The organism is Rhizobium favelukesii, from assembly GCF_000577275.2.
Taxonomy (GTDB): domain Bacteria; phylum Pseudomonadota; class Alphaproteobacteria; order Rhizobiales; family Rhizobiaceae; genus Rhizobium; species Rhizobium favelukesii.
Map to the genome: position 1 here is coordinate 3,315,001 of NZ_HG916852.1, position 113,531 is coordinate 3,428,531.

Annotated in this window: 103 protein-coding genes, 1 tRNA gene, 1 other RNA gene and 5 pseudogenes (2 of these 110 only partly in view); 56 read left to right on the forward strand and 54 right to left on the reverse strand. The window is 60.8% G+C overall.

Annotated features, from left to right (window positions below):
• From LPU83_RS55015 to LPU83_RS55085, 15 genes are all read left to right on the forward strand, one after another.
• On the forward strand, nucleotides 1-796 hold the 3' portion of the coding sequence (locus LPU83_RS55015) for a pseudouridine synthase (RefSeq protein ID WP_024318821.1). It extends 11 nt beyond the left edge of the window; only the last 796 of its 807 coding nucleotides appear in the window; the start codon falls outside the window, past its left edge; its stop codon occupies nucleotides 794-796.
• A 4-nt stretch (nucleotides 797-800) separates the two neighbouring features.
• Nucleotides 801-1,496, forward strand: coding sequence for a phosphoribosyltransferase (locus tag LPU83_RS55020; protein WP_024318822.1), 696 nt, complete (start codon nucleotides 801-803; stop codon nucleotides 1,494-1,496).
• Nucleotides 1,497-1,595: 99 nt separating this feature from the next.
• Complete coding sequence (locus tag LPU83_RS55025) at nucleotides 1,596-3,347, forward strand: SLC13 family permease (RefSeq protein ID WP_024318823.1); 1,752 nt, start codon at nucleotides 1,596-1,598, stop codon at nucleotides 3,345-3,347.
• Between the two features lie 81 nt (nucleotides 3,348-3,428).
• The gene (locus tag LPU83_RS55030) at nucleotides 3,429-4,373 is read left to right on the forward strand and encodes a phosphoribosylaminoimidazolesuccinocarboxamide synthase (RefSeq protein WP_024318824.1); all 945 of its coding nucleotides are present in this window, start codon (nucleotides 3,429-3,431) and stop codon (nucleotides 4,371-4,373) included.
• Nucleotides 4,374-4,475: 102 nt separating this feature from the next.
• Nucleotides 4,476-5,078 carry a TetR family transcriptional regulator gene (locus tag LPU83_RS55035; RefSeq protein WP_024318825.1) on the forward strand — a complete coding sequence of 201 codons (603 nt, stop codon included), beginning with the start codon at nucleotides 4,476-4,478 and terminating at the stop codon, nucleotides 5,076-5,078.
• 137 nt (nucleotides 5,079-5,215) lie between these two features.
• Nucleotides 5,216-6,433, forward strand: coding sequence for an efflux RND transporter periplasmic adaptor subunit (locus tag LPU83_RS55040; protein WP_024318826.1), 1,218 nt, complete (start codon nucleotides 5,216-5,218; stop codon nucleotides 6,431-6,433).
• Nucleotides 6,434-6,476: 43 nt separating this feature from the next.
• Nucleotides 6,477-9,581 carry an efflux RND transporter permease subunit gene (locus tag LPU83_RS55045; protein ID WP_024318827.1) on the forward strand — a complete coding sequence of 1,035 codons (3,105 nt, stop codon included), beginning with the start codon at nucleotides 6,477-6,479 and terminating at the stop codon, nucleotides 9,579-9,581.
• Nucleotides 9,582-9,738: 157 nt separating this feature from the next.
• On the forward strand, nucleotides 9,739-11,163 hold the full coding sequence (locus LPU83_RS55050) for an efflux transporter outer membrane subunit (protein ID WP_024318828.1): 1,425 nt from the start codon (nucleotides 9,739-9,741) through the stop codon (nucleotides 11,161-11,163).
• A 159-nt stretch (nucleotides 11,164-11,322) separates the two neighbouring features.
• Nucleotides 11,323-12,348, forward strand: coding sequence for a LacI family DNA-binding transcriptional regulator (locus tag LPU83_RS55055; RefSeq protein ID WP_024315468.1), 1,026 nt, complete (start codon nucleotides 11,323-11,325; stop codon nucleotides 12,346-12,348).
• Between the two features lie 19 nt (nucleotides 12,349-12,367).
• Nucleotides 12,368-13,390, forward strand: a complete 1,023-nt coding sequence (locus LPU83_RS55060; protein ID WP_024315467.1) for an ABC transporter substrate-binding protein — start codon at nucleotides 12,368-12,370, stop codon at nucleotides 13,388-13,390.
• 60 nt (nucleotides 13,391-13,450) lie between these two features.
• Nucleotides 13,451-14,278 (forward strand): ABC transporter permease, encoded by an 828-nt coding sequence (locus LPU83_RS55065; RefSeq protein WP_024315466.1) that lies wholly within the window; start codon nucleotides 13,451-13,453, stop codon nucleotides 14,276-14,278.
• Nucleotides 14,275-15,054, forward strand: a complete 780-nt coding sequence (locus tag LPU83_RS55070) for an ABC transporter permease (protein WP_024315465.1) — start codon at nucleotides 14,275-14,277, stop codon at nucleotides 15,052-15,054. The genes LPU83_RS55065 and LPU83_RS55070 overlap by 4 nt, the downstream gene beginning before the upstream one ends.
• Nucleotides 15,047-16,072, forward strand: a complete 1,026-nt coding sequence (locus LPU83_RS55075) for an ABC transporter ATP-binding protein (protein ID WP_024315464.1) — start codon at nucleotides 15,047-15,049, stop codon at nucleotides 16,070-16,072. The genes LPU83_RS55070 and LPU83_RS55075 overlap by 8 nt, the downstream gene beginning before the upstream one ends.
• Nucleotides 16,073-16,076: 4 nt before the next feature.
• Entirely contained in the window at nucleotides 16,077-16,997 is a 921-nt protein-coding gene (locus LPU83_RS55080; protein ID WP_024315463.1) for a nucleoside hydrolase, read from the forward strand.
• Nucleotides 16,994-18,772, forward strand: a complete 1,779-nt coding sequence (locus tag LPU83_RS55085; RefSeq protein ID WP_024315462.1) for an adenine deaminase — start codon at nucleotides 16,994-16,996, stop codon at nucleotides 18,770-18,772. The genes LPU83_RS55080 and LPU83_RS55085 overlap by 4 nt, the downstream gene beginning before the upstream one ends.
• Before the next feature lie 87 nt (nucleotides 18,773-18,859).
• Here LPU83_RS55085 and LPU83_RS55090 read toward each other — a convergent pair whose 3' ends face one another.
• Nucleotides 18,860-20,035 (reverse strand): M20 aminoacylase family protein, encoded by a 1,176-nt coding sequence (locus tag LPU83_RS55090; protein WP_024315461.1) that lies wholly within the window; start codon nucleotides 20,033-20,035, stop codon nucleotides 18,860-18,862.
• A gap of 268 nt (nucleotides 20,036-20,303) precedes the next feature.
• Here LPU83_RS55090 and LPU83_RS55095 point away from each other — a divergent pair, with 268 nt between their 5' ends.
• Nucleotides 20,304-20,966, forward strand: coding sequence for a sulfite oxidase-like oxidoreductase (locus tag LPU83_RS55095; RefSeq protein ID WP_024315460.1), 663 nt, complete (start codon nucleotides 20,304-20,306; stop codon nucleotides 20,964-20,966).
• Nucleotides 20,967-21,299: 333 nt separating this feature from the next.
• Complete coding sequence (locus LPU83_RS55100; protein ID WP_231052268.1) at nucleotides 21,300-21,935, forward strand: helix-turn-helix transcriptional regulator; 636 nt, start codon at nucleotides 21,300-21,302, stop codon at nucleotides 21,933-21,935.
• On the opposite strand, the gene LPU83_RS55105 is transcribed toward LPU83_RS55100, so the two are convergent.
• From LPU83_RS55105 to LPU83_RS55115, 3 genes are read right to left on the reverse strand one after another with little or no spacing between them, the layout of a single operon-like run.
• Nucleotides 21,932-22,543 (reverse strand): hypothetical protein, encoded by a 612-nt coding sequence (locus tag LPU83_RS55105; RefSeq protein ID WP_024315458.1) that lies wholly within the window; start codon nucleotides 22,541-22,543, stop codon nucleotides 21,932-21,934. The genes LPU83_RS55100 and LPU83_RS55105 overlap by 4 nt on opposite strands.
• A 41-nt stretch (nucleotides 22,544-22,584) precedes the next feature.
• Complete coding sequence (locus LPU83_RS55110; protein ID WP_024315457.1) at nucleotides 22,585-23,328, reverse strand: CbtA family protein; 744 nt, start codon at nucleotides 23,326-23,328, stop codon at nucleotides 22,585-22,587.
• A gap of 12 nt (nucleotides 23,329-23,340) precedes the next feature.
• Nucleotides 23,341-23,550, reverse strand: a complete 210-nt coding sequence (locus LPU83_RS55115; RefSeq protein ID WP_024315456.1) for a CbtB domain-containing protein — start codon at nucleotides 23,548-23,550, stop codon at nucleotides 23,341-23,343.
• Between the two features lie 224 nt (nucleotides 23,551-23,774).
• Here LPU83_RS55115 and LPU83_RS55120 point away from each other — a divergent pair, with 224 nt between their 5' ends.
• From LPU83_RS55120 to LPU83_RS55140, 5 genes are all read left to right on the forward strand, one after another.
• Nucleotides 23,775-24,338: a histidine phosphatase family protein gene (locus tag LPU83_RS55120; protein ID WP_037070032.1), complete on the forward strand. Its 564-nt coding sequence runs from the start codon at nucleotides 23,775-23,777 to the stop codon at nucleotides 24,336-24,338.
• A gap of 368 nt (nucleotides 24,339-24,706) precedes the next feature.
• A complete protein-coding gene (locus LPU83_RS55125) occupies nucleotides 24,707-26,269 on the forward strand; it encodes a putative bifunctional diguanylate cyclase/phosphodiesterase (RefSeq protein ID WP_024315454.1) in 1,563 nt (520 codons plus the stop codon).
• 211 nt (nucleotides 26,270-26,480) lie between these two features.
• Complete coding sequence (locus LPU83_RS55130; RefSeq protein WP_024315453.1) at nucleotides 26,481-27,104, forward strand: outer membrane protein; 624 nt, start codon at nucleotides 26,481-26,483, stop codon at nucleotides 27,102-27,104.
• A gap of 122 nt (nucleotides 27,105-27,226) precedes the next feature.
• Nucleotides 27,227-28,195, forward strand: coding sequence for a hypothetical protein (locus LPU83_RS72810; protein WP_162392082.1), 969 nt, complete (start codon nucleotides 27,227-27,229; stop codon nucleotides 28,193-28,195).
• A 212-nt stretch (nucleotides 28,196-28,407) separates the two neighbouring features.
• Complete coding sequence (locus LPU83_RS55140) at nucleotides 28,408-28,995, forward strand: transglutaminase-like cysteine peptidase (RefSeq protein ID WP_024315451.1); 588 nt, start codon at nucleotides 28,408-28,410, stop codon at nucleotides 28,993-28,995.
• A gap of 63 nt (nucleotides 28,996-29,058) precedes the next feature.
• On the opposite strand, the gene LPU83_RS55145 is transcribed toward LPU83_RS55140, so the two are convergent.
• Together LPU83_RS55145 and LPU83_RS55150 are read right to left on the reverse strand one after the other, a co-directional pair.
• Nucleotides 29,059-29,319, reverse strand: coding sequence for a hypothetical protein (locus LPU83_RS55145; RefSeq protein WP_024315450.1), 261 nt, complete (start codon nucleotides 29,317-29,319; stop codon nucleotides 29,059-29,061).
• Nucleotides 29,320-30,050: 731 nt separating this feature from the next.
• On the reverse strand, nucleotides 30,051-30,314 hold the full coding sequence (locus LPU83_RS55150; RefSeq protein ID WP_157997365.1) for a hypothetical protein: 264 nt from the start codon (nucleotides 30,312-30,314) through the stop codon (nucleotides 30,051-30,053).
• A 1,155-nt stretch (nucleotides 30,315-31,469) separates the two neighbouring features.
• On the opposite strand from LPU83_RS55150, the gene LPU83_RS74230 reads away from it, so the two are divergent.
• Complete coding sequence (locus LPU83_RS74230; RefSeq protein WP_082321234.1) at nucleotides 31,470-31,688, forward strand: hypothetical protein; 219 nt, start codon at nucleotides 31,470-31,472, stop codon at nucleotides 31,686-31,688.
• A 908-nt stretch (nucleotides 31,689-32,596) separates the two neighbouring features.
• A pseudogene (locus LPU83_RS74235) lies at nucleotides 32,597-32,862 on the forward strand (hypothetical protein); the annotation flags it as partial.
• Between the two features lie 133 nt (nucleotides 32,863-32,995).
• Here LPU83_RS74235 and LPU83_RS55160 read toward each other — a convergent pair.
• A complete protein-coding gene (locus tag LPU83_RS55160) occupies nucleotides 32,996-33,637 on the reverse strand; it encodes a peroxiredoxin-like family protein (protein ID WP_024315447.1) in 642 nt (213 codons plus the stop codon).
• A 537-nt stretch (nucleotides 33,638-34,174) separates the two neighbouring features.
• Here LPU83_RS55160 and LPU83_RS55170 point away from each other — a divergent pair.
• Complete coding sequence (locus LPU83_RS55170) at nucleotides 34,175-34,627, forward strand: type II toxin-antitoxin system HicB family antitoxin (protein WP_024315446.1); 453 nt, start codon at nucleotides 34,175-34,177, stop codon at nucleotides 34,625-34,627.
• 36 nt (nucleotides 34,628-34,663) lie between these two features.
• On the opposite strand, the pseudogene ligD reads toward LPU83_RS55170, so the two are convergent.
• Nucleotides 34,664-35,691 (reverse strand): annotated as a pseudogene (gene ligD / locus LPU83_RS55175) (non-homologous end-joining DNA ligase).
• Between the two features lie 299 nt (nucleotides 35,692-35,990).
• On the opposite strand from ligD, the gene LPU83_RS55180 reads away from it, so the two are divergent.
• The gene (locus LPU83_RS55180) at nucleotides 35,991-36,128 is read left to right on the forward strand and encodes a hypothetical protein (RefSeq protein WP_157997366.1); all 138 of its coding nucleotides are present in this window, start codon (nucleotides 35,991-35,993) and stop codon (nucleotides 36,126-36,128) included.
• Nucleotides 36,129-36,437: 309 nt separating this feature from the next.
• Here LPU83_RS55180 and LPU83_RS75865 read toward each other — a convergent pair whose 3' ends face one another.
• Complete coding sequence (locus LPU83_RS75865) at nucleotides 36,438-36,785, reverse strand: hypothetical protein (RefSeq protein WP_024315444.1); 348 nt, start codon at nucleotides 36,783-36,785, stop codon at nucleotides 36,438-36,440.
• On the opposite strand from LPU83_RS75865, the gene LPU83_RS55195 reads away from it, so the two are divergent.
• Nucleotides 36,759-37,142, forward strand: coding sequence for a hypothetical protein (locus LPU83_RS55195; protein ID WP_024315443.1), 384 nt, complete (start codon nucleotides 36,759-36,761; stop codon nucleotides 37,140-37,142). The genes LPU83_RS75865 and LPU83_RS55195 overlap by 27 nt on opposite strands.
• A 653-nt stretch (nucleotides 37,143-37,795) precedes the next feature.
• On the opposite strand, the gene LPU83_RS55200 is transcribed toward LPU83_RS55195, so the two are convergent.
• The 4 genes from LPU83_RS55200 to LPU83_RS55215 all read right to left on the reverse strand — a co-directional run bounded on the left by LPU83_RS55200 (nucleotide 37,796) and on the right by LPU83_RS55215 (nucleotide 41,590).
• A tRNA-Met gene (locus tag LPU83_RS55200) sits at nucleotides 37,796-37,872 on the reverse strand.
• Between the two features lie 109 nt (nucleotides 37,873-37,981).
• On the reverse strand, nucleotides 37,982-39,181 hold the full coding sequence (gene mnmA, locus LPU83_RS55205; protein ID WP_024315441.1) for a tRNA 2-thiouridine(34) synthase MnmA: 1,200 nt from the start codon (nucleotides 39,179-39,181) through the stop codon (nucleotides 37,982-37,984).
• A gap of 182 nt (nucleotides 39,182-39,363) precedes the next feature.
• Nucleotides 39,364-40,773 carry a chromate efflux transporter gene (gene chrA / locus LPU83_RS55210; RefSeq protein ID WP_024315440.1) on the reverse strand — a complete coding sequence of 470 codons (1,410 nt, stop codon included), beginning with the start codon at nucleotides 40,771-40,773 and terminating at the stop codon, nucleotides 39,364-39,366.
• A 1-nt stretch (nucleotide 40,774) separates the two neighbouring features.
• Entirely contained in the window at nucleotides 40,775-41,590 is an 816-nt protein-coding gene (locus tag LPU83_RS55215; protein ID WP_024315439.1) for a chromate resistance protein ChrB domain-containing protein, read from the reverse strand.
• 263 nt (nucleotides 41,591-41,853) lie between these two features.
• Here LPU83_RS55215 and LPU83_RS55220 point away from each other — a divergent pair, with 263 nt between their 5' ends.
• Complete coding sequence (locus LPU83_RS55220) at nucleotides 41,854-43,062, forward strand: MFS transporter (protein WP_024315438.1); 1,209 nt, start codon at nucleotides 41,854-41,856, stop codon at nucleotides 43,060-43,062.
• A gap of 86 nt (nucleotides 43,063-43,148) precedes the next feature.
• Here the strand turns inward: LPU83_RS55220 and LPU83_RS55225 are convergent, their stop codons facing one another.
• Entirely contained in the window at nucleotides 43,149-43,304 is a 156-nt protein-coding gene (locus LPU83_RS55225) for a hypothetical protein (RefSeq protein WP_037070035.1), read from the reverse strand.
• A gap of 254 nt (nucleotides 43,305-43,558) precedes the next feature.
• A complete protein-coding gene (locus LPU83_RS55230; RefSeq protein ID WP_024315437.1) occupies nucleotides 43,559-44,329 on the reverse strand; it encodes a siderophore-interacting protein in 771 nt (256 codons plus the stop codon).
• Between the two features lie 300 nt (nucleotides 44,330-44,629).
• Here LPU83_RS55230 and LPU83_RS55235 point away from each other — a divergent pair, with 300 nt between their 5' ends.
• On the forward strand, nucleotides 44,630-45,244 hold the full coding sequence (locus tag LPU83_RS55235) for an O-methyltransferase (protein WP_024315436.1): 615 nt from the start codon (nucleotides 44,630-44,632) through the stop codon (nucleotides 45,242-45,244).
• A 25-nt stretch (nucleotides 45,245-45,269) separates the two neighbouring features.
• Here LPU83_RS55235 and LPU83_RS55240 read toward each other — a convergent pair whose 3' ends face one another.
• Nucleotides 45,270-46,403 (reverse strand): TDT family transporter, encoded by a 1,134-nt coding sequence (locus LPU83_RS55240; RefSeq protein ID WP_024315435.1) that lies wholly within the window; start codon nucleotides 46,401-46,403, stop codon nucleotides 45,270-45,272.
• A gap of 117 nt (nucleotides 46,404-46,520) precedes the next feature.
• Between LPU83_RS55240 and LPU83_RS55245 the strand changes: the two genes are divergently transcribed.
• A complete protein-coding gene (locus LPU83_RS55245) occupies nucleotides 46,521-47,420 on the forward strand; it encodes a LysR family transcriptional regulator (RefSeq protein WP_024315434.1) in 900 nt (299 codons plus the stop codon).
• Here the strand turns inward: LPU83_RS55245 and LPU83_RS75380 are convergent.
• Both LPU83_RS75380 and LPU83_RS55255 read right to left on the reverse strand, forming a co-directional pair.
• A pseudogene (locus LPU83_RS75380) lies at nucleotides 47,391-49,482 on the reverse strand (putative bifunctional diguanylate cyclase/phosphodiesterase). The gene LPU83_RS55245 and the pseudogene LPU83_RS75380 overlap by 30 nt on opposite strands.
• A gap of 169 nt (nucleotides 49,483-49,651) precedes the next feature.
• A complete protein-coding gene (locus LPU83_RS55255) occupies nucleotides 49,652-50,074 on the reverse strand; it encodes a MerR family transcriptional regulator (protein WP_024315433.1) in 423 nt (140 codons plus the stop codon).
• Between the two features lie 72 nt (nucleotides 50,075-50,146).
• Here LPU83_RS55255 and LPU83_RS55260 point away from each other — a divergent pair, with 72 nt between their 5' ends.
• Nucleotides 50,147-52,399 carry a heavy metal translocating P-type ATPase gene (locus LPU83_RS55260; protein WP_024315432.1) on the forward strand — a complete coding sequence of 751 codons (2,253 nt, stop codon included), beginning with the start codon at nucleotides 50,147-50,149 and terminating at the stop codon, nucleotides 52,397-52,399.
• Here LPU83_RS55260 and LPU83_RS55265 read toward each other — a convergent pair.
• Both LPU83_RS55265 and LPU83_RS75385 read right to left on the reverse strand, forming a co-directional pair.
• Complete coding sequence (locus tag LPU83_RS55265) at nucleotides 52,365-52,937, reverse strand: hypothetical protein (RefSeq protein ID WP_331000948.1); 573 nt, start codon at nucleotides 52,935-52,937, stop codon at nucleotides 52,365-52,367. The genes LPU83_RS55260 and LPU83_RS55265 overlap by 35 nt on opposite strands.
• 87 nt (nucleotides 52,938-53,024) lie before the next feature.
• Nucleotides 53,025-53,204: pseudogene (locus tag LPU83_RS75385) on the reverse strand (transporter substrate-binding domain-containing protein); the annotation flags it as partial.
• Nucleotides 53,205-53,736: 532 nt separating this feature from the next.
• Here LPU83_RS75385 and LPU83_RS55270 point away from each other — a divergent pair.
• Complete coding sequence (locus tag LPU83_RS55270) at nucleotides 53,737-53,907, forward strand: hypothetical protein (RefSeq protein ID WP_157997367.1); 171 nt, start codon at nucleotides 53,737-53,739, stop codon at nucleotides 53,905-53,907.
• A 160-nt stretch (nucleotides 53,908-54,067) separates the two neighbouring features.
• On the opposite strand, the gene LPU83_RS55275 is transcribed toward LPU83_RS55270, so the two are convergent.
• The 15 genes from LPU83_RS55275 to ybgC all read right to left on the reverse strand — a co-directional run bounded on the left by LPU83_RS55275 (nucleotide 54,068) and on the right by ybgC (nucleotide 70,709).
• Entirely contained in the window at nucleotides 54,068-54,226 is a 159-nt protein-coding gene (locus LPU83_RS55275; protein WP_024315430.1) for a hypothetical protein, read from the reverse strand.
• Nucleotides 54,227-54,362: 136 nt separating this feature from the next.
• A complete protein-coding gene (gene serA / locus LPU83_RS55280; protein ID WP_024315429.1) occupies nucleotides 54,363-55,958 on the reverse strand; it encodes a phosphoglycerate dehydrogenase in 1,596 nt (531 codons plus the stop codon).
• Nucleotides 55,959-56,044: 86 nt separating this feature from the next.
• A complete protein-coding gene (locus LPU83_RS55285; protein WP_024315428.1) occupies nucleotides 56,045-57,223 on the reverse strand; it encodes a phosphoserine transaminase in 1,179 nt (392 codons plus the stop codon).
• A 150-nt stretch (nucleotides 57,224-57,373) separates the two neighbouring features.
• Nucleotides 57,374-58,174 carry an outer membrane protein gene (locus tag LPU83_RS55290; RefSeq protein WP_024315427.1) on the reverse strand — a complete coding sequence of 267 codons (801 nt, stop codon included), beginning with the start codon at nucleotides 58,172-58,174 and terminating at the stop codon, nucleotides 57,374-57,376.
• 182 nt (nucleotides 58,175-58,356) lie between these two features.
• Nucleotides 58,357-59,124, reverse strand: a complete 768-nt coding sequence (locus tag LPU83_RS55295; protein WP_024315426.1) for an outer membrane protein — start codon at nucleotides 59,122-59,124, stop codon at nucleotides 58,357-58,359.
• A gap of 179 nt (nucleotides 59,125-59,303) precedes the next feature.
• Nucleotides 59,304-60,656, reverse strand: coding sequence for a phosphoglucosamine mutase (glmM, locus tag LPU83_RS55300; RefSeq protein ID WP_024315425.1), 1,353 nt, complete (start codon nucleotides 60,654-60,656; stop codon nucleotides 59,304-59,306).
• Between the two features lie 238 nt (nucleotides 60,657-60,894).
• Complete coding sequence (gene ftsH, locus LPU83_RS55305) at nucleotides 60,895-62,826, reverse strand: ATP-dependent zinc metalloprotease FtsH (protein ID WP_024315424.1); 1,932 nt, start codon at nucleotides 62,824-62,826, stop codon at nucleotides 60,895-60,897.
• 98 nt (nucleotides 62,827-62,924) lie between these two features.
• Nucleotides 62,925-64,250, reverse strand: a complete 1,326-nt coding sequence (gene tilS, locus LPU83_RS55310) for a tRNA lysidine(34) synthetase TilS (RefSeq protein WP_024315423.1) — start codon at nucleotides 64,248-64,250, stop codon at nucleotides 62,925-62,927.
• Nucleotides 64,251-64,262: 12 nt separating this feature from the next.
• The gene (ybgF, locus tag LPU83_RS55315; RefSeq protein ID WP_024315422.1) at nucleotides 64,263-65,267 is read right to left on the reverse strand and encodes a tol-pal system protein YbgF; all 1,005 of its coding nucleotides are present in this window, start codon (nucleotides 65,265-65,267) and stop codon (nucleotides 64,263-64,265) included.
• Between the two features lie 160 nt (nucleotides 65,268-65,427).
• Nucleotides 65,428-65,958 carry a peptidoglycan-associated lipoprotein Pal gene (gene pal / locus LPU83_RS55320; RefSeq protein ID WP_024315421.1) on the reverse strand — a complete coding sequence of 177 codons (531 nt, stop codon included), beginning with the start codon at nucleotides 65,956-65,958 and terminating at the stop codon, nucleotides 65,428-65,430.
• Between the two features lie 156 nt (nucleotides 65,959-66,114).
• Complete coding sequence (tolB, locus tag LPU83_RS55325) at nucleotides 66,115-67,425, reverse strand: Tol-Pal system beta propeller repeat protein TolB (protein ID WP_024315420.1); 1,311 nt, start codon at nucleotides 67,423-67,425, stop codon at nucleotides 66,115-66,117.
• A 22-nt stretch (nucleotides 67,426-67,447) separates the two neighbouring features.
• The gene (locus tag LPU83_RS55330; protein WP_024315419.1) at nucleotides 67,448-68,584 is read right to left on the reverse strand and encodes a hypothetical protein; all 1,137 of its coding nucleotides are present in this window, start codon (nucleotides 68,582-68,584) and stop codon (nucleotides 67,448-67,450) included.
• An 8-nt stretch (nucleotides 68,585-68,592) separates the two neighbouring features.
• Nucleotides 68,593-69,048 carry a protein TolR gene (tolR, locus tag LPU83_RS55335; protein WP_024315418.1) on the reverse strand — a complete coding sequence of 152 codons (456 nt, stop codon included), beginning with the start codon at nucleotides 69,046-69,048 and terminating at the stop codon, nucleotides 68,593-68,595.
• 23 nt (nucleotides 69,049-69,071) lie between these two features.
• Nucleotides 69,072-69,791, reverse strand: coding sequence for a protein TolQ (gene tolQ / locus LPU83_RS55340; RefSeq protein ID WP_024315417.1), 720 nt, complete (start codon nucleotides 69,789-69,791; stop codon nucleotides 69,072-69,074).
• Between the two features lie 462 nt (nucleotides 69,792-70,253).
• Nucleotides 70,254-70,709, reverse strand: coding sequence for a tol-pal system-associated acyl-CoA thioesterase (ybgC, locus tag LPU83_RS55345; RefSeq protein WP_024315416.1), 456 nt, complete (start codon nucleotides 70,707-70,709; stop codon nucleotides 70,254-70,256).
• Nucleotides 70,710-70,828: 119 nt separating this feature from the next.
• On the opposite strand from ybgC, the gene LPU83_RS55350 reads away from it, so the two are divergent.
• The 7 genes from LPU83_RS55350 to LPU83_RS55380 all read left to right on the forward strand — a co-directional run bounded on the left by LPU83_RS55350 (nucleotide 70,829) and on the right by LPU83_RS55380 (nucleotide 77,026).
• On the forward strand, nucleotides 70,829-72,049 hold the full coding sequence (locus LPU83_RS55350) for an NAD-dependent epimerase/dehydratase family protein (RefSeq protein WP_024315415.1): 1,221 nt from the start codon (nucleotides 70,829-70,831) through the stop codon (nucleotides 72,047-72,049).
• On the forward strand, nucleotides 72,046-72,876 hold the full coding sequence (locus tag LPU83_RS55355; RefSeq protein WP_024315414.1) for a glycosyltransferase: 831 nt from the start codon (nucleotides 72,046-72,048) through the stop codon (nucleotides 72,874-72,876). The genes LPU83_RS55350 and LPU83_RS55355 overlap by 4 nt, the downstream gene beginning before the upstream one ends.
• Nucleotides 72,873-73,757 (forward strand): NAD-dependent epimerase/dehydratase family protein, encoded by an 885-nt coding sequence (locus LPU83_RS55360; RefSeq protein WP_024315413.1) that lies wholly within the window; start codon nucleotides 72,873-72,875, stop codon nucleotides 73,755-73,757. The genes LPU83_RS55355 and LPU83_RS55360 overlap by 4 nt, the downstream gene beginning before the upstream one ends.
• A 77-nt stretch (nucleotides 73,758-73,834) precedes the next feature.
• Nucleotides 73,835-74,557, forward strand: coding sequence for a hypothetical protein (locus LPU83_RS55365; protein WP_024315412.1), 723 nt, complete (start codon nucleotides 73,835-73,837; stop codon nucleotides 74,555-74,557).
• Between the two features lie 96 nt (nucleotides 74,558-74,653).
• Nucleotides 74,654-75,241: a 5-formyltetrahydrofolate cyclo-ligase gene (locus LPU83_RS55370; protein ID WP_024315411.1), complete on the forward strand. Its 588-nt coding sequence runs from the start codon at nucleotides 74,654-74,656 to the stop codon at nucleotides 75,239-75,241.
• A gap of 2 nt (nucleotides 75,242-75,243) precedes the next feature.
• Nucleotides 75,244-76,068, forward strand: coding sequence for a TIGR00282 family metallophosphoesterase (locus LPU83_RS55375; protein ID WP_024315410.1), 825 nt, complete (start codon nucleotides 75,244-75,246; stop codon nucleotides 76,066-76,068).
• Nucleotides 76,069-76,189: 121 nt separating this feature from the next.
• Entirely contained in the window at nucleotides 76,190-77,026 is an 837-nt protein-coding gene (locus tag LPU83_RS55380; protein ID WP_024315409.1) for an MBL fold metallo-hydrolase, read from the forward strand.
• Nucleotides 77,027-77,058: 32 nt separating this feature from the next.
• Here the strand turns inward: LPU83_RS55380 and LPU83_RS55385 are convergent, their stop codons facing one another.
• Complete coding sequence (locus LPU83_RS55385) at nucleotides 77,059-77,562, reverse strand: pyridoxamine 5'-phosphate oxidase family protein (protein WP_024315408.1); 504 nt, start codon at nucleotides 77,560-77,562, stop codon at nucleotides 77,059-77,061.
• 173 nt (nucleotides 77,563-77,735) lie between these two features.
• Between LPU83_RS55385 and LPU83_RS55390 the strand changes: the two genes are divergently transcribed.
• The gene (locus LPU83_RS55390) at nucleotides 77,736-78,482 is read left to right on the forward strand and encodes a YebC/PmpR family DNA-binding transcriptional regulator (protein ID WP_024315407.1); all 747 of its coding nucleotides are present in this window, start codon (nucleotides 77,736-77,738) and stop codon (nucleotides 78,480-78,482) included.
• 66 nt (nucleotides 78,483-78,548) lie between these two features.
• Here LPU83_RS55390 and LPU83_RS55395 read toward each other — a convergent pair.
• Nucleotides 78,549-79,336, reverse strand: a pseudogene (locus LPU83_RS55395) (anti-sigma factor family protein).
• On the reverse strand, nucleotides 79,333-80,097 hold the full coding sequence (locus tag LPU83_RS55400) for a sigma-70 family RNA polymerase sigma factor (RefSeq protein ID WP_024315405.1): 765 nt from the start codon (nucleotides 80,095-80,097) through the stop codon (nucleotides 79,333-79,335). Before LPU83_RS55400 ends, LPU83_RS55395 begins: the two are co-directional and overlap by 4 nt.
• Nucleotides 80,098-80,404: 307 nt before the next feature.
• On the opposite strand from LPU83_RS55400, the gene LPU83_RS55405 reads away from it, so the two are divergent.
• Together LPU83_RS55405 and LPU83_RS55410 are read left to right on the forward strand one after the other, a co-directional pair.
• Entirely contained in the window at nucleotides 80,405-81,379 is a 975-nt protein-coding gene (locus LPU83_RS55405) for an MBL fold metallo-hydrolase (protein WP_024315404.1), read from the forward strand.
• A gap of 23 nt (nucleotides 81,380-81,402) precedes the next feature.
• Nucleotides 81,403-81,849, forward strand: a complete 447-nt coding sequence (locus LPU83_RS55410; protein ID WP_024315403.1) for a tetratricopeptide repeat protein — start codon at nucleotides 81,403-81,405, stop codon at nucleotides 81,847-81,849.
• A 136-nt stretch (nucleotides 81,850-81,985) separates the two neighbouring features.
• On the opposite strand, the gene LPU83_RS55415 is transcribed toward LPU83_RS55410, so the two are convergent.
• The 8 genes from LPU83_RS55415 to LPU83_RS55450 all read right to left on the reverse strand — a co-directional run bounded on the left by LPU83_RS55415 (nucleotide 81,986) and on the right by LPU83_RS55450 (nucleotide 90,568).
• Nucleotides 81,986-82,321 carry a cytochrome C oxidase subunit IV family protein gene (locus tag LPU83_RS55415; protein ID WP_024315402.1) on the reverse strand — a complete coding sequence of 112 codons (336 nt, stop codon included), beginning with the start codon at nucleotides 82,319-82,321 and terminating at the stop codon, nucleotides 81,986-81,988.
• A 9-nt stretch (nucleotides 82,322-82,330) separates the two neighbouring features.
• Nucleotides 82,331-83,056: a heme-copper oxidase subunit III family protein gene (locus tag LPU83_RS55420; protein WP_024315401.1), complete on the reverse strand. Its 726-nt coding sequence runs from the start codon at nucleotides 83,054-83,056 to the stop codon at nucleotides 82,331-82,333.
• Nucleotides 83,057-83,066: 10 nt separating this feature from the next.
• Nucleotides 83,067-83,777: a cytochrome c oxidase subunit 3 gene (locus tag LPU83_RS55425; RefSeq protein WP_024315400.1), complete on the reverse strand. Its 711-nt coding sequence runs from the start codon at nucleotides 83,775-83,777 to the stop codon at nucleotides 83,067-83,069.
• Complete coding sequence (gene ctaD / locus LPU83_RS55430; protein ID WP_024315399.1) at nucleotides 83,774-85,549, reverse strand: cytochrome c oxidase subunit I; 1,776 nt, start codon at nucleotides 85,547-85,549, stop codon at nucleotides 83,774-83,776. The genes LPU83_RS55425 and ctaD overlap by 4 nt, the downstream gene beginning before the upstream one ends.
• A gap of 55 nt (nucleotides 85,550-85,604) precedes the next feature.
• Nucleotides 85,605-86,414: a cytochrome c oxidase subunit II gene (locus LPU83_RS55435; RefSeq protein WP_024315398.1), complete on the reverse strand. Its 810-nt coding sequence runs from the start codon at nucleotides 86,412-86,414 to the stop codon at nucleotides 85,605-85,607.
• Between the two features lie 141 nt (nucleotides 86,415-86,555).
• Nucleotides 86,556-86,942, reverse strand: a complete 387-nt coding sequence (locus LPU83_RS55440; RefSeq protein WP_024315397.1) for a c-type cytochrome — start codon at nucleotides 86,940-86,942, stop codon at nucleotides 86,556-86,558.
• A 190-nt stretch (nucleotides 86,943-87,132) separates the two neighbouring features.
• The gene (locus LPU83_RS55445; RefSeq protein ID WP_024315396.1) at nucleotides 87,133-88,134 is read right to left on the reverse strand and encodes an LLM class flavin-dependent oxidoreductase; all 1,002 of its coding nucleotides are present in this window, start codon (nucleotides 88,132-88,134) and stop codon (nucleotides 87,133-87,135) included.
• Between the two features lie 124 nt (nucleotides 88,135-88,258).
• Nucleotides 88,259-90,568 carry a methyl-accepting chemotaxis protein gene (locus LPU83_RS55450; RefSeq protein WP_024315395.1) on the reverse strand — a complete coding sequence of 770 codons (2,310 nt, stop codon included), beginning with the start codon at nucleotides 90,566-90,568 and terminating at the stop codon, nucleotides 88,259-88,261.
• Nucleotides 90,569-90,810: 242 nt separating this feature from the next.
• On the opposite strand from LPU83_RS55450, the gene ruvC reads away from it, so the two are divergent.
• The 6 genes from ruvC (at nucleotide 90,811) to LPU83_RS55480 (ending at nucleotide 94,402) form a co-directional block, all read left to right on the forward strand.
• The gene (ruvC, locus tag LPU83_RS55455; protein ID WP_024315394.1) at nucleotides 90,811-91,323 is read left to right on the forward strand and encodes a crossover junction endodeoxyribonuclease RuvC; all 513 of its coding nucleotides are present in this window, start codon (nucleotides 90,811-90,813) and stop codon (nucleotides 91,321-91,323) included.
• Nucleotides 91,324-91,378: 55 nt separating this feature from the next.
• Nucleotides 91,379-91,642: an AbrB/MazE/SpoVT family DNA-binding domain-containing protein gene (locus LPU83_RS55460; protein WP_024315393.1), complete on the forward strand. Its 264-nt coding sequence runs from the start codon at nucleotides 91,379-91,381 to the stop codon at nucleotides 91,640-91,642.
• Entirely contained in the window at nucleotides 91,623-92,039 is a 417-nt protein-coding gene (locus LPU83_RS55465; RefSeq protein ID WP_024315392.1) for a type II toxin-antitoxin system VapC family toxin, read from the forward strand. Before LPU83_RS55460 ends, LPU83_RS55465 begins: the two co-directional genes overlap by 20 nt.
• A 13-nt stretch (nucleotides 92,040-92,052) precedes the next feature.
• A complete protein-coding gene (ruvA, locus tag LPU83_RS55470; RefSeq protein WP_024315391.1) occupies nucleotides 92,053-92,670 on the forward strand; it encodes a Holliday junction branch migration protein RuvA in 618 nt (205 codons plus the stop codon).
• A gap of 79 nt (nucleotides 92,671-92,749) precedes the next feature.
• On the forward strand, nucleotides 92,750-93,790 hold the full coding sequence (gene ruvB / locus LPU83_RS55475) for a Holliday junction branch migration DNA helicase RuvB (protein ID WP_024315390.1): 1,041 nt from the start codon (nucleotides 92,750-92,752) through the stop codon (nucleotides 93,788-93,790).
• 48 nt (nucleotides 93,791-93,838) lie between these two features.
• A complete protein-coding gene (locus LPU83_RS55480) occupies nucleotides 93,839-94,402 on the forward strand; it encodes a DinB family protein (RefSeq protein ID WP_024315389.1) in 564 nt (187 codons plus the stop codon).
• A gap of 23 nt (nucleotides 94,403-94,425) precedes the next feature.
• Here the strand turns inward: LPU83_RS55480 and LPU83_RS55485 are convergent, their stop codons facing one another.
• The 7 genes from LPU83_RS55485 to LPU83_RS55515 form a co-directional block, all read right to left on the reverse strand.
• Entirely contained in the window at nucleotides 94,426-95,808 is a 1,383-nt protein-coding gene (locus LPU83_RS55485; RefSeq protein WP_024315388.1) for a virulence factor family protein, read from the reverse strand.
• On the reverse strand, nucleotides 95,805-98,408 hold the full coding sequence (gene mprF / locus LPU83_RS55490) for a bifunctional lysylphosphatidylglycerol flippase/synthetase MprF (protein WP_024315387.1): 2,604 nt from the start codon (nucleotides 98,406-98,408) through the stop codon (nucleotides 95,805-95,807). The genes LPU83_RS55485 and mprF overlap by 4 nt, the downstream gene beginning before the upstream one ends.
• Nucleotides 98,409-98,648: 240 nt before the next feature.
• Nucleotides 98,649-100,778, reverse strand: a complete 2,130-nt coding sequence (locus LPU83_RS55495; protein WP_024315386.1) for a mechanosensitive ion channel family protein — start codon at nucleotides 100,776-100,778, stop codon at nucleotides 98,649-98,651.
• Between the two features lie 107 nt (nucleotides 100,779-100,885).
• A complete protein-coding gene (gnd, locus tag LPU83_RS55500) occupies nucleotides 100,886-101,905 on the reverse strand; it encodes a phosphogluconate dehydrogenase (NAD(+)-dependent, decarboxylating) (protein ID WP_024315385.1) in 1,020 nt (339 codons plus the stop codon).
• A 261-nt stretch (nucleotides 101,906-102,166) separates the two neighbouring features.
• Nucleotides 102,167-102,325, reverse strand: a non-coding RNA gene (ssrS, locus tag LPU83_RS55505) — 6S RNA.
• A gap of 73 nt (nucleotides 102,326-102,398) precedes the next feature.
• Nucleotides 102,399-102,776: a cell division protein ZapA gene (locus LPU83_RS55510; RefSeq protein WP_007802567.1), complete on the reverse strand. Its 378-nt coding sequence runs from the start codon at nucleotides 102,774-102,776 to the stop codon at nucleotides 102,399-102,401.
• Between the two features lie 13 nt (nucleotides 102,777-102,789).
• A complete protein-coding gene (locus tag LPU83_RS55515) occupies nucleotides 102,790-103,065 on the reverse strand; it encodes a DUF4164 domain-containing protein (RefSeq protein ID WP_024315384.1) in 276 nt (91 codons plus the stop codon).
• Nucleotides 103,066-103,399: 334 nt separating this feature from the next.
• Between LPU83_RS55515 and tkt the strand changes: the two genes are divergently transcribed.
• The gene (gene tkt, locus LPU83_RS55520) at nucleotides 103,400-105,373 is read left to right on the forward strand and encodes a transketolase (RefSeq protein ID WP_024315383.1); all 1,974 of its coding nucleotides are present in this window, start codon (nucleotides 103,400-103,402) and stop codon (nucleotides 105,371-105,373) included.
• Between the two features lie 64 nt (nucleotides 105,374-105,437).
• A complete protein-coding gene (gap, locus tag LPU83_RS55525; protein ID WP_024315382.1) occupies nucleotides 105,438-106,448 on the forward strand; it encodes a type I glyceraldehyde-3-phosphate dehydrogenase in 1,011 nt (336 codons plus the stop codon).
• Between the two features lie 15 nt (nucleotides 106,449-106,463).
• On the opposite strand, the gene LPU83_RS55530 is transcribed toward gap, so the two are convergent.
• Nucleotides 106,464-107,846 (reverse strand): IS701 family transposase, encoded by a 1,383-nt coding sequence (locus LPU83_RS55530; protein ID WP_037068948.1) that lies wholly within the window; start codon nucleotides 107,844-107,846, stop codon nucleotides 106,464-106,466.
• Nucleotides 107,847-108,089: 243 nt separating this feature from the next.
• Between LPU83_RS55530 and LPU83_RS55535 the strand changes: the two genes are divergently transcribed.
• From LPU83_RS55535 to LPU83_RS55560, 6 genes are all read left to right on the forward strand, one after another.
• Complete coding sequence (locus LPU83_RS55535; RefSeq protein WP_007802558.1) at nucleotides 108,090-108,230, forward strand: hypothetical protein; 141 nt, start codon at nucleotides 108,090-108,092, stop codon at nucleotides 108,228-108,230.
• 92 nt (nucleotides 108,231-108,322) lie between these two features.
• Nucleotides 108,323-108,631, forward strand: coding sequence for a hypothetical protein (locus tag LPU83_RS55540; RefSeq protein WP_024317260.1), 309 nt, complete (start codon nucleotides 108,323-108,325; stop codon nucleotides 108,629-108,631).
• A 366-nt stretch (nucleotides 108,632-108,997) separates the two neighbouring features.
• The gene (locus tag LPU83_RS55545) at nucleotides 108,998-110,848 is read left to right on the forward strand and encodes a potassium/proton antiporter (protein WP_024317261.1); all 1,851 of its coding nucleotides are present in this window, start codon (nucleotides 108,998-109,000) and stop codon (nucleotides 110,846-110,848) included.
• Nucleotides 110,849-110,917: 69 nt separating this feature from the next.
• The gene (locus LPU83_RS55550) at nucleotides 110,918-112,120 is read left to right on the forward strand and encodes a phosphoglycerate kinase (RefSeq protein ID WP_024317262.1); all 1,203 of its coding nucleotides are present in this window, start codon (nucleotides 110,918-110,920) and stop codon (nucleotides 112,118-112,120) included.
• A gap of 220 nt (nucleotides 112,121-112,340) precedes the next feature.
• A complete protein-coding gene (locus LPU83_RS55555) occupies nucleotides 112,341-113,366 on the forward strand; it encodes a class I fructose-bisphosphate aldolase (RefSeq protein WP_024317263.1) in 1,026 nt (341 codons plus the stop codon).
• 140 nt (nucleotides 113,367-113,506) lie between these two features.
• Nucleotides 113,507-113,531 carry the beginning of a PhzF family phenazine biosynthesis protein gene (locus LPU83_RS55560; RefSeq protein WP_024317264.1) on the forward strand. The gene runs 893 nt beyond the window's last position, so 25 of the gene's 918 nt are visible here — the first part of the coding sequence; the start codon lies at nucleotides 113,507-113,509; its stop codon lies off the right edge, out of view.

Sequence of the window (113,531 nt, forward strand, 5' to 3'; positions counted from 1 at the left end):
GCGCTCACCTCAAAAGTCGCGCGAACGCGCAAGACCGAACGGCGAGGAGCCCGGCAAGCGGGTGACCTTGCCGCGCGCGCTTTCCAAGCTTGGCCACTGCTCGCGGACGCAGGCTGAACGGCTGATCCTGGATGGCCGCGTATCGGTCGATGGACGTAAAGTCACCGACATCTCCGCCTGGGTCGACCTGGCATCGGCGAAGATCCGGGTCGACGGAACCGATGTGGTCGCCGAAGCGAAGATCTATCTGATGTTGAACAAGCCGCGTGGACTGGTAACGACGCGCGACGATCCCGAGGGCCGGCCGACCGTCTATGACTGCCTCAAGGATTTCGAAGCTCCGCATCTCTCGCCCGTCGGCAGGTTGGACAAGGCGAGCGAAGGCTTGCTGCTCTTTACCAACGATACGGTCTTCGCCCAGACGCTGCTCGATCCCCTCACCCACATCACGAAGACCTACCATGTCCAGGTCAACCGGATCATGGACAGCGAAATGCTGGCTGCGATGACTTATGGCGTCCGCCACGACGGCGAAGTTTTGAAGGCAACGTCCGCGACGCTGTTGAGGAGCGGCGACAAGAACGCCTGGATCGAGGTCGAACTCGATGAGGGCCGCAACCGCCAGATCCGCCGCATGCTGGAAACCCTGGATGTCGAATGCCTTCGCCTCGTGCGGGTTGCGATTGGAGGTTTAGCGCTCGGCGAGTTGCCGAGGGGTGCAGTGCGCGTGTTGACGGATGCAGAACTGAAAGAGCTGCGCAAGCGCGCAGGCATGGAAATGGCAAGACGGAATTGAGTGCATGACGGAATTGGCGGCGCACGAGTTTTGGCAGAAGATCCACAGCCCGGGCACCTTCAGGAGCGACGGCGATTTCTCCACATCCTATATCGCCGAGCTTGAAGACGGGCGCCAGCTTCGATTGCCGGTACGCGTGCTGGCAGACGGCCAACATGCGCTGGCCTCCCTGATCATCAATCAGGCAAGCTTCGAAATTCTCGATGTACTGGCGCAATCGCTTGCCGAGAAGCTCAAGTCTTTTGAGGTCGACGTTGTTGCCGGCCTGCCGACACTTGGTCTGACGCTCGCAGCGGCCGTGGCTCAGAGGTTGGGGCATACGCGATATGCGCCGCTCGGGACCTCTCGGAAGTTCTGGTACCGCGATGACCTGTCGGTGGCGCTCTCGTCGATTACCACCCCCACCCAACAGAAGCGTCTTTATATAGATCCGCGTATGCTGCCGCTGCTGGAGGGGCGACGTGTGGCGCTGGTCGATGACGTCATCTCCAGCGGAACCTCGATCGTTTCGGGCCTGCGGCTTCTTGCCGGGTGCGGGGTCGAGCCTGTTGCGATCGGTGCGGCGATGCTACAGTCACGCCGCTGGTGCGAGACCCTCGATGCTGCCGGTTCGCAATGGCGGGAAAGAACAGTTGGTGTGCTCTCCACCCCGATGCTGGAGATCACCGAGACCGGCACCTGGCGCCGGCCTGCTGTCTGAGCGCATCATCAGCGTGGAGCGCGGAATGCGATATTTCGCTCTGTACAGCGCAGGCCGAACCGCTACATTCTCGCCGTGGATTGAGGTTCGGGGCAAACCATGACGTTCGATCAAGCATCCTTGCTGATCCTCCTGCTCGCGATGCTCGTTCTGTTTTCGTTGGAGCGCTTCCGCATCGAGGTGGTCGCGATTTCAGGCCTGCTCGCCGGTTATGCTCTCCATCTTTATTCCGCAGAGCAGGTTTTCTCCGGCTTTGCCAGTCCAGTGGTCGTCACCGTCGTCGAGATCCTGCTCATCGTGCAGGTCCTTGCGCGGGCGCAACTTTTCGGTCAGCTCGCGGATTTTTTCGTACGGGCCAGATTTTCAAATACTGCGGTCATCGCCACCTTGTCGGGAGCGGCCGGCTTCATCTCCATCTTCATGAATGACATCGGCGCCTTTTCGATCGCCCTACCGGCAACGCTGCGCGTGAGTGCCGCGCTCGCGATACCAAAACGGCAATTGATCATGCCCATCTCCTTTGCTGCCCTCTTGGGTGGGATCGTATCGCTGATCGGCACGCCCGCGAACATGCTTGTCAGCAATGCCTGGAAGGAGGCAAGCGGCACCGGCTTTCGCCTTTTCGATTTTGCCTATGTCGGCCTTCCGGTCGCCACCGTCGGCATCGTGCTGACGGCATGGTTCGCACCGCGCCTGTTTCCGAACGAAATCGACGAGGCGCTTTCGGCAGAACTTGCCTCGCCGCCGAGACGCAGGATCACGGAACGACGTATCCCTGCGGGCTCCTCGCTGATCGGTGCGCGCCTCTCGGATCTGCCCGATCGGTTCTCGCTGCAGCCGCATACGCTCGTTCGCAATGACAAGTTCGTGTTCGGTATGCCGGAGAAATTGGTCGTCGAGGCGGGCGACCTGCTGTTAGCCGAAGCGGACGATACGGTGTTTGATGGGCTTCAAACGTCCGGAACGCTGCTTCCGCAGCGACGTCCGAGGGCAGCCATGGCCGATCTCGACTCCGTCGAGGCGGTCGTGATGCCGGAGAGCACACTGGTCGGCTCGCGACTGCATTCTCTGGAGGTATTCAGCAGCCGCGACGTCACGGTTTCCGCCCTCTCGATGCGCTCACCGCGGATCGAGGGGCGCTTTGCCGATCTGCAGTTGTCGATCGGCGACATTCTGGTGTTGGAGGGCGAGCAAAAGGCGATCGCCGAAGCGCTCGAGGAGTGCGAGTGTCTCCCGCTGGCGTCGCAACCGCCGTCCCGAATGTCGGTATCGTCCTGGCAGCCCTTTGCCATTTTCGCCGCAGGCGTCGCGGCGACGGCCTTCGAACTCGTCACGCCTGATCTTGCGTTTGCGGGCGTCGTGCTTGCCCTGGCACTCCTTAATTACCTGAACATTCGCCAGGCGATGGCCGACCTCAACTGGCCAATTATCATCATGCTTGGCGCGATGATCCCGATAGGTTCCGCCGTCGCTACAACCGGCACCGCCCAAGTCATCGCGGCGGCGCTCGGTTCCATGGTGTCGCTGGCCGAACCGACCACGGGGGTGGCGCTCGTTCTCTTTCTGTCAATGCTCCTGACGCCCTTTGTCAACAACGCGACCGTCGCGATCGTCATGAGCCCCATCGCCGTCGCCTTCGCAGCAACCGGGCATCAGTCTCCATCCGCCTATCTGATTGCCGTCGCCGCAGGCGCCTCGCTGGATTTTCTGACGCCGTTCGGCCACCATAACAATACGCTGGCGATGGGCGTCGGGAGCTACCGCTTCAGCGACTTCCTGAAGGCCGGCGCACCGCTGACGGTGGTGAGCTATGGTCTTACACTACTTCTCATCTATCTCTTCTGGCTTTAGTAGCGGGTTTGCTTGACATCCCCGGCGATGGAACTAGAGCAGGGGAAAGTTCACGATCAATGCAGAAGGATGGTCGAGCCCGTGCGAATCCTCTCCGAAGCCCATTTCCCAGAGCTCCCCAATTACTATCGCGGTAAGGTTCGCGAGAATTACGACCTTCCGGACGGGCGGCGCATCATCATCAGCACCGACAGACTGAGCGCCTTCGACCGCATTCTTACCTGCATTCCCTACAAGGGTCAGGTGCTGACGCAGACGGCTCGCTACTGGTTCGAGGCGACGAAGGACATCTGCCCCAATCACATTCTCGACTATCCGGATCCGAACGTTGTCATCGGCAAGCGTCTCGATATCCTGCCGGTCGAAATCGTCGTCCGCAGCTATCTCGCCGGGACGACGGGGACATCGATCCTCACTCTTTATAAGAAGGGCGAGCGCGAGATGTACGGCATGCGACTGCCGGACGGCATGCGCGACAATCAGAAGCTTCCGACGCCGGTTATCACGCCGACGAGCAAGGAATTCGATGGTGGCCACGACGAACCGCTGACGCCGGCAGAGATCGTCGAGCGAAGACTCTTGACCAAGGAGCAATGGGATACGCTGTCGCGTTACGCGCTGGCTCTCTTCGAGCGCGGCCAGGAACTTGCGGCCAAGCGGGGACTCATCCTCGTCGACACCAAATACGAGTTCGGCACGGACGAGAGCGGCGACATCATTCTCGCGGATGAAATTCATACACCAGACAGCAGCCGCTACTGGCACGCCGACAGCTATCAGGCAAGCTTCGAGGCAGGAACGCGCCCGACAAGCTTCGACAAGGACTTTGTTCGCGCCTGGGTTGCGGAGCGCTGCGACCCCTACAAGGACGAGATCCCGGAGATCCCGGTCGAGCTGATCCAGCAGACCTCCGACGTCTACATCAAGGCCTACGAAAGCATCACGGCGCAACGCTTTGTTCCCGACAACAGCGGCGCAACCCCGGTCGAGCGCATCCGTAAAAATCTGTCAGCCTACTTCTCTTAATGTCGCCGGGCAGGAAGCCTGCAACATGGGCTTGCAGGCTTTCAGTCGTCGGCGCTAGCATCTGCAAAACTGGGTGCCGACCTCGAGCCGGCGGGGGAATGGATGGCACGCAGGCCAAGACGCAAGGCCGAAGAGACCCGTGAAGACATTCTGTCTATGGCAGAATTGTTGTTCCGCCAACGCGGTTTCGTCGCCGTTTCCATCGCCGACATTGCCGCCTCGCTCGGTATGTCGCCGGCCAACGTCTTCAAGCATTTCCGTTCCAAAACCGCGCTTGTCGACGCCATTGCGGAACGCCACCTCGGCGACGTCGCAGATCGCTTTGCCACCTTTGACGACGAACTGCCGCCAAACGAGCAGCTGCTGCGCTTTGTGTTGCGCCTGCTCGACAGCCATCTGCAGGACATCCAGCAGAACCCATATATCTTCGAAATGGTCCTGATGACGGTGCAAGCCAAACTCGAGGCCGGCAATCGATATAGGGAGCGCATCGTTCAGAAGCTCGACGAAATCATACGGGACGGTATCGCCAAGGGACGCTATCATTGCAGCAGCCCGGAAGATGCCGCCAACACCGTCGCCGATGTCCTGGCGAGCGTCCTGCACCCGGTTCTGATCGCCCGTGATGATAAGGACACACTTGTCCACCGCGCAAGGCAGATCGTCATTTTCGTAGATGCCGCACTGCAAAATTGCGCTTGCTAAGTGACGATTCATAACTTACGTCACTTCGTAAAGTCTTTCTTAAATTCGGATCAGTGGCATTCGATTCTGGATCGATGATCGGCCTTCATCGTTGATGAAGGTCATTGGTTCGGACGCCACCGCACAAGGAATTCATTATGATACGGCGCATTTTCCTCGTTTCGTCCGCACTTGCTATCGGCGGCTTGCTCGTCGCATGCAGCGATAGCGGTAACAAGCAGGGCGCAGCCGGCACCGCTGGCGCAGCCGCTCAACAGGCCGCCCCGGTTGGCGTCATATCCCTGGCGAAGGGCACCTTCCCCGTCACCACGATCCTGCCCGGCCGCGCCGAAGCTTCGCAGATCGCCGACATTCGCCCACAGGTTAGCGGCATCATTCGCGAGATCCCCTTCAAGGAAGGTGGCGAAGTCAAGAAGGGCGACGTTCTTTATCAGATCGAAGACGCGCCTTATCTGGCAACTGCTGCGCAGGCGCGCGCCGCCATTGCCAAGGCAGAAGCAAGCGTTCCAAGCGCGCAAAGCAATTTCGATCGTTATCAGCGCCTTGTCGGTTCCGGCGCAACGCAGATCGAGCTTGAGACGGCGCGCACCAATCTTCTGCAGGCGCAGGCCGAGGTCGAATCCGCAAAGGCGGCCCTGACCGCCGCCGAAATCGATGTCGACCACACGAAGATCACTGCGCCCTTCGACGGCGTGATCGACCAGACGGCATACAATGTCGGCAACGTCGTCGCGGCCAACCAGACGACGGCGCTCACCACCGTGCGCCAGCTCGATCCCGTCTATATCCTCCTGACGGAATCGAGCACCAACTTGCTGCGGCTTCGCGACGCGATCCGCCGTGGCGAAGTCAAGGGCAATGCCGGCAACGCCGCCTTCCGCCTGATCCTGGAAAACGGCAAGGAATATGATCAGAAGGGCACCCTCGACATGTCGAAGTCCGTCGTCAGCGAGACGACCGGCACCTTCATCATCCGCGTCCGCTTTCCGAATCCTGATCACGTCATCCTGCCCGGCATGTATGTCCGCGCCACGCTAGAACTCGGTGCAGAGGTCGGCTATGCGCTGCCGCAGCTTGCCACCAGCCGGAATGCAAATGGTGAGTTGACCGCGCAGTTCGTCTCGGCCGACGGCAAGGTCGAAACCCGCATCTTCGAGAATGCATCGCCCTCCAACAATGCTTGGCTCGTTGCCGAGGATATCAAGGACGGCGACCAGTTGATCGTCAGCGGCCTGCAGTCGATTGCGGCAGGCATGCCCGTCAAGCCAATGCCGATGAAAATCAATGAAAAGGGCATCGTTGTGCCCGCTGATCAGGCCGCATCCGGTGAAGCGCAAAAGCCCGCCGCGAAGTAATCGCGACGAACCGTGATCAGAGCCGCACAGGAACAGTAAGCCAATGGCCAAGTTTTTCATCCGACGCCCGATCTTTGCTTGGGTCATCGCGATCACGATCATGCTCGCGGGCTTGCTCGCAATCTTCACGTTGTCGATTTCGCAATATCCTGACATCGCACCGACCACGGTGCGCATCAATGCGACCTATCGCGGCGCGAGCGCCGAAACCGTCGAAAAATCGGTGACGACCATCATCGAAGATGGCATGACCGGCCTCGACGACCTGACCTATATGACGTCGACCTCGTCGACCGGGTCTGCCAGCATTTCGCTGACGTTCGGCACCAGCGTCGACCCCGACATCGCGCAGGTGCAGGTCCAGAACAAGCTCCAGCTGGTCCAGTCCAAGCTGCCCGGTGACGTCATCGACGCCGGCATCAGCGTCACCCGCTCGACCTCGAGCATTCTGCTCGTCGGTTCGCTGGTTTCGACCGACGGCAAGCGCAACTCGGTTGACCTCGGCAACATCATGTCGACGTCCATTGAAGATCAGATCCAGCGCCTGGAAGGCGTCGGCAGCATCAATATCTTCGGCTCCGGCTACGCCATGCGCGTCTGGCTCGATCCCTACAAGCTGTTGAAATACCAGCTGACGACCGGCGACGTTACATCCGCAATCGAGGCGCAGAACACTCAGGTTTCGGTCGGCTCGCTCGGCGCCCAGCCGGCCGTCGACGGCCAGCAGCTCAACGTCACTATCACCGCGCAGAGCCAGCTGACCACCGTTTCCGACTTCGAGCACATCATCCTGAAGGTCGAGAAGGACGGCTCCACCGTCCGCCTCAGCGACGTCGCGCGCATCGAGATCGGCCAGGAAAGCTACGGCGGCTCGTCGCGCTACAACAGCCAGCCGTCAAGCGGCTTTGCCGTCAACCTCGCCATCGGCGCCAACGCAATCGATACAGCCGCCCGCGTCCGCTCTGCCCTCGACACCATCAGTCGTGGCCTGCCTGAGGGCGTGGAGATCACCTATCCCTACGACACGACGCCGTTCGTCGAGCTGTCGATCGAAAAGGTCGTTCACACGCTGATCGAAGCCATTGTCCTCGTCTTCATTGTTCTGCTGGTCTTCCTGCAGAACCTCCGGGCAACGCTCATTCCGACGATTGCCGTGCCGGTGGTTCTGCTCGGCACTTTCGGCATCCTCGCGCTAGCCGGGTATTCGATCAACACACTGACGATGTTTGCCATGGTGCTCGCAATCGGTCTTCTCGTCGACGATGCGATCGTGGTCGTCGAAAACGTCGAGCGCATCATGACGGAAGAGAAGCTCTCACCGCTCGAAGCGACCGAGAAGTCGATGGGCGAAATCACCGGCGCAATCGTCGGCATTGCACTCGTGCTGACCGCCGTTTTCATCCCGATGGCGTTCTTCGGCGGCTCGACCGGCATCATCTACCGCCAGTTCTCCGTGACGATCGTGTCTGCGATGCTGCTCTCGGCCGTGGTTGCGATCGTGCTGACCCCCGCGCTCTGCGCGACCATGCTGAAGCCCGTTGCCGAACACCGGAAGCACCGGATCGGCGATTGGTTCAACCGCAACTTCACGCGTTCCACCAACGGCTATGTCAGAACCATCGGCTACCTGCTCAAACGGCCGATCCGCGTCATGCTCGTCTTTCTTCTCATCGGCGTCGGTTGCGCTTATCTGTTCAACCGCCTGCCGAGCTCCTTCCTGCCGCAGGAAGATCAGGGCGTTCTGCTGACCATCGTCACCACGCCTCCCGGGTCGACCACACAGCAGACCCAGGCCGTCGTCGAGAAGGTGGAGAAATACTACCGCGAGAACGAGAAGGATGCCGTCGATTCCGTCTTTGGTGCCCTTGGCTTCGGCTTCAACGGCTCCGGTCAGAACAGCGCGATCGTCTTCACGAAACTCAAGGACTTCTCGCTCCGCACGGCCCCCAACCTGCATGCGCAAGCCGTCGTAACGCGCGCCCTTAAAACCTTCTTCACCTTCCGTGAAGCGCAAGTTTTCGCGTTGTTGCCACCGGCCATCCAGGGTCTCGGCGTCTCGAGCGGCTTCTCCATGTATCTCGTCGATACTGGCGGTCATGGCACCGACGCTCTGGACGCTGCCTCGAAGCGCTTGATTCAGGCTGCAAACTCCAGCGGCAAGGTCGTGGCGCTGCGCAGCAACAACAAGGACGTCGAGCCGCAGATGAAGATTGTCATCGACCAGGAGAAGATCGGCGCGATGGGCGTCGATATCGCCGCGGTCAACTCGATGCTCTCGGTCATCTTTACAGGCCGCGACGTCAACGACTTCACGTTAAACGGCGAGATCAAGCCGGTCTATGTGCAGGGCGATGCCCCCTTCCGCATGCAGCCGAACGATCTGGACCATTGGTACGCGCGCAACGCGAGCGGCGAGATGGTTCCGTTCTCGGCCTTCACCCGCACTGAATGGGTCAAGGGCGCCCCGACCCTGGCGCGCTTCAACGCGGTGAGCGCCATCCCGCTCGAGGGTGCATCGGCGCCGGGCGTGAGCTCCGGCGACGCCATGAACGAAATGGAAGCTTTGACGGCACAGCTTGGTGGCGGCTACACCGTGGCCTGGCAGGGTATCTCTTATCAGGAGCGCTTGTCCGGTTCGCAGGCACCGATGCTCTATGCGATCTCCGTGCTTGTCGTCTTCCTCTGCCTGGCGGCGCTTTACGAAAGCTGGTCGATCCCGTTCTCGGTCATCATGGCCGTGCCGGTCGGCGTACTCGGCGCCCTTGCCGCAGCAACGCTCTTTGGTCAGGCAAACGACGTCTACTTCAAGGTCGGCTTGCTGACGACCATAGGTCTGGCGGCGAAGAACGCGATCCTGATCGTGGAGTTTGCAAAGGACCGGATGGAAACAGGAATGGGACTGCTCGAGGCGACCCTCGAGGCAGCGCGCTTGCGCCTGCGCCCGATTATTATGACCTCGCTTGCCTTCATTCTGGGTGTCGTGCCGCTGGCGATTGCAACCGGGGCGGGCTCCGCGGCGCAGAACGCAATTGGCATCGGCGTGCTCGGCGGCATGCTGGCAGCAACCGCGCTCGGCATCTTCTTCGTCCCCTCATTCTTCGTTGTCATCCGCCGGATCTTCTCGCGGACGCAAAAAAATGAAGCGTGAGTGTGATATAAATGCACTGTGAGAAGATGAGACTCGTTGATACATTGCCGCCAACTGCTTCGGGATGGTGTTTCTCGTATGAGCGAAGCGCGGCCGATAGCGAAGCATGAAGGCTTCTGACAAGAATAGATTTGGTCGAGTTACAGGAAGATTTTTAATGGCATCTTTTCGCTTCGCCTCTCCGGCGCTTCTGCTTTTGCTCGCGGGCTGTGTGAGCGGCCCGGACCATGTTCCCCCGGAGATGCCGCTTCCGGCGAAGTTCAGCGAGGGCGGCGCCAAGAACATCGGCGACGTGTCGACGGCGGCCTGGTGGACGGCCTATCGCGACACCCGGCTGAACGGTCTGGTGGTTGACGGGCTGAACGAGAACCTTACGGTTCAGCAGGCGCTGGAGCGCATCAATGCGGCTGCCGGCGGCGTCACCGTTGCCGGGGCCGGCTCGCTGCCGAGCCTGTTGGTCGGCGCCAGCCACACCACCAGCGGCAGCATGGGCGAGCGCCGCACGGCGAGCGGCGCCACCAACATCAGCGGCGGCGAAGCCAACGTCTCCTGGCTGCTCGACCTGTTCGGCCAGTACCGGCGCTCGAAGGAAAGCGCCCAGGCGAGCCTCGATGCCGCCTATTCCAGCGCCGACGTCGCCAAGCTCACCTATCTGCAGGACCTGGTGAACTCCTACATCGACCTGCGCTTCTTCCAGGAGCGCCTGGCGCTGTCGCGCGCCAACCTGAAGTCGCGCAAGGAAACCTACCAGCTGACCCAGTTCCAGCTCGAAGCCGGTGCCGCCTCGCGCCTCGACGTCGTCCAGGCCGAAGGTCTGGTGCAGTCGACGCAGGCCGAAATCCCCGGGCTGGAGACCAATATCCGCGTCGCCGCCCACCACATTGCCACGCTGCTCGGCCAGCCGGCCGGCTCGCTGCTCGGCGAGCTGTTGAAGGCCGCGCCGCAGCCGATCTTCCGCGGCGGCATCGCCTCCGGCATCCCGGCCGACCTGATCCGCAACCGGCCCGACATTCGCGTTGCCGAGCGCAATCTGGCGGCGGCTACCGCCAATATCGGCGTCGCCATCTCGCAGCTCTACCCGACGATCACCCTGTCGGGCTCGATCTCGCCGACCTATGTCAAGCCGGCCGGCTTCTCCGGCGGCAGCCTGACCACCTGGTCGTTCGGCCCGACCCTGACGCTGCCGATCTTCGACGGCGGTCAACTGCGCGCCAATGTCGACATCGCCAAGTCCGATGCCAAGACGCAGTATCTGGCCTGGAAGCAGACGGTGCTGACTGCTGTCGAAGAGGTCGAGAACGCCCTGTCGGCGGTGCGCCGCGACGCCCAGACGGTGGAAGCGCTGCGCGCCCAGGTCAAGACGACCCAGGAAACCCTGGAACTGTCGACCGCCAGCTACAAGGACGGCGCCTCCTCGCTGCTCGACGTGCTCGATGCGCAGCGCCAGGTATCGCTGGCCCAGGCGAGCCTGGCCGCCTCCATCCAGCAGATGGCCAAGGACTATGTCTCCCTCAACGTCGCCATCGGCGGCGGCTACAATCCGGGCGCACCCAGAACCACCGCGCCGCCAAAGGCAAGCTGAGCAACAGCAGACAAGAAGCCCGCTTCGGCGGGCTTTTTTATTGCCGCCATCCGCATCCCAATGCAGGATAAAGCAGGGCGGCGGCGATTTTGGATTCGACAATACCTATGGCCTGATGTACGCAATGATTAAACGATTAATCTACGCATGTCGGAAACCATGCCTCCAACGCGACCTGGACCGAACCTGAGCAGGATTGCAACGTCGCTTGGTGTCTCCGTCGCGACGGTTTCCAATGCGCTCTCCGGCAAGGGCCGTGTTTCCGAACAACTGGCAGAGAGGATCAAGGAACATGCGGCCGAACTCGGCTATGTTCCGAGCCAGGCTGGACGGGCGCTTCGCACCGGCCGCAGCGGCGTCATCGGCCTTGTTTTGCCTGACATCGCCAACCCGCTTTTCCCCAAGCTTGCGCAGGCCATCGAATTCGCCGCCAGCGCCGCCGGCTACGGCGTGCTTATCGCCGACTCCCGGGGAGACGTCGCTACCCAGACCGAGGCGATCAACCGGCTGATCGAGCGCGGCGTCGAGGGCCTGGTGATCGTGCCCCGCCGGGCGACCCGAATTTCTGCTGCAGCCTGTCCGGTCGCCGTCATCGATACGGGCTCCACGCCTGGCAACACCGTCGCCGCCGATCACATGCAAGGCGGCTGGGCGATCGCCAACCATTTGGCCGAGCTCGGACACCGGCGTGTCCTCATCATCGGCAACAATCCTGGTTCGAACGTCCAGAACGACCGTGCAGGCGGTGTCCGTTCCGGTCTGCGTCCGGGGATGAGTTCGGCAACTCTCTGGATCGAGACGCTCGAACGGCAAGGCGGCAGCGGATGCAGCCTCGGCCTCGCTGAAAAGGTGCGCGAGGGCTATACGGCATTTGCTGCGCTCTCGGACCTGCAGGCGCTGCGAGCTCTCACCGAGTTGCAGCGCGACGGCATCGACGTGCCCAGCATGGCAAGCGTTACCGGCTTCGACGACCTCATCTGGTCGCCAGTCATTACCCCATCCCTGACGACCGTGGCGATGGACATGCACACCATTGCGGAAATCGCCATCTCGTCCTTGCTGCAAACGATAAAGACGCGCGGCAGCCGCGAAGGCGTGCTTGTGACGTCCGAAACCGACCGCGTTCCGATGCAACTGATTGTTCGCCAATCCTCCGGGCCGGCGGACCCGACAAGAATATCCTGACAGACGGAGAACAGCTGACATGAAGACTGCCCTCATCGCTTCCGCCGCGCTACTGGCGCTGTCGCCCCTCGCCGCGAAAGCGCAGGAAAAGACGCTGACGATTTCCGTCTATGCCTTTGCTCAGGACGATTTCAAGACGATCGTCTACGATCCCTTCGAGCAGAAGTGCAGCTGCAAGATCGTGGTCGAGACCGGCAACAGTGTCGAGCGTCTCGCCAAGATGGAAGCCAATAAGGCGAACCCCGCTATCGACATGGCAGTCGTCTCCATGGCCGATGCCCTGTCGGCCACGCGCAAGGATCTGATCGACAAGGTCGATACCTCGAAGCTCTCCAATTTCGGCAAACTCTATGATCTCGCCAAGGATCCAAACGGCGACGGCATGAGCGTCGGCTACACCTTCTATGCCACTTCGATCGCCTACCGCTCCGACAAGATGAAGGTCGAGTCCTGGGCAGACTTGCTGAAGCCGGAATATGTCGGCCACGTCGCCTTCCCGAACGTCACCACCAACCAGGGGCCACCGGCGCTCTACATGCTCGGTCAGGCGCTCGGCAACGACAGCCCGGACCTGAAGGCGCCGATTGCGGCGCTGGGCGAGAAGAAGGACGAGATCGTCACCTTCTATGAAAAATCCTCGCAACTCGTGCAGCTTATGCAGCAGGAGGAAATCTGGGCGGCGCCGATCGGTCGCTTCTCCTGGGCAGGCTTTACCAAGCTCGATGTTCCCGTTGCATGGGCAACCCCCAAGGAAGGCCAGACCGGCGGCATGAACGTCATGGTCGTTACCAAGGGTTCCAAGAACCGCGATCTGGCGCTCCAGTTCATGGATTTCTGGCTCTCCACTGAGATCCAGACGAAGCTCGCCGAAAAGCTGGTCGACAGCCCGGCCAACAAAGACGTCAAGCTCTCCGAGGAAGCCGCCAACAACCTGACCTATGGCGAAGACACCACCAGGAGCCTGAAGCTAATCCCCTCTGCAGCTGCACTCGATAACCGTGCCGGCTGGCTGAAGGAATGGAACGAGAAGGTCGGTCAGTAACTCTCCAGGCCGGCTCTGGCCCTTGCCCGAGCCGGCTCTTCATCCGTCGAAAGTCACTTCATGTTTCAAAACCGCGCAGAAGCCCTGGCGCTTGCCCTGCCCGCAGCAGTTTTTGCCGCGCTGGTCTTCCTGCTGCCCGTCGTCGTGCTGCTCTCCGAGGGCTTCCGCATCGACGGCAGCTGGACGCTCGGCGCCTATACCGGCTTCTTTTCGGAGTCCCTGAACCGCACCGTCTTCCTGCGCACGTTTCGGCTCGGGCTTGAGGTGACCGCGCTCTCAGCCGTGATCGGCTATGCGGCGGCCTTTGCCATCGTCAACCTGCCGCCCAAGGGCAAGGGCAGGATGATCGGCCTCGTCACCTTACCGCTGATGATCTCGCCGGTCGCCCGCACCTATGCCTGGATCGTCATTCTCGGCCGCACCGGCATCGTCAACGAGACCATCACCGGCCTGGGTCTGAGCGACACGCCTCTGCGCCTGCTGTTCACAGAAACGGCCGTTTTCATCGGCCTGTTGCAGCTTTTCCTGCCGCTGATGATCCTGTCGCTGATCAGCGCGCTTGAAAACATGCCGAAGGATGCCATCCCCGCCGCCCGCGTGCTAGGCGCCAACTGGTTTCAGGTCTTCTGCAAGGTGATCCTGCCGCTTACCCGGGAGGGCCTCGTCGTCGGCGGTACGCTCGTCTTCACCGGGTCGCTGACAGCCTACATCACCCCCGCCGTCCTCGGCGGCTCGAAGGTGCTCATGCTGGAAACGCTGCTCTATCAGCAGGTGTCCGTTGCCAACAATTTCGTCGCAGCCAGTGTCATCGCCTTCATGCTGATCGTCATGAGCTTTGCCGCCAACATCCTACTCAAGCGCCTTGCCACGGCGAGGAACAAGCGATGACCGCCCGCGTTCTCTCTCCGGTCGTTCTCGGTCTGCTGCTGATCTTCCTGATCGGCCCGTTCCTGATCATCATTGCCGCATCGCTCTCGGCCGGCGACACCCTGGCCTTCCCGCCGCAGGGCCTTTCCCTGAAATGGGCCACCAAGGTCTTCACCATCGACAGCTTCCGCGAAAGCTTCGCCATGTCGATGTTCCTTGCCATCGTTGGCACGCTTTCGGCGCTCATTCTCGGCATCCCGGCTGCCTACGCGCTCTCGCGCTACAAGCTGCCCTTCGGAGAGACGGTGCGCACCATCGTCTCGCTGCCGATCATCGTTCCAGGCATCGTCGTTGGTCTGGCGTTGCTGCGCTATCTCGTCGTGCCCTTCGGCTTCAACATCACGCTCGCATTGTTCATGGCGCATACAGCGCTTGTTCTGCCCTATGCCGTGCGTGTTGTTTCCGCCAGCCTAAACAACCTGCGCTCGGATATGGAAGAGGCGGCCGTCCTGCTCGGCTCCTCGCGCGTTGGCGCCTTCTTCCGCGTCGTGATGCCCAATATCCGCGGCGGCATCCTGGCCGCCTTCATTCTCGGCTTCGTGACGAGTTTCAACCAGGTTCCCGTTTCGCTCTTCCTGTCCGGCCCGGGCGTGCGCACCTTGCCGATCGACATGCTGGGCTACATGGAAACCACCTACGATCCGTCGATTGCTGCGCTCTCCTCGCTGCTCGCCTTCCTCTCCATCGGCATCGTCTTCCTTGCCGAACGCTTCCTGGGGTTCTCTCGCTATGTCTGACCGTTATCTTCAACTCGACAAGCTGACGCTTGCCTACGGCGACACGGTCGCAGTGAAGGATCTCGATCTCGCGATCGCCAAGGGCGAACTCGTCGCCCTCCTCGGCCCGTCGGGCTGCGGTAAGACGACCACGATGCGATCGATCGCCGGCTTGCTCGGACCGGCCTCCGGCCGCATCACACTCGACGGCGACGACATCACACGCGTTTCGGCCAACAAGCGCAACGTCGGCCTCGTTTTCCAGTCCTACGCCCTCTTTCCGCATCTGACGGTCTACGAGAACGTCGCCTTCGGCCTGCGCCTGAAAGGCATCGGCGGCAAGGATCTCGACGCCAAGGTCAGCGCCGGCATCAGGTCCGTCGACCTTTCCAAGTTCGTCGATCGCAAGCCTGCGGAGCTGTCGGGCGGCCAACAGCAGCGCGTGGCGCTCGCCCGCTCCATGGTGATGGAGCCGAAGGTGCTGCTGCTCGACGAGCCGCTTTCCAACCTCGATGCGCGCCTGCGCCTGGAAATGCGCGCCGAACTCCAGCGCGTCCAGAAGGAAACAGGCGTCACCATGATCTTCGTCACCCACGATCAGATCGAGGCGCTGGCGCTTGCCGACCGGATCGTGGTGATGCTGAACGGCGGCATCGAGCAGATCGGCACGCCTGAGGAAATCTACAACAAGCCGGTCTCGGCCTTCGTCGCCGATTTCGTCGGCTTCGAAAACGTCTTTGCGTTGGAGAATGGGAAGCTTGCGACATCCAACAGCCTCGTCGACCTTTCAGGTCCAGCGCCGCAGGCCGCAAAGGGCCTGGCCTGGCGTCCGCGCATGGTGATCCTTGGTTCAGGTCCTTTCCAAGGCACCGTGCGCGGCACGTCGTTTGCTGGAGACACCCGCGAATACCTTCTCGACACACCGCTTGGCGCGATCAAAGCCGAGGTCGATGCCGAGCTGCCGGCCCATGCGATCGGCGCCACGCTCGCATTCGACCTGCCGCTTGCCGCAGCAGCGCCCCTCTCACGCTACAGGTAACATCATGGGCGTCTGGATCGACACCGACATGGGCTTTGACGATATCGCCGCGATCCTTGTGGTGACCCACGTGAAGCTCGACGTATCAGGCATCTCGCTCGTCTTCGGCAACACGCCGCTGCCCCAGGTCCGCGTCAACGCCGCCGGCGCTGCCAAGGCCTTCGGCTGGACCTTCCCCGTTCACACCGGCCGGGCCATGCCCGTTCTCGGTGCCCTGGAGACGGCACAGGCGATCCTCGGCAAGACCGGCATCCCGACCAAGGGCAAGGGCCTGCCTGCCGCCCCGCCCTTGGACGACAGCGATGCGTTTACCGCGCTTTGCCGCTGGCTGGAGGCGGACGGCCCGCACCGCATCCTCGCGCTCGGACCGCTGACCAATATCGCCACCGTGGCCTTGGCACGCCCCGCCCTTGCCGCCCGGATCACGGAACTCACCTGGATGGGCGGTGCCGTCACGTCCGGCAATCACACCGCATCGGCCGAGTTCAACGCCTTGGCCGACCCTGAAGCGCTCGCCATCGTTCTCGCCCACGGCCTGCCGCTGCGCATGGTCGATCTGGATCTCTGCCGCAAGGTCGTCGCAACACCCGACGACGTCGCGCCGGTGCGCGCCGCAGGCGGCCGCAATGCGACGCTGCTCGCTGACATGCTCGACGGTTACATCGGCATCGGCACGAGCCGTGGCAGGCATGGAATGGCGATCTATGACCCCTCCGCCGCTGTCGCCTTTGCCGCACCCGAGATCGCCAGCTTCCGTCCTGCCCGGATCGAGGCTGAACTGCAGGGCCAGCATAGCCGCGGCCGCACCGTTGTTGAGACGCGGGCGACGCACGCCACATTCAATGCGGAATACGCAATTGACATCGATGTCGAGAAGGCGCGCGCCCTCATCCTCGGCGCATTGATTGATGAGGCCAGCCGATGAGCGCCGCGGAACCGAGGGACCTCAACGATCCCACGCTTCGCGAGCGCGCCGTTGCCGCCGCACGCGGCGACGCGCCTTTCGACATCCTGATATCAGGCGGACGCCTGCTGGATGCCGTCACCGGCCTTACCCGCGAAGCCGACATCGGCATCGTGGGGCCGCTGATTGCAAGCGTCCATGCGCCTGCCAGGCGTACAGACGCAACAGAAACGATCGACGCCACAGGCAGCATCATTTCGCCCGGCCTGATCGATACGCACATGCATATCGAAAGCTCGATGGTGACACCGGCCGAGTATGCTGCAGCCGTCGTTCCGCGGGGTGTCACAACGATCGTCTGGGATCCGCACGAGTTTGGCAATGTGCATGGGCTGGACGGCGTGCGCTGGGCGATCGAAGCCTCCCTCGGCCTGCCGCTCCGCACGATCGTGCTCGCACCTTCATGCGTTCCCTCCGCCCCGGGGCTTGAAGTCGCCGGCGCCGATTTCGACGCCGCGGTCATTGCCGAAATGCTCCGCTGGCCTGACGTCGGCGGTGTTGCCGAGGTGATGAACATGCGCGGCGTCATCGACGGCGATACCCGCATGACCGCAATCGTCAATGCCGGTCTCGCCGCCGGAAAACTGGTCTGCGGACACGCGCGTGGGCTCGAAGGCGCCGATCTGAACGCCTTCATGGCGGCTGGCGTCACCTCCGATCATGAGCTGACCTCCAGCGCTGATCTGCTGCAGAAACTGGCGGCCGGCCTGACCATTGAGCTGCGCGGTTCGCACGACCACTTGCTGCAGGAATTCGTGAGTGCCCTCAACGCCATCGGCCATCTGCCGTCAACGATCACGCTCTGCACCGACGACGTCTTCCCGGACGAACTGAAGGACGGAGGCGGCCTCGATGACGTGATTCGCCGGCTCGTCCGGTATGGAATGAAGCCGGAATGGGCGCTGAGGGCAGCAACGCTTAACGCAGCGCAGCGATTGAAGCGTTCGGATCTTGGCCTGATCGCTGCCGGCCGGCGGGCCGACATCGTCCTGTTCGAAGATCTGGTTGACTTCGCCACGAAGATTGTCATCGCCAATGGCGAGATCGTATCGACGGCCGGCGAGATGAATGTCCGCATGCCCTCCTTCGAGATTGCAGCCCTGCAAAACTCGGTCAAGCTGTCACCGTTGACGGAGAACGACTTCAGGGTTCCAGCCGAAGGAAGGCGGGTTCGCGTCGCGACGATCGATCGCCCGCGGTTTACGCAATGGGGCGAAGCCGAGACCGTCGTCAAAGACGGTTTCGTCGTGCCTCCCGCCGGCAGCACGATGATTGCGGTCGCCCATCGGCACGGAAAAGCCGATGGGCGTCCGCGCGTCGGCTTCCTCACGGGTTGGGGAACATGGCGTGGGGCCTTCTGCACAACGGTTTCCCACGACAGCCACAACCTTACGGTTTTCGGCGGCAATGCACGTGACATGGCGGTCGCTGCCAACGCTGTGATTGCCGCGGGCGGCGGGATGGCCGTGGCCAGGGATGGTCAGGTTGAAACCCTTCTGCCTCTGCCAGTATCCGGCCTTGTCACCGAGGCGCCATTGGAGGAGACGGCCGCCTCCTTCAGGGCGGTGCGAAAGGCGATGGAAACGATCGTCGACTGGAAACCGCCTTACCTCGTTTTCAAGGCCTGCTTCGGCGCAACGCTTGCCTGCAACATTGGCCCGCATCAGACGGATCGCGGCATCGCTGACGTCCTGACCGGCAAGGTTCTCGAGAGCCCTGTGATCGAGGTTCTCTAGCGCGAGGAATAGCCGCATCCGGGCGTTTTGCCCCCGGGTGCGCCCGGCGGCCGGCCATGGCAACACGTGCCTCATCGGCCAAACGACCTAAAGCTCGGCCTTCAGCTCGCGCTCGACCAGCGTCGTCCAAAAGGCCACGCCGTAGCCGATTGCACTGTCATTGAAGTCATACGCGGTGTTGTGATGCAGGGCGCCATCAACAGCCGGCCCGTTGCCGAGCCAGACGTAGCATCCCGGCGCATTCTGACCGAAAAAAGCGAAATCGTCGCCGGCGGTCGAGGGCGGAAAATCCGTACGCACGTTTTCCCCGAACACCGCGACGGCTGCACCGAGCGCACGCTCGGTGGCGTTCCTGTCGTTGACGACAGGCGGGATGCGCCGTTCGAACTGATAATCGACCGCAATGCCGAACATCGCTGCCGTACCAGTCGCAAGCCGGCCGATTTCTTCGTCGAGCTGATCGCGAACGTCAGGCGAATAGGCCCGAGCCGTACCGCCGATTTCAACAGTATCGGGTATCACGTTAAGCGCCTTCGGGTCGCCGGCCTGCAACGAACATGCACTGATCACGGCCGGCTGCAGCGGATCGACGACACGCCCGACGATCGTCTGCAAAGACGCAAGGAACGTCCCGGCCGCCGTGATCGGATCCTTGCCGAGGTGTGGCTTGGCGCCGTGCGTACCTGTGCCGCGAAACGTTACGCGCCAGCTGTCGGACGATGCCAGTCGCGGCCCCTCGACGACGGCGATTTCGTCGACGGCAAGGCCCGGCATGTTGTGCAGGCCGTAGACGGCATCGCACGGGAACAGCTCGAACAGGCCGTCCTCGACCATCTTGCGTGCGCCGCCCCTGCCCTCCTCGGCCGGCTGGAAGATGAAATGCACGGTTCCGGAAAAGTCGCGTGTTGCCGCCAGATGTCGTGCCGCGCCGAGCAGCATCGCCGTATGTCCATCATGCCCGCAAGCATGCATTTTCCCCGCAAATTTGGATTTGTAGGGACGATCCGCCACCTCCGGCATCGCAAGCGCGTCCATATCCGCCCGCAATCCGATCGTCCGCGTACCGTTGCCGACCTGCAGCGTGCCGACCACGCCCGTGCCGCCAAGCCCCCGATGGACCTTGATGCCGGCCTCTTCCAGAAGCTTCGCCACGATGGCGCTCGTGCGCTCCTCCTCGAAGCCGAGCTCGGGATGTGCGTGCAGATCGCGACGCAATTCGGTGAGGAAGGGCAGATCGGTCTCGATCCGGGCGGGAATGGGCATGGGCCTGGATGTCCTGTAAATGCAAGCGGGCGCCAGAACAGCGCCCGTCGCAATCCATTCCTTATTCAGCAACCAGCCCGGAAATTCAACCTTTTCGAACGGCTTATACCACGGTCTCCCGCCGTCGAGCGTGCGGACGCGGCATCGCGGCAAGGGTTGGCCGGCACGGGAGATATCACCGTCCCGCAGATGCACCCATCCTATCGGCGCACGCTTGACACTGTCGAAAACCGGATGGCCTAATCGCCGCAACGCGAAAGGGCTACCGATGAGCGATGATCACACTTCGAGCGACAGCAAGCTCACCACATCGAAGCGCCGCTGGGCCGCGGAGGGAAAATTTCTCACCGGCCGCATCAGTCGGCCGGAAACCGAACGCTTGCCGCCCGGACAACACCTCGTCAAGACTTGGCCGGTCCTGGATCTCGGCCAGCAGCCGCTCATCTCGACCGAGACCTGGCGCCTGGAAGTCCGCGGACTTGTCGAAACTCCGCTTGATCTCACTTGGGCCGCCTTCCAGGCGCTCGAGCAGAGCACCAAGGTCACCGACATTCATTGCGTCACCACATGGTCGCGCTACGACAACAAATGGAAGGGTGTGTCGACCCGCGACCTGCTCGATCATGCGATGCCGAAACCCGAGGCCCTGTGTGTGATGCTGACGAGCTACGACGGCTACACCACGAACCTGCCGCTCTCCGACTTCGCCGCCGAGGATGCGATCCTCGCAACCTCCTGGGAGGGCCTGCCGCTGACGCGCGACCACGGCGGGCCCATGCGGCTCGTCGTCCCAAATCTCTATTTCTGGAAAAGCGCGAAATGGCTGCGGCGTATCGATCTGCTGCCGGCCGACGCAGCGGGCTTCTGGGAGAAGAACGGCTATCACATGCATGGCGATCCCTGGCGTGAACAGCGCTACTCCGGGGATTGATACCAGTAGCGATGACTGCCGGTGCCAGATGACCGAGCCGTTACCGCAATCTGCGCGCTATAGTTTGCCAGATACCCTGCCGCTGCCTCTCGTTACCCCGCGACCATAAACCCGTTTAACGGGTAGTTCGCGTGAGTGCGAATTCGCCTCAGAATAGATGCAGAAAGCAATATATTTTTTAAATTAATGCCTTACGACGATTTGAACGCTGTCCACTATTGACCTCTACCCATTTTGGGTTGTTGTTGTAGGCCGATTCCAGATATCGCGTATGGGTTGATGAACAAGGATACTTCATTTCACACTGTCACGCAGAAGCTGCTGGATGCGTGGTTGCATACCACCCCCCAGCTGCCTGCCGCGCCGGAAGATATCTACCGCGACGTCCTCGACCTTCTGACGATCAGGATGAGGATGACGCTCGTCGTTCTCGACGGCGAGGATCCGCTGCAATGGCATCTGAAGGTCGTGCGCCCCTCTGGCTTCAGTTCGCGTCTCCTGAACATCAACAAGCTCTTTGCCGATCAACGCATCGGCGAGTTCAAGGATCGTGCCTACATGGAAACGGCCGTTATCCCGCGCTATCGCGAGGTGATCGCCACGCGGAAACCTTCGATGGAACTGGTCAAGACGAGGGTGCTTGGCGTCAACCTCGGATACGAGCGGTTGATCCTTCCGCAAAAGACAGCGGCGCGGCGCCCATCCTGGTTGCTGACGGTCTCGAATGGCCGCTTCATGTTCAACCCGCCGCAGCAGCAAGCCCGCATGGATGCGACGGACGAAGCGGTGATCCAGCTTTTGACGGAAGGCGCGACGGCCAAGGAGATCGCAGCCGATCTCGGAATCTCGCATCGGACGGTCGAGCACCGCTTGGAGCGCATGAAGGAGCGTTACGGCGCGAAGAATACTGTGCACCTCGCAGCCATGCTGGTTGCAACGCACTTCGACCGCGATGTGGAAAAGAGCTAGGGCGTGATCCGCCGAAGCAGGCGCCGCCCGCAATAGAACACAGCCAGGATCGCCGCCGCGAGCGCCGTCAACGTCGCCATACTTGCAGGATGCAGCGGAACGTCCCTCCACGCCGGGCGAACGACATCGGCAGTATTGAACGCCTCACCGCTAAACTGGCAAGTGATCAGCGCCAAGCCGCGCAGCACCATGCCGGCATCGATCGCCGAGACGATGGCCTCGGCCTCGACAGCCTCACCGCCCATGCCCCGCATCGATAGCAGCACGGCCTTCGTTGCAGCAAGATATGCATGCGAGCACTCATTGAATGGACTGGCCTCGTCCGTCACGCCACCGGGCATTTTTCCCCAGAGGCAGTAGGCGTGCTGGATTTGCGCATAGTTGAGTACGCGTCGGAACGGCTCGTTCGTGTCCGTGGCACGCGCCGCGAGATCGATGATCCGATCGCGATACTCTGCGATCATGATCATTTCGCCATGTGAGATTTCAGCGATTGCGATGCCGGTGTGGGGACCACTGCTGCTCCGCTGGTGCGCGCTTGCCGCAACAGACCACAGCTGCAGCACTGCTATCATTGCCACGATGAAAATCGAACGCCGGTTGGTCATCGCCTGGTTCAGGCTCCGGATCGCTCCGGAGCCTTCTCCGATCAACGAAAAGCCGGCGCGCGTCCGCGCGAGCTGGCAGCGACACCAAGCTTGCGTTCGGCGAGTGCGCCGAAGGCCAGGCCAAGGACGCCCCAGAGGATCACGTGCATGCCGATCGAAGTCGTACGGAAACGCCAGAGGACCATCGCCGAATAATTCTCCGGCACCTCGTTGATCGGTGGCAGCAGATACTGCACGAGCCCGATGAAGACGACATAGGCGAGACCTGCTGCAATCGCCGCGTTCCAAACCCCAAACCGAGGCGCCAGGCGGCGTGCAAGCGCAATTGCCGCAACGAGCGCGGCGATCGAAACGACGATCATCAGGAAGAACAGCTCGGTCCTGACGCCGATTGTGTCAGGGTTGCCGACTGCCGGCGGGTTGGCCGGATATTTGATGTTGGGTACGATGACAACGGCGACAAAGGCCGCAATCGCAATGACCGCAGACGTTCCGCGCGCTCCAAGCGTGCTTAACCGGCCTTGGACGAAAGCAAAGACGAGCGCAAACAGGCCACCGACGGCGATACTGTAAGCCATCACGCCGGTGAACAGACCAAAGCCCGCCTGCGTGGCACGGCTGACGATTTCGGGTTCGCCAGCTTCGCCTGCCGCCTGGGCAGCGGCTTCCTCGAACGCAATCGCCTGGTCGACAAGCGGCTCACCAAAGGTATGGGCAAAGGCGAAAACGAGGACGCCAGCGATCAGGCCCGCGAGCATCCCGCGAAGCAAGAGATTTCCAACCATGTCCGGAACTCCCTAGTGGCAGGGGAAGCCGAGCAGATGCCGGCCGTCATGCACGAACTCGTGCACGTACATACCGTTGAAAAGCGCCATCGCGCCCTCTTCGGTGCCGACGAAATAGATGGCGATGAGCATCAGCAGACCGCCGAAGATCGCCCAGGGCAAAAGCTCGCCAACCGGAATCGGGGTCGGTACGGCGACGGGCGCAAAAGTAGAGTCAGACATGTATTCCTCCTGGAATGACGCGTTCAGTCGAGAATTGTTGCGTGGTAGGGTCTGACTTCCAGTCTGAGGTATCCTCATCCTGATCACAGTGGCGCGACCGCACCGGAATTTCACCGGTTTCCAAACCCACAACAACACCGTTATATCTGCGGCTTCGAACCTGTCAACGAAAGTTCATGCAGTGACAGGCCACCCCTCCTTGTTATCCGGAGACGACCAACGTGATGACGCGCCTCACCTGGATCTGCCATGGCTCGACCGCCGCCAACCGCGAGGCGCGCTTCCCCTTGGACGAGCCCTTGAATGAGAAGGCAGTCATTGCCACGCAGGCAATTGCGCCCCGCCTTCGGCACGCCGATAACGTCTTCGCTAGCCCGACTTTGCGCACGCGTCAGACGGCCGATGCGCTCGGCCTGCAGCCCGCATTCTCGGACGCGCTCGCCGATTGCGATTTTGGCCGCTGGGCGGGACGTTCGATCGCCGAAATCCAGCAACTGGAGCCGGAAAACCTTGCGGCCTGGATGGCGCGGCCGGAGGAGGCTCCGCATGGTGGTGAGGCAATCGCTGCCGTGTGCACGCGTGTAAACGCCTGGCTGAGCCAGCGCTTGCAGGCCGGCGGCCACATCGTCGCCATTACCCATGCCGCGGTGATTAGGGCGGCCATCATCAGCACGCTGAACGCACCCGTCGCGTCATTCTGGATCGCCGACATCGAACCACTCGCAATCGTCCACATGACGAGCAATGGAAGCCGCTGGTCACTGCGTGTCGAAGGCGCAACGGCCTAATTTTCAAGCCGATGTTTTAGGCCAGCCTTACGCAAGCACGCCATGCCATAGCTTTTGCGACCCGACACCGTCGGGCCGTCAATCCTTGCCCCAAGGAGGATCAAGCATGCCCTATGATTGGAGCGGCGCGCAGATGCGGCGCACGCGCCTGCTACGCATGACCGCCGTTGTGATGCTTCTCCTGCTTGTCATCGGCGCATCCCTACTGATCAGGCCCTGAGAACGACAGGCGGGCGCCTGCACCGTTCGCCTTTCGAGCCCCCTCACCCTTCCGCCGTAGTGCAGATACCAAGAATTCGCCCTTTGGCTTCAACATACCCTTCAGACTTCAATGATACACCGGCGCCCGGGTGGAGATGGAGTGAAGCATGCCGGTATTCTTCCAGAGCAGGGCCGGGAGGCAATGCCTGTTGGTCCTGGCGTCGGGGTTAACGCTGTGGCTCGTCGGTGCGATCCTCGAATTGGACAACTGGCTGGTCGCTTTCGTCGGCGCCTACGAGAACTATGGTGCAGACAAGCTCGTCCTCGCGCTTGGCATCGGCGGCGCCATGAGCTTCGTCTATTCGATCTTGCGCATCGTCGACCTGCGCAAAGAGATGGAATTGCGAGCCAGCGCCCAGGCTAGGGCCGACTGGACGGCAACCCACGATCACCTTACCAAACTTCCCAACCGTTACGCATTCGAGCGCAAAGTTCTTCCGCAAAGGACAAAGACCGACGTCGAAGACGACGAGTGGGACCGGAATGTTACGATTTTCTCGGTCGACCTCGACGGCTTCAAGAAGGTCAATGATCTCGTCGGCCATAACGGCGGTGACGCCCTGCTGATCGAGGTGGCAAAGCGCATCTGTGCGATCGGAAATGCTGATTGCGTCTATCGTTTTGGCGGCGACGAGTTTGTCGTCGTTGCGCTCGGCCTCTCCCCTCGGCACGAGGAACGCTTCGCGCGGTTGCTCATCCAGGCCGTAACACGTCCCATCCATATCAATGGGTTTGCCGTCGAAGTCGGCGCGAGCGTCGGTTACGATCGCTGGGACCAGGGTCGGGAACCGCTCGAAGACGCCGCCCATCGTGCCGACCTGGCCATGTACGAGGCCAAGTCACGCGGACCCAACCACCATATGGCGTTTGAAGCCTCGATGCAGGACAAGGTGGCAAAGCGCGCAACGCTGGAATCCAAGCTGCGTGTCGCAATCCAGAACAAGGCGATCCGACCGTTTTATCAGCCGTTGATCGATCTCAAGAGCGGCAAGGTCTGCGGCTTCGAGGCGCTCGCCCGCTGGACGGATGAAGAGGGCGCCGCCATTCCGCCGCCCGTCTTCATCGGGATTGCCGAAGAAACCGGAATGATTACCGAGCTCTTCGAAGATCTACTGGCGCAGGCCTGCAGGGATGCCCTGGCCTGGGACGACCACGTCACCCTGTCTTTCAACGTCTCTCCGGTGCAGATGGAGGACAAGCTGCTGGCCTCGCGCATCTTCAAGGTGCTTTCGGCAAATGGCCTGCCACCGCCCCGCCTGGAGATCGAGATCACCGAGAATGCGCTGATTCAGGATCCGGCAGTTGCCGCCATCATTCTGGACGAGCTCCACGATGCCGGCGTGCAGATCGCCCTCGACGATTTCGGCACGGGTTACTCAAGCCTCGCCCAACTCGCCCGATATCGCTTCGACAAGATCAAGATCGACAAGAGCTTCATCGCGACCTACCGCGATGATGAGCGCCAGGAAAAGATCATCCGCGCAATGCTTGGGCTCGGCCGCAGTCTCAACATCCAGACCACTGCAGAAGGCATCGAGGAGCATCGCCAACTCGGGCACCTGCTTCAGCTCGGATGCGATGTCGGACAGGGCTATCTGTTCGGTAAAGCCATGCCTGCCGAAGAGACGCGCTCTTTTCTCGATCGTGACGAAGCATTGGCCAGCGGATAAGCGCCGCGAAATACGCGCCGCTCACCACGTCGCACATCAGAAATTCGTGATGGAACCCTTTCAAGCAGGGCAACGTTCGCTCGTTGGTCCTGTGGGCGGACACTTCCACTGAAAGTGTATCTGCATGCCGCATGGGCCGCGATCATTGATCGAGCCCGGCTCGGTTGGTGTGCGAACGGAGTGGACCCTTGTCATAGGAGAGGGATTTATCATGGATTTTCGTATAATTGCTGCCTCGGCGGCCTTTATTGGTCTTGCGGGGGCTGCATCCGCCGCTGACCTTGTGAGCGAGCCACCGGCAGCCCCGGTTGCACAAGCCGCACCGGTTTTCACTTGGAATGGCTTCTATGTCGGCCTGCAAGGTGGCGGCGCCTGGGGCAACGGTGACTTCTCCGGCATCGGCGACGCCAACCTCAACGGCGGCCTCATCAACGGCTTCACCGGATACAACTGGCAACTCGACAACAATATAGTGCTCGGCGTCGAAGGTGACGTTTCCTATAATTGGAACGAGGAAACTGTTGGCGGCAATGAATACAAGTTCGATACGACAGGCTCCGTCCGCGCCCGCGTCGGTTACGCTCTCGATCACGCGCTGTTCTATGGAGCCGCCGGCTGGACGGGTGCAAGAGGCCATGTAAACACACCCGTCGGCGATGACGACGCCACGTTCTCGGGCTGGACCGTTGGAGCCGGCTTGGACTACGCCTTCACCGACAACATCTTCGGGCGAGTCGAATATCGCTACAACGATTACGGCAGCAAGGACCTGCTCGGTGTAGACACCGACTTCAATCAGAACGTTGTCACCCTCGGCGTCGGCTTCAAGTTCTGAGATCCCCTGCCGACGAACGGGCAGGAAATGACAAAGCCCGGACAAATACCCGGGCTTCGTTCATTTGATCTGACGGTGGCCGCCGTGAAAGGTGATCCGTTCGCTTTCTAGTGGTTTCCGCCGTGGCCGCCACCCTGGTTGCCGCCGCCCTGGCTGCCACCACCTTCGTTGCCGCCACCCTGATTGCCGCCGCCTTCGTTGCCGCCGCCACCTTCGTTGCCACCACCCTGGTTGCCGCCGCCCTGGCTGCCGCCACCTTCGTTGCCGCCACCCTGATTGCCGCCACCCTGGTTGCCGCCGCCTTGGTTGCCGCCATCCTGGTTGCCGCCGCCTCGGTTCTCGCCACCTTGGCTGCCCCCGCCGTGGTTACGACCGCCACGCGGACCGTCACCCTTGGAGGCGTGCTGGTCTTTTTGGCCATCGCCCCGGGGGCCGTCGCCCTTGGAGCCGTGATGATCCCTGGGACCGTCACCGCGAGGGTCATCACCCTTCGGACCGTGGTGATCTCTCGGGCCATCTCCGCGAGGGCCGTCGCCCTTGGGACCGTGATGATCCTTCGGACCATCGCCGCGAGGGCCGTGATCTCTCGGACCGTGATGGTCTTTCGGGCCATCGCCGCCAGGGCCATGATCTTTGGGGCCGTGGTCGTCTTTCGGACCATGGTGATGGTGGTCGCCGCCATGATGACCACCGCCGCCACCGCCACTGCTGCTGCCATCGCCGCCGTCACCATCCCCATTGCCACCGCCGCCATTGCCATCGCCGGTGCCACCAGAACCTTCTCCCGTGTTGCCGCTGCCGCCGCGTCCATTGCTATCACCGCGGCCAGCGCTATCACCGCGGCGAGCGTCGGAGCCGCCGGCATTCCCTCCTCCGGAAGAATTGCCTGCGGTCTGCCTGCCTCCCAGCAATCGGCCACCGTGATGATCAGGATCGGCAAAAGGATTAAGATTGATCGATGCTACCGGCCCGCACAATCTCTCCTCAATCGTGCCTGGCCGCACCGCCTGACAATTGAGCCGCTGGCTCTGTGCACTTGCGAGGCTGGTTCCGGCAAGAAGAAAAGCGATGCCAGCAGGAATTGCCAGTAAATTTGTACGCATAATTACTCACTCCCAAAGTTAACAGAGCGTTAACGAGGAGGTTTATACAGTATTAATAAAGTAAAAAGAAGAATAACTATCGTAAACAAACCCTAGAACGTTAGTACATGGTTAACCTTTAAAATATTAAATTCTAATTAAAGATGGCAGCTTAAAGTGTATAATTGGCAGGTCAGCACTCAGCCGAAGGGATGTTTTCGATGCGAGCCATTGTAGCTTTCGCGGCGTTCACTCTTGTTTTCGTAGCGTTTGCGGGTGAGAGCTACGCAGGGTCCGCCCTTCGCCCATCACGCTCGATCGGAGCCCCGATAGGCTTTCCCTCCGCATGCACGCGCTACGCTTGGCTCTGCCACCGCACCGGCGGTCGCGAGATGAGTGACCAAGAGGCGATGCCCCTGCTCCAGAAGGTGAATAGGCAGGTCAACGCCGGCGTTGCAGCAGCAACGGACGCACAGACATCAGGAAAATCGGAATACTGGTCGCTGCCCATTAACAACAAAGGCGACTGCGAAGACTATGCGCTGCTGAAGCTGAAGACGCTGCTCGGCGCAGGCTTTGCATCAAACAAACTGGCGCTGTCGGTCGTCATCGATCGAGGCGGCAACAACCATGTCGTCCTGCTGGCGCGATTGAAGTCAGGCGACTATGTGCTCGACAATCTTGTCGGTAAAGTAAAACCCTGGGAAAGCACAGGATATACTTTCTTGGCAAGCCAGAACTTCAGCAACAAGAGTGACTGGCAAGTAACGCTGGCAGGCCCGAGAGCCGCCCAATTCTCCGGAACGTGAGGAAACGGGATACCGCAAGTCTCCAATTGCCCGATCCAGCACCTTCATGCGACCGAGCAAGGGTTAGTGGACCGACGGGTCCTCTTCTTCCAAAAATGTTCTGATCCCTTCTTGCGCGACCGTCGCCAGAAACTCGTCAAACGCCTCGCGATCGGTCGCAAAGGGCGCCTCCCATTCGATGAGGTCCTCGTGCTGGGTCACCACTTCCATCTTCCAGTCGCCATTCGTGCCCGCAGGGCGGAAGATGTCGACGAGCACCGTTACGCCGTCATCGGTGAACTCACCAGCAAGGTCGGAATGCTCCAGTTTCGGCTCCTTCGCCATTCTCAAATCCGATCCGTGATTTCGTCGAGCAGTCTAAGTTGCAATGATGACACGCCTGCAGACCCACCATCGTGCATAGCGTACGAAAAGGAGAAAGGCCCGAGGCCAAAGTTTATTGAAAATTCCACAGAAGAAAATGCGTGATTTGGCTGGTAGTGGAGGCGCCTTTCAACGCATCTCGGGATCATCGTTGGCCGTGTCGATGCTGCGTGAACTGAATGCATCGCATCCAGGATCGGAAAGCGAAAGGATAATAACATCAATATGTTTAGAGACGGGTTGGATGCCTAACGCTGCCGCGCAATCATCCTGTTTTCTGAATAGTGCCCAGCCGATTTGGCAACCTTGCGCGAAGAGCTGTTGTGGCCCGCCGCGTTTGACGGTGGGCTTTCTGCGGAGGAGCGGAAGACTACTTCCGCCCCGCTTGGGCGAGATTTTCCGCCCGCTCCACCTGCGGTCTTGCCGTCGGGCATGGCCAAAATTTGGTTCCCCCTAAGTGCCCTCCACTGCTCGTATTTGCAACTTGGCGCTCTGATTTACGCTGGATCTCAGCCGCATCGGTTTTGCTCATTCTAGATTCCTCTTCGTTGCAAGAGTGATCACTGCCCGACGTAGCCCTGCAGATGAAACCAGATTTTGAGAGAAAAGGTCTGCTTGACGCCAACGGGCGCGAAACGAAGCTCGACTAGCAAACTCGATCAGGCAGGCCGCCATTGTGTTTAAACCACGCTCTAGACCGGAGGATCAGCCAACAAAAAAGGCCGGGGCGAAATCGCACCGACCTTCCTCACATCGCTACTCACACCAGTGCCAGTACATCCGTGGTCAAAAGCAGAAAAGCAATTGCGGCGATTGCGAGCGACAGATACCTTCCAGCGCTCATCAGCAATGCCGATAGCAGGGATATAGGCACTCCCCGTATGAAACGCAACCTCAATTTTTGGTTTTGTTACCGAAACCTTATAAAAACGAAAATTGTAGGAATCACGTTGCATGCGGAGCCGCGCTCAGGCATGGTGGCTCCGTCAGCAGCCAATGTTACGGGCGCTGCTGCATCAGGGCTACCGGCCCTTGCCCCAAATGGAAGGAGGACCGAAATGTCTTCCGAACTTAGCTTTGTCTTGAAGTCAAAAGACCTCACGATGCTGCAAGGCGTCTTGGATGCGGCTGGATACTGTTCGGCCAGTAGCGTTGCTCATCCCGAACGATACAACGTCGCGGCGAAACTGCTTATCGAACGTTTCCGGCACGGGATGACCTCCGCCGACGACCTATCCAGGGAACTGGAAAGGCATTTTGGCACTGTGGTTTCGGCAATATCTCCGCCAAGCTTCGAGCGAACGCGCGCTGCCATTCAGGGACGCCCTCTCCAGTAGAAGCTTCCAGGAACTGCAGGGCGGGCTCCCAAAGGCGTCCGCCGGTCATTGCCTTCTGCTCTTGGGCTGTGCAGAACATCGAACCTGACGGCCTTTCTCTTCGCCCCACGGTCCTTTCAGATTCTCCCTCAATTCAATCGACGACGGTCCAGCTACTCGCGATCTGGAATTGCAGCCGCTGCGCGGAAAGCGTTGCAAAATGCAAGGGGAATAGTGGTAGCGGAGGACCGTAGCGGCCTCTATCACCGACTGCATTCCTCGGGCGGCGGCAGTCGTGCCACCAGGCCATTTAGAGCGCCGTGCGTTCGAATGGGCGCACAAGGGACGCTCTAACTCTTTGAGCCTACGCATCGTGCTTTCCGAAAATCGATTCCGATTTTCGGGTCGATGCTGTAGGCTGATTGGCGCAATCGGTCTGATATTGTCCTGCATGGTACTCCCTCATTTTTAATGAAGGAGACACTGAGCGTTTCCGCCGCCAAGCTGATAATCGACTCTGCAGCGACCGTTTCCCGCGTCTTAACTCCACAGCTATGCGCTCTGTTTCGGCACATCCTATGGAAAGCCAGGTCGACCTTGACGCGGATGACGGCTAGCGCCATCTGATGATCATCTTCGGGGCGGGAGCACCGATCAATCCCTCGACAACATGACCGCATGGTCTGAACTAATCGGCCAGATCGGCCCCCGCCGTCTCCTGCTCCCATTGGCGCCGCCGACCTATATGACGGGCTAGTTCACTTCAGATGCACCCCTAGGAGCTTATTGCAAACCATGACCCCGGATCGATTTAGCGAATGTCTGCTCCATATCCGATGGACCCCGATCAATATCGCGTCGGCGCTGCAGTGCGAGCTCTCTTGGATCGAAGCGCTAGAAGCCGGGAACGAGGAAGTTCCGGCCGAACGTGCTGCGTGGTTGGAGACGCTGCCGAAAGCACACGAAGCGTCACCAGCGCCAGCGACTTACCGTGGCAGGGGTTCAAAGCACTGAGCGAGGCTTTTGTAGATCGCGACCAATGCCTCGACCGCAGGCTGCCGGCCTTAGCTGCGCTCGGAATGTTGGTGACGCTGAGCTTCGGAAGACGATTTTGAGCCTTGCCGGGCAGTTTCTCATCTGGAACGTGCTTGTAATGCTTATTGGCGACACCCCCGTGTAGGAGCGGCGGCAGATGCCGGTGACGCCATCGACCTGCCCCTGAGATAGAGACGTGCCGACAATACCGGATGCGTGACGGCGCACCGCGGCGAAGAAAATCTTGCGGTCCATAGGATGATCAAGATTTGTCTGAAGGGGAGTGTTGCAGTTCCGCACTCGACTCGCCGCTGAAGCGATGCTTCAAGTAGCGAAGCCTAAAGTTGGGAGTTGGCGATGTACTACGAGTGGGACGAAGCGAAAGCGAGACGGCAGTATCTGGTCAAGTTCGCCTCGGTTTGGCTAGCAGCGATTGCGCTGGCATTTCTTCCTGTGTGGTGGCTGGTACAGGAAACCACTTTTTAGCCCGTCACGGGGCGGACCAGCGATATTGCCATCAGTATTACAGCCAGAAACTTATTTTGAGACGACATCGCTCGTAGGTCCGGTAGGCTCAATATCCATGTGGGGAGGAGCTAGGATGACCTCGGAGGCTTATAAACATCACGCCGACTGGCAAAGTATCGCCATGGTGCTAACAATGCCATTGGCGATTGCCATTGTTTCAATTGGATGCCAATTCTTTCTTTAAATTGCGCGGCTACACCGGCCATGAAATAACCCGCAACTCGGCCAAAAAGGCCGTACACGGTTGGTTGCGAGGCCGCTGACCCAGGCGTCGACCTGACCAAGAGGCCGGCAGCAACGAGCTGAGCTGCAGCTTGAACTGCCTAACTGAAACACTGGTGACACGAGGCGGCGGCGGATTCGCCAGTCCCAACGGCCTTTACAATCTGTCGAAGCTGTCCGTCTGGTTGGCTGCGGCTCGGCATTGGGCTCGAGCGCACCAGGCCGGGCTACGCGCAGGAGAACGGCCGCCATGGCCGGCCAACGGCTCGGCATCAAGGAAGTCGACGACGGCATTTGGCTCGTCAGCTTCATGCACTATGATCTGGGATATATCGACCTGGAGCAGAGGACGTTGCAAACCATCGGCAACCCGTTCGGCACGAGACTTTTACCCATGTCTTAGGGACGATCTGTTACCTATGTGTCCGAGCTAGACAATAATAAAGATGGTAGCGGAGGACCGTTTTCACCCATCCCTCCAGTTCTGTATAGGGCGGTTTACAGCATGAATGGTCCGCTTTCGGCCTTTTTCGTTGTTAATGTGCGACTTGGGACGCTACCGACATCAATTCCTCGGAATTCGGTGCCTTGAATGTATGGAGCCCAGCCTCCAGAACTTCAGTGAAGCTCCAGCGTACGATGCCCTCCCGGTCGATTAGGAACTGACCGACAAGCTGCCCCTCGTCGGCAGTCATCATCTGCTGATCGGCTTCCGTAATCTGATATCCTTCCTTCTTGTTGAGAAATTCGTCCATTGCCATCACGCCCATAGGCTCGGGCAACTCGCCCGGAAGATCGATCCGTATCGCCATGACCGTGTCGATCCCGACCTCGCGTAAGCCGAAGACTTGGTGCGAAGCCCGTGCCGGGTCGGAAGCAGCAAGAAGACCGGGTATCGGATGGTAACGGAAATAGAGCCGCGCGCGTTCAACCGGGGTGTTTACCACCGCCAGGGATTGGACGCCTTTCTCACGCAGCATCGGGTTGAGATGTGCCATGGCCGCGACATGGCGCCGGCAGAACGGACAATGCAGGCCTCGAAACAAACCGATCAACACTGGGCTGCGGCCACGAAAATCATCAAGTGCGATCTTCCCCTCGCGCGAGATCGCATCAAACACAACGTTCGGGGCCCGGTCGCCCGGTTGTAGCGGATGGTCGACATAGCGCGTGGACATGGACAACCTCCTCACTCAGGGATCAGTCGAGAAAAGGCGCCACGGCAAGTGCTTCGAGGTCGAGATTGAGCGTTGCAAGGCCTGACCTCTCGTCTTACCGCACAGCCAGGATCCGATCTGAGAATGGCCTCAAATTGGCCCGCGGGCAAGCTGTAAACAGCCAATCGTGATCCATGCCATGGGACGACACGGCGGCGAGGCCGAATGGACGGGCCGACTAGCTGTCTCGTTGATCGCTAGTCCGTGATGAGTTGAAAATCTTCTGTGCACTCAACCGAAAGATTGACAAATCATTAAAAAACTTTCAACAGAACTGTGGACTTCCACACAACTGTTAAGGGCACTAAGTTACGAATGCGGCCGAGCTGAAAAAGCTTCTAGCCAAAAATGGCTGCAAATTCGAGAACCAACGCGGTGGCAGTGGCCACCAGACTGTTCGCCGGGGAACCGAAAGACCGTTATGCCCGTTCATGGAAGTAGCAAGGAATTGGGCAAGGGCTTGGTGGCGAAAATTCTGAAAGACCTAGGGATCAAATAATGTCCAGATTTTACGAACTCAACTTCACAATGGACGAAGCGGAAGACGGAACCCACTCGTGGCTCGTCACCGCGCCTGCATTCCCAGAAGTAACAACCTTTGGCGACACGCAGCCAGAGGCAGCACTTGAAGGTCTAAAAGCGATTGAGGAGGCTATGGCTGCGCGCATTTCTGACGGGGAAGATATTCCACTGCCGTTGGATGAAACCTCTGGCGTCGGACGCTATGTGGAGGTTTCCGCCCTGACCTTCCTGAAATGCGGGCTCTATATGATCTGCAAGTCTACGGACGTGTCGCGCGCTGAACTCACGCGGAGACTCGGTTGGCACCGAGAGCAGGTTGATAGATTGTTCCGCATTGATCACAAATCGCAGCTTGACCAAATCGAGCAGGCGCACAAGGCACTGGGAGTACCTCTCGATGTCGGGTTTCAACTTCCCGCGGCTGCCTAAGAGATAAGACCCCGCCTGACGGTGGGGTCTTCCTTTTCAGCCAAGGTCATAGACCGCGGCGTTATCCTGAACCTCTCGCAGCCCCTTATACGACGCATGCCGCAGCTTGCCGTCGCGCGTCCAGGCGCGATACTCGATCTCTGCGATGAGCGTCGGCTGAACCCAAACGAGGTTCTTGCGCCGGCCGGAATATTTGATGGGAGGCGTCTTTCGCTTGATCCGATCGAGCGTCTTTCGAAGATACTCGGCGCTGCTTTCGTTGGAGCCTGTCCCGACGTTGCCGACATAGATCCAGTCGTTCCCTTTGCGGGCCGCTAACAATAGGCTGCCGATCCCTGCTCTCGCCGAAAGCGAATGCTCGTAACCGACGATCATGAAGCTGTCGCTCTGGACGCATTTGACCTTCACCCATTCGCCCAGCCTGCCTGATCGATAAGGGCTATCCTTGTATTTGGCGATGATGCCTTCGAGGCCGTGCTCGCAGGCAGCGGCGAAGATTTCGCGGCCGTCGCCTTCAATGCCTTCGGAGAGGCGGATAGCGCCCTGCTCGTTTTTCAAGAGCGACCGCAGGAAATATCGCTGGGCCGTAAGTTCAAGACTGCGGATGTCGTGACCGTCGAAATACAGGAGATCGAAAGCGGCGCCAGAGTTGAGTTTTCCGCCTCGTCCGCCGAGCGATTGCTGAAGTTGGCCGAAGTCCGGACGGCCCTGCTCGTCGAGCACGACGGCTTCGCCGTCGAGAATGGGACTGCCGACGCCGAGCCGTTTAGCGTCAGCCTCAATCGCGGGGAAGCGATGCGTCCAGTCATGGCCACCGCGCGTGAGAATGCGCACGTTCCCATTGTTGAGATGGACGGCGATCCGATATCCATCCCATTTTGACCTCGTAAATCCAATCAGGGCCGATCGGCGGGCGCGGCTTGAGGAGCGCAAGGCACTCTTCTATCGCGCCGGCATAGGATCGAGTGGGAGGCGGGGTTGCGCGGATCGCGCGGTTTGCGCGCTCGACTGCGAAGCGGCTTTTCGTCTGCAACAAGCGGTTTGGAATGCGGAGACTTTGCCATCCGATAACTACAGCAGGCCAAGCTCAAAATGACAACTAGTTCGATGTGATGGCGAGTAACGGAACAAAGTTTGACGCGAAGGGTTAGCATTTCGCCCGCAACCGCGACTGCGGGGTTTCCTTTATGGCTGTGTTGGATGCGCTGCAAATCCGCGCAGGTGTCGTGAAAGACTCGGCGCAATCCTGTAGGTATCGCTGAACGGCGATTCTTGCAGGAGAGAGGTCGAAGTCACTTGGACTGATGACAGCTTGCCTGAGGGCCAAGGAATTGCGGGCCATACGGTCAGGGTGAAAACCCGAGTGCTTGGCGATATTACTTTTTCATTCAAAGATGTCGAAGAGAAGCTCAAAGCGAGCGCCATCGACCTTCTTTCGAAATCTGCGAAGCTATCCGCGCACATTGAGGTGGAACAAAAGCCGATGCCGCCAGCGCGCTAGTCGCAAATGGTCCTGTATCGCACCACCCGGTGGCCATACCGGTATCTGTAGTATTTCTGTATCCAGCACCGTTGGCCGTAACGATCCGGGTCGCCATCGTAGTCATCGTATGCGTAGCGTTGCGGGTAACGATAGTACCGTGGTGCTGGCCGGTCATCGTAGTAGCGAGGTCCAGCTCCGTACTCAAAGTAGATCTGAGAGAATGCCGGCGACGCTGACAACGCAGTCGCAAACGCCAGCGCTGCGATAGCGAACTTTTTCATGTCTTATTCCCATTCCGATTTGCACACTCGTCTGCAAGGCTGTGTCTCACGCCTCGAATATTGATACCATTGGCGTTGCTTCTGAACATTGGACCTGAGTCCGATCAATCAGCGACTTCGGCTCTGGTGCCTTCAGGACTTTGGTCCAACTTCCCAATCCGGCCGGGACTGAATAACCATGTGCTGTCCAAACCCCATCGGACACCAGAATGCTCCGGGCGCGCCCCTCGCCGGGTCCGTCCATGTCGGTGGCGATGAGGAAGCGCTTTACCTCCAGCAGCAGTTCCCAGTGTGTACCGAACGGCTCGTAGCGCTTCTCGCTCGTTTCCGGTCCCGACGGCGCGCCATTCGGCAGGGATACGACGTGGTGGAGGCCTGCCTCGATCATCGCCATGACGTCGATCTCGCCTTCGCAGATAATCAGATCCTCGCCGGCGCCGATGCTGTCGGCGTTGAAGAAAACCGGCGGGTCCTTCTCTTGGCGGAACAGCTTGTTCGCCGTCCGGTATTTGACGTTCCGCAGCTCGCCGTCCCACTCGTATGGGAACGCGATGCAATCCTCTTCCTTTTCTGTTTGCGGGAACCACTCGCGGGTTTACCGGTCGACGACCCCCCGAGAGATGCCGCGCTTGTCGAACCAGGCGTGAAGGCTGTCCGGACGCTGCGGGGAAGCCTCGCGCTGCGGCTTGCGGTAGACACGACGCTCGCGCACGGGACGATATTCGCTTCCCCCGGCGGCGCCGCTGAATGAGCAATGGTGGCAATTCCAGACCGCGCTGCCATCGGGCTTAACTGTGACAGACAGGCAGGGATCGTTCTTCTTGCGGCGCGATGACGAACATGCGGGGCATGTGGTCTTGTGGTTTCCGACGCTCGTGCTGCGGATGCGGATGTTGTGTGTCCATCATCACATCCTGAGCTTTGGTCGTCGGGGTCTTTGGCTTCGCGTCGAGCTTGTCGCTGTACCAGTTCCGCCAAGTTGCCAGCCAGTCGAGCTTTGCCCCTTTCGGATTTGACAACGACCAGTTTTTCATGCGCTCGGCTTTGCGCGTATCATTGACCAGGTATCGCGGGGAACGATCGACGAAGAAGACGTCGCGGACGTGCTGCCCGGCCTGAAGGCGGAAAGGACCCGTCTAAAAGCGGATCTGGCGGCTGAGGAGCCGGCCAGCAACGTGATCGAGATCAAGCCGAAGGCGGTGACGAAGTTTAGGGAGGATATCGAAAGCCTAGCTGAGATCCTAAAGGACAGGGGAGAGGAGCCGACGATCGAGCTGGCAAAGGCATTCAGGGAAGTGGTGTCCGGCGTGGTGGTCTATCCACGAAAGGCCAGGGAGCAATATCAGTATGAGATCAAGGGCTGGCTATCAGGAATCGCCGGACCGGAATTGTCAGCTGTTTTAATGGTAGCGGAGGAGGGATTTGAACCCCCGACACAAGGATTATGATTCCTCTGCTCTGACCTACTGAGCTACTCCGCCACTGGTCAACGGTGCCATTCGCGATGCGGCGGCCCGTGGGATGAGCGGCTTATAAGGTGCGCTTTGGCTTTGTGTCAAGCGCATGATCGAGAAAATACCACAGGCTTTTTCAAGCTGCGACCGGGCTCGCTAGCAGCGCCTTCAGCGAGGCTTCCGCCGCCGGTTCGCGCTCGGAACGCTCGATGAAACCACCGCCATAAACGCGGGCGTCGTCGCCAGGCGCCGAATAGAGTGCGCAGGCCTGTCCCGGCGCAACGCCAGCTTCCCCGATCGCGAGATCGACGTAGATGCCACTCGCATCGGTATGCAGGACAGCGGGTGTCGGGGCCCGCGTCGAGCGGACCTTGGCAAAGCATGCGAAGCCTTCTCCCGCGGCAGCCTCGGCAAGCGGCTCGTCGCCGAGCCAGTTGACATCCCGCAGATAGACGCGGTGCGTCTCCAGCGCCTCCTTCGGCCCGACGATGACCCGGCGAGACCGGGCATCGAGATAGACGACATAGAGCGGTTCGCCGGCGGCAATGCCGATGCCGCGGCGCTGGCCGATGGTGTAGTGCAGGATGCCTTCATGCTGACCCAGCACGCGGCCGTCGAGGTGGACGATCTCGCCTGCGAGCGCCGCATTCGGCTTCAGCTTGTTGATGATGTCGGAGTATTTGCCCTGCGGGACGAAACAGATGTCCTGGCTGTCAGCCTTTTTGGCGACGACAAGGCCCATCTCTTCGGCAAGCTTGCGCGTTTCGGCCTTGGGTAGACCGCCAAGCGGAAAGCGCAGGTAGTCGATCTGCTCCTGCGTCGTCGCAAACAGGAAGTAGCTTTGGTCGCGATCGGCATCGGCGGGACGATAAAGCGCGCGGCGACCGGGATTGCCAGGTGCCGGATTGGACCGCGAGCGAATGTAGTGGCCGGTTGCCAACGCGTCGGCACCAAGCTCCTTGGCCGTTGCCAGGAGGTCCGCGAACTTGACGGTCTGATTGCAAGAAACGCAGGGGATGGGCGTCTCGCCAGCCACATAGCTTTCCATGAAGGGATTGATCACAGTGTCGCGGAACCGCTTCTCGTAGTCCAACACATAATGGGGAATACCAAGCGTCTCGCAAACACGACGGGCATCGTCGATATCCTGGCCGGCACAGCAGGAGCCGGCGCGGTGAACGGCCGCGCCATGATCATAGAGCTGCAGCGTGATGCCGAGCACGTCATAGCCCTGGTGTTTGAGAATGCCTGCGACCACCGAGCTGTCAACGCCGCCCGACATGGCGACGACAACGCGGGTATCTTCCGGCTTCTTGTCAAAATCCAGTGTGTTCACGGGTGGCTGCCAATTCTAAGCTTGTTGCGATCCGCCCCTCAGAGCCAGCGGATTTCGTGTGTCCGCGCGGGATCGGCCGCCGGACTTTCGTTGCCGAGGATATAGAAAGGATTGGGTTCCTGCGCAAGAGGCGGGGGATTTGCGGGCGTCTCGGAGCAGATTTCAACCCTTACGCAATCGCTTCAGAGTATCCCGAACAGCCTCCAAGCCATCCCAGCCACCGCACATCCGAACAGTGTGGGAATAACCGACATCCTGAACCGGAAGATCGCAACAGCGGCGGCAATGCTGAGAACGAGCGATGGCAGTGCCAGCGACGACCACACGGGCAGCTCGATCCATATAGGACCGAACCGGTGGATGCGCGCCTCGGTGAACAGGAAATGCAGACCGAACCAGATCGCGAGGTTCAGAATAACGCCGACCACGGCAGCGGTGATGGCCGACATCGCGCTCGCTAGCGCCGCATTGCCCCTAAGCTTTTCAATGAAAGGCGCACCGAGAAAAATCCAGAGGAAGCACGGCACGAACGTCACCCAGGTCGTAAGCATCGCAGCCAGCGTCGCGGCCGTGATCGGATCGAGGGTTCCTGGGTCGCGATAAGCGCCCATGAACCCCACGAATTGGAGAACCATGATCAGCGGGCCTGGCGTCGTCTCGGCCATGCCGAGCCCGTCGAGCATCTCCGTCGGCCGCAGCCAGCCATAGTGCTGCACCGCCTCCTGCGCGACATAGGCGAGCACGGCGTATGCGCCACCGAAGGTCACCACGGCCATCTTGCTGAAAAAGACGCCAATCTGCGTGAACACATCATCTCCGCCGCGGAAGACATAGAGCAGCAGAAGCGGCCCGAGCCAAAGGGCAAGCATGACAGCCGAAATCTTCAGCGACCACACTAGGTTCGGCCGCGCATGGACCGGCGTTTCCTCGCCAAGCGCGGAGTCTGCATCGGCAAGAACACGACCGGTCGTGGCCTTGTGGCCATTGCCTGTCTGGAAGAGCCTCGAGCCGGACTTTGCCCCCGCTAGACCTATGATCGCCGCGACCAGAATGATCAGCGGGAACGGGACATGAAGAACAAAGATCCCCAGGAAGGCCGCGGCCGCGATGGCCACCATGGCCGGGTTCCGGAGCGCCCTACCCCCGATCCGAATGACGGCTTGCACAACGACCGCAAGCACGGCGGCCTTGAGGCCGAAGAACATGCCTTCGACGGCGTCGACGTTTCCAAACACCACGTAGACGTAGCTGAGGGCAAGGATGGACAGGAAGCCGGGCAAAACGAAAAGGATGCCGGCCACAAGCCCTCCGGCCGTCCTGTGCATAAGCCAGCCGATGTAGATGGCGAGTTGTTGCGCCTCGGGCCCAGGCAACAGCATGCAATAGTTGAGAGCGTGCAGAAAACGCTGTTCGCCGATCCACTTCTTTTCGTCGACGACGATCCTGTGCATGACGGCGATCTGCCCGGCCGGGCCGCCGAAACTGAGAGCCGCCACGCGCAACCAGACGCGAAACGCCTCGCCGAAGGAGATGCCGTGGCTCGCCCCGCCCGCCATATCCTCGGCGGGCGTATCTGTGACAAGGTTGGCCATCTCAGCTTCCCTTCTTCGCGGAGGGCCAATTGTGGGTTTCCTCGGTCGCGTCCCGGCACCATCGGTAGAAAACATCATACAGGGTCATGCCTGCCTCCAATTGCTCGAGGTCGTCGGCAAACATCCGCGAGAGCCCGAGCGAGGCGGCCAGCAATCCCGCCGCTTCGGGCGCGAGATCAAGCCTTGCGGTATCTGCAGCCCTGACGATTGTAGCAAGCCTAAGGAGCGGCCCGGATTGAAGCGCGAATTCCTCCACCATGATATCGAACGAGCATCGATCGCCGCGATGGCTCCAGAAGACATCCTCGATGTCGAAGGGTGTTGCCCCGAAACGGTCGGCGACCATAAGCACGTCCGCGGCAGGAACGAACAGAAAGACCGCCGACGGATCCACGAAGCGGCGGATCAACCAGGGGCACGCTATACGGTCGATCTTCGGGCGGGCACGAGTGACCCAAACCGTCCGCCCCTTGGCGTCGCGAGGCGGCAGCTTATCCTCGGGCACGGCGAGGCCGCCTGCCTTGATCCATGCCTCGAACCCGCCCTCGAGCGTTTCGGCCTGTACGCCCATGACACGAAGATGCGCGGCAACGCCGTGGCTGAGCTTGGCGCCATGGTGGCAGACGATGACCGCCGGGCTGTGGATTTCAGCACCCCATTGGTCCACATCCCTGAATGGTTTGCGGATAGATCCGGGGATGAGACGAGCGTCGGCGGAAAAGTCCTCGTCATTGCGCACATCGATCAAAACCGGTGCACCCGGCGTGCCGATGAGGCGGTTCAGTTTATCGGTTGAGATTTCGGTGAATGACGGCATCGCGCGTCCTCCGTTTTAGCGGCTTCGTTGGACGCGACTCTTCGGCTGGCGCCTCGTGGGGTGATCGCGACCCCATGAACCATATGATCCACGGTGGATCGGGTATGTCAACACCTTCCACCGCCTGCGCTGCCGGACAATTGAGATGTAACGACTGAACCACAGGGCGATGCCGCAGCAGCCAAGCTGAAGGGTCTTCAGGTCGCCGTCAGATTTCAGAAGCACAAGACCCATGGCGGGTTGGTTTGTGAAAGGTAGTTCGAATGGTCTACGTCGCCGGCTCAAGACCCGTGGCCCTGCGGGCGATCCCGAAAGGCGTCTGGGCTCTTGGCTTCGTCTCCCTGTTCATGGACATCTCCTCCGAGATGATCCACGCGCTGCTTCCGGTCTACATGGTTGCCGTCCTCGGCACTTCGGCATTTGCGGTTGGCCTGATCGAAGGCATTGCCGAGGCGACCGCCGCCATCACCAAGGTGTTTTCCGGAGCACTGAGCGATTGGCTTGGCAAGCGAAAGCTGCTTGTGGCCCTGGGCTACGGCATCGCTGCGTTGACCAAGCCCGTCTTTCCCTTGGCGCCATCGCTTGGCTGGCTGGTGGCAGCACGTTTCATAGACCGCGTCGGCAAGGGCATCAGGGGCGCGCCACGCGACGCCCTGATCGCCGATATCAGTCCGAAGGAAATCCGTGGCGCAAGTTTCGGTCTGCGCCAATCGCTCGACACGGTCGGCGCATTCCTTGGGCCGGCGCTGGCTCTTGTTTTGATGTGGTGGACCGCCGACCACTATTCGACAGTCTTCTGGATCGCGGTCATCCCGGCGTTCTGCTCCGTCGCGATTATCCTCTTTGTCGTCAAGGAACCGCAGCGGAACGAGCAGCGCCGCATTCGGGTGCCGTTCCGCCGCTCGGAGCTCGTCCGGCTGCCTGCGATCTACTGGCTGGTCGTTGCCGTTTCGGCAGTATTCACCCTTGCGCGGTTCAGCGAGGCCTTCCTCATTCTCGACGCTCAACAGATGCGGCTTCCCGTCATGTTCGTGCCGGTCGTGCTGATCGTCATGAACATTGCCTATGGGTTGTCGGCCTATCCGGCAGGCGTCATGGCGGACCGCGTTGACCGGATAACTCTGCTGATTGTCGGCCTGGTGCTTCTCGTTCTCGCCGACGTCGGCCTGGCGCTTCTTCCCGGATTGGCAGGCCTCGGGATTGGGGTACTGCTGTGGGGTCTCCACATGGGATTTACGCAAGGGTTGTTGGCCGCCCTTGTTGCGGATGCCGCACCCGCCGAACTGCGCGGAACCGCCTTCGGCATATTCAACCTGATTGCGGGTATCGCGCTTCTCGCAGCGAGCGTGCTTGCCGGTGCCCTTTGGGATTGGGGCGGACACCAGATGACCTTCCTCGCCGGCGCGGCCTTCGCTTTGCTCGCCGGCCTTTCGCTTCTGCCGCTGAAAAAGCGCCTAAGGAGTGCGTCGTGAAGCCAGACCTGGCGATCCGGCGCATTGGAGAAATGGCGAACTCACAATGAAAATCCACGTGCCCGATAGCGAGCACGCGGACGCCCTCATCGACTGCCGGCTATCCGGCCGGCGATCTTGAAGGAAAGCTTGCCCACGAAAATCGTCCATTCGTGCAGGCATTCAGCTGTCCGCCCGAGCTTCAGGAAACTGAACAGTCCCGTCATGCAGAAGGCCATCAGCAGGGTCTTGGTATCGGTCATTGTCGTTCTCCACGCGGAGGCGGACTGCGCCAGAAGCATTTTCCAAAGACACAGGCACCACCTCTCAACAAGGTTAGGTGCCGTGGGTTCGCCTTTGGCGACTAATTCTCGCTGGTGCGAGGGCCGGAATAACCAACCGGCCGATCACTTTTCGGCCAGCTCTAGTTATTGCGGCATGTCGGTTCTGTCATTCGACCGGGCCAAAGGAACAGCGAGCCGTCGCCTGACGCGCTCGCTCGCTTCGCAGCCCGATCCTAGTCGAACTTCTCAGTCGTATCTGCCTTCCCCTTCACCCAATAGCCAGACGCCTTGATCCAGTGCAGCGGATAGCCTCTTTCGGCGACCAGATAGTCGCGGACGGCGCGCGTGACCGAAGCCTCCGCCGCGACCCAAACGAAGGTCCCGGGCTCGATGTCCATGTTGCGCAAGATCGTCAGCAGCGGCCCGGCGTCCGTCGCATCCGAAAGAGGACGGTCCGCCCAATGCAAATGCAGGTCCGCCTTGGTTTCGAAGATCTGTCTCTCCGCCGGACCGGCCACCGCAGTGATCGCGGTGATCACTGTACCGGTGTCGCATTCTTCGATCCGACGTCCCATCGCCGGCAAGGCAGTCTCATCGCCGATCAGCAGCCAGCGGGTCACGCTGGCGGAGACCACCGCCGAGCCGCGCGGCCCACCGATAGCTAGCGTATCGCCCCGGGACGCATCGATCGCCCATTGGGTCACCGGACCCGCCTCATGCAACGCAAAGTCGATCGTCAATGTGCGGGCATCGTTGTTGTACCGCCGAGGCGTGTAGTCGCGGCGCGCTTCGCCCTTTGCCGCGGGAACGAAAATCTTCAAGTGATCGTCGGGCGCTAGGCTGACGAAGTCCGCGAGATCGTCACCCGTGAGGACGATGCGGCGCATGCCCGGTGTGATATCGGTGACTTCGGCGACGGTCAGGGCGCGGCGACGCAAGTCGTGGCGAACCCGTTCGATCTGTGGAGCCGGCAGGCTGTGAGTTGGGTTTTGATTGTTATCCATCGTGTCCTTCGGAGGCTCGTTACCCCGATCCGCAGGACACAGTCGCGCAGATCGGAGCCGCAGAGCGGTTCGATCATACGCGTTGAGTGACGTTAACGCTTACGTGACCGAGGTGCTCGGCCATTGACGAACGCGATGTAATCGACATCTCAGGGCTGTGCAACAACCGCCGGCGGTAAATGTCGATTGTTGCGAAAGTTTAACTTTGATGCTGGCGTCATCCGGTCAAGACTTCCCGGGCGACGACCGCTCAAGTGGGTGGCGTGGCCCTGAAAACGCGCGCACCGCGAGGGACTGACAATGGACCGCAAGATCCACGACGTACTTGAAGCCTACCATGTCATGATCCGAAAGGAGCAAAGCAGTCCGCGCGAGCTTCCTCCCGGCGGCCGCGATGGAGGGCAGGACATGCGCTTGCGTGCGGTCGGTCGCGAAACCGGACAGCTTATCAACATCCTCGCCAAGTGCCTCAAAGAGCCGGTCATTCTCGAGCTCGGCACATCCTTCGGCTATTCAGGCATCTGGCTGGCGGAGGCTGCCCGGGCCGCGGGCGGAAAGCTGATCACGATGGAACTGCACGAGTACAAGTCGGCACATGCCAAGGAGATGGCGACAAAGGCGGGACTTGCCGATTGGATCGATTTCAGGATCGGTGACGCGGTGCAGATGATCAGCGAGCTCACGGATGGCATCGACTTTGTCCTGGTGGATCTCTGGAAGGACTTGTACCTGCCATGCCTGGAGGCCTTTTACCCTAAGCTCAATCCCGGCGCGATCGTCGTTGCCGACAACATGCTGCGTCCGGGCGACGAGAACGTCAGGCGGTATGGCGCAGATATCCGGGCCAAGCCGGGCATTACCAGTGTGCTTCTGCCGGTCGGTAGCGGCATCGAGGTCAGCCGCTTTGGTGGGTGAAATCAAAACCGGCAGCGCGGGCCATTCAAGCCTGATCGGCCAGGCTTGGATCGGCAAAAAGCGTGCCGTCAGCAGCCCCGAAACAGGTTCTGATGGCAACCACGATCCAGATCCCCGATAGCGCGACGACCAGAACTCCGCCAAAGATGGCGATCGCCGGGAGATGAACCACCGCCGCCAGGCGCAGCGTGGCAACCGCATAGACTCCGATCGGGAAGGTATATCCCCACCAGCCGAGATTGAACGGGGGGCCGTTCAGCAGGTAGCGCGCAGTCGTGGCGAGCGCTATGCCCAGCCACCACAAGCCATAGGCCCAGAGCAGGATTGCACCGAGGAGGGCGGCACCGGACATTGCACCGGCGAAGACGCCGAGACCGTTGGCGATAAGCACCGCGTTCCCGTTCAGGGTAAAAAGGATCAGTCCGAGCGCGCCGGTCCCGATCGGACCGAGCGACAGGAAAGCGGTCGACGCCATGTGAGCCGGAGGCAGCTTGTGGAGGACCATGCGCAGGAAGAGGATGGTGAGCAGCCCCAGCGCCAGCGGCACCGAACAGGCCCAGAGCACGTAGCTCGCAAACAGCACCGTCATCTGGCCACTCGCGCCGGGAATATGCGGAAGAAGCAGGCCGCCGCTTGCCGCGGTCACTTCGCAGGCAACGATCGGCAACAGCCAGACCGCACTCATCTCTTCGAAGACATGGTTCTGCCGAGTGAACATGGCAAATGGGATGGCCAGTCCGGCAAGCACGGCGAGCGCGGCATCAAGCCACCAGAGGCCGATGGCGACGGGAACGGCCGCTTCGCCAAACCACGTCAAGCCGAAGATGACCGTTCCGTTGACGATCGTCGCAAGCCCCATGGGAATGCACCCGAAGAACATCGATACGACGGGGTGTGAGAAAGCGCGCAAGGCCTCGCGCGGGTGTCGGATCCATTTGCCGGCATAAAGGATCGAAAGACAGGCAAACAGGACGATATTCGAGAGCCATAGAACCTCCCCGGCCGCAACCAATGCCGGTGCATTCGGGAACTGTGCGAGGCAGACGGCAAGAATGCCTGTGCCCATCGTCGCCGCGAACCAGTTCGGCGTAAAATGCAGGACGCACCGGCGTCCTTCAGATTGCGTGGGTCGAATGCCCAGGTCGGTGAATGCGGTCATGGCCATATCCTTAAAAGCGTTGTCCATCGATACGCCCACAGATCAATCGATTCTAACGAATTGTAATTCTAGTTACGTTCGATAAAATCGAATGATCGATTCACAGCGAATGATCCCTTGACCCTCGAACAGCTTCGAATTTTCGTGGAGGTCGCCACCCGCCAGCACATCACCCAGGCAGCGGCCCACCTCAACATGACGCAATCGGCCGTCAGCGCCGCAATCACTGCGCTTGAACGCAGGCATCACGTTGCGCTGTTTGATCGCGTCGGACGCTCGATCGTGCTGAACCAGACCGGACGCGTGTTCCTCAAGGAGGCGCAAGCCGTCCTTGCGAGCGCGCGCGCTGCCGAAGCCGCCTTGATGGATCTGTCGGGCCTCATGCACGGTGAACTGTCGATCATGGCGAGCCAAACCGTCGCCGGCTATTGGCTGGCCCCACGTCTCGCGGACTATCGCAACCTCTACCCCGGCATCGCGCTCAAGGTTCTCATCGGCAATACGGAGGAAGTCACCGACGCCGTAGCGCAGGGAAGGGCAGAGATCGGCCTCATCGAATGGCCGCAGGAACGCCGGAGCCTGTCGGCCAGAAGGATTGCCACTGACGAGATGATCGTGATCGTCGCGCCTCGACACCCCTGGGCCGACGGCAAACCGCTAACCGTCGACGACTTCCCGAAGACGGCTTGGATCCTGCGCGAGACCGGTTCGGGAACCCGCCGCGCATTCGAGAGCCTACTGGAAACAGCCGGGTTGACGGCCGCCGCGCTGGATATTCCAATGTCGCTGCCGGGCAACGAAACGGTGATCGGCATCGTTGAGACTGGACTAGGGGCAACGCTGATGTCACGAAGCATCGCGGCCCCTTTCCTGCGGGCTGGAACTCTCAAGGAGGCGAACATCCCGCCCCTACCCCGCCCGTTCTTTCTGCTGCGCCATCAGGAACGCTATCGCAGCAAGGCTGCCGACACCTTCGATGCGATGATTTCAGCCACGGGCTCCGACAAGCAAGGGTGAGGCGCCGCCCTCGATCAGAGCCTGCGCCTCGGCCTGCAGCATCGGCCTGCCAAGCAGGAAGCCTTGCACCTCGCTGAAGCCTTCGGCGCGCAATTTCTGCAACTGCTCCTCGGTCTCGATCCCTTCCGCAAGCGTCGTTGCATTGAAGCCGGAGCCGATACCGACGACCGCACGTACGATCGCCAGATTACCCGGATCCGTTTCGATGCCTGAGACGAAGCTGCGGTCGAGCTTGATCTTGTCGAAGGCAAAGGCCCGCAAGTAGCTCAAGGACGAATAGCCGGTGCCGAAATCGTCAATGGCGATGCGGATGCGAAGTTCCTTCAATGCCCGCAGCAGCGGCAGGCTTTGCTCGACGTCGGCCAGGAAGACGGATTCTGTAATCTCGATCTCGAGGCGTTCCGGAAAAAGGCCGGTCTCGTCGAGTGCGGAGACGACCGTCGCAAGCAGGCTATTGTGCCGGAACTGGCACACGGAGAGATTGACCGCGATCTTCAAATGATTGGGCCAGGCGGCCGCCGCCCGGCAGGCTTCGCGCAACACCCACTCGCCGATCTGAATGATGAGGCCTGTTTCCTCTGCGATAGGGATGAATTCCATCGGCGGAACCAGCCCTCGGACGGGATGGCGCCAGCGGATCAAGGCCTCGAAGCCCGCCAAGCCATCGTCATCGAGTTGCACGATCGGCTGGTAGTGAAGTTCGAACTGGCCTTTTAGCAGCGCCTCGTGAAGTTCGGCCGTGAGCATGTGCCGGCGCTCTGCTTCCAGACGCATTTCCGGCACATAGAAGCGGTAGGTCGAGCGGCCGCTCTCCTTGGCTGCATAGAGCGCAAGGTCCGCGTTGCGCATCAGGACATCGTCGTCCTCGGTATGTTCAGGCGCAAGCGCAATGCCGATGCTACAGGTGACGTGCTCGTTGACGCCGTCGAGATCAAACGGGGTCGATAGCGATCTAAGCAGACGTTCGGCAAAGCGTTCGATGCTCTCGCGTCGCTGCAAGCGCAAAAGCAGCGCGAATTCATCGCCGCCGAGGCGAGCGACGAGATCGCCGTCTGCCACCAGTTGCATCAGACGTGCGGCGACCTGGCAGAGCAACGCATCGCCTGCCGCGTGGCCCTTGCTGTCATTGATGTGCTTGAAATGGTCGACATCGAGGTAAAGCAACGCCAGCGGGTTTTGCGCCGTGGCGATCGGTGCTTCCCGCTGGATATGATCGGCAAAGAATGCCCGGTTCGGCAGGCCGGTCAGTGCATCATGCATTGCCATGTAGGCGAGACGTGCCTCGACCGACCGCTCCTCGGTCACGTCCTGGGAAATGCCGAGCACATAGCGCGGCGCTCCGCCATCCGGTGCGGGAAGTGCACGCTTGATCGTCCGCAGGATCCGCGGCGCCCCATCGGCGCGCTCAATCGTCTCCTCGAAGCTGATGGTTGCTCCGGCCCCAAGAGCCCTAGAGTCCTGCTCGCGAAAAATGGCCGTTTGCCTGTCGTCGAATAGGATGCAATCGCTCTGGCCGACAATGTCTTTCGGGTCATAGCCGACGATGCCGCCGCAAGCCTCGTTGAAAAGGATGTAGCGGCCGTCTTCGTCCCATGTCCTTCACGAAGACGCCGACGGGCAGGTTGTCGACGATGCTGTCTAGCATCGAGCGCGTATCGCTCACCTGCTGCTGGGCTGCGTTGACCTCGGTCCGGTCCTGAACGATCGCGAGGATCGCATCCCGCCCGTCAAAACGAACCGCCCGCCCATAGGTAAGGACTTCCAGGGTTTCGCCGTTGGCCTTCACGTGCGTCCAACGCTCGGCGCGTTCCATGTCGGTTTTGCGCTGCACGGCATCGAGCATTCGCTTGCGCTCCTGCTCCGGCCGGATGTCGAGGACCGTCATGCGCGCATAGTCCTGGCGCGAATAGCCATAGAGATCGACAGCAGCGTTGTTGACGATCAGGAAGCGAAGGCTGCCGGGATCGTAAACCCACATCGGCGAGGGATGGGTTGCAAACAGCGACCGAAAATCGTCGTTCGGCGCATCGATCGGAACAAATGCTTTTTGAAGACCGGTCATGAGGAAATCACATGAAACAATGGCAGCGGATCGGCAGGTTATAGACAGAAAAGCTAAATAAAATCAGAATCATAGTGCGCACAAACTTTAGGCGAAACGCCTTTAGATTGGGCAGCATGTCTTCCGGCTCTGTTGTCGTTTCTTTAGCTTATCGATCCGGTATCCATCGTCAGTGATGGGCGTGACTGCACTGACCGTGATCCGCCAGAACCTCGATGACCCGGCACTGATCGACGCGACCATGACCGCAGCCTTCCACCATCAGTTCCAGTTCCGCCTTCAAGGCCATCAGGCTTCGGATTCTCTGCTCGACTTCGACGAGACGGGCCTTGGCGATCGCGTCCGCAGAAGCGCAGGACTGATGTGGATCGTCCTGCAGTGTCAGGAGCGCGCGGATCGCTTCCACCTCGAAACCAAGCTCGCGGGCATGACGGATGAAGGCCAGCCTGCGCAGATCTGCGGGCTCGTAGGAGCGTTGATTGCCCTCGCTGCGGTTTGGCGCCGGCAGGAGGCCGATGCTTTCGTAGTAGCGGATCGTCGGAACCTTGACGCCGCTTTTTCGGGAGGCCTCGCCGATCGTGATCTTTTTCATGATTTTCCTCTTGCACCTCTAGTCGCTAGAGCGATGTAGGAAGGATGCCTCTGTCTGACAAGGAAGCGGATCATGGGTGAAACGGTCGAGAAACGTTACAGGGTTGGCGGCATGGATTGCGCTGGCTGCGCAGCCAAGATCGACACTGCCGTCCGGCGTATGCCAGGCGTCGAAGACGTTTCGGTCTCCGTGACGGCAGGAACGATGACGGTGCGCCACGATGGCAACAGCGACCTTGTCGCGATCGAAAGGAAAGTGACGAGCCTCGGCTATTCCGTCTCTCAGGTCGCCGGAAGGTTGCCGGCAGAAACACCACCGGCAAATCATGCACACCAGCACCACGACCACACTGATCATGACCATGACCATGATCATGCTAACCACGATCACACAGGTCGGGAACACACCGAGGAAAAGGCGACGGACGCACCGGAGGGCCTCCACGGTCACGACGTCCCAATCGCTGGACCTTGGTGGCAAGGCAAGAAGGGCCGCCTGACAATCCTTTCCGGCGCAGCGCTCGTTGTCGCCTACGTCATTGGTCACCTCGTGCCGGCAATTGCGCCCTATGCATTCATCGTGGCGATGCTCGTCGGGCTTGTTCCAATCGCCCGGCGCGCCGTCGTCGCCGCCTTCGCAGGCACACCCTTCTCGATCGAGATGCTGATGACGATCGCGGCGGTCGGCGCGGTGATCATCAATGCAGGCGAGGAAGCCGCGACAGTGGTCTTCCTGTTCCTGGTCGGCGAACTGCTGGAAGGTGTCGCCGCCGGCAAGGCGCGCGCGAGCATCCAGTCTCTGACGACCCTGGTTCCGAAGCGTGCCTTCCTCGAAGAGGGTGGTGCGACCCGGGAAGTGCTGGCCGAGGGCCTCGCCGTCGGTTCGACCATTCTGGTTCGTCCGGGCGACCGCATCGCGGCTGATGGCACCATTCTGTCCGGCGAGAGTGCAATCGACGAAGCGCCGGTCACCGGCGAGAGTACGCCAGTGCGCAAAGGCGAAGGCGACATGGTTTTTGCCGGTACCGTCAACGGTGACGCAGCGCTTCGGGTAAAGGTGACGGCGGCGGCGGCCGACAACACGATTGCACGCGTCATCCGTCTCGTGGAGGAGGCGCAGGAATCCAAGGCGCCGACGGAGCGCTTCATCGATCGTTTCTCTCGCTATTACACGCCTGGCGTCGTCGTCGTTGCAGCCCTCATTGCCATCCTGCCACCGCTTCTTGCAGGCGGCGCCTGGGACGAGTGGATCTACAAGGGCCTCGCCATATTGCTGATCGGTTGCCCCTGCGCACTGGTGATTTCGACCCCGGCCGCAATTGCCGCCTCGCTTTCTTCGGGAGCGCGCCGTGGCCTGCTGCTGAAGGGTGGCGCGGTCCTCGAGACGCTTGGCAAAGTCACCGCCGTCGCCCTCGACAAAACAGGCACGCTGACGGAAGGCAAGCCGCAGGTGACTGATGTGATTGCTTTCGGACTGGACGAAGCCGAAATCCTCAAATATGCCGCCGCCCTTGAGACAGGGTCTAGCCATCCGCTGGCGCTGGCGATCCTGGCAAGGGCAACGGCCTCGGGGATCACGCTCCCCGCAACGACAGACGCCAAGGCTCTAGGGGGCAAAGGCATTGCCGGGAGGGTCGAGGGCCAGCCGGTGTTCTTCGGGTCTCCCAAGGCCGCCGGCGAGCGAATTCCTCTTTCGTCCGATCAGACGGCGCGCATCACCGCGCTCAACGACGATGGAAAGACGGTTTCGGTGCTCGTCGTCGGCGACACGCTGGCAGGAGCCATTGCCATGCGCGACGAACCGCGTGACGACGCCAAGTCCGGCCTCGAGGAATTGACTGAGGCAGGCATCAAGATCGTCATGCTCACCGGCGATAACCGCCGCACCGCCGAGGCCATTGGCAAGCAGCTCGGCATCGAGGTGCTCGCCGAGCTGATGCCGGAGGACAAGCAGCGCATCGTGAACGAGCTGAAGCGTGATGGTTTGATCGTTGCCAAGGTTGGGGACGGTATCAACGACGCTCCGGCGCTTGCTACAGCCGATGTCGGTATCGCCATGGGTGGCGGCACCGATGTGGCGCTCGAAACTGCCGACGCCGCCATCCTGCATGGCCGCGTCAGCGATGTTTTGGCATTGATCGCGCTTTCCAAGCGCACCATGCGCAACATCGTCGAAAACATCACCATCGCGCTCGGCCTGAAGGCCGTGTTCCTGGTGACCACCATCGCTGGTATCACCGGCCTGTGGCCCGCGATCCTCGCCGACACCGGCGCCACGGTACTGGTCACCATCAATGCGCTGAGACTGCTGAAACCGGCCAAATAAGGATCGCCGGTCTCGCGTCCATCCACAGCGAGCGTCGGTCACTGAGACATCGGTCGTTCGTTCTACCGTTTCTCTCCGAGGTACTGAAACAGTGTCCGCCTCCAACGCTGGTCGTGGATTGCCTCGAGGACGGCAACGTCGATTGCCTTGCGATATCCAGGAAGCCGATGGTTGCCGAGTTGGCCAGCGTCCCGACGCGCACGTTCGGCAGATCCTCCACGCCGTTGACCAGCCCGCGCATCTGCCTGGTCGTCAATGCGGACGTGACGCTGGCTGTAAAAACTGCGATCGTGATGATCGAGACCACCATCCAGATAATCGCGAGCGCCCTGCCCGCGATCGTGATCGGTCCGCGATGTCCGGTGCTGGCTTGCGTCATTGCCTCCGCGGACCACCAAATGCTCGCGCCCAATCCGCGTCCCACCGTTCCTCCGAAGTCGTAGTTATGGCGCCGCTCAAACAGCCATACCAGCGCGCCGACGAGCAGCGAGATGCCGATCAGCGCTCCTGCCGCCTGCAGGAAGCCCGCTGAGATCATCGTCCGGATGATTTCGCGCCACACCGACACGCTGTTGACGGATACCGCGATCCCCAGGCCGGTATCGTAGAAAGGCTGGCTGAAATCCACGCTGCGTTCGCGTTCGGCCGTGATCGTGATCGCCGCCACGGAAACATCGTAGTCGCGCCCCGCGACGTCGCTTCGATGAGCTTCTGGACATCAGGTTCTTCGGAGTCCGAGCTTTTGTGCAACCTCGCGCCAGAGCTCGATAGAAATGCCGCTCCAATTGCCGTCAGCATCCTTCATCGCGAAGGGCGGCGCCTCCTTGGTACCGATAACAAGCTCTCGCTGAGGAAAGTCCTACCTTTTTGTTTGCTGCGGCATCTTCACCAACCGCAGCTGCGCCGAGCGCCGCGAGACCAATTAGCGCGCGCCCGACATAGCGGAGCGCGCCGTGCAGCCAATTGCGTCCGCTGCTCGCGTCAAACACTGCAAGGGAGACTGCCATCATACCCGTTCCACCAGCCTCCAACGCCCGAAAAGAACCGCCCGCAGGGCCCCCCAGTCCGCGCGATCGCCGGCTGGTCACCCCCGTTGGGCGGTGCTCCGAAGCGAGCCAGGGAAGTGCGGAAATTGGAAGTACGTTACGGTAAAATTGCTCTTGGCTTAATGGCGTTGGTGTGCCTGCAAACCTCTTGCGCCGTTTACCCTTGGAATTTGCACGCGGCCTGGAACATTTTGCGCGCTAGGGAGTTAACGTTAAGAGGAGGTGTAACATGACGAATGACTTCAACAAACCAAACCCGATGAATACCTCAGCGTCCAAGAGCAAGACGCTATGGATTGTTTTAGCAGCCATTGTCGTTATCGTAGCTCTAGCAGCGACTTACTGGCCGAGATCACAGAGCAGCTCGACCGCGACAGCTCCGAACGCACCGGCCCCGACCACTTCCGAGCCGGCTTCGCCGCCACCCGCATCGACTACACCGGCAACACCGCCGGCAGCTAATCCGCCAGCAGCGAATGCGCCCGCTGAGGCTCCGGCAACTCCTGCGGCTCCTGCCGCTCCGGCTCCTGCCGCTCCGGCTCCTGCGAACCCGCAGTAATCGCGAGCCCGCTTGCTCAGGCGGGCTTTACTGGTTCCCCAGAATAGAGGCCGGCTGTTGGACTTAGTTCGCGCCGGCCTTGAGGACACGATGCGTGCTGGCATCGAGCGCATTGCCCGCCTCCCTGCCGTCCCTGGCAAGACCATTCGCCGCGTTTGCGCAGGACGAGAGGCCGATTAGCGATGCAAGCGCAATGGCGATAGCGACGGCTGACTTTGTCATGGCAGCTCCCGAATTGACCATGAAAGAACGATAGTCGCCCGCGTGACGGTGATCAACTTGGACGACTGAGAGGCAAAACGAGAAAACCCGGCGCAAGGTTCCCACGCCGGGTTTTCTCATTGCCTTGGGAGCAAACTCAATCGACCGCAAAGACCAGCGGCTTTGCCTGGCGGATCGCCGTGTTTGCCGTCAGCTTGGCAAGCACCTCATCGCCAATCGGACCATCGACGTAAAGCAGCGCGATCGCATCCCCACCCTGCTTGTCACGGCCGAGTTGGAAATTCGCGATATTGACGCCGGCGGTGCCAAGCGTCGTGCCGATGAAGCCGATCATGCCGGGCACGTCGGTGTTGGTGATGTAGACCATGTGCGAGCCGACGTCGGCATCGAGGTTGATACCCTTGATCTGGATGAAGCGCGGCTTGCCGTCCGAGAACACCGTACCAGCGATGGAACGGGTCATCGAATCGGTCTTGACGGTCAACTTAATGTAGCCGTCGAACACGCCGGTCTTGTCCCGCTTGACCTCGGAGAGCACGATGCCCTTTTCCTTGATCATGATCGGCGCGGAGACCATGTTGACGTCGGCAACCTGCGTGCGGATCAAGCCGGCAAGCAGTGCGCTCGTCAGGGCGCGCGTGTTCATCGTGGCTGTCGCACCGTCGAAAAGGATCTCGATTTCCTTGATCGGCTCTTCGGTAACCTGGCCGACGAAGGCGCCGAGAACGTCGGCGAGCCGGATGAACGGCTTAAGGATCGGTGCTTCTTCCGCGGTGATCGACGGCATGTTGATGGCGTTGGAAACGGCACCCTTCACCAGGTAGTCCGACATCTGCTCGGCAACCTGCAGCGCTACGTTTTCCTGCGCTTCCGTGGTCGATGCGCCGAGATGCGGGGTGCAGACGACGTTCGGCAGGCCGAAAAGCGGGCTTTCCTTGGCCGGCTCGACTTCGAAGACGTCGAAACCGGCACCAGCGACATGGCCGGACTTGATGGCTTCGGCAAGGGCCGCCTCGTCGACGAGACCGCCGCGAGCGCAGTTGATGATGCGAACGCCGGGCTTTGTCTTCGCAAGGTTTTCAGCGCCGAGAATGCCGCGCGTCTTGTCCGTCATCGGCACATGCAGGGTGATGAAGTCGGCCTTGGCCAGCAGCTCGTCGAGCTCAACCTTGGTGACGCCCATTTCCTCGGCGCGTTCCTTCGAGAGGAAGGGGTCGTAGGCCAGAACGTGCATCTTCAGGCCGATGGCGCGCGCGCAGACGATCGAGCCGATATTGCCGGCACCGATGACGCCAAGCGTCTTGCCGGTGATTTCGACACCCATGAACTTCGACTTTTCCCACTTGCCGGCCTGCGTCGAGGCATCGGCAGCTGGCATCTGGCGGGCGACCGCAAACATCAGCGCAATGGCATGCTCGGCCGTGGTGATCGAGTTGCCGAACGGCGTGTTCATGACGATGATGCCGCGGCGCGAGGCGGCCGGAATATCGACATTGTCGACGCCGATGCCGGCGCGGCCGATGACCTTGAGGTTGGTCGCAGCAGAAATCAGCTTCTCCGTCGCCTTCGTGGCGGAGCGGATGGCGAGACCGTCGTAATTGCCGATGATTTCGGCGAGCTTGTCCTTGTCCTTGCCAAGCTGCGGCTGGAAATCGACTTCGACGCCGCGATCACGGAAGATCTGGACGGCGGTTTCCGACAGTTCGTCGGATACGAGAACGCGAGGTGCCATTGGGGGCTTCCTTCAAAAGTGTTCAGCGATGGATGAAATCAGGAATGCGAGGCTCCGCCCGTTCGGCGGAGCCGGATGCGATCAGCTCAGGCAGCAGCCTGGGAAAGCGTTGCCTTCTGCGTCTCGAAGGCCCAGGAAAGCCACGGCATCAGCTTCTGCATGTCGGCGGTTTCGATCGTGGCACCGGCCCAAATGCGCAGGCCCGACGGCGCGTCGCGATAATGGCCTATGTCGTAGGCGACACCTTCCTTGTCGAGCAGGCTGACGATGCCCTTGGCGAAGTTCGCCTGGCCATCGGCATCGAGCGCCAGAACGCCCTTGTCGACGATCTTCAGGCAAACGGAGGTGTTGGAGGCCGTCTCCGGCTTCACGGCCAGGTTGGCGATCCAATCGTTGGCGGCCACGAAATCGGCGATGACCTTGGCGTTCGCATCGGCGCGGGCCATCAGGCCCTTGAGCCCACCAACGTCCTTCGACCACAGCAGGGCATCGATATAATCCTCGACGCACAGCATGGACGGCGTGTTGATGGTCTCGCCGCTGAAGATGCCTTCGATCAGCTTGCCGCCCGAGGTCAGGCGGAAAATCTTCGGCAGCGGCCAGGCCGGTGCGTAGTTGAGCAGACGCTCGACGGCTCGCGGCGACAGGATGATGACGCCATGTGCCCCCTCGCCGCCCAGAACCTTCTGCCAGGAGAAGGTGACGACATCGAGCTTGGCAAAATCGAGGTTCTGCGCGAAAGCCGCCGAGGTCGCGTCGCAGATCGTCAGGCCGTTGCGATCGGCGGGGATGAAATCGGCGTTCGGAACGCGGACGCCCGAGGTCGTGCCGTTCCAGGTGAAGACCACGTCGCGGTCAAAATCGATGCTCGAAAGATCCGGCAGCTCGCCATATCCGGCTTCGATCTTGCGGACGTCCTTCAACTTCAGTTGCTTGACGACGTCGGTGACCCAGCCCGCGCCGAAGCTTTCCCAGGCGACCATGTCGACGCCGCGCTCACCGAGCAATGACCAGAGCGCCATTTCGACAGCGCCGGTGTCAGATGCGGGAACGATGCCAATGCGGTAGTCCGCCGGCACTTCCAGAATTTCACGGGTAAGATCGATGGCCTGCTTCAGCTTCGTCTTGCCGACCTTCGCACGGTGCGAACGGCCAAGGGCCGCGTCGGAAAGAGCTTCAAGCGTCCAACCGGGGCGCTTCGAGCAAGGGCCAGAAGAAAAATGAGTATTGTTCGGACGTACGTCCGGCTTTGCGGTCTTCGCCATGTGCTATCCTTCCAGATAGATAGCTCCTCGTTGGGGAGGAGTGTCCCGCCGCCGTCGTTATAGGGCGGTGAGATCGAAGTCAAGCAACCGGCGTCGCAACGAGAGAAATTTTTGGCGTGTCCGCGTCATCGCGTCGCAGATCAGCCGGCCCTACCAGCCGGCGATGCGCAGGCCGACGCGGACTTCGTGCCGGGTCATCCCGTCATCGCGCCCGCTTGCCGAGGAGGGACCTGTAAACATGCTACCGCCGGCAATATCGGAAAAGCGATAGCCAAGATCGACCTTGATGTTGTCGGTGACTTCATAGCTGACGCCAACCATCAGTGCATAGGTGAAGCGCCAGCTATTTTCTCCGTTGAAATCTTGCCGGGCAAAGGTGGCTCCCGCGCATGTCGAGGCGACGTCGACGCACTCCGGTTGGGATCTCACACTCCCCCATCTGACGTTTGTTATCCCGACGCCGGCACCGACATAAGGGGTGAAGCCGGCAACGGTCGCAAGGTCGGCATAGCCGTTTGTCATGATGCCATACGCCCGAACATCGGCACGCGTGCCGTAGGAGCAACCGGTTCCGGCAGGAGCGGAGGCCGCACATGGCAGATCGAGGCGTGCTGTACCGGTAAAATCGCTTTTGAAGAAATCTGTCGTTAAATCGGCACGCCAGATGTCGGTGAATTGATAACCGATCCCGACGCCACCGGAAACGGGCTGGGAGAAGCGCGCCGGATCGAACTCGCCGGCGTCGGCACCACCGACGTGATACGTTGGCTTTTCGTTGCCCGTCCACGGCGCGTAGCCAAGGTCACCCCGAAGATACCATCCGCTCGTCATGGAGCCGCCGGCGATGCTAACCTCCGGTACGTCCGTGATGAGCGGTTCTTCCGCCGCCACCGGACTGCCGAGCAGCACAAGGCTTGCTACAGTGGCGAGGATCACTTTGGACGATTTCATTGGAAATTCCCGGCCGGGCAATGAAACGCCCGCATGACTGACTAGCGGACATTATTCCAGCGAGATGCTAACGCGCGGTTAACCATATTTGTTAACTGCAATCAGCGTTCGGCCCATGCGAAAAAGGCTGCCGTGAAGGCAGCCTTGCAAGTGAGAACTCGCACGACAAAGAACGTGGCTGGCTATTGCAATGAGTAGCGCAAGGCGAGTTTGAAATCGTGCGAAGTAATGTTGTCGAAATGCATCGGCCCAGTGTTCACCGTGTTGTCATATGAGCGGATCCGGCCGGTCTGTGCATCGCCAAGATCAAGGTAGGTGTAACCGAAATCGACGGTGAGACGATCTGTCACCTGATAGCCGAGACCCGCATGCAGCGCCCAGGCAAAGTTCCAGGTGGAGTCGCTGTCGGCATAAGCGACGCCCTGGGTCGGGACGTTGACGTCCCTGAAACCGGAGATCGTGTTGCGGGAGGTACCGACACCGGCCCCGACATACGGCGTAATGCCGTACCAGGTGCCTAGATCGACATAGGCGTTGGCCATCAGCAGCCATTCCGACTTGGCACCGTCGTAATCATTCGTGGCATCCCAAACAGCCGTCCCCGTTGCATCGGTGTGTCCATAGCGATCGAGTGCGGAGAAGTCGGCTTTGCCGCGATACTGGACGATTGCGTCGGCGCGTAGCCACTGGTTGAATTGATAACCTACACCCAATCCACCAAGCGGCGCGCTGTCGAAGCCGCCATCGTCCAGAAATTCATGGAGCTCCACGTCGTCAAACAATTCTTGCTGCAACCCGCCAAGGCGCTGGTTGCTCATGCCCAATTCGCCGCGCAAATACCATCCGCCGAAGACAGGCGCCGGTGCCGGCGGATCGACATAGAGATCGGCCGCGAGAACTGGGGGAGTTCCCAGCACCACCGCAGCCACGGCAATCAAAAATCTCTTCATAATAATTCTCCAGGAACACAAATAATCCGCGTGTCAGTCGACCGCATCCGGCTCTTATTCGTCCCGAAGTCTTACAAATCAGAGTTAATGTCCGATTAAATTTACAAGATATTCATCATGACCTTATGCGAAAAAGGGCATAGCGGGGTCGAATCGACATCCGCCATGCACGGCCGCCTTCACGCCGCGTCGCGCACCCCACCGATCACGCCAGTCAGATCATTGACGATGCGTTCAATCTGGGCGCGGTCGTCGCCCTCGGCCATGACACGGATCAGTGGCTCGGTGCCGGACGGACGGATGACGAGGCGGCCGTTCTTGGCAAGCTCGGCCTCCGCATCGGCGATCGCCTTCTGCACCCGGATATCCTCCAGGGGCTTGCCGCCGGAAATGCGGACGTTGCGCAGCAGCTGAGGTACCGGATCGAAGCGACGGCACACTTCGCTCACCGTCTTGCCGGTCCGCTTGACCGCAGCAAGGATCTGCAAGGCGGCCACCAGACCGTCGCCAGTCGTGCCGTAGTCGGACAGCACGATGTGGCCGGACTGCTCGCCGCCGACATTGTAGTTGTGCTGGCGCATGTGTTCGACGACGTAGCGGTCACCGACCATCGTACGGACAAGACCAAGTCCCTTATCGCCGAGGAAGCGCTCCAGCCCGAGATTCGACATGACGGTCGCGACGATACCACCGCCGCGAAGCTGCTGGTTCTCGGCATAGCTTTCGGCGATAACGGCCATCAGCTGGTCGCCGTCGACGACCGCGCCGTTCTCATCGACGATGATGACGCGGTCGGCGTCGCCATCGAGCGCAATGCCAATATCGGCGCGCACTTCATCGACCTTCTTCTGCAGTGCGACCGGGCTCGTAGAGCCACAATTGAGATTGATGTTCGTGCCGTTCGGCTCGTTGCCGATGGTCACGACGTCAGCGCCGAGCTCCCAGAGAACGGCGGGAGCCACCTTGTAGGCCGCCCCGTTTGCGCAATCGATCGCGATCCTCAAGTCCTGCAATGTCACGTCGCGCGGCAGCGTGCGCTTGGCATGCTCGATATAGCGGTCGTGCACGCCATCAACGCGCTTGGCGCGGCCGATATCGTCGGCCTTGGCAAGCTGCGTCGACAGATCCTTTTCGAGCAGATCCTCGATCTGCGATTCCAGATCGTCGGACAGTTTGTAGCCATCAGGCCCGAAGAGCTTGATGCCATTGTCCTGATAGGGATTGTGGGAGGCAGAAATCATGACACCGATGTCGGCGCGCAGAGACCGCGTCAGCATGGCCACGGCCGGAGTCGGGATAGGACCGAGAACAAACGCATCCACACCGGCAGCGGTGAAGCCGGCGACCATCGCGTTTTCCAACATGTAGCCCGAAAGGCGCGTGTCCTTGCCAATGACGACGCGGTGACGGTGGTTGCCTCGGCGAAAGATCGTCCCAACTGCAATGCCGACCCGCATCGCGAGATCCGGTGTCATCGGAAACACGTTGGATTGGCCGCGAATGCCGTCCGTACCGAAATAGCGTCTTTTCATATGCACCCCTGTGCCTTGGCGCGCCTTCAGGCTGCGCATTATTGCTTGCAAAAATCACGCCGCCACAGGCGGAATGTCGCTACAAGAGCCTCGAATGAGGCCTCCCTATGTCACCGGCATGACATAAATCGCCGTGACCATCACGTAAATTCGCAAGAAAACCCATTACATCGCGTTACCGACGCAAAAGGCCGGAGTCCACAATGGACCCCGGCCTTTCAGTCATTTTCAAGAGAAATCAATGTGGCTGCGGCTCCAAGCCAGCTTCCGGCTCGTCACCCTTTGTCGCCGGCCGCGTACCGGTCTTCGGCACAGCCGAACCCCGGCTGGGCGGCGCATCGTCGCCGAGATCGCGGGAAGGCTTCTCGCCACGAATCAGCGCCTTGATTTCTTCGCCAGTTAGCGTTTCGTATTCGAGGAGCCCTTCGGCGATCGCCACGAACTCGTCGTGATTTTCCGTCAGGATCTGGCGTGCCTCGGTATAGGCTTCCTCGATCAGTCGGCGCACTTCGCTGTCGATCTTCTGCGCCGTGGATTCGGAGACGTTCTTCGACTGCGAAACGGAATGGCCGAGGAACACCTCCTGCTGGTTTTCGCCATAGGCGACCTGCCCGAGCACGTCGGAGAAGCCCCACTGGGTGACCATGGCGCGGGCAAGCTTGGTGGCCTGCTCGATATCCGAGGATGCACCCGAGGTGATGTTCTCCTTGCCGAAGGTCAGCTCTTCCGCAATGCGCCCGCCCATCATGATGACGAGGCGCGAGACCATCCACTTGTAGCTCATCGAGTAGCGGTCGCCCTCGGGGAGCTGCATGACCATGCCGAGCGCACGGCCGCGCGGGATGATCGTCGCCTTGTGCAGCGGATCGGCAACCGCAACCTTAAGCGCGGTGATGGCATGACCGGCTTCGTGATAAGCTGTCAGCTTCTTTTCGGCTTCGGTCATGGCGGACGAGCGACGCTCGGCACCCATCATGATCTTGTCCTTGGCGTCTTCGAATTCCGCCATGGTGACGACACGCTTGTTGCGGCGTGCAGCCATCAGGGCAGCTTCGTTGACGAGGTTCATCAGGTCGGCACCGGAGAACCCGGGCGTACCGCGAGCCAGAACCTTCAGATCAACATTCGGCGCCAGCGGCACGTTGCGGGCATGCACCTTGAGGATGCGCTCACGGCCGACGATGTCGGGGTTTGGAACGACGACCTGACGGTCGAAACGGCCCGGACGCAGCAGCGCCGGATCGAGAACGTCGGGACGGTTCGTCGCTGCGATCAGGATGATGCCTTCGTTTGCTTCGAAGCCGTCCATTTCGACCAGCAGCTGGTTGAGCGTCTGCTCGCGCTCATCGTTACCGCCGCCGAGACCGGCGCCGCGATGACGACCGACGGCGTCGATTTCGTCAATGAAGATGATGCAAGGCGCATTCTTCTTGGCCTGTTCGAACATGTCGCGGACACGGCTTGCGCCGACGCCGACGAACATTTCGACGAAATCGGAACCCGAGATCGTGAAGAACGGAACGTTTGCTTCGCCAGCGACAGAGCGAGCGAGCAGCGTCTTACCGGTGCCCGGAGGGCCAACCAGGAGTACGCCGCGCGGAATCTTGCCGCCGAGGCGCTGGAACTTCTGCGGATCGCGCAGGAATTCAACGATTTCCTCGAGGTCCTGCTTGGCCTCATCAACGCCTGCAACGTCATCGAAGGTCACGCGGCCATGCGCTTCGGTCAGAAGCTTGGCCTTGGACTTGCCAAAGCCCATCGCGCCGCGCGAGCCGCCCTGCATCTGCCGCATGAAGAACAGCCAGACGCCAAGGATCAGAAGCATCGGCAACAGCGTGCCGATATAGCTCAGGAAGCCCGACGAACCATCGGTTTCCGGGCGCGCGGAGACGAGAACGTTCTTCTGCTGCAGGCGATCGAGCAGGTTGTCGTCGACGACAGGCGTATAGGTCTGGAAGGTGGTGCCATTTTCAACATAGCTACCGGAGACGCGGTTGCCCGTGACGACGACTTCCTTGACGCGGCCCGCATCCACTTCCCGCAGGAATTGCGAGTATGGGATTTCGCGGGAGCTGGTCTGCGCCGGCGACGTCTGGAACATGCTGAACAGAGCAATCAGCAGCAGCGCTATGATTGCCCACAAGGCGAAATTACGTAAGTTAGGGTTCATCGAACTCCCCAGCACTGGAACAGCCGCCTCATGGCGACCGTCTTATTTGGCCTCTAACATAGGATTGCCTCAGGGGAATGCCAAGGCAAACTGGACTGTTAGATAGATTTTCCGTCAATAAGACCTAAAGGCGGTTTTGGATAGGGGCGTGTTCCAAAGGCAGCCGCAAGGCTATCGGCGAAGATGAAATCAAATCGTGTCAAAAAACGGTCGAAGGGCGAAAAATAGGGTGTGACACGGACTTTCTCGGCAACATTGCCGGGAGCCTCGTGTCCTGCCACGTCGACGATACCCGGCGCGGCCGCCAGGGCTCGCCTGGTGACGCCCCTGGGGAGTTGACCGCTCTGCGCCGCCGTTGCGCCAGCAACGATGCCGATTTCCGTTGGAGCCGCATTTTCAACCAGGAACCGGCCGTCCCAGACAGCGCGCGCGGCGGGTGCCAGTGTCAACGGCAGGATGCCGCGGTTTTCGCGGACAAGGAAGAGGCCGTCGCGCCGAAGGTCGAACACCACCCTGCCCGCGGTCATCCGGCCCAACTCACCTTTTGCGATAAGAGCCAGCACGTCGTCCGTCTGCTTGCGGCCAAGTGCGAACACCTGCCCGCCAAACACTGCGGCAAGGCGCGCAAAGGCATAACCAAGAATCTCGCGATCGGCCGCTAGCCCGGCCGGGATCACTTGGCCGATCAAGGGAGAATGCACGATAAAATACTGATCCAACCATTTCGACGCCACAGTAGCGACGCTTAACCGCAGATCACCCGCGCCGTCCGGAGCCGGGACAACGTCCGCCTCTTCAGCAAGGCGCGATCGCATCCGCACACGTTCGTACTTCGGGTCATCATTGCTTGGGTCGTCGATCCAGGCGACCTGCCGTGCGCGAAGGTAATCACGGATCGCCTCCCGCCGGCAGCCGAGCAGCGGTCGAGCGACCCAAAGGCGCCGATCGAAAAGGACGAGATCCGCAATGCCGGTATTTGGCTGCTCTGAACGTCGCGAGCGCATGGCGAGTGTCTCGCGCTGGTCATCGGCCGTGTGCGCAGTCACGACAATGTCCGCATTCAGGCTTTCAGCGGCATCGGCAAGCAGAGCGTAACGGGCGTCGCGTGCTGCCGCCATCATACCGGTCTTCGGCTTTTCGCCACGCCATGTCGTGATGAGGTGCGGGATATCAAGCGACCGACAGAAGGCTGCAACCTGGTGCGCCTCCTCGGCCGATTCTGTGCGCAATGCATGGTCGACTGTTACGGCACAAAGAGAGATTTTCAAATTGGCTGTGGCCTTAAGAGCTTCGGCGAGCGCCAGAAGCAGGCCGGTTGAATCGCTTCCGCCCGAAATCGCGACAAGGATACGCGAGGGCTTGATCAGCGAACCAAGGAAACGGCGTGCTGCCGTCTCTGGTAGAAGGGGACCGTCCGGGCGCAAAACCGGAAGACCTTAGCAGGCGAGACGCTTTTGCTCGCTGGCAACCTTGGTTATCACGGCGCGCGAAGCCTTGGGATAACGCTTCGAGACTTCCCGCAGCGTCGCGCATGCGGTTTCCGTGTTGTCGAGCGCGGCAAGCGACATGCCGAGCTTGAGAAGCATTTCCGGCGCCTTTTCAGAGCTGCCATACTTCTTGTGCGCATCGAGGAACGTCTTGGCAGCCTCGTTGTACTTGCCTTGCGAGTAGAGCGCCTCGCCAAGCCAGAAGTTGGCATCGGCGGCGCGAGCGCTGGCGGGATACTGAGCGATATACTGGGTGAACTCCTGCTCGGCCGTCGAGTAGTCACCCGACAGCACGTGGCCGTAGGCAGCCTTGTACTGGTCGGCTTCGCTGCCGAGGGAGGCAGTCTGCGACGAACGGCCGGAATCGACGCCCGGAAGCGGGCGGGATCCAACTGTGGCACCCTCGTTGACCGAGCCGCCGATCGGATTGCCGCTCTGGTCGAACTCCATCGAACCGAGCTGTTTCGGCGGCTGGCCGAGGCCCTCGTTTGCGGGAACGTCGGTCGAGGGAGCCGTTTCGGCTCCCTGCGGTGCTTGGATAACGCGGGCGACATCGTCGCCACCGCTCCGACCTTGAGCCGGAGGAGGTACATCTGCCTCACTCTTTTTCATCGTCTTGGAGTTGCTGCCGGCACTACCGCCACCGCCGCCCTTCTCCAACTCCTGGAAACGGAATTCGTTGTCTTCCTGCGCCTTGCGGATCGTTTCCTGCATCTGCAGGAGCTGGAAGCTCATCTCCTCGATGCGGCCGTTCAGCTGACGCAGCTGCTCTTCCAACTGCTGGACGCGGACTTCGGCGCCGCCGGCCTGCACGTTTACAACCGGTGCCTGCGGCTGTCGATCCGCGGCCTTGCCGCCGATCTCCCAACCCAAAAGCGACGTCGCATTGGCCGATTGGCCCGCCCCGGCCACGGCCGCGAGACACAGCATGCCCGCAACGACAAGTTTTTTCATATGGTTCGTCCTGTCCCTGTGATTCTTCGCACCCATTGGCACGAACAGGAGATTTTTCCAATTGCTTTCAAAAAGCAACGGAAACTGGCCAAAGTGTGTTCAAAAAGAAAAGGCGGCCCGCGATGGAGCCGCCTTTCGAAATTGTAATATTTCCCGGTAATTACATGCCGGCGCCACCGAGAACGGTGACGGCACGGCGGTTCTGCGACCAGCAGGAAATATCGTCGCAGACGGCAACCGGACGTTCCTTGCCGTAGGAGATCGTCTTCATGCGCTGCGCCGGAACGCCACGCGAAGCGAGGTAGTCCTTGGTGGCGGCAGCACGGCGAGCACCAAGAGCAAGGTTGTATTCGCGCGTACCACGCTCGTCGGCATGGCCTTCGACAGTGATGGCGTACTTCGGGTAGCGGGCGAGCCACTGAGCCTGACGGTCGAGCGTCTGGGAAGCGTCCGCGCGGATCGAGGTGGAGTCGGTGTCGAAGAAGATGCGATCGCCGACGTTGACGGTGAAGTCCTGAGCGGAGCCAGGCGTTGCGGCGCCGGCGCCAAGGCCGAGGTCGCCGGCACTGTTCGCCACGTTCTTCTTGTTCGCGCAACCGGCCAGAGCAAGACCGGCGACAAGCGCGATCATGACGGGGTTACGGGCGAAATTCTGCATGCGGCTCATTGCCGGGGTGTGAATTCGGCTCATGGCCGGTCTCCTTGCGACTTGATTAAGGTTGCCGGACTGTAACCTCGTTGGGTTAATCGGCACTCAAGAATTATGGTTAACGGATGGTTGATTTGTCCCTTAGTCGCCCCAATCAGGGATTTTTGCGGCGACAAAAAGGCACATCCACAGGCTTTACTACTCGAGAAGCGGCGACCAGGCTGGGTCCGAAGCGTAGGTCGGGGTCTTGATGAGCTGCTCGTTGTAGCCCGTCAGATCGATCGAGTAGAGCTGCGGACCACCTGCACCCGCCGCCTGGCGGAAGAACATGATGACGCGGCCATTCGGCGCCCAGGTCGGGCCTTCGTTGTGGAAGCCCGTCGTCAGGATGCGCTCGCCCGAACCGTCCGGCTTCATGACACCGATCGAGAACTTGCCGCCCGACTGCTTGGTGAAGGCGATCAGATCGCCGCGTGGGGACCAGACGGGCGTGGAATAGTTGCCGTCGCCGAAGGAGATGCGCGTCTGGCCGGAGCCGTCGGCGTTCATGACGTAAATCTGCTGCTTGCCGCCACGGTCGCTCTCGAAGACGATCCGCCCGCCGTCCGGCGAATAGGACGGCGACGTATCGATCGCGGCCGTCGAGGTCAGGCGCGTCGTGGTGCGCGAACGCAGGTCCATCGTGTAGATGTTCGCATTGCCTTCCTGCTGAAGGCTCATGACGACCTTCTGACCGTCGGGCGAGAAGCGCGGCGAGAAGGTCATGCCCGGGAAGTTGCCGACGACTTCGCGCTGTCCTGTCTCAAGCTGCAGCAGGTAGACCCGCGGCTGCTGGTTGGCGAAGGACATGTAGGTGACTTCCTGACGGTTCGGCGAAAAGCGCGGCGTCAGAACGAGGTCGCTGCCGTTGGTCAGCATGCGGACGTTGAAGCCGTCCTGATCCATGATGGCGAGCTGGCGCTTGCGCTCCTGCTTGGTGCCGGACTCCGAGACGAAAACGACGCGGGTGTCGAAATAGCCTTCCTCACCGGTGATCTGCTTGTAGATCGCATCGGCGATGATATGGGCCACGCGGCGCCAGTTCTCAGGCTGCGTGTAGAACTGCTGACCGGTCATCTGCGTGCCCGCGAACGTGTCCCACAGACGGAACTCGGCGCGGAGGCGACCATCGCTTTCCTGCGTCACGCGACCGGTGACGAGGGCCTGCGCATTGATGACCTTCCAGTCCTCGAAGCGCGGAGCGGCATCCGGGTTGGAAATCTTCTCGATGAAGGCGTTCTTGTTGATCGGCGCGAAGAGGCCGGAGCGCTGAAGGTCGGCAGCGATGACCTGCGACACCTGCGCGCCCATGTCGCCCTGCAGGAAGTCCGTGATCGCGATCGGCAGCGGCTCGACGTTACCCTTGTTGATGTTGATTTCGACAAGCGCGTTCGCCGGCGTGGCAACAACCGCAGTGGTTATCATGCCGACTGCGACCATCAAGGCGCGGATGAGGGAACACTTGGTCATGGAGGACAAGCCTTTCAGCATTTTAAAGGGCTAGATCGCTAGGATCGAAGTTGACGATAACTTCGCCCCAGGCGTCATATTTGTCTTTCGGAAGGTTCGTGAAGGGCGACGACTTCATGACGGCGCGCTTGGCACCGCTTGCCAACGCCATGCGCGTCGCCTCGTTGGTGCCGCCGACCGCTTCGACCTCGGGCGAGCCGATGATGTTGCCATCAGGGTCAAGCTTCATGTGGACCTTGATGCGAACGTCGCTGGCGCCTTCCATTCCGGGAATAACCGACCAGTTGCCGGCGATCGCACTGCGCAGAGCATCCATCTCGCTCATCGAGAGCTTGGAACCCGTGGACGGCTTGGTGGAGCCGGTCGAAGCAACTTCGGTTGACCGCTTGGCACCGCCGTTCGACGGGTCCTGCTTGTTCAGCAGGGCTGCGATGTCGTCGGCGTTGAAGTCGCTCTGCTTGGAGGAAGAGGCTTTCGCCTTCTCCTGCTTCTTGTCGGCCTTCTTCTTGTCGGTCGGCTTTTCGTCGGTCTGTGCCTTGTCTTCCGTCTTCTTTTCAGGCGGCTTTTCGGCCGGCTTCTGTTCGGGCGGCTTTACCTGCGGCTTGACGACTGGCGTCGGCACTTTGTCCGGCAATGCCTCGGCATCCGGCTTCGGTGGCTCGGGCGTTTCCTGTGGCTTCTCCTCGGCCTTCGGGGGCGTCGGTGTCGGCGGCGTGATCTCGGGCTTCGGGGGCGTGATTGACGCCACCTGCTTCGGCTCGACGTCCGTCTCCTCCTTCATGATCTCCTTCACCTCGTTCGGCACAGGATCATTCTGGGGAAGCGGTTTTTCGCTGGCCTTCGGCGCGGCCGCGCTCACATTGTTGTTCGGCTTAGCATTCGGGACCGGCGGCGTCTTAAGGTCGACCTTGTTGTCGCCCATGTTCTCGGCGTTTGCGACTTCGGTCGGCTTGGAGGTCGGCTTCGGCGCCGGCTTTTCGCTCGGCTTGGCCGTCTTGTCGCCCTGCTGCATCTGCGTCATTTCTTCGACAGGCACGAGGTCGACGGGCATCGCCTCGAAATCCTCGACCTTGAACTGCTCTGGGGAGCCGATCGAAATCAGCGCCCAGGCAAGCAGTGCACAGTGCAGAGCCGCAGATGTGACGATACTGGCCTTCATAGCGTTCGCTATTGGTCCTTCTTCTGCTGCGTCACGAGACCGATGTTCTTGTAGCCGGCACCCTGGATGCGGGCCATGACGTCGGCGATCACGCCATAAGGCGCGGTCGCGTCGCCGCGAACGAAGATGCGCTCGTTATAGCCGGTCGTTGCGATCGCCTCGAGCTTCGCGGCAATCTCCTCGGCCGGGATCGGCGTTTCCTGCAGGAACACCTGGCCGTCGTTCTTGACCGAGATCGTGATCGGCTGCGTTTCGGAATTCAGGGCCTTAGCCTGCGTTTCGGGCAGGTCGACCGGCACGCCGACGGTCATCATCGGTGCTGCGACCATGAAAATGATCAGCAGCACGAGCATGACGTCGACGAGCGGCGTCACGTTGATTTCGGAGATGACGGCGCCTCTGCGCCCGCCGCGGCGACGGCGTCCACCGCCCCCGCCGCCATTGCCTCCAACAGCCATACCCATTTGCGCTACTCCGTTTCCGTCCGTTACTGCGCGGCCTGGCGCGGCTGCAACTTCTCATCGATCTGGCGCGAAAGGATGGCGGAGAATTCATCCGCGAAACCTTCCATACGGCCCGAGAGCTTGCCGGCGTCGGCGGAGAGCTTGTTGTAGGCGATAACCGCCGGGATAGCGGCGACAAGGCCGATGGCGGTGGCAAGCAGCGCTTCGGCGATACCGGGAGCAACGACCGCAAGGTTCGTCGACTTCGAGCCGGCGATCGCCTGGAACGAGGTCATGATACCAACGACGGTACCGAAGAGTCCGATGAACGGACCTGCCGAGCCGATTGTCGCCAGCGAGCCGAGACGGGCCGAGAGGAATTCGGACTCACGAGCGAGCGTGACGTCCATGGCGCGGTCGATACGCATCTGCAGACCGATCGGCGACCGTGCGCCGCGCTCGAACGACTTCTTCCATTCGCGCATGGCGGCGACGAAGATCGAGGCAAGGCCGGTGTTGTTGCGTTCCGACAGCGTTCGATAAAGTTCTTCCAGCGACTGGCCCGACCAGAACACCTGCTCGAACTTGTCGAACTGGCGCCTCGCGCGGCCGTAAGCCAGATACTTGTCGATGACGATCGCCCAGGTCCAGACCGAGGCCGCGATGAGCCCGAGCATGACCAGCTTGACGACGAGGCCTGCCTGCATAAACAGCGACCAGAGGCTGACGTCGGCCGTTGCTGCTGCCAATCCTACTTGTTCCATTGATCCAAAATCCCCGAATCCAAACGCCCGGCACTTGACCGGGCGGCACAAAGTGATCTCGCAAGAAGTGTCTGGCGGCCGCCGCCCAAAGCCCTGGTCAAGCTTCCAAGCTCTTATCCGCCTTCCTTGCCGTCAAATTTGGTCAAAGGAAGGCGTGCACCGCACAAACTCTGACAATCCAAGTAAGACACTATTATGGTTAATAGTTCGTTAGCGCCGGATCATGACAGCGAAACTATCGGCGAAAGATTTATCCCTTGGATGACTTGGCCAGATCTAGGCCGATGACCACACAGCGCTCATCTTCCAGCGCGCGAATTCCTTCACACAAAACTCATGTTTATGCAAGGCCGGTAATCCTGCGTCTTTTCGGCGCTTCGCAATCAACCGACGCGAATCGCCGCGGCAGAACCTTGTCTGAAGCGGCACGATCACATTGCGCGTAGAAAACGCTCAATGTCGTCAGAGCGGCTTGCTGCCTTCCAGAAATTTTTCGGCAAGTGCCTCCGGCAATCGTCGCGGCCGCGCATTGGCATTAATGACGGCTATGATCACCCTGGCGACGATCAGCAACGTTTCGCCACGCCGGATTTGCTGATTGAGGACCATTTTGGCCCCGCCGGCTTTTTCGGTGTGTGTCAGCACGGTCAGGATGTCATCCATCCGCGCCGGCTGTTTGAAGTCGATCTCCATGCGGTGGACAACGAAGACGAGCCCCTCGTCGTCAGCATTGATGAGTTCCCGCTGCTCGACGCCGAGGCAACGGAGATAATCGGTGCGGCCGCGCTCGAGGAAGTGCAGATAGCGAGCATGGTAGACGAGGCCGGAAAAGTCAGTGTCCTCGTAATAGACGCGCTGCAAGAGCCGGTGGCCCGTTTGCGTGAGTTCGCCTGAGATCGAAAAACCGTTGTCCGCCATAATTTTCTCCAAAGTCACGCGCCCTCTTTGGCGGAAGACTTTCCGCCTTGCAAGCATTGAACAATTGTCACGCTTCCTAAGTAATTTTCGACAGAGACAATCAAGCAGGAGACGACGCGATGAAGATTGCAGTGATGGGCGGGGACGGATTCATCGGCTGGCCGACATCATTGCATCTCTCCGACACGGGACATGACATCCATATCCTCGACAACCTCTCGCGACGCTGGATCGACACCGAACTCGGCGTCCAGTCGCTGACCCCGATGGACTCGATCCAGGAGCGCACGCGCATCTGGCACGCCGAAACCGGTCGGCGCATCCATTTCAACCTGATCGACCTCGCCAAGGACTACGAGCTCCTGAAGAAGTGGCTGGCCGAGAACCGTCCGGATGCCATCGTCCATTTCGCCGAGCAGCGTGCCGCCCCGTACTCCATGAAGAGCGACCGCCACAAGAACTACACGGTCAATAACAACGTCAACGCCACCCATAACCTCCTGAATGCGCTCGTCGAACTTCAGCTCGACGCGCATCTGATCCACCTTGGCACGATGGGTGTCTACGGCTATTCGACGGTCGGTGCCGCCATCCCCGAGGGCTACCTGCCGGTGGGGATCGAGACGTCCAGCGGCGAGACTGTCAGCCAGGAAATCCTCTATCCCTCCAATCCCGGCTCGATCTATCATGTGACCAAGTGCCTGGATCAGCTGCTTTTCCATTTCTATGCCAAGAATGATGGCCTGCGCATCACGGACCTGCACCAGGGGATTGTCTGGGGCACGCACACCGAGCAGACGCGCCGGCACCCGCAGCTCGTCAATCGCTTCGACTATGACGGCGACTACGGCACGGTGCTGAACCGATTCCTGATCCAGGCGGCAATTGGATATCCGCTGACCGTTCACGGAACCGGCGGACAGACCCGCGCCTTCATCCACATCCAGGACTCCGTGCGCTGCATCGAGCTGGCGTTGAACAACCCGCCCGCCCGCGGCGCCCGCGTCGAGATCTTCAACCAGATGACGGAAACGCATCGCGTGCGCGATCTGGCTGAAATGATTGCCAAGATGAGTGGCGCCGAAATCGCCTGGCTGCCGAATCCGCGCAAGGAAGCGGCGGAGAACGAGTTGATCGTCAAGAACGAGAAATTCCGCAATCTCGGCCTCGATCCAATCACCTTGCAGGCGGGGCTTCTCAGTGAAATCGTCGACGTCGCCAAGAAGTTTGCCTATCGTGTCGACCGGTCGCGCGTTCCTGCGGTTTCCGCCTGGACGAAGGACATTGCTGCTACGATCAACCACGATCCGGAAGGCAGGAGGCTGAAGTCGGTTTCATGAGTGAGCCCCGGTCCCTGCGGCACGCCTACGTCACGCTCGTCACCAACAACGACTACGCCATGGGTGCCAAGGCGCTCGCGGCGTCGTTGCGCCGGACCGGCACCTTCGCCGATATCGTCGTCCTCCATACGGCAGATGCTGGCAAAGCCAGCCTCGCCCCGCTCTTGCAACTCGACTGCCGACTCGTGCCGGTCGATCATCTGCCGCTGTCGACCGCATTCAACGCGCGCCACGCGCGAGCCAACCTGCACTCCGCCGCCCCTTTTACGAAGGGACGTAAGCCAGACTTCCATTCGCCGCTCGACAATTTCTGCAAGCTGCGCCTGTGGCAGCTGAGCGAATACACCAGTTGCGTCTTCATCGACGCCGATGCGATCGTGCTGCGAAACATCGACAAGCTCTTCCACTACCCGGAGTTTTCGGCCGCCCCGAATGTCTACGAATCTCTTGCCGACTTCCACCGGCTCAATTCGGGAGTTTTCGTCGCACAACCGTCCGAAGACACATTCCAACGCATGCTGGAGCGACTGGATCAGCCGGACGTGTTCTGGAAGCGGACGGACCAGACGTTCCTGCAGGATTTTTTCCCGGATTGGCACGGCCTGCCGGTCTATTTCAACATGCTCCAATATGTATGGTTCACCATGCCCAGGCTTTGGGACTGGCGGAGCATTTCCATCCTGCACTACCAGTACGAGAAGCCATGGGAGGCGAATCATCCGAAGGTCGAGAAACTGCGGCCGCTGATCGACCTGTGGCACGCATTCTATGCCGGCGATGATCTGCCGGATATTTCGGCAATGGCCAACCCTGAAGAGGCGGCATGAAGGTACTGGTATCGGGCGGAACGGGTCTCGTTGGACGCTATATCGTCGAAGAACTGCTCGCCGCCGGCTATACCGTGATCATCGGCGGTCGCCACGCGCCGCTACCGCGCTTCTTTTCTCGTCCGGTCGAATTCGCGCCGCTTTCGCTCGATCCGGCGCATGACCATATCGAAGCCTTCGACGACGCCTATTTTTTTGTGCACGCCGCCTTCCATCATTTGCCGGGACAATACCGCGGCGGTGAAGGCGACGACCCCGAGACGTTCAAACGCTTCAATTTGGACGGCACCGTCCGGCTTCTCGAGGCCGCCAAACGCGCCGGCACACGGCGCTGTATCTTCATTTCCAGCCGTGCTGCCTATGGCCAACATGCGCCGGGAACCACCCTGACGGAGGGGATGCCCGACAAGCCGGAAACCCTCTACGGCCAAGTCAAGCTGGATGCGGAACGCAGCCTCGCGCATCTTGCGGCGCCGGGCTTTGCAACGGCCAGTCTCCGATTGACCGGCGTCTACAGCGACCTTCGACCCAACAAATGGGACAAGCTGATCGAAGATTACCTGGCTGGCCGTCCTCTGCCTTCACGTGCCGGAACCGAGGTCCACGCAAGAGACGTCGGCAAAGCCGTCCGGCTCATGCTGGAAGCGGACGCCGCGCGCATCTCCGGCGAGACCTTCAACGTCTCAGACGTCGCTTTGGATACATGGGACATCCTGGAGCCCATTCGCTGGGAGCGTGATTGCCTGAACAGGCTGCCGCTGCCCGCCGACAAATCGCTGCTCACACCGATGGACACGACGAAAATCCGCGCGCTCGGTTGGTCGCCAGGCGGCATGCCCTTGTTCGACGAAACGATCCATGCGCTCGCCGCGGGCATATAGGTGGCAGGTGAAGGCGCACAGGTCCACGCAAGCCTGAGGTTGCAGACTACCACGGATAGTGCAATCCGGAGAATAGTATGCAAGTCGGTTCCACATCAGCGCTCAACATCCTGCGCAACACCTATTCAACCGACAAGCTCAATACGTTGACTGACAGCGCCAGCGCGCGACTGAAGATATTACAGAATTCGGCAAAGGCGCGGGAGAGCCTGCGCGAGAACATGACGACCTCCGCCGAAGCCGCCAAGAGCCGCGCGGCGCGCAAGCTTGAGGAAGCCAAGCAGCAGTTGGAGATGCTGAGAAGCGGCGGCTACCCGCCCGAAGTGGTTGCACGGCTGGCGGCCGAACTTGCTCACAAGATCAGCGCCGCAGCTGCGGAATTCGCCTCCGCCGTCGCTACGAGCGCGACGAGCATCGCATCTGCAGCCGTTGCAACCGCCGATGCGGGCACGGGTGCGGCTACGGTGGCCACAACCGATGCGCCCGCGTCAACCGCAACGGCATCCTCAAACGATACCAAGAGCGGTACTGCCCAGGCGGACGAGCCTGACGGCGCGACTCCGGCTCGCAACGCTTACCAGCGCATCGTCGAAGATGGAAAACGGGCGTCCTCCGGCATCTCCGCCGAGGATCGCAAGACAATGGAAGAGTTCAAGTCCATCCTGCAGGAAGTTCGGCAGCTCATGGACAGGGCGGTGCGCGAACTGCGGGCGGGACGCGGCCAATCCGGTTCGGGTACGACCTCTCCGGTGGAGGCCAAGGTTGGCATCTCGGCCATACCGACTAGCTTCACGATTTGACGTCCTCGGTTCGGGCAGGCAGCCAAAGGTCGCATTGTCACGTTGAAATCATCGCTTGGCCCACTATGGTCTGCTGAAAACAGCGCGATGGACCGCATGACCCCGAAAGAACTGAAAGCCGAAATGCGTACCGGGCGGCTCGCACTGCGCGACGCGATCCCGGAAGATACTCGCATCGAGATGAGCCTCGCAATGGCCGAGCATGCCGGCGAGGCGGTCGCATTCGAGCCTGGGACGACCGTGTCCGGCTTTCTGCCGATCCGCTCCGAAGCGGATATCCGGCCGCTTATGGCGCGATTCCAAGCGCGCGGAGCACGGCTTTGCGTACCGGCGATACTCGACAAGCAGACGATCGTCTTTCGTCAGCTCGTACGCGGTGCCCCGTTGGTCAGCACAGGCTTCGGCACCTCGGGTCCACCTGCGGACGCCGCCGTACTCGATCCCGAGATCATGCTGGTGCCCCTCTCCGCTTTCGACCATCGCGGCCATCGCATCGGTTATGGCGCCGGCTACTATGACCGCGCCATCGAGCTTTTGCGGCAAAAAGGCCTGCATCCGAAACTGATCGGCATTGCATTCGACTGCCAGGAAGTGGCACATGTGCCCGACGAGCCGCACGACGTCAGTCTGGACGCCCTCCTGACAGAAAGCGGGCTGCGTTTTTTTGCCTCTTGGATTGGATAGCAATGCGACTGCTTTTTCTGGGTGACATGGTGGGTAAGACCGGACGCACCGCCGTCTGGAACCGCCTCCCCGGCCTTATTTCCGACCTGAAGCTCGATTTCGTCGTCGTCAACGGTGAGAACGCCGCAGGCGGTTTCGGCATCACCGAGGATATCTTCCTCGAGACGATCAATGCGGGCGCGGATGTCGTCACGACAGGCAACCACGTCTGGGATCAGAAGGAAGCGGTCGCCTTTGCCGCACGTCACGACCAGTTCCTGCGGCCGGCCAACTACCCGCAGGGCACGCCGGGGCGCGGCTCAGGCCTGTTCTATGCCCGCAACGGTGCACGCGTGCTGGTCGCAAATGTCATGGGCCGCGTCTTCATGCACCCGGAGTTGGACGATCCCTTCAAATCCGCCGAGACAATCCTGGATGCCTGTCCGCTTAAAGAGCAGGCGGATGCAATCATCTTCGACTTCCACGCCGAAGCGACCAGCGAGAAGCAGTGCTTCGGCCATTTCGTCGACGGCCGCGCCAGTTTCGTCGTCGGCACGCATACGCATGTGCCGACAGCCGATCACCAGATCCTGAACGGCGGCACCGCCTACATATCGGATGCAGGCATGTGCGGCGACTACGATTCCTCGCTCGGCATGGACAAGGAAGAACCACTGAACCGCTTCATCTCCAAGATGCCGAAAGGCCGCATGGAGGCAGCGACCGGCCCGGCCACCATCTGCGGCGTCGGTGTCGAAATATCAGATGCGACCGGCCTCGCTGAAAAGATCGCGCCGCTGCGCCTTGGCCCCAGGCTCGCCGAAACCATTCCGGAATTTTGGCGCTAGAGCCTTTCAGGCAGGCTCCCGCCATGACGCAAAAGTGAGCAGCGGCTCCGGATTTCAACTGGACCACTGCGGCGGCTTGCCGCATCCTCCCAACGACCCGTGAAAGCGCCGGAGGAGTGGCATGACGCCACGTTTTCTTGTCTTCGCAATCGCCTGCCTGATGGTCCTGATCGCGGCCGAAGCGGCCGTCGCCCAAGAAGAACGAAAAAACGTCAGCCAGTGCCAGGCCATCGCCCAATCGATCCCGCAAGCGACCTTTGCCAGCGTCACAGGTCCAGCACCGATCGTTGGCGCCGGCGCTACCGGCCAATCGGTCACGCTGACCTACATCGGACATTCCACCTTCCTTATCGAAACGCCGGGCGGCGTAACCATCGCGACCGACTATAGCGGCTGGTATTCGCCGCCGCACGTGCCGATGGTCGTCACCATGAACCGCGCCCATTCCTCGCATTATACGCTGGCGACCGACCCTGGCATTCAACACGTCCTGCACGGATGGAGCGACGTGCCGGGGGAAAGGGCGAAGGTAAACCTAGTGGTGGGCGACACCTACATCCGCAACGTCACAACGGATATCAGAGGCGGCTTCGGTGCGCCGCAGACGGACGGCAATTCAATCTTTATCTTCGAGATTGCCGGGCTCTGCATCGGCCATCTCGGCCACCTTCATTATGAGTTGACGGAAGCGCACTATGCCGAGATCGGCCGGCTTGATGTCGTCATGGTTCCCGTCGACGGCGGCCTGACGATGGGCTCGGACAGCATGAGTCGAGTCATCAAGCGCCTGCGCGCCTCTCTCATCCTGCCGATGCACCAGCCGAGGCCGCTGCAAAGTTTCCTGTCGATGTTCGGACCCGATTTCGATATCAGCTACGCACCGACGAACACGATCACCGTGTCGCTAGGGACATTGCCGAAGAAGCCATTGATCTACGTCGCCAAAGGCATGCAGTAAAGGACCCGGAAGGCGCCGGGTCTATTTCATTCTCAAGCGAATTGCAGATGCTGCCGGATGCCGACATCGGGCATCTTGTCATCATCGAGATTGGCCTTGGCAATCTCCCAACCAAATTTGAGCTTACTGCCGGTAGAGACCCAGATCTCTGCGTCGTCAACATGCATCACGAGCATCGTCAGCTTCGGATCCTTCTTGCCATCCTCATACCAGGCGGCGACGACGGAATCCCAATACTCATTGATCTTCGACGGATCGGACCGCACCTCGATCTTGCCGGCAAGGCAAGCGTGATAGTCGTGATGCTTTCCGACGACGCAGAAATGTGCCCTGGTGCCCGGCTTGATGGCACGGGCGATTTCTGCGTCCGATTTCGAGTAGAACCAGATCGTATTGGTCTTCGGATCGGCATGTGGCGCCATTGGCTGCATATGCATGTCCGCTCCGTCCACGCCGAGCATGCCGGCATGAATGTCGTTGACCTGATCCCAGAGCTGACGTGCGGGGTGTTTCCGCGCCTCGTCGAAACTAGCCATAGCACTTCCTTCCGTTTCAAGGGTCCGTATTTTGAAACGCCAGCTTCGGGGCTTTGTTCCGTAATTCCGGACGAGCGGGTCCCCCGGAGAATGAAGCCGTTTTCCCTTGAATACGGCCCATTTCGCTCTTATAAGGCGGCCCATTCCGACAATGAGACGTGAACAGGGGTGCCATGGCTGGCCATTCACAGTTTAAAAACATCATGCATCGCAAGGGCCGTCAGGATTCCGTGCGATCGAAAATGTTCTCCAAGCTTGCGCGCGAAATCACCGTTGCCGCCAAGGCTGGCTTGCCTGATCCTTCGATGAACGCCCGCCTGCGCCTGGCGATCCAGAACGCCAAGGCCCAGTCCATGCCGAAGGACAACATCGACCGTGCCATCAAGAAGGCCGCCGGTGCCGACGGCGAGAACTACGATGAAGTCCGCTACGAGGGCTACGGCCCGGGCGGCACGGCGATCATCGTCGAGGCGCTCACCGACAACCGCAACCGCACCGCTTCCAACGTCCGCTCGATCTTCACCAAGGCCGGCGGCGCACTCGGCGAAACCGGCTCGGTCTCCTTCTCCTTCGACCACGTCGGCGAGATCACCTACAAGCTGTCGGCAGGCGATGCCGACAAGATGATGGAAGCAGCCATCGAAGCTGGTGCCGACGACGTCGAGACCGATGATGACGGCCACTACATCACCTGTTCCTTCGAATCCCTCGGCGAAGTTGCCAAGGCACTGGAAGCGACGCTCGGCGAAGCGGAAACCGTCAAGTCGGTCTGGCGCGCCCAGAACAATGTGCCGGTCGACGAAGAGAGAGCTCAATCGCTGCTGAAGCTCATCGACAGCCTCGAAGACGATGACGACGTCCAGAACGTCTACTCCAACTTCGAAGTCTCCGAAGAAGTTCTTGCCAAGCTTTCGGCCTGATTTCTTCAGCAATCTGCAGATTCCAAGAAGCCCGGCCGCCCTCTCGTGCCGGGTTTTTTCTTGTCCTCAGATGCCCGCCGCGCGGGTAAAACTGTCGCGGAAGGCGGTCAAATCGGTGGCGTTGACGTCTGACACAGCCGAAAACAGCAACCCACCGGCCGACCACTCCTCGATATTGTAGCCGTCGCGAAGTGCCGTCGTGCGAGCGGCGGGCGGGCCGGGCCAGACGAAGACGTTGATGACGTGTCCGTGCCGTCGGTAGATCAAGGCTGCGACGACGCGGCCGCCGACATAGTCGACGCGGCCGCCGACCAGCGCAAAACCCTCTGCCGCCAGATCGACCACCGGCGGTGAGAAGTCGAGCTTGCCGTTGAACCAGGGCTTGACCGTATGCTGGTCGGAGGTTTCGACGTCGGTCAGGTGGTCGGCCAGCAGCGAGCGCACGTGGCTTGCCAACAGCTGGTCCTGGATCGAAAGATCCTGACGCGGCACGTTCACGAAGAGAAAGGCGCTTGCCGCCAGCGCCGCAAGCGAGGGCACCAGGCTCCAGCGCTGAATGAAGCCAAGGAGGTGCCGTCGCGCCTGTTCGGGAGGCAGGGGCATGGCGGCCGCACTCTCGCGCCCGACCATCGCCAGTATGCGCGCCCTGAGTGCCTCGGGAGCCTGCCAGCGGACGCCGTCGCGGCCGATCGCGCCGCGCACGGCGCGCAGGCGTTGACCTCGCCAGCGCAATCGGGGCAGGTAGCGAGGTGCGCCTCGACTTCCGCCGCGTGCGCTGAATCGAGCTCTCCGTCGATGAAGCCATGCAGCATGGCGCTCCATTCGGGGCGATGGGTCTGGTTTGCCGCGGTCATGGCGTCGCCTCGTTGGGATCGATCAGGCGCCAGGCCTTGCCGAATTCGTCGCGTGCGCGGGCAAGACGCGACATGACGGTGCCGATCGGCGCATCGATGATGTCGGCGATCTGGCGGTAGGAGAGGTCCTCCAGCTCGCGCAGCACTAAGATTTCACGCATTGCAGCGGGAAGGCCGTGGATGACGGCGCGGACGCGCTCGGCATCGCTCTTGTGGATCATCGCCATTTCCGGCGTGTCTTCGTCGGACGCGATGTCGCGCGAAGCCGGCGGGTCGTCTTCACCCGCCGTATCGTCCGGCAGCGGCTGCTCGAAATGCGCCTTGCGGCGGTAGTCGTGCCACCAGGCGCGATAGCAGTTCCTGACGATACTGAAGAGCCAGGCGCGTGGATCGCCGCCGCGATAACCGTCGAAATGCCGATAGGCGCGCAAAAACGCCTCCTGCACGATGTCCTGTGCGGCTTCGGCGTCGCGGCTGAGAAAACATGCGAAATTATAGGAGGCGTCGAGATACGGGACGATCGTTTCGTGGAAGCGACGGGCAGTCTCAGCCGACGCGCGGCTGCACACGGCTGGCGGCTGCTCCGGCCGCACAATGAGAAGGATGTTTCCCGACATTCCGCCCGACTTGACCGCCGTCCGGTCCCGGGCGGGGTTTCGCCCGGCACCCGTGGCAACGGCCCCAAAGAACAGGTCGCGCACGGCCAGTATCCATGGCCGGACGTCGAAGAAAACGGGCGAAAGACTGCGGATGCCTGTCATTCCTTCTCCTCGGTTCCCCCTCGGATCCTATGCCTCCGCCGGCAGCACGCGCAATGTCGCGTTGTCTTCTTGATCATCCTCGGCCGCTGTTTATTCCGCCGTGCATCGATTTTTTTTGGAGCGCCGCGTCGGGTCGGCGGGTGGCGGCATCGTTCTGGCGGGATACTTCCGAGCGGGTAGGAATTATCTCTTCTTTTTCAATCAGTTGCAAGAATCTTTCGCGCTACAGGGAATAACTGCCGGGCGTCGCCGCTCTTGTTCGGCAGCGGCGGATTTTGTCTGCCGCGCCATCAAGGGAGTGATCGCAATGTTGGTCATGTCACGTCGCACCGTTCTTGGAACGGCTGCCGCCGCTGCGGCTTTCGGCCTGTCGTCGAAACTGGAATTCATGGCGCCGGCGCTTGCCGAGACGTCGCTCGAGCCCGCCGTCGGCTTCTACCGCTACAAGATCGGAAACGTGGAAGTTACCGCCATCTATGACGGCATCTGGCGCAAGCCCCACGACCCAGCCTTCATCAAGAACGCCTCGATCGAGGACACTCAGGAAGCGCTCGCGAAAGCGGGCCTCACCACGGAGTTCATGCCCATCCCGCTCACCGTCGTCGTGCTCAAGACGGGCGACCGGCTGATCATGATGGATGCGGGCTCCGGCATCGGTCAATGGCAGGCGAACGCCACGCATCTGCCGGCCAATATGGCAGCGGCCGGCATCGACTACCGAAAGATAGGCACGGTCATCATCTCCCATTTCCATCCGGATCACGTCTGGGGCCTGATGGAGAAGGGCACGAACGCACCGGTCTTCCGGGATGCGGAGCTGATCGTCAATGCCGACGAATACAACTGGTGGACCGAGCCCGGCCGCGTCGACAAGCTGGCGCCGGCGCGCAAGGAGGCGGGCAAGCGCATCGCCCAAGTCTTCCCGACCTGGAAGAACTGGCGGCAGGTGCAGGACGGCGCGGAGGCCGCGCCTGGTATCCGCCTGATTGCAGTACCCGGCCATACGCCCGGCCATTCCGCGTTCCTGGTCGACGGCGGCAACGAACAGCTGATGGTGTCAGCCGATACCATGTACGTGCCGGCGCTGCTCGCGCCGCATCCCGAATGGCAGGGCACTTACGACCAGGACGGGCCGATGGCTGTCGGAAGCCGCCGCAAGCTCATCGACCGCGTGATCGCCGACAACATCAAAATCTGCGGTTCGCATTTCCCATTCCCGGGTTCCGGGACCTTCGTGAAGGATGGCAACGCCTATGTCTTCACACCCACGCTGCAAGCCTGAAAACGCAAGGAGCTGACATCGTGATGAAGCATATCCTTCTCGGCCTCGCCATCGCTGTCGCGGCACCGGTTGCCGCCGCCCTACCCGCGCACGCGGTCGACAATGTGGAGACGACGGAGGCGCCGGATCTGACCGGCGTGCGCGCCAAGATCGCCGCGAAAAACTATGCCGGGGCGCTTGCCGAGCTGCGCGGGCTGGCGCAAGGCAGTCCCCAGGCAGATATCTACAATCTGATGGGATTTACGCTCAGAAAGACCGGCGACTACCGGACGTCGCTTACCTATTACACCAAGGCGCTGGAGCTTCAGCCGGACCACCGCGCGGCCCGTGAGTATCTCGGCGAGCTCTATATCGAGACCGGCGACATGGCGCATGCCCGCCAACAGCTTACTGAGCTGACGCGGCTCTGCCCAGGCGGCTGTGAGGAACGCGACGATCTGCAGCGCGCAATCGCCGCCGGTGGCAACTGAGGCAGCTGGATCAACGCCGCCCCGTGTCTTATGCGGGGTGGCGTCCATCGACGCAACCGCCTTTGCGACCTGTCCAAGCCGGCGTCTCTCACTTTATCGACAGGAAAATGCGGCAGGCCTGTTCCCGGGGCACCGGTCAGGAACCGGCGCCGCCGAGGAAGGCAAGCCGGGTGAAGATCGTGTAGTGCGACTCAGACGCCATCATCGCCACGAAGACCAGAACGAGCAGCGGCGGCAACAATATCGCATAGACAAGCGCCAACCGCTCCCATGCCATATGCATGAAGATGGCAACGATAAGCCCTGCCTTCAGCATCATGAAGACGATGATGAGCGTCCAGCGCAGATAGCCCTGAATGCCGAGATAATCGACGAGATAGGAAAAGGTGCTGAGGACGAAAAGCAATCCCCAGACGACGAGGTAAAGCCTGATCGGATGCTGTTGACCGGAATGCGCTTGTGCCTGTGCCATTATGCGACCTCACCACAGATAAAAGAACGCGAAGATGAAGACCCAGACGAGGTCGACGAAGTGCCAGTAGAGGCCCATGATCTCGACGACCTCATAATTGCCCTTGCGGCTTGTGAAGAAGCCGCGCCTGCCCGTATCGAAGTCCCCGCGCCATACCTTGCGCGCGGTAATCAGCAGGAAGATCACGCCGAACGTCACATGCGTTCCGTGAAAACCGGTGATCATGAAGAAGGATGATCCGAACTGTGCCGCACCCCACGGGTTTTCCCAAGGTCGCACGCCTTCGGTGATGAGCTTTGTCCATTCGAAGGCCTGCATTCCGACAAATGTGGCGCCAAGCATTGCGGTCAGAAGCATCAAGGCAGCCGTTTTCCCGCGCTCGCGGCGATAACCGAAGTTGACGGCCATGGCCATCGTGCCACTGCTGCTGATCAGAACGAAGGTCATGATCGCGATCAGGATCAGCGGAACCTCCTGCCCGCCGATATTGAGCGCAAAGACCTCGCTTGGATTGGGCCAGGGAACCGGCGTTGACATCCGGGCGGTCATGTAGGCCAGCAGGAAACAGCCGAAGATGAAGGTGTCGCTGAGGAGGAAGATCCACATCATGGCCTTGCCCCAGGAGACATTCTTGAACGCCCGCTGGTCCGAGGCAAAGTCGGCCGCAACGCCACGCAGCCCACTGGCGTGCGGGAGGGCTACATCTTCGGTGTCCATTCGGGTCAGTTCGGCCATTATCCACCCCTTAGGAAACGAGTTGGCGGCAGAGGTCGACGAAGTCGTTCGCCCAACCGGTGAAGAGCGCAAAGAGAAGGAGCCACACAACGAGCATGAAGTGCCAGTAGGTGGCGCAGAGTTCGATGCCGAGGCGCAGCCTGGCGGATGGAGCGGTGCTGCCGGCCAGTGATCTCACCCGTGTTCGCGCAAGCACTGCCAGCCCACCGAGAATGTGGAGGCCGTGCAACCCGGTCAGCATGTAGAAGAAGCTGTTCGCCGGGTTATCGGCCAGCACATAACCCGCCGCAACGAGCTGCAGCCAGGCCACGATTTGCCCGGCGAGGAACAGCACCGCGGTCGCCAGCGCCACATCGAGCCCCAGTCGCATGCCGTCATCGGCGCCGCGGCGCGCTTCGGCCACGGCCCATTGCAGAGCTGCACAACTGGCGATCAGTACCGCCGAATTCGCAAAGAGAAGCCGAGGAACGGGGATCGCCCACCAATCGGCACCACTCATTCGCGAAAGATAAGCGCTGGCCAACAGGGAGAAGAGGGCGCCGACAACTGCGAGGAAAATGCCGAGGCCGATCTTGGCGGCGGGGATCGGCGACTTCGCCGGTCCTTGGATATCGTCGAGCGTGCCGACCTCCATCCATGGCTTCGACATCAACCCTTGCCCCGACATCCACCAGATGACGATCGCGGCTATTCCCGCGAGGAAGACGAGAACGACGCTCATGAAGGCGCCCTCGACAATCCGGTCGTTGGCGGCTGGTTCTGGGGTATGAAGTCTTCGGCCGCACCCGGGACACTGTAGTCGTAGGCCCAGCGATAGACGATCGGAAGGTCCTTACCCCAATTGCCATGGGCGGGCGGGGTCTGTGGCGTCTGCCATTCGAGGGTCGTCGCCCGCCACGGGTTGCCGCCGGCCTCCCGACCTCGCAACAGGCTCCAGACGAGATTGAACAGGAACACCAGCTGAGCGGCGCCGACAACAAGCGCGGCGACGGAAATGAACATGTTCAGCGTATGCACAGAAGGCGGAATGAAGACCGTGTCGCCAAGCTCGAAATAGCGGCGCGGCACGCCCACAAGACCTACATAGTGCATGGGGAAGAAGATCGCGTAGGCGCCGATGAAAGTAACCCAGAAATGGATCCGCCCGAGAACCTCGTCGAGCATCCGCCCGGTAACCTTCGGGTACCAGTGATAGATTGCGCCGAAGATCACCATGATGGGAGCCACACCCATTACCATGTGGAAGTGCGCAACCACGAACATCGTATCGGACAGCGGCACATCCACCACGACATTGCCGAGAAAGAGCCCAGTCAAGCCGCCATTGACGAAGGTTACGATGAAGCCGATGGCAAACAGCATCGGCAAGGTCAGATGGATATCACCCCGCCACAGCGTCAGCACCCAGTTATAGACCTTGATCGCGGTCGGCACGGCTATGATCAGCGTCGTCGTGGCGAAGAAGAACCCGAAGTTCGGGTTCATGCCGCTGACATACATGTGATGTGCCCAGACGACGAAGCTCAGCGCCCCGATGATCACGATCGCCCACACCATCATGCGGTAGCCGAAGATATTCTTTCGGGCATGCGTGCTGATCAGATCGGAGACGATGCCGAAAGCCGGAAGCGCGACGATATAGACTTCCGGATGGCCGAAGAACCAGAAGAGGTGCTGGAAGAGGATCGGGCTGCCGCCCTCGGATTTCAGCTGCTCCCCCATCTCGACGATGGCAGGCATGAAGAAGCTGGTGCCGAGCAGCCTGTCGAACAGCATCATGACTGCAGCGACGAACAGTGCCGGGAACGCGAGCAATGCCATGACGGTGGCGGTGAAAATGCCCCAGACGGTCAATGGCATGCGCATCAGCGTCATGCCGCGCGCCCGCCCCTGCAGCACTGTGACGACATAGTTCAGTCCGCCCATCGTGAAGCCGATGATGAAGATGATCAGCGAAGACAGCATCAGGATGATGCCCCAGTCGCGCCCACCCGGCGTACCGGAGGTCAATGCCTGCGGCGGGTAGAGCGTCCAGCCGGCGCCTGTCGGACCTCCGGGCGCAAAAAAGCCGGCGACAAGCACGATGACGGCGAGCAGGTAGAGCCAATAGCTCAGCATGTTCGCATAGGGAAACACCATGTCGCGAGCGCCGACCATCAAGGGGATGAGGTAGTTGCCGAAGCCGCCGAGGAAGAGCGCGGTCAGCAGATAGATCACCATGATCATCCCGTGCATGGTGATGAACTGGTAATAGTGATCGGCGTCGATGAAGGAGAAATAGCCGGGAAAGCCGAGCTGCAGGCGCATCAGCCACGACAGGACCAGCGCCACGAAGCCGATCGCGAACGCCGTCATGGAATACTGGATGGCAATGACCTTGGCATCCTGGCTGAAGACGTACTTCGTCCACCAGCTCTTCGGATGATAGAGCTCGACATCCGCCACCTCGGCAGGCGGGATAACGTCGCCGGCACCGGTTGGAATATCAACCATCGCATGCCTTCCTTCCTCCTCCCGCCACGGCCGCTCCCCCGGCCGCAACGCCGGCCTATTTGGCCGGTTCAACCGCTGCCATCAGCTGCGAGAACGTCTGTTGCTGCGCAAGCCACGCCTGATAGGCGTCCGCCTCGTCGACAACGACCGTCCCTCGCATCTGTGGATGTCCGACGCCACAAAGCTCCGCGCACAGCACTTCGAACGTGCCCGTGCGCGTCGGCGTGAACCAGAAATAGGTGACCGAACCGGGGATCATGTCCATCTTTGCCCGGAACTCTGGAACGTAGAAATCATGCAGCACATCGACCGAGCGCAGGTGAACGCGGATCGGCTTGCCGAGCAGCAGATGCAGTTCGCCCCCTGAAATGATGATATCGTCGGGCCCTGCCGGATCGTTCCTGATCACGCCAAGTGGATTGTCGGCTGAAACCGCCCGATTGTCTGCTCTCCCGAGCTTGCCGTCGGCGCCTGGCAGCCGGAAATTCCAAAGCCATTGCTGCCCGACGACTTCGATTTCGCCAGCGTCCGGCGGAACCGTCACGAACTGGTTCCAGACGACGAGGCCAGGTGCCAGCATCGCCCCCACGCCAAGGGCCGTGCTTCCCGCAAGCCACCATTCGAGGCGCTTGTTCTCCGGCTCGTAGGCCGCCTTGTGGCCGGGCCGGTGACGGAAGCGATAGATGCAGTAGGCCATGAACGAGATCACCGCCACGAAGACAATGCCGGTGATCCAGAAGGTGATGATGATGGTATTGTCGATGTAGTTCCAGTTCGAGGCGATCGGAGTCCACCACCACGGGCTGAACAGATGGAATGCCACCGACCCGATGACGATCAGAACGAGAACCAGCACGACAACCATGCGTTCCTCCCAAGCCGTCGCATGCGGAAATTACCCGCAATCCGTTGGCACTTACGTTACGACTATCTCATAAACGATGCATGACGGCAATGCCACGAGTGAGGCCTCCAAATCAGTCGGCGAGGCCGCAATAAGCTGATTTCATTTTGAGAATTGCTTGAGATAGGCAATCAGATTGGTAATCTCGCCATCATCCTTCAGGCCGACGAATACCATCTTCGTTCCCTTAACCTTCAACTTTGGGTCGTGAAGATAATCGCGTAGCGTCGCCTCATCCCAGACCAACCCGGCTGTGCCCGCGGCCTTCATCGCCGGTGAATAGGCAAAGTTTGGATGCGTCCCGGCAGTTCGACCGAACACGTGGTTCAAGGACGGTCCGACCTTGTTCTTGTCGCTGTCGGCAATGTGACAGACCGCGCACTTCTTAAATACCGTTTCCCCGGCCGCCGCATCGCCTTCTTGGGCGATGGCAGCCGAGGTGGGAAGACAGATCAGTGAAATCAAAACAGCAAGACCATCGTAACGCATCGCAAGCCTCATCCTCCAAAGGTTGCTCGAAACCGACGGCGCGCGATTTGCGGCGTGCGCCGTCCATCCCATTTGTATCGCCACAACGCCGTGCAAACGACATGTGTGATCAAGCAAAGCTATGGTCCGGCTGCATTAAGTCAATTCGCACAAATGGCTGTGGGGCCTGAACCGCCCGCGATGCGCGACATTAGGCCGCAGCGCGGAGGAAGTTTCGGAGCCCGGCGAACAGTTCGACCGACTTCAATCTCGCCTCGATATCGTGGATCGGCATGGAGATGATGACTTCGTCCGCTTCCGTCTCGGCCAGGAAATCGGTCAGCTTTGCCTCCGCCGTCTTCTGCGAACCGACGACGGCATAGCGCAGGGTATGCTCCACCGTCAGTTTCTCCATCGGCGACCAGAAGCTCTCCATATCCTCGACAGGACGCGGAAACTGGCCGCGGACGTTGCGGCGCAGATTGACGAACTGCTGCTGGGCGGAGGTGAAAAGATACTGCGCCTCCTCGTCCGTCGCGGCGACAGAACCCATGACGCCGACCATGACATAGGGCTTGTCGAGCACGGCAGATGGCTTGAAGCGGCTGCGATAGATGTCGATGGCATCAAGTAGCGAGTCCGGTGCGAAATGCGAGGCGAACGCATAGGGCAACCCCAGCATCGCGGCGAGTTGCGCACTATAGAGACTGGAGCCCAGCAGCCAGATCGGCACGTTGGAATTCATGCCTGGAACAGCGAGGATCGCCTGATTCTCAATCGGCGCGCCGAGCAACTGCTGTAGCTCGACGACGTCGTTCGGAAAGCTCTGCGCCCCGGCGTCGAGATTGCGTCGCAGAGCCTGTGCGGTGCGCATATCGGTGCCGGGCGCACGTCCAAGGCCGAGATCGACTCGGCCCGGAAACAGAGCCTCAAGCGTTCCGAATTGCTCTGCAATGACCAGCGGCGAATGGTTCGGCAGCATGATACCGCCGGAGCCGATACGGATGCGCTTCGTCGCCGCGCCGACATGGCTGATCACCACGGCCGTCGCCGCACTGGCGATGCCCGGCATGCCATGATGTTCGGCAAGCCAAAAGCGGTTGTACCCGAACGCTTCGGCCGTCTGCGCCATGCGCGCGGAGCCCTCGAGCGACTGGCGGATCGTCCCGCCTTCTGAAACAGGAGAGAGATCGAGGATGGAGAAGGGAACCATGGCGATGCCTGTCGATAGTTGGAAGGACAGGTCTATGTAGGTGTGCACTGCGCCCATTCCAAACGAGCTGAAAAGGAAAAAGGGGCGGTCTCCCGGCCCCCTCGTTCATCTCCCGAGCGCGTATTCAAGCCCGACGTCTCAGGACGTGCACCTCGGCACTCTGATGCCCCTGGGTCAGCGTGAAGTTCGCCAGCTGTCGGTCCATCTCCACAGCTTCGGTGGCGAGCCGGTGGATCGCTGCAGTGGTCTCCTCGACCATTGCAGCGTTCTGCTGCGTCATCGCATCCAGCTCGGACACTGCCGTGTTTATCTGCCGCAACGTGTCGGCCTCTTCGCGCGTCGTTTCCATGATCTCGCTGATCTGGCCGTTGATCGCCTCGACGTGGCTGCCGATCCCCATCAGCGCGTCGCCGGCACGCTCGACGAGAGATACGCCCATTTCCACCTCGCGCGTCGACTTCTGCAGCAGGCTCGCGATCTCCTTGGCAGCGCTCGACGAACGCTGCGCCAGTTCGCGCACTTCCATGGCAACGACAGCAAAGCCCTTGCCGGATTCGCCGGCACGCGCTGCCTCGACGCCGGCATTGAGAGCCAAAAGGTTGGTCTGGAAGGCAATCGCGTCGATAACGGCGATGATCGAGTTGATCTGGCGCGACGAGGCCTGGATCGCCTCCATAGCGGCAATCGTCTCGCGCATGATCTGGCTGGAGCCGGTCGTCTCCCGCTTGGCATCGCGGGCGATGCGCTCTGCCTGTTCGGCACGCTCGATCTGAACGCGGACCGACTGGGTGATCGCATCGATTGCGTTTGCAGTCTCGGTGATCGAGGCGGCCTGACGCTCGGTGCGGCCCGCCAGTTCGTCGGCGCCCGTGCGCATTTCCTCCGAACCCGAGCGCACGGCCATGGAATTGCCGCCGATCGCCGTCATCGTTTCGCTAAGGGCAGCCAGCGCTTCGTTGAAATTGATGCGCAGGCTTTCGAGCTCGTTCGGGAAGCGGGTCTCGATCTGATAGGCAAGATCGCCATTGGCAAGGTGATGCAGGCCCTGGTCGACCGCTTGAACGACCTCCTGCAATGTCCGGGCTTCCGTCTCGCGCTCGGCCATGTGCTGCTGGCGATCCCGCTCCGCGCGGGCCCGGGTTTCGTTGCTGGCGGCTTCCAGTTCACGGCTTTCAACCAGCGACTGCTTGAACCTTGCCAGTGCCTTCGCCATCGTGCCGATCTCGTCGCCGCGGTTCTGGCTGCCGATCTCGACCGCGAGGTTGCCGTCGGCGACATCGCGGGTGACGCCGGCAAGGCGGGCAAGCGGCGAGAAGAGCCGCTTGGTGATCACCCAGGTCGCCACGGCCATGACGACGAGAACACCGAAAGCAATCATCGTCAGCAGCGTCGCGATTTCGAGAGAGCCGGCGTTGAGTTCGCTGAGCCGCACGCTTTCCACCACGAGGAAGCGGGAACCCTGATAATCGATGCCGCGGACATAGGCCCGCGCCAAGCCATCGGCACGATCGAAGTCGTCGACCGTCATGCCGTTTGCCAAAAGCGCGTCCTTGGCGAATGTGAAAGGCGCGGTATCGAGCGTGACGAGCTGGCCGCTGGCGTTCACGCCGATAGCTGCGCCGCCATCCGAGATGATCGCCGCCTGTGCTGTGCTGCCGGCGACAATTCCCTTGGCGAGAATGCTGGTGATGATGTCCTCACGCACCTTAAAGAGCATGACACCCTTGGCGGCACCAAGCTTGACGATCGGCACGGCGTAGAAGATTGCCGACTTGCCGCTCGCCGCGTCGACGCGAAGACCGGAAAAGCCCGTCGGCGCGGAATCGTCTGTCGCCTTGGCCGTGTTCTCGATGGCCTTGGCGAAGGCGAGACCGGCGCCGGTCGACTTCCATGCGTCGGTCTTCAGATTTTCAGCGAAATCGTCGTTCTTTCGGTAGGAGTAGAGAACGTTGCCATCGAGATCGGCAATCAGCAGGTCGCTGAAGGCGGTGTTCTCGAGATCACGGGCCACCTCGGCCTGCGTCGTCTCATGGTTGGAATAGTAGAAGCCGCTTGGCGCCTCCGGCTTCATCAGCTTCTCGCGGTGGTCGGCCGGGTTCGGATTGTTGGTGATGAACACCTTCTTCAATTCGGCCCGAGCATCGCCCGAAGTCTTCTCGATGGTCTTCCAGCCGCTTTTCAGGCTTGTGATCGACATTTGCAGCGCTTCGATGCGCGCAATCGAGTTCGCCTGGTTTTCCAGCTGCTCAAGCTGATCCTGCAGCATCTCGCCGCGGAAGATCAGGACGCTTTCCTTTGCCTTGAGGGCCTGTTCGCCGGAAATGCGGCTGCTGGCGAAGTAAGCGAGGACGTTGATGACCGCGATCGACAGTGCGGTCAGCAGAATGAAGGTGGCGATGACCTTGAAGGACAGGGATTGAAATCTCTGAACCATGAACGATGAACCCTTCCGGAACGGCCCTTACCGGCAGGACGCGGAAACGCCCTGCCGACTGACCTGAAAACAGAGCACGGGAGCCTTGCCTTCTCAGGAAGGGAGCTCCTCTGACATTTTATGGATCAAAACTCGGCTACGGAGCTTAAATTGCCGTAAACGGCCGCCCTCAAAAACAAGCAATGTTTTTGTTTTGTTCACTTATCGATGGCAGTTATTTCACGAGTGCAATAGGGTGAAGCATGCAAAATACGATTCGCATCATCGGCGTTGATCCGGGCCTGCGCCGCACCGGTTGGGGAATTATCGACACGCTCGGCAACTCCCTGCGCTTCGTCGCTTCCGGGACTGTCACCTCGGACGGCGACGTGGACCTCGCCTCGCGCCTTTGCCAACTGCACGACGGCCTGGCGGACGTCGTGCATAGCTACAAGCCGGATGAGGCTGCAGTCGAACAAACCTTCGTCAACAAGGATGCCGTGGCGACACTGAAACTCGGCCAGGCCCGCGGTATTGCCATGCTGGTGCCTGCCCGTGCCGGATTGCCGGTCGCAGAATACGCTCCAAACGCCGTCAAGAAGGCCGTGATCGGCGTTGGCCACGGCGAGAAGAAACAGATCCACATGATGCTGAAGATCCTGATGCCGAAGGTCGAGTTCAAGGGCGACGACGCCGCCGACGCGCTCGCGATCGCCATCTGCCACGCCCACAACCGCGGCAGCAGTCGCATTCGGCAGGCAGCGCTTGCAGGATAACCTGTTCTTGACTTGTTCTCATTGCATGATAAGTAATACCGGAGAGGTATTACCATTGCGCGTGACTGAAAAAGGCCAGGTGACTATCCCAAAGGACATCCGCGACCGATTGAACATCGGCCCTGGATCGGAAGTGGATTTCATTGCCGACGACAAGGGCGCCAGGCTGGTTGTCGTCGCCGACGGCAGATCAGTATCCGAGGCCGACTTCGAAACCTGGCTGAAAAGCGTTTCGGGGACGTTCGACACCGGTGGCATGACTGCGGACGAGTATATCGAATGGCTTAGGGGACCGCGCGATGACCTCGGTCCTCGTTGACACCAACGTCTTCATCGACGTGTTCGGTCCGGAGACACGTTTCAAGGAATGGTCTTCCGAGATGATCCTGCGGCTCAGGCCGCAGGCACGGTTCATCCTGACACCGATCGTCTGGGCCGAATTGGCGAGCATGGCGCCAAGCGAAGACGAACTGATGTTCATGCTGGCGCGTCTCAATCTGGTCCGCGAGGCCTTGCCATTTTCCGCGGCCTACCATGCTGGAATGGCCCATTTCGCCTATCGCCGAGCTGGTGGCCTGCGCGAGCGAACCCTGCCGGACTTCCTGATCGGGGCGCACGCATCGGTGCGTTCGCACCGCCTGCTGACACGCGATGCCGAGCGCTATCGCGCCTACTTCCCCTCGCTCGACATCATCTCCCCTGAAACCCATTCCTGACGGACTTCCATTTATGATCGGCAAGCTCAAAGGCACCATCGATGAAATCGGCGACGATTATGTGCTCGTCGACGTCCACGGCATCTGCTACGTCGCCTTCTGCTCGGCCCGCACCCTGTCGCGGCTCGGCTCTGTTGGCGAGGCCTGCGTGCTTTTCATCGAAACCTACGTTCGTGAAGACCAGCTGAAGCTCTTCGGCTTCATGACTGCCCTGGAGCGGGAGTGGTTCAACCTCCTGCAAAGCGTTCAGGGCGTCGGTGCGAAGGTGGCGCTCGCCGTGCTTTCAACGCTGCCGCCGAGCGAACTTGCGACCGCCATCGCGCTGCAGGATCGCACGGCCGTCTCGCGTGCCCAGGGTGTTGGCCCCAAGGTTGCCGTGCGCATCGTCACCGAACTCAAGAACAAGGCGCCGGCCTTCGCGGGAGAAGCCTCCGGCACCATCGGCCTCAAACAGGAGCTCGGCGAAGGTGTTGCCGCGGCTCCCGTTGCCGATGCGGTATCCGCGCTGACAAATCTCGGCTATTCGCGTGATCAGGCTGCCAATGCCGTTGCGGCAGCAATGAAGACCGCCGGTGAAGGCGCCGATAGCGCCAGGCTGATCCGGCTCGGGTTGAAGGAATTGGCTCGCTGATCCATCTGCCCGGGCGGGTGCCAAAGCCGCCCGCTTGGTGTATTGGTCGCGAGCGTTTGAAGATTGGGAAAATGCCAGCATGAGTGAAGCCGCGCGCCTGATATCCTCGCAAAAGCGAGGCGAAGACCTGGATGTGACGCTGCGGCCGCAATCGCTTGACGAGTTCACTGGCCAGGCGGAGGCGCGCGCGAACCTGAAGGTCTTCATCGAGGCTGCGAAGAACCGTGGCGAAGCACTCGACCACGTGCTTTTCGTCGGCCCACCCGGGCTCGGCAAGACGACGCTCGCGCAGATCATGGCGAAGGAACTTGGCGTCAATTTCCGCTCGACCTCCGGCCCGGTGATCGCCAAGGCAGGCGATCTTGCGGCCCTCCTGACCAATCTCGAAGAGCGTGACGTGCTCTTCATCGACGAAATCCACCGGCTCAACCCGGCTGTCGAAGAAATTCTCTATCCCGCAATGGAGGATTTTCAGCTCGACCTTATCATCGGCGAGGGCCCCGCAGCACGCTCGGTCAAGATCGACCTGTCGAAGTTCACCCTCGTTGCCGCGACAACGCGCCTTGGCCTGCTGACCACGCCGCTGCGTGACCGCTTTGGCATTCCCGTCCGTCTGAGCTTCTACACCGTCGAGGAACTGGAGCTGATCGTTCGTCGTGGCGCACGCCTGATGAACCTTCCCATGACCGACGAGGGCGCGCGCGAAATTGCCCGGCGAGCCCGCGGCACGCCACGCATTGCCGGTCGCCTGCTGCGCCGGGTGCGCGATTTTGCTGAAGTGGCCAAGGCCGAGGCTGTCACCCGCGAGATCGCCGACGAGGCGCTGACACGGCTCCTCGTCGACAATATGGGCCTCGATCAGCTCGACAAGCGTTATCTCAACATGATCGCGGTCAATTTCGGCGGCGGCCCCGTCGGTATCGAAACCATCGCCGCAGGCCTTTCCGAGCCGCGCGATGCGATCGAGGACATCATCGAGCCCTATATGATACAGCAGGGTTTCATCCAGCGTACTCCACGCGGCCGCGTCCTGACCGCGACGGCCTGGAAGCATCTCGGCATGCAGCCTCCCAAGGATCTCGAGGCCGCACAGTTTCGGTTGTTCCAGGAAGACGACTGAGGCTTGCGGAGCTATTCGGGTGGCGCCGTCAAGAATGGGAGTTATCTGATGCCGACGTTCGACCCGTGCAGGACCGCCCGCAAGCTCGCCTACAACAACGCGCTCGCAAACCACCGGCTGCATGACGCCTGCCGCCGCTTGATGCCCGGGGAGTTCGAGGCTGTTCGAGCAAGTTTCTTTCCGTCGATCAAGGCAACGCTCAACCACAGTCTGACGGTCGATTGGTTTTACGTTGATGCGCTGGAAGGCGGCACGTTGGGGCCGTCGGCCTGGGACATCGAGGAGCCGTTCGACGACATCGCAACGCTTGCGACCGAACAGGCCAAAGTCGATCGCCGGCTGGTCGCACTCTGCGAAGCGGCGACCCCGGAAAAGCTGGCGTCGGTGACCGAGATCCATCGCACCGAACGCATCCAGCGCGAGCGGATGGAAGACGTTTTGAACCATCTGTTCCAGCACCAGACACATCACCGCGGTCAGGTTCACGCGATGTTGGCGGGAACGAGCGTGCGCCCGCCACAGCTCGACGAATTCATCGTCGCAGACGACAGTCGCTTTCGGAGCGGCGATATCGCCGCCCTCGGCTGGAGTGAAGACGACTTGATGCGCTAGAACGTTAAGGCGCGCGACGCGCCCTAGTCCTGCAGTCGCGTCTTCAGCCCGTCGATGATCGTCTTGGTCAAGAGGTCATAGTTCTCATCGAAGTGGTGGTCGCCGGCAAGAGCGATCACATCGACACCGCTGTCCTTGAGGTCAGGACAAGCCACCTCGTCGTCATCTTCCTTGCCGTAGATGCACTGGACGATCTTCGGATCGAGCTTCTTCAGGTCATCAACCGGGTCGCCACCGGCACCTTCCGTCTTCTGGCCGAGCCAGCCCATGACTGAGATCTGGTAATCGACCTCGTGCGAGAGGGACAGCAGCGACATCTGCGTGACAGCTGTCTTGGCGGCTGGCTTCAGTCGCGAATAGGCGGCAGGCACGACGTCGGCGCCGAAGGAATAGCCGATGAGCAGAACGTGCTTCACCTTCCACTGCTTTCGATAAAGCTCGATAATCTTGCCGAGATCGTCGGCCGTTTGCTGCGGCTCCCGTTGCGACCAGAAATAATGAAGCGAGTCGACGCCGACCACAGGGATGCCCTGCTTCTGAAGCGAGGCACCAACCTCCTTGTCGATGTCGCGCCAGCCGCCGTCACCGGAAAAGATGACCGCCATCGTGTCGAAGGCCGGCTTGGCATCCAGAATGGTGAGCGGCAGGCCGAGCGGATTGTCGGCACTGCCGGAAGCGTCGATCAGGTCCGAGAGCGTTTCGCCGAGCGTCGTCTGTGCATTGTCCGCGGAGTCGCGGATCTCGATGTCGGAATGCTGCTTCTTGAGCTCCTCGACGTGGGCGCGCCCGTCCTTGCTTGCTGAGGCCGTGAACGACGCGATGATCGGGTCCGGCAGCGATGTATCGCTCAGCCCATAGATCATGCGATCGCCGACCGTCTGCTTCTTGGCCGGCGTGCAGAGCTCCTTGGTAAGCGGGATGCCCGCAACCGGATCGATCGCCAGCGTCTGGCCGATGGTCGCATCCGGGGTCTGTGCAGCAATCGCCAGTGCCAGCGCGCCGCCCTCGCCGACGCCGGCAACGATCGGTAGATGGTATGCGCTGTTGCCCGCTGCGCGCTGGACCTGCTGGCTCAGCGATTCGATATCGGACACCATATAGATGCAGCCGTCATTCTGGCTGACGTCGTCGTTTCTGAGCGCATCCATATAGGACGCGAAGTCGATGCCGATGACGACGGTCCCTTGTTCGACAAGCCGGTCGGCCTCCGCCTTCTCGTTGTCGCCCCAGCCGGCGCCATCCGATATCAGCACGACGGCCCCTTTGACGTCACCGTCGGGAAGGAAGATGTGTGGTGAAGGAATTAGTCCGGTTTCGAAGCTCTGCGTCGTCTCGGTCGCCGCCATTGCCGCCGGAACGAACAGTGACAGGGCGCAGACGGCTGCAAGAAGGTGTCTTTTCATCATTTCCTCACTACCCCTCTCAATCCGCCGCCGATCAGGAATGTTGCGTCCATCAGAGCGATCATCGGATTGCCTCCACCCGAAACCGCAAGATACCGCGGATGCCATTGCGGATGAAACTTTGATTTGAAAGCCCTGAGGCCTTTGAAGTTATAAAATCGCTCGCCGTGCTCGAAGACGGTGCTGCCGATACGATCCCATACCGGCGCCATCTCGCGCTTCGACATGCCCGAGAGCGGCGCCATACCGAGATTGAAATGCGAAAACCCTTGGTCGCGCAGGTATTCCATGATCTGGACGAAGAGAAAGTCCATCGACCCCTTCGGCGCATCCGGCGAGAAGCGCATCAGGTCGATGGTCCCCTCATCCTTCGCCACCGTTATCAGGATATTGGCGAAAGCGACAATCTTGCCTTCACGCTTCAGGATGCCAACCGGCTGAGCAACAATATAGTCAGGATCGAACGCACCCAGCGAGAAGCCCTTCTCCTTGGCATTGTGATCCTCGAGCCAGGCATTCGAAACCGCCGCAAGCTCATCCATCGCCGCCGGAACATTTTCAGGCGCGATCACCTCGAATTCAAGGCCGTCACGTTGCGCACGGCTCGCCGTTTGCCGCAGGTTTGCCCACTTGCCACCTTTCATCTCGAACGTTTTCAGATCGGCAACAGCGAGCTCGCCCAGTTTGAATGCGCGCAGCCCCGCATCGGCACAGTGGGAAAGAAGCGCCGGCGAGATCTGGTAGAAGACCGCGCGGCATCCGGCGGCGCGTGCAGACTCCACGAAACGCCAGACCAGCTCCGGAATGGCGCTGCGCTCACCGATCGGATCGAAGAGAGCGATCCATGAGCGTCCCTGCCTTCCGTACATGATGAAGGCATCGCCTTTCTCGGAGAACATGATGCTCTTGTCGCCCATGCGCACCAGATTGGCGTCGGCATAACGCTGTTTCTCGACGATATCGACCGCCCGCTGCAAGGCGTCCGTTGACGCAGGCTCCGGCTTGACCGCCACCGGACGAAGCAGACTGAAAATCGCAATCGCCGAGGAAATGATGGAGATGCCGAGTACGGCGCGCAAACCTCGCGGCGCTTCGCCGGCGAATTCGAACTGCCACCAGAGCTCGCTGGAGTACTCGACGTCGCGGTAGACAAAGAGCAGGATCACGATCGCACCGACGCAGATGACGGCGATGGCCATCAGCCACGAGGCCGTCAGCGTCTGGTTGAGAAGAGACGCATGTCTGCGGAACAAACGGCGGCTGACGAAGAGGCCAAAGATCAGGAAGCCGAGGAAACATGCCTCAACCAGCGCAATCGCCTTCAGGAGAGACAGCGTCAGCGCCGCTGCGGCCGACAGGATCGACACCCACCAGGCACCGTCGAGCTTCTGCCCGAGTCCCCGTGCGGCAACGACCAGTGCCAGTCCGAGCAAGCTCGACAGGAAATGCGCGCCTTCGACGATTGGCAGCGGCAGGTAGTTCGCAAGGAATTCGAGATTCTGGTCCGGCGTTGGCGTCACGCTCGAGAAGACCAGCATGACGCCGAGGAGCAGCGACAGCGTCGAGAGCAACTGCGGCATCAACCGGATGCCGATCCTGCGGATGCCTGACGCAACCGGGTGATCTGCAAACCGGCGAAGCTCGGTCGCCGACACCGCAAGCACGGCGATCAGCAGCGGCAGAACATGGTAGATCAGGCGATAGAGCACCAGCGAGCCAAGCACCGCGTCGATGTTCACAGCACTGCCAAGCGAAGCGATGATAACGGTCTCGAACACGCCGAGACCGGCCGGCACGTGGCTCAAGACACCAAGGCCAACGGCGATCGCATAGACCGCCAGGAACACCGGCCAGCTTATCGCGGCCTGTGGCAGCAAGACATAGAGGACAGTCGCCGAGGCGGCGATGTCGAAGGCGGTGACCAGGAACTGCCGCGACCAGGTGCGTGAATCCGGCAGCCGGATCTCGACCGGACCAAGGTGGATCGCGCGCCCGTCGCGCCCCATGAACATGATGACGCCAAGGCCGGCGATGACTGCACCGGCCAACAGCCGCAGGGTAAGGCTACCGACATTGATCAGAGGCGCAATCTCGTCGGCAATGATCAGGAGCGCGATTGCCGCGACCCCTGCAAGCCCGAGCCCGAATGACAGCGTCACGAACGCAATGACGCGCCCGATCTCCTCAGGCGTCAAACCGAGGCGCGAATAGGCGCGGTACCGGATTGCACCGCCGCTCAATGCCCCGAAACCTGCGGTGTTGCCCACCGCATAGGCGCTGAAGCCGGTTAGCGCCACCTGCGGAAACGGCAGCTTGCGGCCGACATATTCGATGGCGTTCACGTCATAGAAGACAAGGGCGAGGAAGCTCAGGCCCGTAAAGACCAGCGCAAGCACGATTGAGCTGGCCTTTGTATCGGCCAGTGCCCGAACCACGTCGTCGTAACGCACTTCGTTCGTCAGCTGAACGATCGCAAAGCCGACGAGACAGAAGAGCGCGAGCGTCGCCAATGCCGTCAGGAGCGCGCGGTAGCGCCTGAACAATCCACGCATCGAAGATTCGTCGGCGCCTTCGATTTCTTCCAAATTGCCGTGCCCCGCCATCTCGTACCGTCGCCATATCCCAGTTCAGCGGGAATCATCTTCGAGACACGTAACATGGGCGGCCCGTAAGCTCTATGAACGCCTGTCCGACCCTGACCCGCCGCTGTCGCCTGCTTCGTCTCCAATTGGGGCAAATTTGGCGCAGGGCGCGCCCGCGCACATTGCAATTTCGTAACGTTGACGGGGCTGGGGCGGCAATAAGAGAATTGCGCAAGCTCGGCTCGGTCCGACAGTCGAACGTCACACCGCAGGCTCCTCCGAACTTGGCCGTTGCGAAAGGCGGCTTGCGGCGGCCGCGCGCGCGTCGGCCTCATGCCCTTCGCTGGAGACCTGCACCGTCGGCACAGCAAACTCGATGCCGTTCTCCTTAAAGGCGTTGCGGATCATGGCCAACGCATTGCGCCGGATGACGAACTGCTCGCCCGGTTTCGTCATCATTGCAAGGCGGATAACAATCGCGAACTCGCCAAACTGCTCCACGCCTTTCATCTTCAGCGTCTCGATGATGTGCGGACTATAGTCGGGATTGTCCAACAACTGCTGTCCGATCTGCTTGATCACCTTCTTCGCCTTCACCAGATCGGTGTCATAGGTCACGTTCAAGGTGATCTTGTCGATCGTCCAGTCGCGATTGAGGTTCTTGACCGCCCCGAGTTCGCCGAACGGCACCGTCGTCAGCGGTCCCCTATGATGCCTGAGCTTGACGGAGCGCAGGCTGAAGGCCTCGACTACGCCCTTGTGGCTGCCGCTCTCGATGTATTCCCCGACACGGAAGGCATCGTCCCAAAGATAGAACATGCCGCTGATGACATCCTTCACGATGGTTTGCGCGCCAAAGCCAACGGCGACACCGACGACGCCGGCACCTGCGATCAGAGGAGCGATCTGGACTCCGAGACCGGACAACACCATTAGAACCGCGATGACGGCGATGATGACGGCAAGAATGTTGCGAAAGATCGGCAACAGGGTCTGCAGACGCGCCCGCCTTGCCTTCTCCTCGTCCGTGGCGGCGCCATCGACGCGAGCTTCGTCCAGCTTGCCGTTGATGTAGGCACGGGCCAGGTGCCAGAGCAGATCCGCGGCAAGCAGAATGACGATCCCGCCGATCGCACCGCGGGCAATGCGATCGACCATCATCTCCCCCGCTGCCATTCGATCCGCGGCAAGGCCAAGCATGCGGCCGAACCAGAATGCTGCGGCGGTGATGATGAGGGCCCGAACGCCGCGATCGAGCAGCACGGTGGCGATCGTGCGTTTTGCAAGTAGCCCGGCCTCCGCCCGGTGCAGGGAGCGAACCGCCAGCGTGGCAACGGCAAGCGCCCGCGGCAGCAGCACGGCGTAGATACCGATCCACAGCAAAAGGTTGAACCCCGTGACCCAGAGAACCCAGAGCAATCCGAAGTAGATCGTCAGCGCCCAGGACAGCGTGAGGCTACGATGCTCCCCTTCCTCCACCGGACGGGACCAGACAGCCTCGACGGCGATCGCGAACAATCCAAGGCCAAGGATATAGGCGACGAAATAGCGGGCGCCATCGGAGAAGCCGAGCGGGACCATGACCTGGATCGCCGCCCAGCCGAAGGCGAAATAGATGAGGAAGAGGGCGCAGCGGCGGAACCAGAACAAGGCCTTCGCGCGCGAGATCTGACGCTCGCCATCCGCCCGTGGCAGGGTGACAAGTGCAACCAGCAGCCGTCCCGACGCGACGGCGAAGCGGGCGACGATCAGCGCGATCGCAATCGCGATCGCCATGGACCGCGTGATCGGCGGCCAGTTGAAGGCCAGCAGCGGCACCAGCGTGGCCACGGCGAACACGACAGCCGGCACGATGCGATAGAAGAGATTTGCCGTGGCATGGTGCGCGACCGTCATGACCTCGTCGTCACTTTGCCTAATCTGCGGTTTCGGAACGACGATGCGGAACAGCAACTCGACCAACGCTCCGGCCAGAAACAGCATAACGACTTCGGTCGTTATCAGCACCCAACCGCTCGGCGCGACCTCACGCTCGACGATATCGGAAGCGGACGCCACCTCGTCGGGAATCGCCAACGCCGCGTCGGAGACCATCTCGACATGACGGCGCGCTTGGCCGACGAGCTCCGACAATGCCGACACCTCTGCGGTCTCGGCCTGTGTGGATGTCGGCGCGGCTTTCATCTGCGTCGCCATCCACTCTTTCACCTGCGGCGTCTGCATCAGCTCGAGCATCTGCCGCACTTCCGCAGGTGGTTGCGCAGCGGTGGCCGAGGAAGGAGCCGAAGGTGGGTTCGCAGTCTGGGCGATAGCAGCCCCAGCAAGAGCAAGGACGAATGTTATCGATATTAGCAGGTGCAATATGCCACGTGCGCCAATTGCAAGACCCATCATTCATTGTCCCCTGATGCGATCTCTCGACAATATATCGCGCTGTATAAAAGAAAAGCCCGCACAGATGGCGCTGTGCGGGGCTTCAAAATGCAAAGGATAGCAGCCTACCCCTTCGGCTTCTCGACGTGCCCGCCGAAGCCGGCGCGCATCGCCGAGAGCACCTTGTTGGCGAACTCGTCATTGTCACGCGACGAGAAGCGGCCGTGAAGCGCCGCACTCAGGACCGGCGTCGGCACACTTTCATCGATCGCAGCCATGATCGTCCAGCGGCCCTCCCCTGAATCGGAAACGCGACCCGCAAACTTGGTGAGGACGGGATCGGCATGCAGAGCGTCGGCCGTCAGATCGAGGAGCCACGACGTAATGACGCTGCCGCGGCGCCAGACCTCTGCAACATCTGGCAGATTGAAGTCGTAACGATAGTGTTCGGGATGAGCCAATGGCGCGGTTTCCGCATCGACCGCATGCGTCGCCGCACCGATGTTCGCATGCTTCAGGATGTTCAGGCCCTCGGCATAGGCGGCCATCAGGCCATACTCGATGCCATTGTGCACCATCTTGACGAAGTGACCGGCGCCATGCGGACCACAATGAAGGTAACCTTGTTCCGCTGTGCTTTCCGGATGTGCGCTGCGACCCTCCGAAGGAGCGGTGCTTCCTTGCCCTGGCGCCAGAGACGCAAAGATCGGCGACAGCGACTGGACGATGCCCTTCTCGCCGCCGATCATCAGGCAATAGCCGCGTTCGAGGCCAAAGACGCCACCGCTGGTGCCGACGTCGACATAGTGGATGCCCTTGGTGATGAGCTCGGCACCACGCCGGATATCGTCGTGATAATAGGAATTGCCGCCATCGATGATGATGTCGTCGTCGTGCAGCAACGGCAGAAGTTGGGCGATGACCTTGTCCGTGATCGCCGCCGGCAGCATCAGCCAGACGGCGCGCGGGCGCGACAGCTTCGAGACGAACTCCTCGAGAGAGGGGCTACCGACAGCTCCCTTATCGACGAGATCGGCAACGCTCTCCGGCTTGGCGTCGTAGACGACGCATTCATGGCCATCGCGCATCAATCGCTGGACCATGTAGTTGCCCATGCGGCCCAAACCAACCATGCCAAGCTGCATCTCAAGTCTCCTGGAAAATTAAATCGATATGGTTCCGGAAACTAGCACTCGCAATACAGCAAGCAAGAGACGTCTCTGTCACATTTGGATCATGACGCCAAGCATGAGACCGACCCACGGTGGCAGCGAACGGCAGGCAAGAGATCGAGCCTTGTCGATACTGGATCAGTTGAACGAAGATCTTGGAAGGATGAACGATGAGGTCCGCCGCGCGGAGCACACGAAGACTGCAGGCGGGGAAAGCGGGCGGAAAAAGGGAAAGCGCGATCCACGGCAACCGATGGATGTTTACGATCCTGGGTGCCTACAAACGTAGGTGGGCACCGTGTGTCCAGGCCCACGAGCCTGGTCAGGGACAGCTCCCTTTGGATCGAGTATGGCCCCAGGGATTGTGGTTCCTGTCGAGGGGCGCAGACCGCATTCCGATATATAAGGCTGATTTCCGCGGCGCGCCAGAGGGTGCGGGACGCCGCACCTATTTAATTGAGTTCGTTCAATTGAGCTCGGCTGGCGCCCTGCCGTTCAGCTTGTCGGTAATGCCGCGGATACGGCTCGTCACCTCGCCGAGCGCCGCAGCAAGGCTCTCTTCGGTGCGGGCATTCGCCGCCAGCACCGTGTCGCTGGTGTTGCGCAAGGTGCCGAGTTCGGATTCGAGATCCGCGACGCGGCGGTTCAGCTCCGAAATTTCGTCCATCACCATGATGCCTGCCATGACGGTAATTCGAAGGTCACCGATTTCGCCGAACTGACCCTTGAGGTGGCCGACATAGTTGTCGAAGCGCGTCGCGAGATCCGTCAGGTGGTCTTCCTGCCCTTCCTCGCAGGCCATGCGGTAGGCCTTGCCATCGATCGTTACAGTTACCTGCGCCATGTGCTGCGCCTTTCTATCGGTCCAGAACCGCGCGGATTGTCTCCATGGCCGTCACCAGCCGCCGCGAGACCTCGCGATTGACTTCCTCGAGCCGATTCGCGCGGAACTCGGCCTGGTCCAGCTCCTGGGCAAGCTTCGAGCGATCGGCATGAATACGGCGAACCTCGCCTTCGATCTCGCCCTGCTCTCGCTGGTGCTCGATACGCATCTCGACTGCGTTCTCGAGCCCCGAGATTGCTTGCCGCAGCTCGTTGAGTGCTGCTTCCATGATTTTGCCTGTAGGCGTCATGTCTCTTCCGGTTCCCCGCACAAGACCCCGAATCGGCGCCCGAGACCGATCCAGTATTTCCAAAAGGATACGCACCTCGCCAACGGTGCGTCAATAAAGCCGGCACCGCGGCTGCCGACCTATTCTGTGGATGACGACAATCAACTGCTGGCAGGAGCAGCATTCAACTTTTGTAAAAATTGATGGTCAAATGTCTAAAATCGATTGGAGCGGCGCTCAGCGGACCTTCAATTTATTGACTTGGCCGTTCCAACTGCTATGTGTCACCCGCTCTCATTGATGGTCTCCACAGGCTCGAGGCCATCCCCCGACACCGGAACTCCGTGGAACAGCCATGACCTCTCCTGAACAAAACGACCGGATGGCAAATGCGATCCGTTTCCTCGCCATGGATGCAGTGGAAAAGGCGAACTCCGGGCATCCCGGCATGCCGATGGGCATGGCCGACGTGGCGACGATCCTCTTTACAAAGTATCTGCGGTTCGACCCGAAGAAGCCGCATTGGCCGAACCGCGACCGCTTCGTTCTGTCGGCCGGCCACGGCTCGATGCTGCTCTACTCGCTGCTCTATTTGACCGGCTATCCTGACATGACGGTGGAAGACCTGAAGCAGTTCCGCCAACTCGGCTCCAAAACCGCCGGCCATCCTGAATACGGCCACGCAACCGGCATCGAAACGACCACCGGCCCGCTCGGCCAGGGGATTGCCAATGCCGTCGGCATGGCGATCGCCGAGCGCAAGCTGCGCGAGGAATTCGGCGCCGAACTGCAGGACCACTACACCTATGCCATCTGCGGCGATGGCTGCCTGATGGAAGGCATCAGCCACGAAGCGATCGCGCTTGCAGGCCATCTGAAGCTGAACAAACTGGTTCTTTTCTGGGACAACAACTCGATCACCATCGACGGCGCCGTCTCCTTGTCGGACTCCACCGACCAGGTTGCCCGCTTCAAGGCCGTTCACTGGAACACGATTGAGATCGACGGTCACGATCAGGCTGCCATCGCGGCTGCCATCGAAACCGCCCACACGTCTGATCGCCCGACGTTTATCGCCTGCAAGACGATCATCGGCTTCGGCGCTCCGAACAAACAGGGCACCCACAAAGTCCACGGCAACCCGCTCGGTGCCGACGAAATCGCGGCGACCCGCAAGGCGTTGGACTGGGAATACGAACCCTTCGTCGTTCCCTCCGACGTTCTCGACGCATGGCGCGCAGCCGGCAGCCGCTCGATTGATCTCGTCAACGCCTGGGAAGACGGCCTCGCCAAGTCCGCACACAAGGCAGAGTTTACCCGCCGTTTCGCCGGCGAACTGCCGGAAGGCTTCGATGCCGCGATCAGCGCCTACAAGAAGAAGCTCATCGAAACCAAGCCGACGATCGCCACCCGCAAGGCATCGGAAGATGCGCTGGAAGTCATCAACGGCTTCCTGCCGGAAACGCTCGGCGGTTCCGCTGACCTGACGCCGTCGAACAACACCAAGACCAGCCAGATGCATTCGATCACGCCGACGGATTTTGCCGGACGCTACATGCACTGGGGCATCCGCGAGCACGGCATGGCTTCTGCCATGAACGGTGTGGCGCTGCACGGCGGCCTCATTCCCTACGGCGGCGGCTTCCTGATTTTCTCGGACTATTGCCGCCCGCCGATCCGCCTCGCATCGCTGATGGGCATCCGTGTCATCCACGTATTGACGCACGACTCGATCGGCGTTGGCGAAGACGGCCCGACCCACCAGCCGGTCGAGCAGATCGCCGGCCTGCGCGCCGTTCCGAACCTGCAGGTGTTCCGTCCGGCCGACGCTACCGAAACGGCCGAATGCTGGCAGATCGCCATCAAGTCGAAGGTTCACCCGTCCGCTCTTGCGCTCACTCGCCAGAACCTGACGACGGTGCGCACCGAGTACAGTGAGAAGAACCTCTGCGAACAGGGCGCCTACACACTCGCTGGCAATACCGACGCGAAGGTGACGATCTTCGCCTCGGGCTCGGAAGTCGAGCTTGCGGTTGCCGCCCGCGCAACGCTGGAAGCCAAGGGCGTCAGCGTCCGGGTCGTATCCGTTCCCTGCACCGAACTGTTCTTCGAGCAGCCGGAAGCCTACCGCAAGGAAGTCATCGGCAACTCGCCGGTCAAGATCGCCGTCGAAGCCGCCGTCCGCGAGGGCTGGGATGCCTTCATCGGTCCGGAAGGCAGCTTCGTCGGCATGAAGGGCTTCGGCGCGTCCGGCCCGGCGAAGGACGTCTTCAAGCATTTCGGCATCACCGCGGACGCCGTGGTCGCTGCCGCAGAAGCAAAACTCTAAGAGAGCGCTCAGGCGCTCTCCAACAACTCAATCCGCAAGCCCCATCTCTAGGGAGTGAATGCACATGACTGTAAAGGTTGCCATCAACGGCTTCGGCCGCATCGGCCGCAACGTTCTCCGCGCTATCGTAGAATCTGGCCGCACCGACATCGAAGTCGTTGCCATCAACGACCTCGGCCCGGTCGAGACCAACGCCCATTTGCTGCGCTACGATTCTATCCACGGCAAGTTCCCGGCCGAGGTAAAGGTTGAGGGCGACACGATCACTGTCGGCGGCGGAAAGCCGATCAAGGTGACCGCGATCAAGGACCCGGCAACGCTGCCGCACAAGGAACTCGGCGTCGACATCGCGATGGAGTGCACCGGCATCTTCACCGCCCGCGACAAGGCTGCCGCCCACCTGACGGCCGGCGCAAAGCGCGTCATCGTTTCGGCTCCTGCCGACGGTGCCGACCTGACGGTCGTCTTCGGCGTCAATGATGACCAGTTGACCAAGGAACACCTGGTCATCTCCAACGCGTCCTGCACGACGAACTGCCTGGTTCCGGTCGTCAAGGTCCTCGACGACGCTGTCGGCATCGATCACGGCTTCATGACCACCATCCACTCCTACACCGGCGACCAGCCGACGCTCGACACGATGCACAAGGACCTTTACCGCGCCCGCGCTGCAGCCCTGTCGATGATCCCGACCTCGACCGGCGCCGCCAAGGCCGTCGGCCTCGTCCTGCCGCATCTTAAGGGCAAGCTCGATGGCACCTCGATCCGCGTTCCGACCCCGAACGTCTCGGTCGTCGACTTCAAGTTCGTCGCCAAGAAGGCCACGACCGTCGGCGAAATCAACGAAGCGATCAAGGCTGCCGCAAACGGCAAACTCAAGGGCATCCTCGGCTACACCGACGAGCCGCTCGTTTCCCGTGACTTCAACCACGACAGCCACTCATCGATCTTCGCAACTGATCAGACGAAGGTCATGGAAGGCAACTTCGTGCGTGTCCTGTCCTGGTACGACAACGAGTGGGGCTTCTCCAGCCGCATGTCCGACACCGCCGTTGCCTTCGCAAAGCTCATCTAAGCTCGACTTTGTACATTATGCAGCGAAGCAAAGTGCTTGTGTCATCCGCTTGAGGCGGCTTGGTTGAGTTTCAGGAATGTCCGGGTCTGGCGGGTGCTGTCGATAAATATCCTGATCCCACAGGATCATGCGAACCGCACCGATGGCATCGGAGAAGGTGAACTCTGTTTTCTTGTACCAGGCGGCGGCATAGGGAAGGACGCCATGACCGAGCAGATCGCATGCCCAGAGTGTGACGAGGCTGTAGAGCGCCAGCAGCGACGGGGTCGTGCGCATGATGGCTTTGTCGTTCCACTGCCGTTGGGTTTCCACGCCAAGATGCGCTCGCGTTTCGGCGAAGGTGACCTCGATCTGCCAGCGCCGAACGAAATAGGCAATGATCTGAGCGGGCTCAAGGTTGACGTTGGTGCTCATGAACGCCTGGGGTTCACGACGGCCTGATGGATCGCGAACGAGAACCCAGCGAATTGGTCTTGGGGGCGTTCCACGCCGATACCAGAGGCCGGTTCCTGATGTGACATCAAGGGTTTTGTCGGTTTGCTTGCCGTACCAGGACGATGCGACGATGCGCTGCCACTCGGTCTTTGCGTCTTTGAGGAGCGTTTTCAGTTTCGGCAATGGCCTGCCTTTTTGCGCCGGTCGCCCGAGCGTATGTTCGTGCCGTTGATCTGGTGGAGCAAAGAGACTGGCATCCAGACGCAACCGCGTGATGAGAGTGGCCGTGTCGGGAAGAGCCGCAGCCAGTGTATGAACGGCAAAGCTGCTATCGCCGACAAAGATGATTTCGCGGCCCGGCAGCCAGCGGCAAAGCTGCAAGACGCCTTGCCTTGCCCAATCAGTCAGCAGCTTGTGCTTTCGGCCCTTCTTCTGATCATGGCGCTCAGAGGGACACAGGATCGTCAGCACCGGCAGGGCTTTAATACATTTTGCCCATGGGACAGGTGAAAGAACCATGAAGCTCAACCATCTCAAGCCGCTGGCTTTGACAAAGTGGCCATGGCTGGAGCGCACCGGGTCACGATAAATTCCACGCGCGGCGATGCGTTGGCCCCAACGCCGTTCGATTGTATCATCCATGCCAATCACGACAGGGCCCTCGGGCACGAGCCGGGCAACAATGATGGACAGCAGACGGGCCGCCAACGTGCGAGGGTTCCAGCGGGCTCGGTTGAGGAGTTGATGATAGGCGGCAAAATTACTTACCTCCGCGCGTCCGGTGATGCGCAGGCAGGCCGTCACCGTTCGCTTGCCAGGCGAAAGGAGCGCACCCATCACCAGGACCAGCAGATGCTCCCAGCTTGGCGCGGTAAACCAGAAACGAAACGGCGACAGCCATTTGCGAAGGATGTGGGGGACCGCGTCTCCCGGCTCACGGCTACAATCATGTTGTTCGCTCATCCATTCGTTCGAATCCGATCAAACGAATGGCGCAAGGCCGGGACCCTGCGGCGAATTGATTCACCCAGGGCTGCTCAGATGCCCCCGAAATCACCACCGATTTTGTACAAAGTCGAGCTAAGAGCATCGCGACATAAATCGTCGAAAGCGGCTCGGGTAACCGGGCCGCTTTTCTTTTGGCGCCAAACGGACTAGCGTCATAGCCACAAGACAATGCCGGATGGATGGCTGGCGGATTCACCCATGAAAATTCTCATGACGATCATCGTTTTCCTCATGGTCGCGAGCGTGTTGAGCTTGAGCGTCGTTGGTGGGCGCAGTTCCAAGCAGATCGCCGAAGGGCAGCCGCTGATGGCGTCCACACGCGTCATGGGGCCTCGATAATCCGCGCGCCTAGAGCGATAGGACTGGCGCGGCCCGATCGATCACCGTAGTGTCGATCGAAGACACGCGGCGCAGAGGCGAGAGAGAATTTGATGGACTACTTTACGATCGAGATCGGCGGTCAAGCGATCGCAAGCTTTCGCTCCGAGAATGCCGACGATGCCAAGAATTTCTTCGAGGCTGAGGATTTCCGCGAGGACCTGACGGTCCTGCAGTCCCAAGGCAAGCCGGTTTGGGATGGGGTCGCTGCGCTCAACCTGCGCAAGGCAACCGCCGACGAAGCAAGCGAAGTCGAGCACGCCTACGAGTTCGACGACGATCCGGAGCGGACCATCGACGACGAGTTCGTCGTCTTCCTGATTCCGATTTCCGACATCGCCGATGAGGACGACGACGCCTGAGCGGTTGCGATCAGATAAGCGAGCGCGCTAAAAGCGGCCCTGTGCTGAAACCCGGCGCGGCTCTCCTTGAGGCCACGCACTGATTGCGAGGAAAAGCGCGAGAGCGCTGCTTCTGCCCTGCTATCGCCCGATTTGCTCATACACTCGATTCATGCTCCTTCGTGAGCGCTCATCCGGCTTTGCCGTTCGGCACGCCAAAACAGCAGCATGAAGCCGCAAAGCAGCACGGGTTTGACCGCAAGGCCTACCCATCCCGTTTGTTTTGCCGTTTACTTATGGCCGCTTGGGGTGACCACGAAAGGGCGACTTGAAATGGGCTGCGGGACCGGGGGCGGTCTGCATTGACTTGCGGGTAAGGGGATAGGCATGGAAGCGTTCTACATCGTCGTACTGGTCTCGACGACGCTCGTGCTCCTCGCCGCATTTTCCAGCCTGCTCGCCTTCCGCTTCGGCGCTCCCCTCCTCCTGCTCTTCCTGGCGATCGGCCTGCTTGCGGGCACGGACGGCCTCGGCATCGAGTTCACCAACAATTATCTCGCCTACATCCTCGGCTCCATCGCGCTGGCAGTCATCCTGTTCGACTCCGGCTTCGGAACGCCGGTGCAGGCCTTCAAGCTTGCGGCCATACCCTCGCTGACGCTTGCCTCCGTTGGCGTCCTGATAACGGCCGCACTCATTGGCGTCGCCGCCATGTGGATGCTGAACTTCACCTTTCTGGAAGGCCTGCTGCTCGGCTCCATCGTCGCCTCCACTGACGCGGCGGCGGTCTTCTTCCTGCTGCGCATCGGCGGCATCAATATTCGCGACAAGGTGCGCTCGACGCTCGAGGTGGAATCTGGAACCAACGATCCGATGGCGATCTTCCTGACCATCGCCCTCGTCGAGATTCTTGCCAGCGGCGAACGGTACCACGGCATCAACATCGGCATGCTTGCCATGTTCGTGCAGCAGATGGGCCTTGGCGTCATCCTCGGCCTGCTCGGGGGCATGATGATCGTTCTGATCGTGAGCAAGCTGGAGACGGATCGCGGCCTGACGCCGATCTTCGTGCTCGCTTTGGCGCTACTTGTCTTTTCGGCGACCGGCGCGGTCGGGGGAAGCGGTTTCCTTGCCGTCTACGTTGCCGGCATCTACGCTGGCAATCGCAGGCTCCATGGTTATGCCGCCATCAAGCGCTTCCAGGACGGCATGACCTGGCTTGCCCAGATCATCATGTTCCTCGTCCTCGGCCTGCTGGCGACTCCGTCGCAGTTTCCCGCGATCGCCATCCCCGCCGTGCTGCTCGCCCTGTTCCTGATCTTCATCGCACGCCCGCTCGCCATCTGGCTGTCGCTGCTGCCCTTCGACTATACGCAGCAGGAGATCGGCTTTGTTGCATGGGTCGGTCTGCGCGGCGCCGTGTCGATCCTGCTTGCCATCATGCCCATTCTCGGCGGCCTGGAGAATGGTCAGGTCTATTTCAATACTGCCTTCATCATCGTGCTCGTCTCGCTTCTGGTGCAGGGCTGGACGATCAAGCCGGTCGCCAAGAAGCTTGGGCTCATCATCCCGCCGCGGATGGGCGCCGTTGACAAGGTGGAAGTCGATCTGCCTGGCGCAGCAAACCACGAGCTTCTGTCCTACCGCGTCGTCAAGGACAGCCCGGTGCTGCGCGGCGAGCGCATCCCGCGCTGGGCAACGCCGTCGCTCGTCATCCGCGATGGCAAGTCGATGCGCTACCAATATGCCGGAAGGTTGCGTGAGAACGATCTTGTCTATCTCTTCGTTGTTCCTTCCTATTCGCGGCTTCTCGACAAGCTCTTTGCCAGCCGTGCGCCGGTCGAGGAGGACGATGCCGATTTCTTCGGCGCCTTCGCGCTGTCTCCGGCCCGGCCGGCCGCCGATCTCGACGCTGCCTATGGCCCCGGCCTGCTGAACGAATCCGAGAAGGGCCTGACGATCGCCGAACTGATGAAACACCGCCTGGGCGGCAAAGCCGACTATGCCGACCGGGTGCGCCTCGGTTCCATCATCCTCATCGTGCGCGACCTCGACGACCACGATCACATCACCTCGGTCGGCATGTCGCTCGAGGCCCTCGAGCCTGCCACGGCCCTGCCGATCTTCCTCAATCTGCACGATATCATCGACCGCATCCACGAGCGTTTCAAAGGCCGCAGAAACCGCGAAGCAGCCGCCAGTGCGGCATCCGGCAAGGGCGATGAAAACCCGCAATGACCGCCTTGCGTCTGCGGTCATCCTTGCTATGGTCCCCGCATCTTTGGGCAATAACGAACGGACTTTTCCATGCCTTCCTTCAAGACCCTCGACGACCTCAACGACATTGCCGGCAAGCGCGTCCTCGTTCGCGTTGACCTCAACGTTCCGGTCAAAGACGGCAAAGTGACCGACATCACGCGGATCGAGCGCGTTGCTCCGACGATCATCGAGCTGTCGAAGAAAGGTGCCAAGGTCATCTTGCTGGCACACTTCGGCCGCCCTAAGGACGGTCCGTCGCCGGACCTCTCGCTGTCGCTGATCGCTCCGTCTGTCGAGGAGGTGCTTGACCGCCCGGTCGCGACGGCGAGCGACGTCATCGGCGATGCCGCAGCCGCTGCGATTGCATCGATGAAGGACGGCGACATCCTGCTTCTCGAAAACACCCGCTTCCACAAGGGCGAAGAAAAGAACGACCCGGACTTCGTCAAGGCGCTTGCGGCAAATGGCGATATCTACGTCAACGATGCGTTCTCCGCTGCCCACCGCGCGCATGCCTCGACGGAAGGCCTCGCGCATCATCTTCCTGCGCATGCCGGCCGCACGATGCAGGCCGAGCTCGAGGCGCTGGAAAGCGGCCTTGGCAATCCGGCCCGACCGGTCGTGGCCATTGTCGGCGGCGCCAAGGTGTCAACCAAGATCGATCTCTTGATGAACCTCGTGAAGAAGGTCGATGCGCTGGTGATCGGCGGCGGCATGGCGAACACCTTCATCGCCGCGCGCGGCACCAATGTGGGCAAGTCGCTCTGCGAGCATGATCTTGCAGAGACCGCAAAGCAGATCATGATCGAAGCGGCCACGGCCGGCTGCGCCATCATTCTTCCCGAGGACGGCGTCGTTGCCCGCGAATTCAAGGCGAACGCAACCAACGAGATCGTCGCGATCGACGCGATCCCGGCCGATGCCATGGTCCTCGACGTGGGCCCGAAATCGATCGAGGCGGTCAAAGCATGGATCGAGCGCGCCCAGACCCTGGTCTGGAACGGACCGCTCGGCGCATTCGAGATCGAACCGTTCGACAAGGCGACGGTCGCCGCAGCGAGATACGCGGCCGAGCGCACCAGGGCCGGCAAGCTCGTCTCGGTTGCCGGCGGTGGCGACACGGTCTCGGCCCTGAACCACGCCGGCGTTGCCGACGATTTCAGCTATGTGTCGACTGCAGGCGGCGCCTTCCTCGAATGGATGGAGGGCAAAGCGCTTCCCGGCGTTTCCGTCCTGTCCAAAGCGAAATAATCAGCACAAACGGATTTAACAAATTTTACATGTAGATAGACCGCGGCGCGAAAGCTCCGCGGTCTTTTGCTCACTGCGAGTACAAAAGTTCAAACTTTCAAACGATTGAAAAAAATTCAAACGTTTCAATCAATTTTGCTGCCGTTTTCCCACCCATAAACTTCTGTTATCCGCGACCTATATTCATCGATTGACGATTTTTTGCTGTGGAGAAGGCGATATGAGCGAACGTTTGGAAGACATTGCCGTGCGTATGGTAGCTGGTGGCCGCGGGCTGCTTGCAGCGGATGAATCGACAGGCACGATCGGAAAGCGGTTCGACACGATCGGACTTCAATCGACGGAGACGAGCCGCCGCGACTACCGCGAAATGCTGTTCCGCACGGAAGACGCGATGCGTCAGTATATTTCCGGCGCGATCCTCTACGAGGAAACCCTCCACCAGAAGGCGGCAGACGGCACGCCCTTCGTCGACATCATCCGCGCGGCCGACAGCATTCCGGGCATCAAGGTCGATATCGGCGCGAAGCCGATGGCAGCCTATCCCGGCGAAACCATCACCGAAGGCCTCGACGGGCTGGCAGAGCGGCTGGCGAAGTACTATGAAGCCGGCGCCCGCTTCGCCAAGTGGCGCGGTGTCATCGCAATCTCTCCCACCCTCCCGACATGGGGCTCCATGAAGGCCAATGCGCATGCGCTCGCCCGCTATGCTGCGCTGTGCCAGCAAGCCAACATCGTTCCGATCGTCGAGCCTGAGTGCCTGATGGATGGCAAGCCGGGTGACCACAACATCGATCGCTGCGCCGAGGTCACGGAATGGACGCTGCGCACGGTCTTCGAAGAACTGGCTGATGCCCGTGTCAGCCTCGAGGGCATGATCTTGAAGCCGAACATGGTCATCGATGGCAAGAACGCCCGCAAGGCATCGGTGGCCGAGGTCGCCGAGCGCACGGTCGAGGTGCTGAAGCGCACCGTCCCGTCCGCCGTTCCGGGCATCGCCTTTCTCTCCGGCGGCCAGTCCAGCGAAGAAGCGACGGCGCATCTTTCCGCGATCAACTCCGGCTACGACCTACCATGGGCCGTCACCTTCTCCTACGGCCGCGCCCTGCAGGATACGGCGCTGAAGGCCTGGGGCGGCAAGCCGGAAAACGTCGCCGCCGGCCAGCGCGCCTTTGCCCATCGCGCCGAGATGAACAGCCTCGCCGCCAAGGGCAGCTGGAAGAAGGACCTCGAGCAGGCCGCGTAAGCCTCTTCTCGACTGACGAAACGGAAGAAACCGGTCGCCAAGGCGGCCGGTTTTTCCATTGTAACGGCGACAAGTTTTCCGCTTCTTCAGCCGGCCGATCGCCGGTAGAGATCATGGCTTCAGCCAGTTCGGGAACCGCCATGAAAACCGTTGCTTTCACGACCG

Excerpts from the sequence above, each read along its gene's own strand:
- LPU83_RS55020 (WP_024318822.1), top strand. The coding sequence starts at position 801 with ATGACGGAATTGGCGGCGCACGAGTTTTGGCAGAAGATCCACAGCCCG.
- LPU83_RS55025 (WP_024318823.1), top strand. The coding sequence starts at position 1,596 with ATGACGTTCGATCAAGCATCCTTGCTGATCCTCCTGCTCGCGATGCTC.
- LPU83_RS55035 (WP_024318825.1), top strand. The coding sequence starts at position 4,476 with ATGGCACGCAGGCCAAGACGCAAGGCCGAAGAGACCCGTGAAGACATT.
- LPU83_RS55040 (WP_024318826.1), top strand. The coding sequence starts at position 5,216 with ATGATACGGCGCATTTTCCTCGTTTCGTCCGCACTTGCTATCGGCGGC.
- LPU83_RS55045 (WP_024318827.1), top strand. The coding sequence starts at position 6,477 with ATGGCCAAGTTTTTCATCCGACGCCCGATCTTTGCTTGGGTCATCGCG.
- LPU83_RS55050 (WP_024318828.1), top strand. The coding sequence starts at position 9,739 with ATGGCATCTTTTCGCTTCGCCTCTCCGGCGCTTCTGCTTTTGCTCGCG.
- LPU83_RS55055 (WP_024315468.1), top strand. The coding sequence starts at position 11,323 with ATGCCTCCAACGCGACCTGGACCGAACCTGAGCAGGATTGCAACGTCG.
- LPU83_RS55060 (WP_024315467.1), top strand. The coding sequence starts at position 12,368 with ATGAAGACTGCCCTCATCGCTTCCGCCGCGCTACTGGCGCTGTCGCCC.
- LPU83_RS55065 (WP_024315466.1), top strand. The coding sequence starts at position 13,451 with ATGTTTCAAAACCGCGCAGAAGCCCTGGCGCTTGCCCTGCCCGCAGCA.
- LPU83_RS55070 (WP_024315465.1), top strand. The coding sequence starts at position 14,275 with ATGACCGCCCGCGTTCTCTCTCCGGTCGTTCTCGGTCTGCTGCTGATC.
- LPU83_RS55075 (WP_024315464.1), top strand. The coding sequence starts at position 15,047 with ATGTCTGACCGTTATCTTCAACTCGACAAGCTGACGCTTGCCTACGGC.
- LPU83_RS55080 (WP_024315463.1), top strand. The coding sequence starts at position 16,077 with ATGGGCGTCTGGATCGACACCGACATGGGCTTTGACGATATCGCCGCG.
- LPU83_RS55085 (WP_024315462.1), top strand. The coding sequence starts at position 16,994 with ATGAGCGCCGCGGAACCGAGGGACCTCAACGATCCCACGCTTCGCGAG.
- LPU83_RS55090 (WP_024315461.1), bottom strand. The coding sequence starts at position 20,035 with ATGCCCATTCCCGCCCGGATCGAGACCGATCTGCCCTTCCTCACCGAA.
- LPU83_RS55095 (WP_024315460.1), top strand. The coding sequence starts at position 20,304 with ATGAGCGATGATCACACTTCGAGCGACAGCAAGCTCACCACATCGAAG.
- LPU83_RS55105 (WP_024315458.1), bottom strand. The coding sequence starts at position 22,543 with ATGACCAACCGGCGTTCGATTTTCATCGTGGCAATGATAGCAGTGCTG.
- LPU83_RS55110 (WP_024315457.1), bottom strand. The coding sequence starts at position 23,328 with ATGGTTGGAAATCTCTTGCTTCGCGGGATGCTCGCGGGCCTGATCGCT.
- LPU83_RS55115 (WP_024315456.1), bottom strand. The coding sequence starts at position 23,550 with ATGTCTGACTCTACTTTTGCGCCCGTCGCCGTACCGACCCCGATTCCG.
- LPU83_RS55120 (WP_037070032.1), top strand. The coding sequence starts at position 23,775 with ATGACGCGCCTCACCTGGATCTGCCATGGCTCGACCGCCGCCAACCGC.
- LPU83_RS55125 (WP_024315454.1), top strand. The coding sequence starts at position 24,707 with ATGCCGGTATTCTTCCAGAGCAGGGCCGGGAGGCAATGCCTGTTGGTC.
- LPU83_RS55130 (WP_024315453.1), top strand. The coding sequence starts at position 26,481 with ATGGATTTTCGTATAATTGCTGCCTCGGCGGCCTTTATTGGTCTTGCG.
- LPU83_RS55140 (WP_024315451.1), top strand. The coding sequence starts at position 28,408 with ATGCGAGCCATTGTAGCTTTCGCGGCGTTCACTCTTGTTTTCGTAGCG.
- LPU83_RS55145 (WP_024315450.1), bottom strand. The coding sequence starts at position 29,319 with ATGGCGAAGGAGCCGAAACTGGAGCATTCCGACCTTGCTGGTGAGTTC.
- LPU83_RS55150 (WP_157997365.1), bottom strand. The coding sequence starts at position 30,314 with ATGCAACGTGATTCCTACAATTTTCGTTTTTATAAGGTTTCGGTAACA.
- LPU83_RS74230 (WP_082321234.1), top strand. The coding sequence starts at position 31,470 with ATGACCCCGGATCGATTTAGCGAATGTCTGCTCCATATCCGATGGACC.
- LPU83_RS55160 (WP_024315447.1), bottom strand. The coding sequence starts at position 33,637 with ATGTCCACGCGCTATGTCGACCATCCGCTACAACCGGGCGACCGGGCC.
- LPU83_RS55170 (WP_024315446.1), top strand. The coding sequence starts at position 34,175 with ATGTCCAGATTTTACGAACTCAACTTCACAATGGACGAAGCGGAAGAC.
- LPU83_RS75865 (WP_024315444.1), bottom strand. The coding sequence starts at position 36,785 with ATGGCGATGATCGAGGCAGGCCTCCACCACGTCGTATCCCTGCCGAAT.
- chrA (WP_024315440.1), bottom strand. The coding sequence starts at position 40,773 with ATGGCCAACCTTGTCACAGATACGCCCGCCGAGGATATGGCGGGCGGG.
- LPU83_RS55215 (WP_024315439.1), bottom strand. The coding sequence starts at position 41,590 with ATGCCGTCATTCACCGAAATCTCAACCGATAAACTGAACCGCCTCATC.
- LPU83_RS55220 (WP_024315438.1), top strand. The coding sequence starts at position 41,854 with ATGGTCTACGTCGCCGGCTCAAGACCCGTGGCCCTGCGGGCGATCCCG.
- LPU83_RS55225 (WP_037070035.1), bottom strand. The coding sequence starts at position 43,304 with ATGACCGATACCAAGACCCTGCTGATGGCCTTCTGCATGACGGGACTG.
- LPU83_RS55230 (WP_024315437.1), bottom strand. The coding sequence starts at position 44,329 with ATGGATAACAATCAAAACCCAACTCACAGCCTGCCGGCTCCACAGATC.
- LPU83_RS55235 (WP_024315436.1), top strand. The coding sequence starts at position 44,630 with ATGGACCGCAAGATCCACGACGTACTTGAAGCCTACCATGTCATGATC.
- LPU83_RS55240 (WP_024315435.1), bottom strand. The coding sequence starts at position 46,403 with ATGACCGCATTCACCGACCTGGGCATTCGACCCACGCAATCTGAAGGA.
- LPU83_RS55255 (WP_024315433.1), bottom strand. The coding sequence starts at position 50,074 with ATGAAAAAGATCACGATCGGCGAGGCCTCCCGAAAAAGCGGCGTCAAG.
- LPU83_RS55260 (WP_024315432.1), top strand. The coding sequence starts at position 50,147 with ATGGGTGAAACGGTCGAGAAACGTTACAGGGTTGGCGGCATGGATTGC.
- LPU83_RS55265 (WP_331000948.1), bottom strand. The coding sequence starts at position 52,937 with ATGATCTCAGCGGGCTTCCTGCAGGCGGCAGGAGCGCTGATCGGCATC.
- LPU83_RS55270 (WP_157997367.1), top strand. The coding sequence starts at position 53,737 with ATGGATTGTTTTAGCAGCCATTGTCGTTATCGTAGCTCTAGCAGCGAC.
- LPU83_RS55275 (WP_024315430.1), bottom strand. The coding sequence starts at position 54,226 with ATGACAAAGTCAGCCGTCGCTATCGCCATTGCGCTTGCATCGCTAATC.
- serA (WP_024315429.1), bottom strand. The coding sequence starts at position 55,958 with ATGGCACCTCGCGTTCTCGTATCCGACGAACTGTCGGAAACCGCCGTC.
- LPU83_RS55285 (WP_024315428.1), bottom strand. The coding sequence starts at position 57,223 with ATGGCGAAGACCGCAAAGCCGGACGTACGTCCGAACAATACTCATTTT.
- LPU83_RS55290 (WP_024315427.1), bottom strand. The coding sequence starts at position 58,174 with ATGAAATCGTCCAAAGTGATCCTCGCCACTGTAGCAAGCCTTGTGCTG.
- LPU83_RS55295 (WP_024315426.1), bottom strand. The coding sequence starts at position 59,124 with ATGAAGAGATTTTTGATTGCCGTGGCTGCGGTGGTGCTGGGAACTCCC.
- glmM (WP_024315425.1), bottom strand. The coding sequence starts at position 60,656 with ATGAAAAGACGCTATTTCGGTACGGACGGCATTCGCGGCCAATCCAAC.
- ftsH (WP_024315424.1), bottom strand. The coding sequence starts at position 62,826 with ATGAACCCTAACTTACGTAATTTCGCCTTGTGGGCAATCATAGCGCTG.
- ybgF (WP_024315422.1), bottom strand. The coding sequence starts at position 65,267 with ATGAAAAAACTTGTCGTTGCGGGCATGCTGTGTCTCGCGGCCGTGGCC.
- pal (WP_024315421.1), bottom strand. The coding sequence starts at position 65,958 with ATGAGCCGAATTCACACCCCGGCAATGAGCCGCATGCAGAATTTCGCC.
- tolB (WP_024315420.1), bottom strand. The coding sequence starts at position 67,425 with ATGACCAAGTGTTCCCTCATCCGCGCCTTGATGGTCGCAGTCGGCATG.
- LPU83_RS55330 (WP_024315419.1), bottom strand. The coding sequence starts at position 68,584 with ATGAAGGCCAGTATCGTCACATCTGCGGCTCTGCACTGTGCACTGCTT.
- tolR (WP_024315418.1), bottom strand. The coding sequence starts at position 69,048 with ATGGGTATGGCTGTTGGAGGCAATGGCGGCGGGGGCGGTGGACGCCGT.
- tolQ (WP_024315417.1), bottom strand. The coding sequence starts at position 69,791 with ATGGAACAAGTAGGATTGGCAGCAGCAACGGCCGACGTCAGCCTCTGG.
- ybgC (WP_024315416.1), bottom strand. The coding sequence starts at position 70,709 with ATGGCGGACAACGGTTTTTCGATCTCAGGCGAACTCACGCAAACGGGC.
- LPU83_RS55350 (WP_024315415.1), top strand. The coding sequence starts at position 70,829 with ATGAAGATTGCAGTGATGGGCGGGGACGGATTCATCGGCTGGCCGACA.
- LPU83_RS55355 (WP_024315414.1), top strand. The coding sequence starts at position 72,046 with ATGAGTGAGCCCCGGTCCCTGCGGCACGCCTACGTCACGCTCGTCACC.
- LPU83_RS55360 (WP_024315413.1), top strand. The coding sequence starts at position 72,873 with ATGAAGGTACTGGTATCGGGCGGAACGGGTCTCGTTGGACGCTATATC.
- LPU83_RS55365 (WP_024315412.1), top strand. The coding sequence starts at position 73,835 with ATGCAAGTCGGTTCCACATCAGCGCTCAACATCCTGCGCAACACCTAT.
- LPU83_RS55370 (WP_024315411.1), top strand. The coding sequence starts at position 74,654 with ATGACCCCGAAAGAACTGAAAGCCGAAATGCGTACCGGGCGGCTCGCA.
- LPU83_RS55375 (WP_024315410.1), top strand. The coding sequence starts at position 75,244 with ATGCGACTGCTTTTTCTGGGTGACATGGTGGGTAAGACCGGACGCACC.
- LPU83_RS55380 (WP_024315409.1), top strand. The coding sequence starts at position 76,190 with ATGACGCCACGTTTTCTTGTCTTCGCAATCGCCTGCCTGATGGTCCTG.
- LPU83_RS55385 (WP_024315408.1), bottom strand. The coding sequence starts at position 77,562 with ATGGCTAGTTTCGACGAGGCGCGGAAACACCCCGCACGTCAGCTCTGG.
- LPU83_RS55390 (WP_024315407.1), top strand. The coding sequence starts at position 77,736 with ATGGCTGGCCATTCACAGTTTAAAAACATCATGCATCGCAAGGGCCGT.
- LPU83_RS55400 (WP_024315405.1), bottom strand. The coding sequence starts at position 80,097 with ATGACAGGCATCCGCAGTCTTTCGCCCGTTTTCTTCGACGTCCGGCCA.
- LPU83_RS55405 (WP_024315404.1), top strand. The coding sequence starts at position 80,405 with ATGTTGGTCATGTCACGTCGCACCGTTCTTGGAACGGCTGCCGCCGCT.
- LPU83_RS55410 (WP_024315403.1), top strand. The coding sequence starts at position 81,403 with ATGAAGCATATCCTTCTCGGCCTCGCCATCGCTGTCGCGGCACCGGTT.
- LPU83_RS55415 (WP_024315402.1), bottom strand. The coding sequence starts at position 82,321 with ATGGCACAGGCACAAGCGCATTCCGGTCAACAGCATCCGATCAGGCTT.
- LPU83_RS55420 (WP_024315401.1), bottom strand. The coding sequence starts at position 83,056 with ATGGCCGAACTGACCCGAATGGACACCGAAGATGTAGCCCTCCCGCAC.
- LPU83_RS55425 (WP_024315400.1), bottom strand. The coding sequence starts at position 83,777 with ATGAGCGTCGTTCTCGTCTTCCTCGCGGGAATAGCCGCGATCGTCATC.
- ctaD (WP_024315399.1), bottom strand. The coding sequence starts at position 85,549 with ATGGTTGATATTCCAACCGGTGCCGGCGACGTTATCCCGCCTGCCGAG.
- LPU83_RS55435 (WP_024315398.1), bottom strand. The coding sequence starts at position 86,414 with ATGGTTGTCGTGCTGGTTCTCGTTCTGATCGTCATCGGGTCGGTGGCA.
- LPU83_RS55440 (WP_024315397.1), bottom strand. The coding sequence starts at position 86,942 with ATGCGTTACGATGGTCTTGCTGTTTTGATTTCACTGATCTGTCTTCCC.
- LPU83_RS55445 (WP_024315396.1), bottom strand. The coding sequence starts at position 88,134 with ATGGTTCCCTTCTCCATCCTCGATCTCTCTCCTGTTTCAGAAGGCGGG.
- LPU83_RS55450 (WP_024315395.1), bottom strand. The coding sequence starts at position 90,568 with ATGGTTCAGAGATTTCAATCCCTGTCCTTCAAGGTCATCGCCACCTTC.
- ruvC (WP_024315394.1), top strand. The coding sequence starts at position 90,811 with ATGCAAAATACGATTCGCATCATCGGCGTTGATCCGGGCCTGCGCCGC.
- LPU83_RS55465 (WP_024315392.1), top strand. The coding sequence starts at position 91,623 with ATGACCTCGGTCCTCGTTGACACCAACGTCTTCATCGACGTGTTCGGT.
- ruvA (WP_024315391.1), top strand. The coding sequence starts at position 92,053 with ATGATCGGCAAGCTCAAAGGCACCATCGATGAAATCGGCGACGATTAT.
- ruvB (WP_024315390.1), top strand. The coding sequence starts at position 92,750 with ATGAGTGAAGCCGCGCGCCTGATATCCTCGCAAAAGCGAGGCGAAGAC.
- LPU83_RS55480 (WP_024315389.1), top strand. The coding sequence starts at position 93,839 with ATGCCGACGTTCGACCCGTGCAGGACCGCCCGCAAGCTCGCCTACAAC.
- LPU83_RS55485 (WP_024315388.1), bottom strand. The coding sequence starts at position 95,808 with ATGATGAAAAGACACCTTCTTGCAGCCGTCTGCGCCCTGTCACTGTTC.
- mprF (WP_024315387.1), bottom strand. The coding sequence starts at position 98,408 with ATGGCGGGGCACGGCAATTTGGAAGAAATCGAAGGCGCCGACGAATCT.
- LPU83_RS55495 (WP_024315386.1), bottom strand. The coding sequence starts at position 100,778 with ATGGGTCTTGCAATTGGCGCACGTGGCATATTGCACCTGCTAATATCG.
- gnd (WP_024315385.1), bottom strand. The coding sequence starts at position 101,905 with ATGCAGCTTGGCATGGTTGGTTTGGGCCGCATGGGCAACTACATGGTC.
- LPU83_RS55510 (WP_007802567.1), bottom strand. The coding sequence starts at position 102,776 with ATGGCGCAGGTAACTGTAACGATCGATGGCAAGGCCTACCGCATGGCC.
- LPU83_RS55515 (WP_024315384.1), bottom strand. The coding sequence starts at position 103,065 with ATGACGCCTACAGGCAAAATCATGGAAGCAGCACTCAACGAGCTGCGG.
- tkt (WP_024315383.1), top strand. The coding sequence starts at position 103,400 with ATGACCTCTCCTGAACAAAACGACCGGATGGCAAATGCGATCCGTTTC.
- gap (WP_024315382.1), top strand. The coding sequence starts at position 105,438 with ATGACTGTAAAGGTTGCCATCAACGGCTTCGGCCGCATCGGCCGCAAC.
- LPU83_RS55530 (WP_037068948.1), bottom strand. The coding sequence starts at position 107,846 with ATGAGCGAACAACATGATTGTAGCCGTGAGCCGGGAGACGCGGTCCCC.
- LPU83_RS55535 (WP_007802558.1), top strand. The coding sequence starts at position 108,090 with ATGAAAATTCTCATGACGATCATCGTTTTCCTCATGGTCGCGAGCGTG.
- LPU83_RS55540 (WP_024317260.1), top strand. The coding sequence starts at position 108,323 with ATGGACTACTTTACGATCGAGATCGGCGGTCAAGCGATCGCAAGCTTT.
- LPU83_RS55545 (WP_024317261.1), top strand. The coding sequence starts at position 108,998 with ATGGAAGCGTTCTACATCGTCGTACTGGTCTCGACGACGCTCGTGCTC.
- LPU83_RS55550 (WP_024317262.1), top strand. The coding sequence starts at position 110,918 with ATGCCTTCCTTCAAGACCCTCGACGACCTCAACGACATTGCCGGCAAG.
- LPU83_RS55555 (WP_024317263.1), top strand. The coding sequence starts at position 112,341 with ATGAGCGAACGTTTGGAAGACATTGCCGTGCGTATGGTAGCTGGTGGC.